The sequence below is a fragment of the Pseudomonas sp. MWU12-3103b genome, assembly GCF_023100615.1.
GTDB lineage: Bacteria > Pseudomonadota > Gammaproteobacteria > Pseudomonadales > Pseudomonadaceae > Aquipseudomonas > Aquipseudomonas putida_A.
The window spans coordinates 171,225-286,168 of sequence record NZ_JALMEY010000003.1 but is presented as its reverse complement, the minus strand read 5'-3'; the positions used below and the strand labels follow the sequence as shown (position 1 = coordinate 286,168).

Here is a 114,944-nt window from a genome sequence, read left to right as displayed (position 1 = left end):
CTTACGGATTGTTGAGCGCAAGGCTTCCGTATCGGACAACCCTCCCGAAAGCCCATTGACCGACTGCCTATCCAAGGCAATCAGTTCGCCCAAAGGGGCAAGGGAACGTTGAAGCTCCCAGCCAACCTGCCCATTCTTTCCGAATAGAAGGATTTTCATGCCTTGTTCGAACGACCTGCATAGTTCTGATCTATCCACTGTTGGTAGCTTCCACTTTTCACATGCGCTACCCATTCAGTATTACTCAGGTACCATTCAACAGTCTTTCGAATCCCGGTTTCGAAGGTTTCCTCTGGCGTCCAGCCCAGCTCGCGCTGGATTTTACTGGCATCGATCGCGTAACGCTGATCATGGCCCGGGCGATCCTGAACGTAGGTGATCAGATTGGCATGCGGTCGATGAGCAGAGTCTGGACGGATTTCATCGAGTAAAGCACAAAGGACATGCACTACCTCGATGTTTTGCTTCTCGTTATGACCACCGATATTGTAGGTCTCTCCGATTACACCTTCCGTCACGACTTTGTACAACGCACGAGCGTGATCTTCTACATACAGCCAGTCACGAACCTGATTGCCTTTGCCGTAAACAGGGAGAGGCTTTCCTTCCAGTGCGTTGAGAATGATCAGCGGGATCAACTTCTCAGGGAAATGGTACGGTCCATAGTTGTTCGAGCAATTGGTGACCAATGTCGGCAAACCGTAGGTACGCGCCCAAGCCCGAACCAGGTGGTCGGAACTGGCTTTGCTGGCCGAATAAGGCGAACTTGGCTGATAAGGCGTGGTTTCTGTGAACAGATCTTCCGGACCTTCCAGATCACCATACACTTCGTCAGTCGAGATATGGTGAAAACGGAAGTTGGCTTTACGCGCATCATCCAGAGCAGCCCAATAGTGGCGCGCCGCTTCAAGCAGTGTGTAGGTACCGATGATATTAGTCTGGATAAACTCGGATGGACCGGAGATCGAACGATCCACATGGGATTCTGCGGCCAGGTGCATGATCGCATCCGGTTGATGCTCACGTAGCACGCGGTCGATTTGATCACGATCGCAAATATCGACACGCTCAAATGCATAACGCGAGTTTTGGCTGACTTCCGCCAAAGATTCCAGATTGCCGGCGTAAGTCAGCTTATCAACGTTAACGACAGAGTCGGCGGTATTGGAAATGATATGACGGATGACTGCCGAGCCGATAAACCCGGCGCCGCCGGTTACTAGAATTTTCACGCGAAACAATACCCTTGAGCTGCAGACAGGCCACCGACGAGCACTGTCTAATCCATGAATGCGAAAGCCGCAGAAAACGAAGCTTCTGTCAGAGTCAGTCTGAATCGATATGGGAATATGCCACTATCGAACAAGGGTAGCATTTTACAGCTTAATGAATCTTTTACTAATGGATATGGATAGGTTGTGACGCAATTTCGACAGACGCCCTGCGCCTGTCGCTTTCAAACAAGACGCTTGCGCGCAGCTTTGGACGGACGCCCCAGAAACCAGCCGAGTATTGGGCCAATCAACATACCGATGAGCAATGCCAAAACCACGACAAGTGATACCGGCAACTGCGGACCAGACAAACCCAGAAACAACAACGATACCGACTGCTGATTCTCAAGCACAAACGCCAGAATCACCAACACCAGTAAAAGAATAAAAACACCAAGAAGTATGCGCTTGAGGTTACGCATGGGTTACTCCCTGTGTAGAGATAGCGACTGTCAAACCCCCTCCTCCTCTTCCTCGTTCACCCGGTCACGCAATTCCTTGCCCGGCTTGAAATGCGGAACAAACTTGCCGTCAAGGCTGACCGACTGACCGGTCTTCGGATTGCGACCGACGCGCGGCGCACGATAGTGCAGGGAGAAGCTGCCAAACCCACGGATCTCGATGCGATCACCAGTGGCCAGACATTGGGACATTTGTTCAAGCATGGTCTTGATGGCCAGCTCCACATCTTTGGATGAGAGTAGCCCTTGATGGGTGACAATTCGTTCGATCAACTCCGACTTCGTCATATTTTTCCCTTCTTTTTCAAGCAGCTAGATCAGCGCTTGAAAGGTTTTAGCACGCCCGGAAGATTTTGAACAGCCCAGGGATTGACATATCTTCCTTGGCGCTGAAACGCCTGTTTTCAGTGCACAAAAGCACAAGCCGAAGCAGCACACACTCAACGGCACATGACCAGCATGGTTCGAGTGACGTAGCCTGCGGGATTGAAGCCAAACGGATATTCATCTTCATCCTTGGCCTGATCAGATCGGGTGATTACCCTGTAACCCGCGCCCTTGCACTCCTTCGCTGCGCGCTTTTGGCATTTCTCCCACCCCGAACCCAGACCAGAGCAGTCGATCTCGATACCGCTGACGCCACGCACAGCATGCGTTTTGGCACTTGTGGTGCAGCCAGCCAGTACCAACACCGCAATCAAGACAATAAATCTGTTCATCCACTTCCTTATGCCAGGCAACGCCCGACTACTGCACGACTAATACCCAGCTTAGTCGCGAATAGGCGATTGATCCGATTAAAGAAACAGACAACCCGCTGAAGGGATTGGTTTCACCAACACTCCACTCCCAACGGTACCGCCACCAAATCGCAGGCACAAAAAAGGGCGACCGAAGTCGCCCTTTTTCATGATCAAGCAGAACTTAGTTCTGTTTGGCCATTGCTTGACGCAGCAGTGCCGCCATAGTGGTGTCAGCTGCTTCACCTTCCGGAGCTGCTTTCAGGCTCTGGATGGCTTCTTTCTCTTCAGCATCGTCTTTCGACTTGATCGAGAGCTGGATTACGCGGCTCTTGCGATCAACGCTGATGATCTTGGCTTCAACTTCCTGGCCTTCTTTCAGAACGTTGCGCGCGTCTTCAACGCGGTCACGGCTGATTTCGGAGGCTTTCAGGGTTGCTTCGATGTCGTCGGCCAGAACGATGATGGCGCCTTTGGCGTCAACTTCTTTCACGGTACCGGTCACGATAGCGCCCTTGTCGTTAACCGAGACGTACTCGGAGAACGGATCGCTTTCCAGTTGCTTGATGCCCAGGGAGATGCGCTCGCGCTCTGGGTCAACCGACAGGATGACGGTGTCCAGCTCGTCGCCCTTCTTGAAACGACGTACGGCTTCTTCGCCCACTTCGTTCCAGGAGATGTCGGACAGGTGAACCAGACCGTCGATGCCGCCGTCCAGACCAATGAAGATACCGAAATCGGTGATCGACTTGATGGTGCCGGAGATCTTGTCGCCCTTGTTGAACTGGCCAGAGAAGTCTTCCCATGGGTTCGACTTGCACTGCTTGATGCCCAGGGAGATACGACGACGCTCTTCGTCGATGTCCAGAACCATGACTTCCACTTCGTCGCCGACTTGTACGACTTTCGAAGGGTGGATGTTCTTGTTGGTCCAGTCCATTTCCGAAACGTGTACCAGACCTTCAACGCCTTCTTCCAGCTCAGCGAAGCAGCCGTAGTCGGTCAGGTTGGTTACACGAGCGGTAACGCGAGTGCCTTCTGGGTAACGGGCTTTGATAGCAACCCATGGATCTTCGCCCAGTTGCTTCAGGCCCAGGGAAACACGGTTGCGTTCGCGATCGTATTTCAGAACCTTGACGTCGATTTCGTCACCAACGTTGACGATTTCGGAAGGATGCTTGATACGCTTCCACGCCATGTCGGTGATGTGCAGCAGGCCGTCCACGCCACCCAGATCGACGAATGCGCCGTAATCGGTGAGGTTTTTGACGATACCTTTGACTTGCTGGCCTTCCTGCAGGGATTCCAGCAGAGCTTCACGCTCGGCGGAGTTCTCGGCTTCCAGGACGCTGCGACGGGAAACGACAACGTTGTTGCGCTTCTGGTCCAGCTTGATGACCTTGAATTCCAGCTCTTTGCCTTCCAGGTGCGTGGTGTCGCGCACTGGACGGACGTCAACCAGGGAACCTGGCAGGAACGCACGGATGCCGTTAACGTCGACAGTGAAGCCGCCTTTAACCTTACCGTTGATAACGCCCTTGACCACTTCCTCAGCTGCGAAGGCTGCTTCCAGAACGATCCAGCATTCAGCGCGCTTGGCTTTTTCACGGGACAGCTTGGTTTCACCGAAACCGTCTTCAACCGAATCCAGAGCAACGTGAACTTCGTCACCGACATTGATAGTCAGGTCACCAGCATCGTTGTAGAACTGTTCCAGCGGGATGAGTGCTTCAGACTTCAGGCCAGCGTGAACGGTTACCCAGCGAGCCTGGTAATCGATATCAACGATAACACCGGTGATGATGGAGCCTGCCTGAAGGTTCAGGGTCTTTAGGCTTTCTTCAAAGAGTTCCGCAAAGCTTTCGCTCATTTTAATTCCTGTAGATGAGGGCGAAGAATACGCCCATCTCCACACCCCAGACGGTGTGGGTTAGTTTCATTTAAAAGAAGCGCTGCAGGACTATGACTGGTCCCCTGCGGCCTTCTTGGTCACCCGGCGATATCGCGAATGGCGATCTCGCTCATGATGCGTTCAAGCACCTGATCGATGGACAACTCCGTGGAATCCAGCTGTATCGCATCAGCCGCCGGCTTGAGCGGGGCTACTGCGCGCTGGGTATCACGCTCGTCGCGTGCACGGATCTCATCTAGCAGACTCGACAGACTAACACCCTCGACTTTGCCCTTCAACTGCAAATATCGGCGTCGCGCCCGTTCCTCGGCACTGGCGGTGAGGAAAATCTTCAGCGGCGCATCCGGAAAAACCACTGTGCCCATGTCGCGACCGTCGGCCACCAGGCCCGGCGCTTCCTGGAAAGCACGCTGGCGCTGCAGCAGCGCCTCGCGTACCGCCGGCAATGCCGCCACCTGAGAAGCGCCGGAGCCGACGCTTTCAGTACGGATGACGTCGCTGACTTCATCGCCTTCCAGAATGATGCGCTGCAGCTGACCGTCGGTCGCCGCGATGAACTGCACATCCAGATGAGCGGCGAGTTTCTTCAGCAGCTCTTCATTGGTCAGGTCGACACCATGGTTGTGCGCAGCGAACGCCAGCAGGCGATACAGCGCACCGGAATCCAGCAGATTCCAGCCCAGACGCTTGGCCAGGATCCCGGCGACCGTGCCCTTGCCCGAACCGCTTGGCCCATCGATGGTGATGACCGGTGCAATGTTTTTCACGACTGAGCCTCTTGAGCCACGCGAATGCCGACCTGCGCGCACAGCGCGAGGAAGTTCGGGAACGACGTCGCGACGTTGGCGCAATCATGGATGCGGATCGGTGCAGTGGCGCGCAGCGAAGCGACGCTGAAAGCCATGGCGATACGGTGATCACCGTGACCATGCACTTCGCCGCCACCGATCTGGCCGCCATCAATGATGATGCCGTCGGGAGTCGGCTGGCATTTGACGCCCAGCGCCAGCAAGCCGTCCGCCATGACTTGAATGCGATCCGATTCCTTGACGCGCAGCTCTTCAGCACCGGTCAGCACGGTACGACCTTCGGCACACGCCGCCGCCACGAACAGCACCGGGAATTCGTCGATGGCCAGTGGCACCAACGCTTCCGGAATCTCGATACCCTTGAGTTTAGCAGCGCGCACGCGCAGGTCAGCCACTGGCTCGCCGCCAACTTCACGCTGGTTTTCCAGGGTGATATCAGCGCCCATCAGGCGCAGGATGTCGATCACACCGGTACGGGTCGGGTTGATGCCGACGTGTTCCAGCACCAGCTCGGAACCTTCGGCGATCGAGGCCGCCACCAGGAAGAACGCCGACGACGAGATGTCGCCCGGCACTTCGATATGGGTCGCCGTCAGCTTGCCGCCGGACTCGACCGACGCGGTGGCGCCATCGACGCTCACCGGGTAGCCGAAACCACGCAGCATGCGTTCGGTATGGTCACGGGTCGGCGCCGGCTCGGTCACGGTGGTCTTGCCTTCGGCGTACAGACCCGCCAGCAGCAGGCAGGACTTCACCTGAGCACTGGCCATCGGCATGGTGTAGGTCAGCCCCTTGAGCTTGTGACCGCCACGAATGGTCATCGGCGGACGACCTTCGGCAGCGGTTTCGATCACGGCGCCCATTTCACGCAGCGGGTTGGCCACGCGATTCATCGGCCGCTTGGACAGCGACGCATCACCGGTCAGGGTGCTGTCGAAGTTCTGCGCGGCCAGCAGGCCGGACAACAGACGCATCGAAGTGCCGGAGTTGCCCAGATAGATCGGACCCGGCGCAGGCTTCAGGCCGTGCAGGCCGACGCCGTGAATGGTCACACGACCGTGGTGCGGGCCTTCGATGACCACGCCCATGTCGCGAAATGCCTGCAAGGTCGCCAGGGCATCTTCGCCCTCGAGGAAACCTTCAACCTCGGTCACACCTTCGGCCAGCGAGCCGAGCATGATCGAGCGGTGGGAAATCGATTTGTCACCTGGTACGCGAATCCGACCGGACAGGCGGCCACCAGGTTGAGCCAGGAAAATCAGATCGTTGGAATTCATAGCGTCCACATAGGCCCTGCGGGCCAGGATTTTACTGAAATGCTCGCGGGCAACCCGGGCGCGCGTGAAGACGCCCAACAATTGGTGCCCATCCCCTGCATCGACCGCGCCGCGCAAGGCGTCGAGGTCGCTGCGAAATGTATCGAGTGTGCGCAGGACAGCCTCGCGGTTGGCGAGGAAGATGTCGTGCCACATCACCGGGTCGCTTCCGGCGATTCTTGTGAAATCGCGGAAACCGCCCGCAGCGTAACGGAAGATCTCAAGGTTTTCATTGCGTTTGGCCAACGAGTCGACCAGACCGAAGGCCAGCAGGTGCGGCAGATGACTGGTCGCAGCCAGCACTTCATCGTGGCGCTCGACCTGCATGTGCTCGACGTCGGCACCCAGTTCGCGCCACAAGCGATCGACCACCGCCAGTGCGGCCGGGTCGGTCTGCTCGAGCGGCGTCAGAATCACCTTGTGCCGACGGAACAGCTCAGAGTTGGAAGCTTCCACCCCGCTCTGCTCGGAGCCGGCAATTGGATGGCCCGGCACGAAGCGCGCTGGCATACCGCCGAACGCCTCGGTCGCCGCGCGCACCACATTGCCCTTGGCGCTGCCGACATCGGTCAGAATCGCCTGCCCCAGATCAACGCTCGCCAGACGAGCCAGGACTTTCTCCATGGCCAGAATCGGCACTGCCAGTTGAATCACGTCGGCGCCCTGACACGCAGCGATCAGGTCATCCTCGCAACGATCCACCACGCCCAACTCGACCGCCAGCTTGCGCGATTGCGGGTCGAGATCGACCCCGACCACCTCACGGCAGATACCGCTTTCACGCAAACCTTTGGCAAACGAACCACCGATCAATCCCAGACCGACCACCACAAGGCGACCGATCATAGGTGCAGCAGATTGCAGAGCAGTGACATCACCCACGAGCCAGAACCTTACGCAGCGCTTCGAGGAAGCGGCTGTTTTCCGCCGGCAGACCGATGGTCACCCGCAGGTGGTTCGGCATGCCGTAGTTGGCCACCGGACGCACAATCACGCCTTCACGCAGCAGCCCCTGGAAAATCGGCGCAGCAACCTGACCGAGATCGACGCAGATGAAGTTGCCTTTGGACTCGATCCAGCTCAGACCCAACTCACGGAAACCCGCCTGCAACTGCTGCATGCCGGATTCGTTGAGCTGACGGCTTTGCGCCAGATACTCTTCGTCTTTCAGCGCCGCACAGGCCGCGGCCAGGGCCAGGCTGTTGACGTTGAACGGCTGGCGCACGCGATTCAGCACGTCCGCTACTACCGCAGTGGACAGGCCATAACCGACGCGCAGCGCCGCCAGACCGTAGGCCTTGGAGAACGTGCGCGATACCAGCAGATTCGGGTACGCCGCGAGGAAATCCAGACCGTCCGGCAGATCGCTGCCTTCGGCGTATTCGATGTACGCCTCGTCCAGCACCACCAGCACGTGCTCCGGCACGTCCTGCAGGAACTCGTCCAGCGCTTCGGCGCCGAACCAGGTACCGGTCGGGTTGTTCGGATTGGCGATGAACACCACGCGGGTGTTGGCGTCGATGGCTGCGAGCATCGCAGGCAAGTCGTGCCCCCAATCCTTGGCCGGAACCACTTTGGCCTGCGCACCGACAGCCTGGGTAGCGATCGGGTAGACAGCGAACGCGTGCTCACTGAACACGGCGTTCAGGCCCGGCGCCAGATAGGCGCGCGCCACCAGCTCGAGAATGTCGTTGGAGCCGTTGCCCAGGGTCACCTGGTTCAGCTCGACGCGGCACTGCTCGGCCAACAGCGATTTCAGCGCGAAGCCGTTGCCGTCCGGATAGCGGGTCAGCTCGGCCAGCTCTTCGCGGATCGCCGCCAGCGCTTTCGGGCTGGCACCGAGCGGGTTTTCATTGCTTGCCAGTTTGACGATCTTTGCCGGATCCAGATCCAGCTCGCGCGCCAGTTCGTCCACAGGCTTGCCCGGAACGTACGGCGAAAGTTGTTGCACGCCCGGCTGTGCCAGAGCGAGGAAGTTGCCACTCATTTGCTACCGCCCCTTAGAGAACTGCTTTCGGGTAGGAACCCAGCACTTTGAGTGCTACTGCTTCCTGACTGATCTTTTCCAGCACACCTTTGATCAGCGGATCACGGTGATGGCCGACAAAGTCGATGAAGAACACGTAGGTCCATTTGCCGCTGCGCGACGGACGGGTTTCGATCCGGGTCAGGTCGATCCCGTTGTCATGGAACGGCACCAGCAGCTCGTGAAGCGCGCCAGGCTTGTTGCTCATCGAGACGATGATCGAAGTCTTGTCGTCGCCGGTCGGCGGCACTTCCTGGTTACCGATCATCAGGAAGCGCGTCGAGTTGTCCGGACGGTCTTCGATCTTCTCGGCCAGACGCGTCAGGCCGTACAAGCCTGCGGCCATGTCACCGGCAATCGCTGCCGAATTCCACTCACCCTTGACCCGCTTCGCCGCTTCAGCATTGCTCGACACCGCCACGCGCTCGACATTCGGATAATGTGCGTCCAGCCACTTGCGGCACTGGGCCAGCGACTGGGCGTGGGAGTAGATGCGGCTGATGCTGTCGGTCTTGGTGTTTTCACCGACCAACAGGTGATGGTGGATGCGCAGCTCAACTTCACCGCAGATCACCATGTCGTGTTCGAGGAAGCTGTCGAGGGTGTGGTTGACCGCGCCTTCGGTGGAGTTCTCCACCGGCACCACGCCGAAGTTCACCGCACCCGCAGCCACTTCACGGAACACTTCGTCGATCGCCGCCATCGGCTTGCTGATCACCGCGTGGCCGAAGTGCTTCATGGCCGCTGCCTGGGTGAAGGTGCCCTCAGGGCCGAGGTAAGCCACTTTTAGCGGCTGCTCGAGCGCCAGGCACGAGGACATGATTTCGCGGAACAACCGCGCCATCTCTTCGTTACCCAGCGGCCCCTGATTGCGCTCCATCACCCGCTTGAGCACCTGAGCTTCACGCTCGGGACGATAGAACACCGGCACTTCGCCTTCGGCCAGCGAGGCCATCTTTACTCGCGCAACTTCCTGGGCGCAGCGGGCGCGTTCGCTGATCAGCTCGAGGACCTTGCTGTCCAGAGCGTCGATGCGAACGCGCAGTGCCTTGAGTTCTTGCTCGGACATCAGCCGTGTTCCTTCTCGAATTCAGCCATGTACGCCACCAGCGCGTTGACGGCGTTGATGTCGACGGCGTTGTAGATGGAGGCGCGCATGCCGCCCACGGAGCGGTGGCCCTTGAGGTTGAGCAGGCCACGTTCGTCAGCACCGGCGAGGAACGGCTTGTCCAGGCGATCGTCAGCCAGACGGAATGGCACGTTCATCCACGAGCGGTCCGACTTGTTGATCGGGTTGCTGTAGAGGCCGCTGGCGTCGATGAAGTCGTACAGCGTGCGCTGCTTGACGTCATTGAGCTTGGCGATCGCTTCGACGCCGCCCTGCTCTTTCAGCCACTGGAACACTAGGCCGGACAGGTACCAGGCCAGGGTCGGCGGGGTGTTGTACATCGAGCCGTTATCGGCCGCAACCTTGTAGTCGAGCATGGTCGGGCACAGCGAACGCGCCTTGCCCAGCAGGTCTTCGCGGATGATGTTGACGACGATGCCGCTCGGGCCGATGTTCTTCTGTGCGCCGGCGTAGATCATGCCGAAACGCGAGATGTCGACCGGACGCGAGAGGATGTCCGAAGACATGTCGGCCACCAGCGGCACATCACCGGTTTCCGGGATCCACTGGAATTCCAGACCGCCGATGGTTTCGTTCGGCGCGTAGTGAACGTAAGCGGCGTCTTTCGACAGATTCCACTCGTTCTGGCCCGGAATGGCGAAATAGTCGTAAGGCTTGGCGGTGGCGGCAACGTTGACGTGGCCGTAGCGCGAGGCTTCTTCGATGGCTTTCTGCGACCAGATACCGGTGTCGATATAGTCGGCGCTGCCGCCTTCAGGCAGCAGGTTCAGCGGAATCTGCGCAAACTGCTGGCTGGCGCCGCCTTGCAGAAACAGCACTTTATAGTTCGACGGGATATTCAGCAGGTCACGCAGGTCCTGCTCGGCCTGGGTGGCAATAGACACGAACTCATCGCTGCGATGGCTCATTTCCATGACCGACAGACCCTTGCCATGCCAATCAAGGAGTTCACCCTGGGCACGTTGCAGGACAGCTTCAGGAAGCGCCGCAGGACCGGCACAGAAGTTATAGGCTCGCTTGCTCACATCCAATCTCGCTCTGATTTGGTGGTATCACGCATTACATCATCAGCCGACACAAATCGAATGTGGGAGCGGGCTTGCTCGCGAAAGCGGTTGGACTGGCGACATCGTCATTGAATGTCAGTCCCTCTTCGCGAGCAAGCTCGCTCCCACAGGGTTCGTCATGGGCGCCGATATTTCATACCGGACAAATAACAAGGGGGCGAATTTTCATCCGCCCCCTCGCTTGTCCGCTTATTCCTGCGGCTCTTCGTCAGCTGCGGCGTCGAGTTGCTGGTCCTCGGCAACGTCGTCGATCACGACATCCCCCTCGAACCCGGCACCCTCTTCACCTTCAAGCTCATCACCTTCGACTTCCGATGGCTCCTGAACCCGCTCCAGACCGACCAGGGTTTCATCCTTGGCCAGTTTGATCAGGGTCACGCCCTGGGTGTTACGACCCAGGCTCGACACTTCGTCGACACGGGTGCGCACCAGAGTGCCCTGATCGGAGATCAGCATGATTTCTTCGCCGTCGAGCACCTGAACCGCACCGACCAGACGGCCGTTACGCTCGTTGCTGACCATGGCGATTACGCCCTGGCCGCCACGCTTGTACTCAGGGAACTCGGTGATCGCGGTACGCTTGCCATAACCACGCTCGGAAGCGGTGAGGATCTGGCTGCCTTCTTCCGGGATCAGCATCGAAATCAGCTTCTGCCCTTCCGGCAGACGCATGCCGCGTACACCGCGGGCGGTCCGGCCCATGGCACGCACGTCAGACTCTTTGAAGCGCGTGACTTTGCCGCCGTCGGAGAACAGCATCACTTCACGCTCGCCATCGGTGATGGCTGCGGAGATCAGCACGTCGCCTTCGTCCAGCTCCAGCGCGATCAGACCGACGCTGCGCTGACGGCTGAAGGATTCCAGCGGGGTCTTCTTCACGGTGCCGTTGGCGGTCGCCATGAAGATGTAGTGACCTTCGGTGTATTCCTCGACCGGCAGCATGGTGGTGATGTATTCACCATCATCCAGCGGCAGCAGGTTGACCAGCGGGCGACCACGGGCTGCACGGGACGCTTCCGGAATTTCGTAAGTCTTCAGCCAGTACACCTTGCCCTTGCTGGAGAACAGCAGCAGCGTGGTGTGACTGTTGGCCACCAGCAGGTGAGCAATGTAGTCCTCATCCTTGACGCCGGTCGCCGATTTGCCTTTGCCGCCACGGCGCTGTGCCTGGTACGCAGCCAGCGGCTGGGTCTTGGCGTAGCCACCGTGGGAGATGGTCACAACGCGCTCTTCTTCCGGGATCATGTCACCCAGGGTCAGATCGAGACGCGCATCGAGAATCTCGGTGCGGCGCACGTCGCCGTATTCGGCGCGGATCACTTCCAGCTCTTCGCGGATCACTTCCATCAGGCGCACGGCGCTGTTGAGGATGCGGATCAGCTCGCCGATCTGGTTGAGAATCTCTTGATACTCGGCCAGCAGCTTCTCGTGCTCCAGACCGGTCAGACGGTGCAGACGCAGCTCCAGAATGGCTTGCGCCTGCTCTGGCGACAGGAAGTACTTGCCTTCACGCAGACCGTATTGCGGATCGAGGTTCTCCGGACGGCACGAATCGGCGCCTGCACGTTCAACCATCGCGACTACGGCGCTGGATTCCCAAGGGGTGCTGACCAGCGCTTCTTTCGCTTCCGACGGAGTCGGCGAGGCCTTGATCAAGGCGATCACCGGGTCGATGTTCGACAGGGCAACGGCCTGACCTTCGAGGATGTGACCACGCTCGCGGGCCTTGCGCAGTTCGAATACGGTACGACGGGTGACCACTTCACGACGGTGACGGACGAAGGCTTCCAGCAGATCCTTGAGGTTCAGGATGCGCGGACGGCCGTCGATCAGCGCCACGATGTTGATGCCGAATACCGATTGCAGCTGGGTCTGGGCGTAGAGGTTGTTGAGGATCACCTCAGGCACTTCGCCGCGACGCAGCTCGATCACGACGCGCATACCGTCCTTGTCGGACTCGTCGCGCAGCTCGGTGATGCCTTCAAGCTTCTTCTCTTTGACCAGCTCGGCGATCTTCTCGATCAGACGCGCCTTGTTCAGCTGATACGGGAGTTCGGTGATGACGATCTGCTGACGACCACCGACCTTGTCGATGTCTTCGATGATCGATCGGGCACGCATGTAAATGCGGCCGCGACCGGTACGGTAGGCTTCGATGATGCCGGCGCGACCATTGATGATCGCGGCCGTCGGGAAGTCCGGACCGGGGATGTATTGCATCAGCTCATCGACGGTCAGCTCTGGGTTGTCGATGAGGGCCAGGCAACCGTCGATGACTTCACCGAGGTTGTGCGGCGGAATGTTGGTCGCCATGCCCACGGCGATACCGCTGGAACCGTTGACCAGCAGGTTGGGGATGCGCGTCGGCATCACCGCCGGGATCATTTCGGTGCCGTCGTAGTTCGGCACCCAGTCCACGGTTTCCTTATGCAGGTCGGCCAGCAGCTCGTGCGCCAGCTTGGTCATGCGCACTTCGGTGTATCGCATGGCCGCGGCGTTGTCGCCGTCCACCGAACCGAAGTTGCCCTGACCGTCAACCAGCAGGTAGCGCAGGGAGAAAGGCTGAGCCATGCGGACGATGGTGTCGTACACCGCGGTATCACCGTGCGGGTGATACTTACCGATCACGTCACCGACAACACGGGCAGATTTCTTGTACGGCTTGTTGAAGTCGTTGCCCAGCTCGCTCATCGCGAACAGTACGCGACGGTGCACGGGCTTGAGGCCATCGCGCGCATCCGGCAGTGCACGGCCGACGATTACGCTCATCGCGTAGTCGAGGTAGGACTGTTTCAGCTCGTCTTCGATATTGACCGGGAGGATTTCTTTGGCCAGTTCGCCCATGAGAAGCCTGATTCCTTTTTCTGGTGAAACTTCGTCATATCCATATGGGATGAACGAAGCTCGTCGGGGCAGGCTGAGTGCCATGCGCCGACTTACGACAAATCAACAAATCGAACCGTGGATTTGCGCAGTAAAGACAGCTCCGTGAAGCTGCCTCGGAAAACGCCGGATGTTATCACAAGAGCCGCCACGCACCTATCCCCCAGATGCGCATGGAGCATAGTTAGTTGACCGATGACAGGCGTAAAGGGGACGAGAGAGGCTCAGAGCCTCTTTGAATACAGTTTTGAGGTCAGGTTTTGCGATGTTTATTGACTTTTAGGGCCCCTTCGCGAGCAAGCTCGCTCCCACATTGTTCTGTGGTGATCACAAAATCTGTGGGAGCGAGCCTGCTCGCGAAGAGGACGACGCAGACATCAAGCCAATCAATGCAGGCGCTTGCGGCACATCAACTGAGCCATTTTCGCCGTATCCGGCCGCTCGACGATGCCTTTTTCAGTGACGATCGCATCGATCAGATCCGCCGGCGTCACGTCGAACACCGGGTTGAACGCCTCGACGTCCGCCCCCACGCGCTTGCCACCCACCTCCAGCAGCTCGGCGCCGTCACGCTCCTCGATCGGAATGTCGTCGCCACTGGCCAGGTGCATGTCGATGGTCGAACTCGGCGCCACCACCATGAAACGCACGCCGTGGTGCATGGCGTTAACCGCCAGTTGATAGGTGCCGATCTTGTTCGCCACGTCGCCATTGGCAGTGATGCGGTCAGCGCCGACGATCACCCAGGTCACGCCTTTGGTTTTCATGATGTGCGCAGCCGCCGAGTCGGCATTCAGCGTCACCGGAATGCCTTCGTTCGCCAGTTCCCACGCGGTCAGGCGCGAACCCTGCAGCCATGGCCGGGTTTCATCGGCATACACCCGCTCGACCATGCCTTCCAGATACGCCGCACGAATTACCCCCAGCGCAGTACCGAAACCGCCGGTGGCCAGAGCACCAGTGTTGCAGTGGGTCAGGATCGCCTGAGCATTGCCCTGATGTTTGCGGATGAGATCGACGCCGAGCTGGGCCATGGTCAGGTTGGCTTCGCGGTCGCTTTCATGAATGGCAATGGCTTCGGCTTCCAGCGCCACCAGCGGATCGGCATTGTCCTTCAGACGATCGAGCCGATCGTGCATGCGATTCAACGCCCAGAACAGGTTGACCGCCGTCGGGCGGGAATCCGCCAGCAGGGCGAAATCCTCTTCCAGCGCCGCGTACCAGTCGCCGCCTTCAGCCACGCGGGCGCGGGCCGCCAGCACAATGCCGTAGGCCGCGCTGATGCCGATGGCCGGTGCGCCACGCACCACCATCGAACGAATCGCCTCAGCCACGCCGGCAGCGCTGGTGTAGGCAATCCAGGTTTCCTCGAACGGCAAAACACGCTGATCCAGCAGGTGGAGCGCGCCATCTCGCCAATCGATGGCCTTTACTTTCTCCGCAGCCAACAGTCGATCGCGCATCCCTCACCCCGCACTCATGAACAAAAGCCGCCGATTATAGCGATCCCCCCGCGAAGACGCTCGGGTATACTTCGCCATCCTTTACAAAAGCACTGGAACCGACCCTCGATGCCGAAACCTGCCATTGCGCTCGACTTATTATTGCTGCCGACCTGGCTGGTACCCGTCGAACCCGCAGGCGTTGTGCTCAAGGAGCATGGCCTGGGCATTCGCGACGGTCGCATCGTGTTTATCGGCCCGCGCGCCGAAGCATTGAAGTGTAACGCCACTGAAGTCCGCGAATTGCCGGACGTGCTGCTCGCCCCTGGCCTGATCAACGCTCACGGGCATGCGGCGATGACCCTGTTCCGCGGTCTGGCCGACGATCTGCCGCTGATGACCTGGCTGGAAAACCACATCTGGCCGGCCGAAGCCAAATGGGTCGATGAAGAGTTCGTCCGTGATGGCACTGACTTGGCGATTGCCGAGCAGATCAAGGGTGGCATCAGCTGTTTCTCGGATATGTATTTCTTCCCGAAAGTCGCCAGTGAGCGCGTGCACAACAGCGGCATTCGCGCGCAGATCGCGATTCCGATCCTCGATTTCCCGATCCCCGGCGCCAGCAGCGCCGATGAGGCGATTCGTCAGGGCGTCGAGCTGTTCGGCGATCTGAAGCATCACGAACGGATCAAGATCACCTTCGGCCCGCATGCACCCTACACCGTGGGCGACGAGAACCTGGAAAAAATCCGCGTGATCGCCGAAGAGCTGGACGCGTCGATCCATATGCACGTCCACGAGACCGCCTTCGAAGTCCAGCAATCGCTGGAGCATCGCGGCGAGCGGCCACTGGCCCGCCTCGGTCGTCTCGGCCTGCTCGGCCCGCGCTTCCAGGCGGTGCACATGACCCAGATCAGCGATGACGATCTGGCATTGCTGGTAGAAAGCAACACCAGCGTGATCCACTGCCCGGAATCGAATCTGAAGCTGGCCAGCGGGTTCTGCCCGGTGGAGCGCCTGTGGCAGGCTGGCGTGAACGTCGCCGTCGGCACCGATGGCGCCGCCAGCAACAACGACCTCGACCTGCTCGGCGAAACCCGCACCGCCGCGCTGCTGGCCAAAGCCGTCGCCGGCTCGGCCACCGCGCTGGACGCCCATCGTGCGCTGCGCATGGCCACGCTCAACGGCGCACGGGCCTTGGGCATCGAGGCGCAGGTCGGTTCGCTGGAGATCGGCAAGGCTGCGGACATTGTCGCTTTCGACCTGTCCGGCCTGGCTCAGCAACCGGTCTATGACCCGGTGTCGCAGCTTATTTATGCCACCGGCCGCGACTGCGTGAAACACCTGTGGGTCGCCGGCAAACAGTTACTCGACGACCGGCGTCTGACCCGTCTGGACGAACAACAGCTGGGCGCCACCGCCCGGGCCTGGGGCCAGCGCATCAGCGGCCACACCGAATCGTAAACACCGCGGAGCAGACTCCGCGGCTACAGCCCTTTTCAAGTTTTTCGAGGAATAGATCATGAGCAACGTCGACCACGCCGAAATCGCCAAATTCGAAGCCCTGGCCCATCGCTGGTGGGACCGTGAAAGCGAATTCAAACCGCTGCACGACATCAACCCGCTGCGCGTCAACTGGATTGACGAGCGGGTCAATCTGGCCGGCAAGAAAGTTCTCGACGTCGGTTGCGGCGGCGGCATCCTCAGCGAAGCCATGGCCCAGCGCGGCGCCACTGTCATGGGCATCGACATGGGCGAAGCGCCACTGGCGGTTGCGCAACTGCATCAACTGGAGTCCGGGGTCAGCGTCGAATACCGGCAGATCACCGCCGAAGCCCTGGCTGAAGAAATGCCCGAGCAGTTCGACGTCGTAACCTGCCTGGAAATGCTGGAGCACGTACCGGACCCGTCGTCGGTGATCCGTGCCTGCTACCGCATGGTCAAGCCGGGCGGCCAGGTGTTCTTTTCGACCATCAACCGCAACCCGAAGGCGTACCTGTTCGCCATCATCGGCGCCGAATACATCATGAAGCTGCTGCCGCGTGGCACCCACGACTTCAAGAAATTCATCCGCCCGTCCGAGCTGGGCGCCTGGAGCCGCATCGCCGGCCTGACCGTCAAGGACATCATCGGCCTGACCTACAACCCGCTGACCAAGCACTACAAGCTGGCCAGCGACGTTGACGTCAACTACATGATCCAGACCCTGCGCGAGGAGTAAGCCGATGGCCATCAGAGCAGTCCTTTTCGATATGGACGGCACCCTGCTCGACACCGCGCCGGATTTCATCGCCATCTGTCAGGCGATGCGCGCGGATCGCGGCTTGCCGCCGTTGAACGACAAGCACATCCGCGACGAAATCTCCGGCGGCGCCAAAGCGATGGTCGCGGTGACGTTCTCGATGGATCCGGAATCGCCGGGCTTCGAGGAGCTGCGTCAGGAATTCCTCGAGCGTTATCTGGCCGGTTGCGCTGTGCACAGCAAGCTGTTCGACGGCATGGGCGAGCTGCTGGCCGACATCGAGCGGGCCAACCTGATCTGGGGCGTGGTCACCAACAAACCGGTACGGTTTGCCGAGCCGATCATGCAGCAACTGGGGTTGGCCGAGCGCTCGGCGCTGCTGATCTGCCCGGATCACGTGAAAAACAGCAAGCCGGATCCGGAGCCGCTGATCCTCGCGTGCAAGATGCTTGATCTGGATCCGTCGACGGTTTTGTTTGTGGGCGATGATCTGCGCGATATCGAGTCGGGCCGCGATGCCGGCACCAAGACCTGCGCCGTGACCTACGGCTATATCCACCCGGACGACAACCCGCGGCACTGGGGCGCGGACGTGGTGGTGGATCATCCGCTGGAATTGCGCAAGGTGCTCGACAGCGCGCTGTGCAGCTGCTGAAAACGGCCTTTGTGGCGAGGGGATTTATCCCCGATGGGTTGCGAAGCAGCCCCCGCAATCTTTCAGGTCGATTCGATATGCAGGTTTACGACTGCTTCGCAGCCGGTCGGGGATAAATCCCCTCACCACAAGGAAGCAGGTCTTCATGAATGGATTGTGAGGTTTTTATGTTCGATTACACCGCCCGTCCCGAATTGCTCAAGGATCGGGTCATTCTGGTCACCGGTGCCGGTCGTGGCATCGGTGCGGCTGCCGCGAAAACCTACGCCGCTCACGGCGCCACCGTGCTGCTGCTGGGCAAGACCGAAGCCAATCTGACTCAGGTCTACGACGAGATTGAAGCGGCGGGGCATCCACAACCGGCAGTGATCCCGTTCAACCTCGAGACCGCCCTGCCCCATCAATACGATGAGCTGGCGGCAATGATCGAAACCGAGTTCGGCCACCTCGACGGCCTGCTGCACAATGCCTCGATCATCGGGCCGCGCACGCCGATCGAGCAGCTGTCGGGCGAAAACTTCATGCGTGTCATGCAAGTCAACGTCAATGCCATGTTCATGCTGACCAGCACCCTGCTGCCGCTGCTCAAGCTGTCGCAGGATGCCTCGGTGGTGTTCACCTCCAGCAGTGTCGGGCGCAAGGGCCGGGCCTACTGGGGCGCTTACGGAGTATCGAAGTTCGCCACCGAAGGCCTGATGCAAACCCTGGCCGATGAAGTCGATGGCGTGGCACCCGTGCGCTCCAACAGCATCAACCCGGGCGGCACGCGCACCAGCATGCGTGCACAGGCCTATCCGGGAGAAAACCCGCTGAACAATCCGACCCCGGAAGAGATCATGCCGGTGTACCTGTACCTGATGGGCCCGGACAGCGCAGGCATCAATGGCCAGGCATTCAACGCGCAATAACTGCCATACGTCGCTTTTGTTGCCGTGGCGGATTACCGTCGCGGCACGCAATTGCCGCTTCCCACCGTCACACTTCAGTCAAATATCCGCCACCCGCCCTCAAAGCAAAAAGCCATCCTGTTGATTCATAAAGGTTTTAATAAACCTGAACCGAATGGCACGACTTTCGCTCTAATTTTCCTCAAAGCATGCCGTGTGAAGGCACTGGGGCAAGGCCGATTTCGATAGCTGACTAATCGTCATCAGGCAGACTAAACTTACGCCAAATGTCCTACGGGACTGATGGATCAGTATGACGCGCAGCCCATAGCCGCTCTCACCCAGCCTGTAAGACAGACTTACTGCTTAGGGGCTCACGCCATATGAAATCACCTTCCCAGACCAATGCAATTGACTTTGACAGTGCCAAATTGCAACGCCTGGGCTTTGGTCAGCTGCCTCCGCTTCTGGAACGCCCGGCCAGCCTGGCGCAATTGCGCCAGCAAATGAGCCTGCAACTGCAAACCAGTCTTGAGCCGCAACGAATCCTCGGTCTGTTTTTCCGCGAAGTTCAGCGTCTTGTGCCGCTGGATGCCTTGAGCTACGTGCATTCGGGCAGCGACTTGCGCCTGGAGTTCGGTGCCCGCGGTCACCATTCGGTCAGCTACAGCCTCAGCCACGAAGGCGAGCACCTGGGTGAACTGGTCTTCCGCCGCAACCAGCGCTTCAGCGAGCAGGATCAGGGCAACCTCGAATCGCTGCTGTCGTCGCTGCTGTTCCCGATGCGCAATGCCCTGCTCTACCGCGCGGCAACACAAAGTGCGCTGCGCGACCCGTTGACCGGAACCGGCAACCGGATCGCCATGGAGCAGACCCTGCAACGCGAGATCGACATGTCCCGCCGGCACCTGCAACCGTTGTCGGTGCTGATGCTCGACATCGACCACTTCAAACGGGTCAACGACAGTCATGGCCACAGCGCCGGGGATGACGTACTCAAAGGGGTGGCAGCGTCAATCAAGGGCCAGCTACGCAACGTCGACATGGTGTTTCGCTATGGCGGGGAAGAATTTCTGATCTTGCTGTGCAACACCGGCCGGGAAGCGGCAGGGATGGTCGGCGAGCGTCTGCGCCACGCCGCGCAGACTGCAGAATATTTCGCGGACGGCAAACTGATCGACCTGACCGTGAGCCTTGGCTGCTCGACTCTGTTGCCGGGAGAGTCAGCTGACAGCCTGCTGCGCCGGGCCGACAGTGCGCTGTACGTGGCCAAGCGCGAAGGACGTAATCGGTTGGCGATGGCGGGCTGAATCCTTGCAGATACCCAAAAACCACTGTGGGAGCGGGCTTGCTCGCGAAAGCGGTGTGCCAGTCAAACAATTGCTGACTGAAACACCGCTTTCGCGAGCAAGCCCGCTCCCACATTTGCTTTGGCGTTTTGCCGAAAATCAGCTCTCTACAAGTGCCCGGCGTTCACGCCCGTGCAACGCCCGCTCGGCAGTTTCCAATTGCATGCAACGCTCCAGGAACAGGTACATGTAGTCGTAGCTCTTGCACACCGCCTGACGCAGTTCGGTCTGCAGAGCCTTGCTCGGGTTCATGCCCGCCAGCGTGCAGATGATTTCCAGCGCTTCCCATGGGTGAGCGTCGTCGTACTGGGCATGCATCTTCAGCCACTTCATTGCACGCTTGCGGTCTTCTTCCGGGAACGCCGCCGCGTACACGCCAGTGGAACAAACCAGCGCTGACCACTCCCCGGTCGCGCCCTCGATGGCGTAGTTGGTCGCAGCGATGGCGACGATCAGCGAATCCGCCGAACTCGTATGCCAGCACCAGTGACTCAGCGCATGCAGTTCCGGCGGTACTTGCTGGGCCTGCAGATCCTCCAGGCTGACGCCATGCGCGCGACTCCAGTTCAGCCAGTAGTCGGCATGATTGAGTTCGACGCGGATGTTGCGCATCAGCCAGCGGCGCGCCATGTCCTCCCCAGGATGGCGGGCAAACTTGGTTTTGGTCAGGTTCTGCGCCATATACAACGCAAACTGTTCAACTACTGGCCAGCCCCCGATCAAGTACTGGCGCATGGTTTTGGCGCTGAGCTTGTTATCGCGCATGCGCAGGTACAGTTCATGTTCGACAACCCGGCGCTTGCTCTCGCTGCAATCTGCAATGAGCTGTTGTGCCCAGGCAGGATAACTTGCAGCTTCCATGAGTGGTCCGGTTCGGTTGAATGTGTCGATCACTGTTCGGCTCCTTTTGATTTGTGATTGTAAGGATCGGCAAGATATTTCAACGGAACGTGCCAGGCGCCTTGAACAACAGCGGCTGCGGTCTGGCGGGCCGACTTTGCAAACTGTCGCAGGTAAACAACTGCGGGCGTTCGATGACATAACCCTGAGCGTAATCCACCCCGATTTCAAGCAATGCCTGCTCGATCTGGGTTGTTTCAACAAACTCGGCAATTGTCTGCTTACCCATGACATGCCCGATGTGATTGATCACCTCGACCATTGCACGGTTAATCGGGTCGTCCAGCATATCCTTTACGAAACTCCCGTCGATCTTCAGGAAGTCTACAGGCAAATGTTTCAGATAAGCGAATGAAGACATTCCGGCACAAAAATCATCAAGTGAGAAGTAACAACCTAAGCCCTTGAGTTCATTAATAAATCTAATTGCGCTGCCGAGATTGGCAATGGCGCTGGTTTCAGTAATTTCAAAACAAATCATTTCAGGGGGTATAGCGTAATTAACAAACTGTTCACGCAGAAAGTGCAAGAACGCGTCATCTCCGATAGTAATGCCTGAAAGATTAATCGCACACATTGCCAACGGACCTTCATGTTGTTCGGTAATACATTGGGCAATCACTTTAAAAACATTCTCGACGACCCAACGATCCAGTTGACTCATCAGACCATAACGTTCGGCCGCCGGAATGAAACTGTCCGGCAGGATCATCCGTCCGGCTTCGTCATGCAGACGCAAGAGTATTTCGATGTGCCCCCCGCCATGGGCTGTAGCGCCCAGCGGAGCAATTTCCTGGGCATAAAGGCAGAAGCGGTTTTCCTCCAGCGCCATGTGCAGGCGCTGCACCCAGGCCATTTCGCCGAAGCGCAGCGACAGTTCGGAGTCGTCGGCATGATAGACCTGCACCCGGTTGCGGCCCTTTTCCTTGGCCATGTAGCAAGCCATGTCGGCGGCGCGCAATGACGCTTCGAGGGTGGTCGGGGTCTGGGCGATGTGCACCAGGCCAATGCTCACAGTGGTCAAAAACGGCCGCCCCTTCCACACGAAATGCAGGTTCTGCACGGTCTGGCGCAGGCTCTCGGCGATTTTCTCGGCGGCATCCGGGGCGCAGTTCTCCAGCAGAATGCCGAACTCGTCGCCGCCCAGCCGCGCGAGGGTGTCGCTCTCGCGCAAGCCCGATTGCAACAGCGTGCAAATGTGCCGCAGCAACTCATCGCCGGCGGCGTGACCGCAGGTGTCGTTGACCAGTTTGAACTGGTCCAGATCGAGAAACATCAGCGCATGCCGACCGGGCTGGCGCGTCAGGTTGTGCAGGGCCTGTTCCAGGCGATATTCGAACTCGCGGCGGTTGGCCAGACCGGTCAGGGCATCGTGGGTCGCCTGCCACGACAGGTTGGCGATGTATTGCCGTTCCTGAGTCATGTCATGCAGCACCAGCACCGTACCGATAACCTTCTCGGCGTTGCGGATCGGCGCGCCCACCAGCGTCACCGAGACCGTACTGCCATCCAGGCGCTGAATCAGTTTGGAGTGCTCGCTGCCACCGATCAGTTGCCCGCTGAGAATGTGCTCGATCAGCGTCAGCCCTTCGGTCTGCGCATTGTCATCGAGCAGATTGAACAGCGCTGCCAACGGAAGACCCGCCGCGTGCTCGGACTTCCAGTGCGTCATCGCCTCCGCCGCCGGGTTCATGTAATCGATCGCGCCGTTGACGTCGGTGGTGATCACCCCGTCGCCAATCGATTGCAGGGTGATGTGTGCCCGATCCTTCTCCAGCTGCAGCGCCTGGGCGAAGGCATGCCGCTGCTTGAGCAGTTTGTGGGTGCGCAACAGGGCCAGCACGATCAACCCCAGCGCCGTAGCCAGGTTGGTGAACAGCAGCAGGCGCAGGATCATCCGCGAACCTTCGCCCAAGGCATCGCTGAACGCCTTGGCCGCCGGCGTCACACCGTCGTTGATGGCAAAGATCTGCGCTTTCCAGTGCTGGATATCAGCTGGCGTCGCGATGTTTTCGCTGATGCCCTGATGCATCTCGCGCGCGACATTGTCCAGTTGCACCAGATAGGCGTCACCGATGGTCCAGCGGTCGATCGCGGTTTCCAGATAGCTGAAATGACGGAAATTGAGGTACAGCCAGATCAGGCTCGACACATCATCGGGATGGTTGCCGCCCTTGAGGATCCCCTCCCGTGCCGCCTGCAGATCCGGCGGCTGACGATCCAGCGCCAGACGCAACTGGTGACCGCCCTGCGGCACGGCAATCGCTTGCTTGTATTTGAGGAAGATCGCCTCGTCGCGGCTGTCGGCATACAGGTTCAGGTAATAGATGGCGTCTTTCTGGCCCTTGGACCAGAGACTCTCGCCGGCGACATAGCCGCGAACGGCCGACAAGACGTAAAGACTCACGCCCCCCAATAACGCCTGAAATAACACGACGGCGATAAATGGCCAGACGATGCCCAACAACCGTGGCGTTCCGAGAGTCCTTTTATGCTTCATGAGGTCCTTTGCGCACGCACTGTCATCTTCAAGGGGAGATCGCCAGAGCCAGACAAGGGAGCGACCCCTTCCAGCAAACCAGGACATTTTCAACCGGCGATACGTATGTACCGCACCCGCTGTTCGCCATGCTTCGACACTGACGGCTTTCAATCATTCCAGAGCCGTTTTCCATGCAGTCACCTTCCGCCACGCTGCAACGCCATACTGCCCAACAGAGCGAATACCGCGCAATGATCTCTGCCCTGCGCGCCGTGCTCGACGCATCGACCTCACTGCAGACTTACTACCTCACACCCCAGACACATTCACGCCTGGGTGCAGCCCACGACCAGGCGCAAAACCTTCTGCAAGCACTGTTCGATGACAGCGGCGAGCCACAATTGGCGGCCTACCTGCAAACGTCCAGAGGATCATTGCTGCAAGTCGACGCCGCAGCCGGTCACTGCAGCTTTTCCTTCAACCGTCCCGATGGCAGCTGCGCCCGCTTCACCATCGAGGATGTCACCCTGGCCTCCAGCACAATTCAAGAATTTCAGCGAGCGTTGCTGAGTATAGGCGCACACCTGCGTTCCGACAGGCTGCTGCCGCTGTCACAACTGCTGCGTGAGTCCGGGTTCACATTTACGGATGCACAGGACGCCACGGCACTGGCCCGGTTGATCGGCAAGGTCGAAGAACAACGCGCCTGCCACCGACTGAATCTGCGACATCACCCGGCGCTGACGGGACTGATGAGCGACGATGACAAAGCGGCGATTCACGACCTGATTGGCGACTGGCTTACCGGCAAAACCCTGTCGGCCATCGACAGCCTGGCCAGCGAAGTAACGCCTGCCTTCACCCGCCAGCAACTGGAACAGCAGCCTGCCGCCTGCCTGGAACGCCTGCTCGACACCCCCAAGGCGCGTGACCTGGGCCAGCGCCTGCTGCAGAAACTGCAATGGTATGGCGCGCGGCCCGATGAACTGACCGTCCCCGATATCGGCCTGCGTTTACTGCTCGAAGCGTTGTGCCTGTGGTACGACTTGCCCGGCGAAGGCAGCTCGACCGAAGTGGCCGGTTTTGCGCTGGAACAGCGCGCTCACTACGGCGCCAGCTACGCCAGCATTCGCCGGGACTTTTTACAGCACCTGGAGGATTCTCACCGAACCTCGACCCCGACCGAAAAACATCTGCTGGGATGGGTATGCCTGACGCAGTTCGGACTGGATTTCCAAGTACGCGACATTCCTGACGACCTGCCGTACGCCAGCTCGGTGGTCTGGGTCAATTTCGTGCATGGCGTGCACCTCGCCCACGCCCTCGATCCACAGTTGCTGGAATATCTGAGCTTTCAGCAACTGGTCGATCTGCCGCTGCACAAAAGTGAAAACGCCAGCACCGACCTGCAAACCCTGATCGCCATGACCCGAGTGACTGCCGCACAGACCTGGACACTGGCCACCGGAGCCCAGGCCGCAGCGAACGAGACATTCGGCGATGACACTGCCCTGCAAGCGCTGGAAGACCACAAGAAGCAAATGAACGCAGCGATCCTGCAACTGGACATCGAGCCGCCACGGCGACTCGCATTGGCAAAACAGCAACTGGACAAGGCGCTGGCCAACGAGCTGTACGATCACACGACGATTCGCCTCAAACGCCACCATCCTTCAACGCCCAACCGTAGCCGACGCAGCATTATCGACACCCCGGATGTGGCATTGCCGACCTGGCCGTTGCTGGAGGTCTATGCCGCTGGCGGGTTGAGCCCCGACACGCGCTGGTACGTCAGCAACGATGGCCGCAGTGCCAGCGAATGGATCAGCCTCAACGCAGCAGGCAAACTGCAAAGCGGTTTTGTCGACACCGGACATCCAGGCCGACGCCTTTCACGGTTTCCGAGCAACTGCACCTTGCCCGAGATCAGGCCCTTGTTCGAGCAGCAGTTCGATGACTATCTGAGCGAGACCCGCGAAGCCTATGAATATCTGATCAAGTCGCTGCTGGTCACACTGCCGTGGCCCGACCGCCGGGCACTGGAGCACGGCGAAGTGCGGATTCACAGCCTCAGGGATCCGACACGGCACATCGAAGCTCACCTGGAGACAGCGGAAAACATCCTGCCGCACCGGGCCCGCATGGGCTTCGTGTTGCAGGCGACGTATCAGGGCCCGCCACAATTCTACGAATGCCTGCCTCGTGCCGGCATCATTCGTAAACGCCCGGATCTGGATGGCACACATGTTGGCGGTCTGTTATTGCCACCCCTGCCGCCCAAACGTGGACGGACCAAGGGCCAGAGCATCAGCCGCATCGTCGCCCGCCGCCTGCCGTTCGATCGAAAAGCACACTGGGACGGTTCGACACCCGCCCCCGACGCCAAATGCGTCGCGATCCTCGAACCGCTGGGCGACTCCCTCCCGGTTTCGATGATCCCGGCGGCCCATCACGACAGTTCGCCGAACCTGACCTTCAGCTCACCGCGCACGGCGCACATCGCCTCGTTCATCGCGACCCGGTTGTTCTATGCCGATGAGCAGGCGCTGCGCAGTGAGGCCTGGGGTGATACCCGTTTCGAGCGCGACAGCCGCAAACAGCACTGGACTCATGCCCTCAAGGGCTTTATCCCGTTCTGGGGCAGTCTCGAAGACCTGCAGTCGGACAGCCCGGGCAAACGCGCAATGGGCGTACTCGGCCTGCTCCTCGATATCGTCTCGTTCGCGATTCCCTTGGGCAAATTCGTCGCCGGCAGCATTCGCCTCGCGGCCGTGGCCGGGAAAATGGCGATTCGCGTCGCCCTGCCACGCATGGCGCAATTGTCGAAAAACCTGCTGGTTTCGAGCTTGAGAAACCTCAATCCGCTGGACGCTGCGCCTGCTTTGCTCAAGCTCGGCGGCCGAGGTGCGATCGGCGCAGTGCGGGCCGTGGCGCATCTGGAACACCGCGCGGTTGCACGTCTGAAAAGGCTGGCCGGCAGAAGCGCTGACTATGACCTGCTGCACAGTCTGCCCCAGGCACTGGATGCCGGGCGCTGGAAAGCGCTGAACCCTGCCGATCACCTGGCCGTGGTCAGAGGCATTGACGATGTGCCGGTGCGCAACGTCGGCGGCTCGCGGCATCACTTGCTCGATCCGCTGTCCGACCGCCCTTATGGGCCGCAGTTGCTCGCACACGAGCATGATTTTTCGCTGGGGCGTTCGCACTACCGCACCGTGAAAAAAACCGACGATCAGATCGATATCGAAGTAGCGCCGAACACCCGCGTCGAGCTTGTCCCCGAGGCTGGCGGACGCACCACGGTCTTGATCGATGATGTGCCCTATCGACTCGACGGCGATGAACTGCGCCGCGTCGAGCTGCTCGATGACAGTCAGCACTGGACGCTGCTGCCGTGCCGGATCCGTCGCGCACCGGGCGCGGGCGACTGCCGCGTCAGCTACATCACCGCAGAACCCGCCCCGACGCCCGCCGTCGGCACCATCGACAAGGAAAAGGGTTACGCGCCATGGTTCGGCGAGCGGGTTTCGGAGCCGGCCACCCTGCCCCGGCGTGACGGAACGTTCCTGGCGGTCGAAGCCAGGCTTTATCAGATCATCGATAACCGCCCGAGGCTGTTCAACGGCGACCTGCGTCGCCTGGGCTTCAATCAAGGCAGGCTGGTACCAAGACAGCAGATTCAAGCCACGCTGCAGTTTCGCAAAGGCATTTATGCGCGGATAAAAACCGGCGGCACCTACGACGACATCAACGATTCACATCAGGTCGGCGCCGTGCTGATGCCGGCCATCGACGACTCTGCCACCCATGTGTTTTTCCGGGTCAACCACCACGAGTACTACCTGGCAACCTTCGCCAAAGGCGAAATCCCCGGCAAGCAGCTGACGTTCAAGCGCCTGGCACCCGCCGAACTGGCCGACGGCACCCTCGGCGCTGAACTGCTGACCGTCTACACCGGCTCGCTGCATGCCAACAACATGGTGCGCATCCATGGTCTGGAATCGGTGCAGCGCGCGATGCAGACCATGGAACAGATCGCGATCCCCATCGGCACCACGGCCATTCCTGCAAACAACATGAAATGGCTGAAGGTTGACACCAGCCCGGGCGAAGCACTGATGTTCGATCACTCGACACGGATGATCGTCACCCGCCTGCCCGAAGGCGCCGTCACCTGGGCGCGCAGCAAGGAAGCGCCGGAAGCCTTTCGGCAGAAAACCGCAGAGATTTTCGACACGTTGTTTCTGTCGCCAACAATCAACCCGGCCAACAGCAACGCGGCCCTGCGCATTGACAGTGCCATGCAGAAACTGCACAACCTGTTGCCCGTGCGTGAGCGGCCGGTCAACGCACGTAACATCGCCTATGCCGAAGTCACCACGACCAGTGGCAAACGGGAGATCTACGTCAGCGTGTCCGGCGCGCAAGGCAGCACCCAGCGCCTGCCGCTGTTTCGCCACATGGGTGCCAATCACGTGCGGATCGGCGACACCACTTACGTCAACATCGACTACAACCCAAGCTTCCCGCGCACCTCGCTGGAGGTCACCGAGCAAGGGCAACTGCTGGCCGTGCCGCTGACCATCAAGGAGCTGAAAACCTATCAGCCGACGCAAACCAGCCGGCCGACCTCGCTGGACAGCGAAAGCAAACTGATCAGCGTGCTGCGCGAGAAATATCCCGACCCGACAGAGATCCGCGCGGTCGACATCGCAACAACGATGCGCCCGTGCGAATCCTGTTCGGTGGTGATGAAGCAGTTCGGCCATGACGGCGGCGAGGCGGCGTTGCAGGTGCTGTGGGGCTGATTACAGGCGCTGCAGGTGGCCGTAGAGCTTGGCGTAGAGGCCGCCATCGGCGATCAGTTGCTGGTGGTCGCCATCCTCGGCCACTTGCCCGCCATCGAACACCAGCACCCGATCCGCCTGCTTCACCGCCGACAGGCGATGGGCAATGATCAGCGTGGTGCGGCCATTGAGGAAGCGCGCCATGGCCTGATGCAGGTTGTATTCGGTGGCAGCGTCGAGGGCTGAAGTGGCTTCGTCGAGAATCACCACTTTCGGCTCGGCGAGGATCATCCGCGCAATCGCCAGACGCTGACGCTGACCACCGGACAGGCGCACGCCGGAACGTCCGACGATGCTGTCGAGTCCGTCCGGCAACGCCCGGATGGTCGCCTCCAACTGAGCGATTTCCAGCGCCTGCCAGCAGGCTTCGTCACTGCGGGTGCGGCCCATGGTCAAGTTGGCGCGGACGGTGTCGTTGAACAGCGCCGGATGCTGCAGCACCACCGCGACGTTTTCACGAATCAGCTCCAGACCGATTTCCTGTTGGGTCGAACCGCCGAAACGGATAGTCCCGGACAACGGCGTGTACAGCCCTAACAACAGTTGCACCAAAGTGCTTTTGCCGCCGCCGCTGGCGCCGACAATCGCGACTTTCTCACCGGGGGCAATGGACAGGTTCATCTGATCCACCACCAGCTCATCGCCGTAACCGAAGCTCAGCCCCTGCACCTCGATACCCACGGTTTCGCGACCCTTGAACGGATCGACGCCGCCCGGGTATTGCGGCTCGTCAGCCCGCGCCAGCAGTTCGTTGATCCGCGCCAGTGCGCCACCCGCCGCGTAGTAGGCGTATTGCAGATTGAGCAGTTGTTCGACCGGGCCGATCATGAACCACAGGTAGCTGAACACCGCGAGCATCTGGCCGATCGACAGGTCGGAGAACAGCACCGTGAGCATCGCCGCCGCGCGGAAGATATCGATGCCGAACTGGAACAGCAGACCACTGGCGCGGTTCGACGCATCGGTCTTCCACTGCGAGTTGACCGCATAGTTACGCACTTCCTGCGCGCGCAAGCCGAGTCGCCCGAGGAAGAAACCCTGACGGTTGCCGGCGCGCACTTCCTGGATCGCATCGAGGGTTTCGCTCAAGGCTTGAGTGAAACGCGAGGTGCTGTCGTTCTCCAGTTTCTTCAGGTGCTTGACCCGCTTGCCCAGTTGCACCGTGGCGTAGATCACCAATGGATTGAACAGCAGGATCAGCAGCGCCAGCTTCCAGTGCATCCACATCAGGATGCTCGCGGTGCCGACCAGCGTCAGCATCGCCACCAGAAACCGGCTGAGGGTTTCGCCGACAAACTTGTCGAGGGTGTCCAGATCGGTGACCAGATGGGTGGTCACGGTGCCGCTGCCGAGGCTTTCGTATTCGCCGAGGGAAATCCTTTTCAGGCGCTCGATCAGCCGCACGCGAATGCGGTAGACGATGTCCTTGGCCAGCCGGGCAAACAGCCGCGCCTGCAACACGCCAAAACACAGGGCGCTGCAACGCAGAGTCAGGGTGACCACCAGCATCAGGCCGATGTAACCCGCCGCTTGTTGCCACATCGACGGCAGCACGTGGTTCATGACTTTCAGCGCGGCATCGCCATGCCCGAGCAAGACCTCGTCCACCAGCAAAGGCAACAGCAACGGAATCGGCACACTGCACAGCGTCGCCAGCACGGCCACGCCGTTGGCGATCCACAGGGATTTTTTGTGATGCAGTGCCAGGCGCCGGACTTCTGCCCAGCTCAGCCGGTCAACACGCTTTACGGCTGGCGTGTCATCGGCCAGGTCAGGCACAGGCGGCGCGCTCCAGCCAGCGACCAAGCAGCGGCGAGAGTTCGCTGAGCGGTTGATAGCCGTTGGTCAACAGCGCCAGTTGGCCGTTGCGCTCGGCGAGCAGGGTCGGGAACCCGGCGATGCCCAGATCCTGCACCCAGCTGAAATCAGCCTGAGTCGCCTTGTGCTGATCGGCATGATCGAACAGCGCGGCAAACTCGATACGCGGCACGCCGGCCTGTTCGGCCAGTTCGACCAACACACTGGCCTGGGTGACATCGCGGCCTTCAGCGTAAAACGCCTGCTGGATCAGGCCGACCAGCGTCCACGCGCAATCCGGCGCCAGGCTGCGCGCGGTGACGATTGCCCGACAGGCCGGCTCGGTGTCGTAGACAAAACCGTCGGGCAACGCCCCGTCGAACTTGAACGGCTGACCGGTAGCCTCGTTGACCGCTTGCCAGTGCTCGAGGATGTAGCGCCGCGTAGTCGGTTCCAGCGCCGCACCGCTACCGGTGCGCAACCCGCCGACCACCAGGTGCAACTCCACCCCGGCTGCCTGCGCCTGCTCGACCAATGCCTTGGCAACCGGAGCGAACCCCCAGCACCAGGAACACATCGGATCCATCACATAGAGCAGGCGCGCAGTCATGATCAGGCCTCGGTGGATGCTTGTTTATAGTTGTAGCCGATCGGGTGCGGCATGTTGCGCGCCTTGGCCAGTTCGATCTGCTTCTGCCGATCGATGGCGCTGCGGCGGGTTTTCTCGCTCAGCTTGTCCCAGCAATGCGGGCAGCTGATGCCGGCCACGTAGTGCTCGGAGGCGCGATCTTCAACACTGACCGGTGTGCGGCAGGCATGACATTGATCGTAGTCGCCTTCGCTGAGGTCGTGACGCACGGTCACGCGGTTGTCGAACACGAAGCAGTCACCCTGCCACTTGGTTTCTTCCTGCGGCACCTCTTCGAGGTACTTCAGGATGCCGCCCTTGAGGTGGTAAACCTCTTCGAACCCCTCGCCCAGCATGTAACTGGAGGCTTTCTCGCAGCGAATGCCGCCGGTGCAGAACATCGCGACCTTCTTGTGCACGGCCGGGTCGAAGTGTTCTTTGATGTAGTCGGGGAATTCGCGAAAACTGGTGGTTTTCGGATCGATGGCGCCTTCGAAGGTGCCGATCGCCACTTCGTAGTCGTTGCGGGTGTCGATCAGCAGCACTTCCGGGTCGCTGATCAGCGCGTTCCAGTCCTGCGGCTCAACGTAGGTGCCGACCTTTTTGTTCGGGTCCACGCCTTCGACGCCAAGGGTGACGATCTCTTTCTTCAACTTGACCTTGGTGCGGTAGAACGGCTGCTCGTCGCAGTACGACTCTTTGTGGTCGATGTCGATCATGCGCGGGTCGTTCTTCAGCCAGGCGAGCAGGCCGTCGATGCCTTCGCGGCTGCCGGACACGGTGCCGTTGATGCCTTCTTCGGCGATCAGCAGAGTGCCTTTGATGCCATTGTCGACCATCGCTTGCAGCAGGGGCTCGCGCAGGTCAACGTAATCTTCGAGGGTGACGAACTTATACAGTGCCGCCACGACAATCGGTTGTGTCATGGGTATTTCTCCAGGTGGCTACCCTCGCAAAGGGTGAACCGGATTCAAAAAAAACGCGCCGGGTGAGCGGCGCGTTGCGGATTCTAGCAAAAACAGGATCGTTATAGGATGTGCCGAGAACTCTGTGGCGAGGGGATTTATCCCCGATGGGCTGCGAAGCGGCCCCAAAACCCGCGAATGCAGTCTCTCAGGGATACCGCATTCTGTGGGTTTACGACTGCTGCGCAGCCGATCGAGGCGGTGCGACGTTTCGCTAAATCACCTCGCCACAAAAGCTCCCACACCACAAAAAGCCCGTTACATCCAAAGTCAGTGTTTGCTACCGCCGGCACAGGTCGGCGACGCCGGGGCGGCGCCCACTTCTGCCCATTCCTGCGGGGTGTAGGTGTGCAGCGCCAACGCATGGAACTCGCCCATCAGCTCGCCGAGCGTGCCGTAGACTTTCTGGTGGCGCTTGACCCGGTTCAGGCCTTCGAACTGCGCGCTGACCACCACTGCCTTGAAGTGCGTCTGTAACCCGCGACTGTGCATGTGGCTTTCGTCCAGCACTTGCAGATGCTCAGGCTGCAGCAGGCCCAGCGTCGATTCGATGCGTTGTTGCATGGTCATCACGAACTCCGCTTACTTCTTCTTGGCCGGCGCAGCGCCTTTCGGTGCCAGCTCGTTGGTCATGTCGTCGAGCAACTTGTTGACGACAGGCACGGCGCTTTCCAGCTTGGCCTGAGTCATCTGGGCCGATTGCTGGGTCAGCTGCGGCATTTTCTCCAGGACTTTCTTGCCCAGTGGCGACTGGTAGAACGCGACCAGGTCTTTGAGCTCCGATTCGCTGAAGTTGCTGGTGTAGAGCTTGACCATGTCAGGCTTGAGCTTGCTCCAGCCGATGGCCTGGTCCAGGGCGGCGTTGGCCTTGGCCTGGTAGGTTTCCAGTACGGCTTTCTTGGATTCCGGGGCTTTGGTCTGTTCAAAACGCTGAGCGAACATTTGCTGCACTTGCATGTACACCGGAGTGCCCAGCTTGTCAGCGTGCGCCAGGGTCAGGAAAGCTTCAGCACTGGCGTTGTGGCTGGCGGTATCGGCAAGCACCTGGCCGCTGGCGCAAACCAGTGCAACCGCGGTGCAGATGGCACGAAGACGAGTCATCGAGTTTCCTTTTCAGCTAGGCGAGGTAAAACCCCAAGGGCGACCATTCTGCGCCTAAAAAACCTCGTGGCTCAACCCCCGAGCCTTGCCGCGCTTGATTGCCCGGGTTTTACCGGTCAACAATCGGTTCGAGGGAACCACCTGGGCCTGACCGGGCCTAAACTGCGCAAACAGACCAACAGGAGTGTGCACGATGAGCCGTATCGAAACCGACAGCCTGGGCCAGATCGAAGTCCCGGACGACGCCTACTGGGGTGCTCAGACGCAACGCTCGCTGATCAACTTCGCCATTGGTCAGGAACGCATGCCGCTGCCGGTACTGCACGCCCTGGCCCTGATCAAGAAAGCCGCCGCCCGGGTCAACGACCGCAACGGCGACCTGCCCGCCGACATTGCTCGCCTGATCGAACAAGCCGCCGACGAAGTCCTCGACGGCCAGCACGACGACCAGTTTCCGCTGGTGGTCTGGCAGACTGGCAGCGGCACCCAGAGCAACATGAACGTCAACGAAGTGATCGCCGGTCGCGCCAACGAACTGGCCGGCAATCCGCGCGGCGGCAAAACGCCGGTGCACCCCAACGATCACGTCAACCGCTCGCAAAGCTCCAACGACTGCTTCCCTACCGCCATGAGCATCGCCACTGCCAAAGCCGTGCAGGAGCAATTGCTGCCGGCGATCGCCGAGCTGTCCGGCGGTCTGGCCGAACTGACCGCACGCCATATGAAACTGGTGAAGACCGGTCGCACGCACATGATGGACGCGACGCCGATCACCTTCGGTCAGGAGCTGTCGGGCTTTATAGCGCAGCTGGATTACGCCGAACGGGCGATTCGCGCAGCACTGCCGGCGGTGTGTGAACTGGCGCAGGGCGGCACTGCCGTCGGCACCGGCCTGAATTCGCCGCACGGCTTTGGCGAAGCGATTGCTGCGGAACTCGCCGCGCTGTCCGGTCTGCCGTTCGTCACCGCGCCGAACAAGTTTGCCGCGCTGGCCGGGCATGAGCCGCTGACCAGCCTGTCCGGCGCCCTGAAGACCCTCGCCGTGGCGCTGATGAAAATCGCCAACGACCTGCGCCTGCTCGGCTCCGGCCCTCGCGCAGGTTTGGCCGAAGTGAGGCTGCCGGCCAACGAACCGGGCAGTTCGATCATGCCCGGCAAGGTCAACCCGACCCAGTGCGAAGCGCTGTCGATGCTCGCCTGCCAGGTGTTGGGCAACGACGTCACCATCGGCATCGCGGCGAGTCAGGGTCACCTGCAACTGAACGTCTACAAACCGGTGATCATCCACAATGTGCTGCAATCGATCCGCCTGCTCGCCGACGGCTGCAGCAACTTCCAGCAGCACTGCATCGCCGGTCTTGAACCGGATGCGCAGGTCATGGCCCAGCATCTGGAACGCGGCCTGATGCTGGTGACCGCGCTGAATCCGCACATCGGTTACGACAAGTCGGCGGAAATCGCCAAGAAGGCTTACGGTGAGGGTCTGACCTTGCGCGAGGCGGCGCTGCAGCTGGGGTATCTGACCGATGAAGAGTTCGATGCCTGGGTGCGGCCGGAGAACATGATCGAGGCCGGCGCCAAGGGCTGAGTCCTGTAGCGCCTGACAGGCCGCCTTCGCGAGCAAGCCCGCTCCCACATTGGTACGGCATACACCGATCAAAATGTGGGAGCGGGCTTGCTCGCGAAGAACGATAACGCGGTCTAACTGGCTGCAATCCGCATCCGCCGCGCCTTCAACCCGGCAATCAGCGACGGCCCCAACGCCACCAGCGCCGACCCCAGCACCACCAGCACCGCCCCGCCATAACCCAGCCCATTGATCTGCTCGGCATGCACATATTCCGGCCACACCCCGGCGGCAATCGCCACCGCGCCAAAGGTCACCAACGGCGTGATCGCCAGCGTCGCACTGACCCGTGAGGCCTCCCAGTGCGCCAGTGCTTCAGCAAAGGCACCGTAGGCAATCAGCGTGTTCATGCAGCACGCCAGCAACAGCCAACCCTGCACCGGGCTCAGTTCCAGTGCTTCGAGCGGATGCACCCACGGTGTCAGCAACAGCGCGCAGAACAGGTAGATCACCATCATCACCTGCAACGAATTCCACACCGTGAGCAATTGCTTCTGCCCCAGTGCGTAGAAGGTCCAGACCGTCGAGGCCAGCAGCACCAGCAACACGCCGGCGGTGTAGTCCGACAATGAGGTGAGCAGTTCAGCCAGACGCTGATTGAAGAACAGCACAAAGCCGATCAGCAGCACCGCCAGGCCAATGCCCTGACCGATGCTGAAGCGCTCCTTGAACACAAACAGGCTGGCGATCAGCAACATGATCGGCCCCATCTGCACCACCAACTGCGCGGTGCCGGGGCTGAGCAGGTTAAGGCCCATCAGGTACAGCACGTAGTTGCCCACCAGCCCGAGCACCGCCATCAGCACCAGCCAGCCACCCCGGGGGCCGAGCACCTTGCGGCTCGGCAGGCGGCGCGTGGCCGCCAGGTAGATGAACAGGCAGCCGCCGGAGACCAACAGGCGAAACCAGGTCACCGTGATCGGGTCCATCACCAGCAGCACCTGCTTGAGTTTGATCGGCAGGATGCCCCACAAAAACGCCGTCAGCAGCGCCAGGAACAGACCGTAGACCCAGCGACCGGATGAAATGTGCATGCGAACCCCAATGCCTGCTGACGAGAGCGGTCATTCTAGGCCCGCCGACAGACGCAACACAGGGACAGTTCGGGCCAGGCCGCGAATGAAACTGTGCAGGTCGCAGCATTAAATTGACGCTTTGCCGTTGATCGGCTGGCGAGGCGCGCCAAGTGCTTCAGGCATAAGCTGATTGGATCCCTGCAACGGATCAATCAAGGAGCCGGATCATGTACGGAATGCGCGCCGATGACAGCGCCCCCGCCACGCACTTTCGCAGCGACCGGTTGTGCCGGGTCAATGGCGAACTGTTTTTCAGCACGCGGGAGAACACCCTTGAGGGGCCGTTCGATTCCCCGGTGAAGGCAGAGCAGGAAATTCAGGCGTATATCGCGCGGATGCAGCTTCTGGATTCCAACCGATGAACCGAGTTGATGCCTTCGCGAGCAAGCTCGCTCCCACAGGAGAACGCGGTCACCTGTGGGAGCGAGCTTGCTCGCGAAAGCGGTAGATCAACCACCCCACCTTCCAGGGTCAGCGCACCGCCTCAAACAACCCCGTCGCCCCCATCCCGCCTCCCACGCACATGGTCACAATGCCGTAACGCAAATTACGCCGCTGCAACTCACGCACCAGATGCCCGACCTGCCGCGAACCGGTCATGCCGAACGGGTGGCCGATGGAAATCGAGCCGCCGTTGACGTTGTATTTGTCGTTGTCGATCTCCAATCGATCCCGGGCATACAGGCATTGCGAAGCAAACGCCTCGTTCAGCTCCCACAGATCGATATCCGCCACCTGCAAGCCTTTGGCCTTGAGCAGTTTCGGCACCGAGAACACCGGGCCGATGCCCATTTCGTCCGGCTCGCAACCGGCGACGGTGAAACCACGGAAAAACGCCTTCGGCTTGAGCCCCAGTTGCAGGGCTTTTTCCAGGCTCATCACCAGGGTCATCGACGCGCCGTCGGACAACTGCGATGAGTTACCGGCCGTCACTGAACCGTCCTCGGCAAACACCGGTTTCAGTCCGGCGAGACTTTCGTAAGTGGTGTCCGGACGGTTGCAGTCGTCGCGATCAACGATGCCGTCGAGGATCTGCACTTCGCCACTGTTCTTGTCCTCGACCCGGTACTTGACCGCCATCGGCACAATTTCATCATTGAACAGCCCCGCCGCCTGTGCCTGGGCAGTGCGCAGCTGGCTTTGCAGCGCGTAACGATCCTGGGCCTCGCGGCTGACGTCATAACGGCGCGCGACCACTTCGGCGGTCTGGCCCATGGTGTAGTAGATGCCCGGCACCTGCTGCTTGAGCAACGGGTTGATCAGGTGGTCGGTGTTGACGCTTTTCAGGGTCAGACTGATTGATTCGACGCCGCCGGCGACAATGATGTCGCTGCAACCGGAGGCGATCTGGTTGGCGGCAATCGCAATCGCCTGCAACCCCGAAGAACAGAAACGGTTGAGGGTCATGCCGGCCACGCCGGTGCCCAGCCGCGACAGCACCGCCACGTTGCGGCCGATGTTGTAACCCTGCGCGCCCTCGTTGGAGCCGGCGCCGACAATGCAGTCCTCGACGCTGGCCGGGTCGATGTCATTGCGCGACAGCAGCGCGTTGACGCAATGGGCCGCCATGTCGTCGGGGCGGGTCTGGTTGAACTTGCCGCGAAAGGACTTGGCCAGGCCGGTCCGCACGCTGTCGACGATCACCACTTCACGCATGGCATACCTCAATTGTTGTTGTCGGAGGAGAGTGAAACGAGCATAAGTCCACCCTGCCGCCGACCGCGACAATCATTCACCCCGCGTATGCGTGTCCATCGGCTCAGTCCTTGTGTTTTTTCGCGCGTTTGTCGGACTTCGCGAATGCTTCCTCAAGCGCTCGGTTGATCGTGCGCAGGACCTTGACCCGGGCCCAGCGTTTGTCATTGGCCTCGACCAGCGTCCACGGCGAAATCTCGGTGCTGGTGCGGTCGACCATGTCGCCCACGGCGGCGCGGTAGGCGTCCCACTTGTCGCGGTTGCGCCAGTCGTCCTCGGTGATCTTGAAGCGCTTGAACGGAATCTGCTCGCGGGCCTGGAAGCGCTCCATCTGCGTGTCCTTGTCGATCGCCAGCCAGAACTTGACGACGATGACTCCGGCGTCGGCGATCTGCTCTTCGAAATCGTTGATCTCGCTGTAGGCCCGCAGCCAGTCGGCCGGACTGCAAAAGCCCTCGACCCGCTCCACCAGCACCCGGCCATACCAGGAGCGGTCGAACACGGTGAACTTGCCCCGCGCCGGCAGGTGCCGCCAGAAGCGCCACAGATACGGCTGCGCGCGCTCCTCTTCGGTCGGCGCGGCAATCGGCACGATGCTGTACTGACGCGGATCGAGCGCCGCCGCGACCCGACGAATCGCCCCGCCCTTGCCCGCCGCATCGTTGCCTTCGAACACCGCCACCAATGCATGGCGGCGCATGCGCTTGTCACGCATCAGCCCGGACAGCCGCGCCTGCTCGGTGATCAGTTGTTCTTCGTAGTCTTTCTTTTCCAGCCGCTGGTTCAGGTCGAGGCTGTCGAGCAGGTTGAGTTGATCGACCGCCGTGCCCAACGGGGCGGCGTTGACCTCTTCGGTATGCACCTCTGGACGCTTGAGCGCATTCTGCAGGCCTTCCAGCAGGATTTTGCCGACGGCAAGACTGCGATAATTGGCGTCCATGCCTTCGATGATGTGCCATGGCGCGTAGTCGCGGCTGGTGCGGCGCAACACGCGCTCGCCGTATTTGACGAACTTGTCGTAGGTCTGCGATTGCTGCCAGTCCAGCGGGCTGATGCGCCAGCTGTGCAGCGGGTCGTCGGCCAGCGCCTTGAGCCGCGCTTTCATCTGCTTCTTGGACAGGTGGAACCAGAACTTGAAGATCAGCGCGCCTTCATCGCAGAGCATTTTTTCCAGACGCTCGGCGGCGTTGATCGCCTGATCCAGACGCGGATCCTTGAACAGACCGTGAACCCGGCCCTGAAGCATCTGGCTGTACCAGTTGCCGAAGAACACGCCCATCCGTCCCTTGGCCGGGAGCATTCGCCAGTAGCGCCAGGCCGGTGGCCGCGCCAGTTCTTCATCGGTCTGCTGATCGAAAGTACGCACCTCGATCAGACGCGGGTCCATCCACTCGTTGAGCAACTTGACGGTCTCGCCCTTGCCTGCGCCCTCGATGCCGTTGATCAGAATGATCACCGGAAAACGCTTCTGCTGCTGCAACTCGAATTGCGCTTCCAGCAGTGCTTCACGCAATGCAGGCACAGCCGCGTCGTAAGTCTCTTTGTCGATGGCATGGCCGATTTCGGCGGATTCAAACATGGGGACGGCTCCTTCCAGGATTCAGCAAGACTAGCGGATTGGGCATGGGCGCGGCGGAGAAATTCCGCTCCTTTTGGCTTCAAGAAAAACTCTGTGGTGAGGGGATTTATCCCCGATGGGCAGCGCAGCGGCCCCAAAGCCATTCAACGCCAGATGCACGCTGGTAGCGGGATTGCGACTGCTACGCAGCCGATCGGGGATAAATCCCCTCGCCACAGGTTGCTCTGATCCGCGCCCAAATCGTTAATTGTCTTCGAGGCTGCACAGCCAGGCCTTGCCATGGATCAAGCACCCTCCGCCCGATCGGCTAGAATGGCCGCCTTGTCGTTGCCGAGCCTGCCATGAAACCTGTATTGCCCCACGCCCAACTCGACTGGGATGACCACGGACGTCCGCGCTCGCGGGTGTTCGATGATGTGTATTTTTCCGACCAGTCGGGGCTGGATGAAACCCGTTACGTGTTCCTCGAACAGAACCGTCTGGCCGAGCGCTTTGCCGCGCTGCCGGCGCACGGGCGACTGGTGATCGGCGAAACCGGCTTCGGCACCGGGCTGAATTTCCTTTGCGCCTGGCAGTTGTTCGAACAGCACGCGGTGGCCGGTGCGCGGCTGCATTTCGTCAGCGTCGAAAAATACCCGTTGAGCCCGGCCGATCTGCAACGGGCGCTGGCCTTGTGGCCGCAGCTCAAGCCACTGGCCGATCAACTGCTGACGCAGTACGTGGCGATCCATCAGGGCTTTCAGCGGATCGTTCTCGGTAATGGCCGCGTGACGCTGACGCTGTTGATCGGCGATGCGCTGGAACAACTGCCGCAACTCGATGCGCAAATCGACGCGTGGTTTCTCGACGGTTTCGCCCCGGCGAAAAACCCCGACATGTGGACCGCTGAACTGTTCGTCGAACTGGCTCGACTGGCCGCGCCGGGTTCGACCATCAGCACCTTCACCAGCACCGGTTGGGTGCGGCGTCTGCTCAACGCGGCCGGGTTCAAGATGAAACGCACGCCGGGCATCGGCCACAAGTGGGAGATCCTGCGCGGCGAGTTTCTCGGCTGGCCGCAGGACGTCGCGCCACCGCTGCCGGACAAACCGTGGTTCGCCCGCCCTGCCCCGCAAACCGGTGAACGTCGGGCGCTGGTGATCGGCGCCGGGCTGGCCGGTTGTGCGACCGCTGCCAGCCTCGCCGCGCGCGGTTGGCAAGTCAGTCTGCTGGAGCGTCACGAGGCCGTGGCGCAGGAGGCGTCGGGCAATCCGCAGGGCGTGCTGTACCTGAAGTTATCAGCCCACGGCACCGCGTTGTCGCAACTGATCGTCAGCGGCTTCGGCTACACCCGCCGTCTGCTGGAAACCTTGCAACGCGGCACCGACTGGGACGATTGCGGCGTGCTGCAACTGGCTTTCAACGCCAAGGAAGCCGAGCGTCAGGCGCAACTGGCCGCGGCATTCCCGGAAGATCTGGTGCACTGGCTTGATCAGCCGCAAGCCGAAATCCAAGCCGGGATTGCGCTGGCACACGGCGGGCTGTTCTACCCCGAAGGGGGCTGGGTGCATCCACCCGCGCTGTGCCAGGCGCAAGCCGCGCAAGCAAAAATCGAACTGCTCAAGCATCACGATGCGCTGGAACTACGCAAGGTCGAGGGTCAGTGGCAAGCCCTCGACGGCGACCGCGTGCTCGCCAGCGCGCCGGTGGTGATATTGGCCGGCGCGGCGGAGATCAAACGCTTTGCGCAAAGTGCCGAGTTGCCGCTCAAGCGCATTCGCGGGCAGATCACGCGCCTGCCGCAAACCACCGAGAGCCAGACACTGCGCACCGTGGTCTGCGCCGAAGGTTATGTCGCCCCTGCACGCTTGGGCGAACACACGCTGGGTGCGAGTTTCGACTTCAACAGCGACGACCTGACCCCGACCACCGCCGAACACCTGGGCAATCTGGCGATGCTCGAAGAGATCTCCAGCGATCTGGTGGCGCGCCTGCACATCAATCAACTGCCCCCGGAAACTCTGGAGGGACGCGCCGCATTCCGCTGCACCAGTCCCGACTATCTGCCGATCGTCGGCCCCCTCGCCGACCGCACAGCCTTCGCTAAGGCCTACGCCGCGTTGAGCAAGGACGCGCGACAAGTGCCGGACATCGCCTGCCCGTGGCTCGATGGCCTGTACGTCAACAGTGGCCACGGTTCACGCGGGCTGATCACCGCGCCGCTGTCGGGCGAACTGCTCGCGGCGTGGCTGGACAACGAGCCGCTGCCACTGCCCAGAAGTGTCGCCGAGGCCTGCCATCCCAATCGTTTTGCACTGCGCACGTTGATTCGCGGCAAATGAAAAATCGCGACTGGCCGCTGGTCAGTCGCCCCCTCTTATAACTCATCGTTCTAAAACTCCCACATCTGCAGCGGGTCAGTTTCTGAGTACCGGCCATTTTGGCCTGACTTGAATGACCCCTCCCCAACGGAAAAACCGGTAAGGACTTTATGTGCGGATTAGCTGGCGAGTTACGTTTTGATCATCAACCTGCAGACCTTGCAGCGGTAGAGCGAATCACCCATCACCTGGCCCCTCGCGGCCCCGATGCGTGGGGCTTCCATGCCCAAGGGCCGATTGCCCTGGGCCATCGTCGCCTGAAAATCATGGACCTGTCGGACGGCTCGGCGCAGCCGATGATCGACAGCCAGCTCGGTTTGTCCCTGGCCTTCAACGGCGCGATCTACAACTTCCCGGAACTGCGCGCCGAACTCGAAGCGCTGGGCTACGCCTTCTATTCCGGTGGCGACACCGAAGTGCTGCTCAAGGGCTACCACGCCTGGGGCGAAGCGCTGCTGCCGAAACTCAACGGCATGTTCGCGTTCGCCATCTGGGAGCGTGATGCCCAGCGCCTGTTCATCGCTCGCGACCGTCTCGGCGTGAAGCCTTTGTACCTGTCGCGCACCGGCCAGCGTTTGCGCTTTGCCTCGGCCCTGCCGGCGCTGCTCAAAGGCGGCGACATCAACCCGATCCTCGATCCGGTGGCGCTCAATCACTACCTGAATTTCCACGCGGTGGTGCCCGCTCCACGCACCTTGCTCGCGGGCATCGAAAAGCTGCCGCCAGCGACCTGGATGCGCGTCGAAGCCGATGGCCGCACCGAGCAGAAAACCTGGTGGACCCTGCCCTACGGCCCACATGACGACGAGAAAAACCTGACCCTCGAAGACTGGCGCGACCGCGTGCTCGACAGCACCCGTGAGGCGGTGGCGATTCGTCAACGCGCAGCGGTGGATGTCGGTGTGCTGCTGTCCGGCGGTGTCGATTCGAGCATGCTCGTCGGCCTGCTGCGAGAAGTCGGGGTGGAGAACCTGTCGACCTTTTCCATCGGTTTTCAGGATGCCGGCGGCGAGCGTGGCGATGAATTCCAGTATTCCGATCTGATCGCCAAGCACTACGGCACTCAACATCATCAATTGCGCATCGACGAAAAAGAGATCATCGAGCAACTGCCCGCTGCGTTCCGTGCGATGAGCGAGCCGATGGTCAGCCACGACTGCATCGCCTTCTACCTGCTGTCGCGCGAAGTGGCCAAGCACTGCAAAGTGGTGCAAAGCGGCCAGGGTGCGGACGAGTTGTTCGCCGGTTATCACTGGTACCCGCAAGTCGACGGTGCGGCGGATCCATACGCAGCCTATCGCGCGGCGTTCTTCGACCGCAGCTACGACGACTACGCCGCCACCGTGCAACCGAAATGGTTGACCGCGAATGACGCGGCCGGCGACTTCGTGAAAGAACACTTCGCCCAACCCGGCGCCGATGCCGCAGTCGATAAAGCCTTGCGTCTGGACAGCACGGTGATGCTGGTGGATGACCCGGTCAAACGTGTCGACAACATGACCATGGCCTGGGGCCTGGAGGCTCGCACGCCATTTCTCGACTATCGCCTGGTGGAACTCTCGGCGCGGATTCCCGGCCAGTTCAAGCTGCCGGACGGCGGCAAACAGGTACTCAAAGAAGCTGCACGTCTGGTGATTCCAAGCGAAGTGATCGACCGCAAGAAAGGTTACTTCCCGGTGCCGGGCCTCAAGCACTTGCAAGGCGACACCCTGAACTGGGTGCGTGAACTGCTGCTGGATCCGAGCCAGGATCGTGGCCTGTTCAACCCGGCCATGCTCGACAAATTGCTGACTGATCCGCAAGGCCAACTGACGCCATTGCGCGGCTCGAAACTGTGGCAACTGGCGGCCCTGAACCTGTGGCTCAGTGAACAAGGAATCTGATTGATGAAACCTCACGCCACAGCGATCAATCAGCGCCTGATACGCGGTCAGACACCGTCGTATGAACGCTTGCAGGCGCGTCTGGCCGAAGACGGCAGCGAACTCGGCGCCGCCCCCATCGCCGTACATTGCGGTTGGGGTCGGCTGCTGATCGGCCACACTTTCCCTGACCCGGCGACGCTGGCGCAGGAACTGCTGAACGAGCAGCCCGGCGAACGCGATATCGCCCTTTATGTCGCCGCACCGCAGCAGATTCTCGGGCTGGAACCGACGCAACTGTTTCTCGACCCATCCGATACTTTGCGCCTGTGGTTCAGCGATTACCGCCAGGCCACCCGCGTGTTTCGTGGTTTCCGTATTCGTCGGGCGCAAAGCGAAGCGGACTGGCAAGCGATCAATCTGCTGTATCAGGCACGCGGCATGTTGCCGATCGATGCCACGCGGCTGACCCCGCATCATCAGGGCGGCCCGGTGTACTGGCTGGCCGAAGATGAAGACAGTGGCGCGGTAATCGGCAGCGTCATGGGCCTCAATCACCAGAAAGCCTTCAACGATCCGGAACATGGCAGCAGCCTGTGGTGCCTGGCGGTGGATCCGCAGTGCTCGCGGCCCGGTGTCGGCGAAGTACTGGTGCGGCACTTGGTCGAGCACTTCATGAGTCGCGGCCTGAGTTATCTGGATCTGTCGGTGCTGCATGACAACCGTCAGGCCAAAAATCTTTACGCCAAGCTCGGTTTTCGCAACCTCTCGACCTTCGCCATCAAGCGCAAGAACGGCATCAATCAGACGCTGTTCCTCGGGCCCGGGCCGGAAGCCAACTTCAACCCTTATGCGCGGATCATCGTCGAGGAAGCGCACCGGCGCGGCATCGATGTGCAAGTGGACGATGCCGAAGCCGGGCTGTTCACCCTCAGCCATGGCGGGCGCCGGGTACGTTGCCGCGAATCGTTGAGCGACCTGACCAGCGCGATCAGCATGAGTCTGTGCCAGGACAAAAGCCTGACCCACAAAGTGTTGAAAGGCGCCGGCCTGAAGCTGCCTTCGCAGCAACTGGCGGGCAACGCCGACGACAACCTGGCGTTTCTTGACGAGCATCAGCGTGTGGTGGTCAAGCCGCTCGACGGTGAACAAGGCCAGGGCGTGGCGGTGGATCTGCAGAGCATCGAAGAGGTGCAGCAGGCCATCGAAGCCGCCAAGCGTTTCGACAGCCGCGTACTGCTGGAAAGCTTCCACCAAGGCCTCGACCTGCGGATTCTGGTGATCGGTTTTGAGGTGGTGGCGGCAGCGATTCGTCGTCCCGCCGAGGTGGTGGGTGACGGCCATCATTCGATCGGTGCATTGATCGAGGCGCAGAGCCGGCGTCGGCAAGCCGCTACCAGTGGCGAGAGCAAGATCCCGCTGGATCACGAAACCCAACGCACCCTGCACGCGGCCGGGTATGACTACAGCAGCATCCTGCCGGCGGGCGAGCACCTGTTCGTGCGTCGCACGGCCAATCTGCACACCGGTGGCACGCTGGAGGATGTCACGGCAATTCTGCACCCGACCCTGGTCGATGCCGCCGTCCGTGCAGCGCGAGCGCTGGACATTCCGATGGTCGGCCTCGACCTGATGGTGCCGGCGGCGGATCAACCGGAGTACGTGTTTATCGAAGCCAACGAACGCGCGGGGCTGGCCAATCATGAGCCGCAGCCGACGGCGGAGCGCTTTGTCGATTTGTTGTTTCCGCACAGTCAGCCGGCTGTTTCTTGATTCCGAGGCGTCTGGACTGACGCCTTCGCGAGCAAGCCCGCTCCCACAGGTTGAACGCATTCCAAATGTGGGAGCGGGCTTGCTCGCGAAGGGGCCGGATCAGGCACTACAAATCTTTCCCCTCATCGAAACCATCGATGCGCCTCAACTCATCAGGAGTTTCCATGACCACTCAAATCCCTGAACCGGATCTGAACTACCTGCAAAAAGTCCTGCTGGAAATGCTCGCCATTCCCAGCCCTACCGGGTTCACCGACACCATCGTGCGCTACGTCGCCGAGCGTCTGGAAGAACTTGGCATCCCTTTCGAAATGACCCGTCGCGGCACCATTCGCGCCACCCTCAAGGGCAAGAAAAACAGCCCCGACCGCGCCGTCTCCGCGCACCTCGACACCATTGGCGCCGCAGTGCGTGCAGTGAAAGACAACGGTCGTCTGACCCTGGCCCCGGTCGGTTGCTGGTCGAGCCGCTTTGCCGAGGGCAGCCGGGTCAGCCTGTTCACCGACAATGGCGTGATACGCGGCAGCGTGTTGCCGCTGATGGCCTCCGGGCACGCGTTTAACACTGCCGTAGACGAGATGCCGATCAGCTGGGATCACGTCGAGCTGCGTCTGGACGCCTACTGCGCGACCAAGGCCGATTGCGACTCGCTGGGCATCAGCGTCGGCGACGTGGTGGCGTTCGACCCGCTGCCGGAGTTCACCGACAGCGGCCACATCAGCGCCCGTCACCTCGACGACAAGGCCGGGGTCGCGGCATTGCTCGCTGCGCTCAAAGCCATCGTCGAGAGCGGTCAGGAGTTGATGATCGACTGTCACCCACTGTTCACCATCACTGAAGAAACCGGTAGCGGTGCGGCGGCGGCATTGCCATGGGACGTCAGCGAATTCGTCGGTATCGACATCGCGCCAGTCGCACCCGGCCAGCACTCCAGCGAACACGCGGTGAGCGTGGCGATGCAGGATTCCGGTGGCCCTTACGACTATCACCTGTCGCGGCATTTGCTGCGTCTGGCCGGTGAAAACGAACTGCCGGTGCGGCGCGACCTGTTCCGCTATTACTTCAGCGACGCGCATTCGGCGGTGACTGCCGGGCACGATATCCGCACCGCCCTGCTCGCCTTTGGCTGCGACGCGACCCATGGTTATGAACGTACGCACATCGACAGTCTGGCGGCGCTCAGTCGTTTGCTCGGGGCGTACATTCTGAGTCCGCCGGTATTTGCCAGCGATGCGGCGCCGGCCAATGCTTCGCTGGATCGCTTCAGTCACCAGATCGAACATGAGACACAGATGGAGAGCGATACGCGAGTGCCGTCGGTGGACAGTCTGGTGGGGCAGCGCTCGGACAGCTGAATCCTTGTTATCTGAACTATGGCTATCGCGAGCAGGCTCACTCCTACAGTTGGAATGCATTTCCTTGTAGGAGTGAGCCTGCTCGCGATGAGGCCGGTACAAACCACACAAAACTGGCAGCCAGCCACCAATCGCCGTAGCATCCCGCCATTGATTTAGCCGAGGTGCCCATGCTGATTCCCTACGACGCTCTTGAAGTCGACACCCTCACCCGCCTGATCGAGGACTTCGTCACCCGCGACGGCACCGACAACGGTGATGACACACCGCTGGAAACCCGCGTGCTGCGCGTGCGCCAGGCGCTGACCAAAGGCCAGGCGCTGATCGTCTTCGACCCGGAAAGCGAACAATGCCAGTTGATGCTCAAACACGATGTGCCCAAGCATCTGTTCGACTAGCGGACCTTTTCGGTGACCTGTTTGCGCTGGATCCGCTGATAGACTTCAGAACGGTGCACATTGACCTTCTGCGGCGCCTCGACACCAAAGCGCACACTGGAGCCGTTGACTGACAACACGCGCACGGATATGTCGTCACCGATGGAAATCAACTCGCCCACTACACGGCTGAGTACAAGCATGGAATTTATCCTTCAGGGTTAGCCAGCCCTGAAGATGCGCGGTGGGCGCGCGCTCGACAATACGTCGTGAGCAATTCAGTCTTGCCCTACACCCACAAGCGCTGCGCCCGTCAGACGTTTCCTGCAAATGGCTAAACAGTCTCGCCTCAAGCCGCGGAAAATCGCGGCCCGAACAGGATCACGCTGGCGCCGATCACGCACAGCGCCACGCCGATCCAGTCCGAACCCAGCGGGCGCACACGCTCGACCACCGCCAGCCAGCCGATCGACGCGACGATGTAGATCCCGCCATAGGCGGCATAGGCGCGCCCGGCATAAGCCGCTTCGACGCGGGTCAACAACAGCGCGAACAGGGTCAGGCTGAGCAGCGCCGGGATCACCCACAAGGCACTTTTGCCCTGACGCAGCCACATGAAAAAGGCGAAACAACCGGCGATTTCAAACAGCGCCGCGAGGAAGAACCACAGGTAATTGAGCATTGATGCGTCTCGACAGGGTGACCATTGCGGCCACCCTAACGACGCAACATCCTCGGGGCAAGTTCAGCCGTTGGTTTGTCTGGCCTTGGCGCGCATTTTATCGGCCATGGTGGTCATTTCGTTGTAGATCAGTTGCGGATTCTTCTGTTTGATCGCCCAGGCCATGCGCCCCTGCTCGTGCGGCAGGATCATGAATTCGCTGGCGGCCACTTGCTGGTAGATATAGTCTGCAATGTCGGCAGCCGTGATCGGCGAACTTTCCAGCAACTTGCCGACCTGGGCTTTCATGGCCGGGGTCGGACCACGGAACGAGTCGAGCAAGTTGGTCTGGAAGAACGACGGGCAGACCACATGCACGCTGACTTCCTGCTGCGCCAGTTCGATCAGCAAACTTTCCGACAGCGCTACTACACCGGCCTTGGCCACGTTGTAGTTGCTCATCGCCGGGCCCTGCATCAGTGCAGCCATCGAAGCGATGTTGATGATCTTGCCTTTGCTCTGCTCCAGCAGCGGCAGGAACGCCTTGCAGCCCTTGACCACCCCCATCAGGTTGATCGCGATCTGCCAGTCCCAATCCTCCAGCGACAGCTCGCTGAAGAACCCGCCGGACGCCACACCGGCGTTGTTGACGATGACATCGATACCGCCGAGCTTCACTTCGCAAGCCTGGGCAAACGCGGTGAGCTGGCTGTAGTCACGCACATCGCAACGTTGGGTGAAACCGTCACCACCGGCCTCGCGCACCCGCTTCAGGGTTTCCTGCAGGCCAGGTTCGCTGACGTCGGACAAGGCCAGCTGCCAGCCTTCACGCGCCCAGCGCAGCGCGATTTCGCGACCCAAACCTGAGCCCGCACCCGTGATCATCATGCGATTTTGCATAGCAGACAGCCTTGTTGTTCCGTAGGAGATGCACGGAGTGTAGCGAAGGAACACTGGCCACCCACGCTCCATCAGATTGCTGAATACAGGATCAAAAGATCGCAGCCTGCGGCAGCGCCTACATGAATTCCCTGTAGGAGCTGCCGAAGGCTGCGATCTTTTGATCTCGCGCTTTAAAGGAAATAAACGAGTAATCCAAATACATTAAAAAAACATTGAATTTTCTTTCATTCGCACCAGTCGGAATTTGTAAGCCGTCTGGAATTAGTTAGCCTCCAGTCGCCCTTGAACACCAAGTCTTCTCGAACGCTATAAACAAGGAAATCGACATGGGCACAATTCTTATCATTATCCTGATCCTGTTGCTGATCGGTGGTCTGCCGGTCTTCCCGCACTCCAGAAGTTGGGGTTATGGTCCTTCGGGCATTATCGGCGTGGTGTTGGTGGTGCTGCTGGTCTTGCTGTTACTTGGCAGGATATAAAACCCCAAGACAAAAAAAAGAGGCCCTCAGGGGCCTCTTTTTTATGCAGCGGTTTTATCAGTCCGGCTTGCCGTTGATCACACCGGCGGTGTTGTCCATCAGGCTCTTGGTCGCCGTTTGCAAGAACGCTTCCAGCTTGAACTTCAGTTCGGCGGTACGCGGTGCGTCCGGAATGATCTCGGCAGAAGGGTTCGCGCCCAGTTGGTACTGGTAGATTTTCGGCGCCATTTCCTTCTCTTTCGGCAGCACCAGGATCTGGTCGGCGGTGACGATGGCAGTGGTCTGCTCGCTACCCGACGGCTTGATCACACCGAAACCGGTGTCGCCGGCCGGCAGGTTGAGCAGGTCGCGGCCCCAGCACTGGTGACGCACTTCGCCACCCAGACGGCCCATGATGGTCGGCACGATGTCGATCTGGGTACCCACGGTGTGGTCACGGGTGCCGAATTTTTCCTGAATGCCCGGGGCGATCATCAGCATCGGCACGTTGAAGCGGCCCAGGTCCATTTCAGTGATCTGGCGCTCGTTGCCGAAACCGTGGTCACCGACGATGACGAACAGGGTTTCCTTGAAGTACGGCTCTTTACGCGCCTTCTCGAAGAACTGACCCAGCGCCCAGTCGGCGTAACGCATGGCGGTCAGGTGTTCGTTGAGGCTACCGCGATCGGTCACGCGCTCGACCGGCAATGGCGTCGGCAAGGCGTACGGCGTGTGGTTGGACAGGGTTTGCAGCAGCGCGTAGAACGGCTTGCCGTTTTCCCGTGCCTTCAGCTCCTGCAGACCACGGTCGAACATGTCCTGGTCGGACACGCCCCAGGTCGGATCGGAGAACACCGGATTGACGAAGTCGTTACGACCCACGAAGTTGGTCATGCCCTGGTTACTGAAGAAGCCCGACTGGTTGTCCCAGGCGAAGTCGCCGTTGTAGACATACACGTCGTCATACTTGCGCGCGCTGAGCAGCTGCGGCAGACCGGACAGCTTGTGGCTGCCTTCCGGGGTCTGCATCAGGTATTCGAAACCTGGCAGGTTCGGGAAGCACGCCATGGTCGCGAACATGCCCTGGTGGGTATGGGTGCCGTTGGAGAAGAAGCGGTCGAACAGCAGGCCTTCCTTCGACAGTTTGTCGAGGTAAGGTGTGATGTTGCCCGGTGCGCCCAGGGCGCCGACCGAGTGACCGGCCATGCTTTCCATCAGGATCACGACTACGTTCTTGATCGGCAGGGTCTTGTCGGCCGGTGGCGTGTAGTCACGACGCACGGCGGCAATGTCGGCGTCGACCAGTTTGTCGTCCGGCATCACCAGCATCTCGCGCACCACTTTCTGCGCCTGTTCCTGCGGCAGCGTGGCTTTCCAGATGTTGTTGCGATCCTCGCCCATGCGGTCCTTGGCAGCGGCGATCAGCGACAGCGTACCGTTGAGGCCGAGCTGGTTGGCGAAGTTCGATTCGGTAGTGTACACGTCACCCCAACGCAGCGGCGGGCCCTGACGCAGGGTGCCACGTGCGGCTACGACGCAGATCAGCAGGCAGACCACGAACACTGCCAGGCGGGTGTACCACGGCGCCACCTGACGGGTGCCGACGTTGCCACCGCTGAACGGGCCGCGTGGACGGGTCGCACGGTCGGCGCCCTTGAAGGCCAGGGTCAGGATCACGGTGCCGATGACCCACGCCAGCAGGTAACGCACTACCGGGAAACCGTACCAGAGCATGCTCATTACGGTTTTCGGGTCTTCCTTCACGTACTGGAACACCAGGCCGTTGAGGCGCTGGTGGAACTCGCGGTAGAAGTCCATTTCCATCAGGCCGAGGAACAGCGCGATGCTCGACGCCACAGTCAGCCACAGACGGAAGAAGCCACGCGCAGCCATCGCCCGCGCACTGAACAGTGCCAGCAGCAGCGGAACGCAGACGTAGACCACCAGGCGCAGGTCGAAACGCAGGCCGTTGGCGAAGGCTTCGAGGAAGGTCGAAGCCGGGGTATCGAGGATCATCTCGCGGTTGTAGACCAGCAGCGCGAGGCGCAGCACGGAAAACATCACCATCATGACCAGGGCACACAGCAGCGTGTAGGCCAGATGCGATTTGACGGTCGGTTGCAGCAGGCGAGTGGAAGATCGCTGCTGATTCAGGGCGTCCGGGTTTGCCATGTCGTTTTAGGACCCATTGGAAGTTGAAGTTGCAAAATACAGCGGCGCCATGCCCTCTTTTGGCCATTCCAGGCCCCGGGGCGTGCGCGGTGCGCAAATGTTGCACGATCAACGGCAGCATTGCCATTGATTACTGCCCCATTGCCCGACTCTTTCATACAAGCATTCGGACGGGGGACAAACCGAGTTGCGCGGGCGAATTGTCTGGAACACTTTGTGAAAATTTCGTTCAACGCATATCTGGAAACACAATATAACGACAAAACAAAACGCCCCGATTCGGTCGGGGCGTTTTGCTGTCAGCGCGAAGAATTACTTCTCGGCGCGTTCTTTCAGGGACTTCAGCGTATTGAACGGCGCATCGACCACGAACTTGTTGGCGATCACGCTCGGCACGCTGCCGCCGGGCTCAGTGTGCACCTGATAGGTCACTTCGACTTGATCACCTTTGGGTACGAACTTCCAGAACCCTTTGACCTGAGCGACACGGACAAAGCCTTTCTCTTCGGGAAGGTACTTCGGCACGCCTTCGAGGTTGCGGGTCAGGCTGCCATCGGCGCCCTCAACGGTGGTGATGTGCAACACCGAATCACGTGGGGTCACTGGCCACGGCGTATTGAATTGGGTATAGGTCCAGCTCTGATCGCCCTCGTGCTTGAGCAGTTTCTGGGTTTTGCATTCGTGAATCCAGGCGCAGGCTCCGGCCACGTCTTCCTGCAAGGCACGCAGTTTGGCAACGGTGGTCTTCATCAGGGCAACACCCTGATAGGACTTGTAATCGGAACCCGGCACTTCGGCCAGCGAGACCTTGATCCCGTCCTGTTCCTTGGCGACCTTCCAGTCTTCGGCCTGAGCCATCGAAGTAGCCAGCACAGCGGTCAAACCACACAACACAGCGATACGATGCAGCGAACCCATAGTCTTATTCCTTATTGTTGAAGTTCCGTTCGTTTGACACATCACGCCGCCGTCATCTGCTCCCACCAGCCGATCAGTTTGATCGCTTCCTCGGAGCTGCTGCCACAGACTTCGACATCGGCGGCAAATCCTGAACAGACCGCCGGACGCTCCGGCTGACCGAAAATGCTGCACAGGTTTTCGACCGAGAGTTGCACGCAACGTTCGCCGGCAGGTTTGCCGTTGGGCATGCCCGGAATGGCAGAGCTGATGGACGGGGCAATGCAGCAAGCGCCACAGCCTTCACGGCATTTCATGACGAGCAAGTCCTCGCGACGGGCAATGTGTTAAAGAGACACGGACAGAGTAACCGCTAAAACGGTTGTTTCAAATTCCCTGGACCGGGGTTTTTACCAATAACTGAATGTGACTGACCAGTCTCCGACAAAGCGTCTGGTTCGCGGGTCACGGCTCGATTGAATTTATTGCTTGAACTCGAAATCCAGCGCAGCGCCTTCAATATCGCGGCGCTCTTCGTTGCGCAGTTGCAACTGCATTTCGTTGCTGAGCAGGCGGCCGTTGAGCTGGAAGCCGCTGTTCTTCTCGCCGAACATCTGCGGCAGGATCGCCTCGTGTTTGGGCATCGACACAGTACCGGCAGGTTTGAGTTGCTGAACCATGTCTTTGGGCAGGCTCAGGTCCAGTTTGGCCGGCGGCAGTCTGGTTTTAGCCACCTCACTGGCCGATTTCGACTTGGAAGCGACCGGGGGACGCTTCTTCACCGGGGCGGCTTTCTTCTGTGAGGCTTTCTTAGCCGGTGCTTTTTTATCCGCAACGGCTTTTTTGCTCGCGGCCGATTTGCTTGCCGGGGTGGACGTTGCGGGCTTTTCCTGAACGGCAGCTGCCATGACACCGGGCGCATGGCCCATCGTCAACACACCAAGCAAAATCCAGACAGCAGGCAAAATCGCTTTCATGAGCCCCACAACACTAACGGCAGAGGGCCATATGCTCGCCTGTTGAGTGTCACAAGACAAGCACGGTGCGCCACTCGTTCAGAAACCGCCTGCGGTTTCCTGACACAGTTGAGTCGCCAGCAAACCGAGGGTCATCAGCGCCCTTTCCGCCTCGCGATTCCACGGCGTGCCGCAATTCAGGCGGATGCAGTGGTTGAACTGCTCGGTATTACTGAAGATCAGCCCCGGCGCAATACTGATGCCCTGCTGCAAGGCGCGGACGTGCAATTCCTGGGTATTGACCCTGCCCGGCAGACTCACCCAGAGGATGAAACCGCCCGTGGGCCGGGTCATTTGCGTGCCTTCGGGGAAGTACTGCTGCACCGCCAGCTGAAATGCGCTGAGGTTTTTTCGGTATTCCTGGCGGATGTACCGTAAATGCCGGTCATAACCGCCATTTTCCAGATAAGCGGCAATCGCCATTTGCGTGACGCTGCACGCCGAATGCGTGGTGAAGGTCTGCAGACGCTGGATTTCCTGCTGATACTTGCCGGCGATCATCCAGCCGACCCGCACACCCGGCGACAACGTCTTGGAAAAGCTCGAGCAGTAGATCACCCGATCCAGTCGATCGTAGGCCTTGAGGGCTTTGGTGCGGCCCTGTTCGAACATCAACTCGCCATAGATGTCGTCTTCGACGATCTGGATATCGAAGTCCGAGGCCAGGCGCAGCAATTGTTTCTGCCGCTCTTCCGGCATGGTGCCGCCCAGTGGATTGCTCAGGCGAGTGGTCAGAACCAGCGCCTTGATTGACCATTGGTTCGCCGCCAGTTGCAAGGCTTCGAGGCTCATGCCGGTGGCCGGATCGCTGGGGATCTCGATCACTTTCAGGCCCAGCAGGTCGGCCAGTTGCAGCAGACCGTAATAGGTTGGCGATTCGGCGGCGATCAGGTCGCCCGGACGAGTCAGCACCCGCAGCGACATCTGCAGCGCATCGACACACCCGTGGGTAATCACCACTTCTGACGGATCGACGACGACCCCGGCATCGCGCATGCGGATCGCCACTTGCCGACGCAGCGGTTCGAAACCCGGGCTGAACATGTAACTGAACGCGCGCGGACTATGGAATCGGGTGACCTTGGCCAGTTGTTGATGCAGCGCGCGCACCGGGAGGTAATCGACACTCGGCACCGCAGCGCCCAACGGGAACACCCCTTCGCGCCGGGATTCGACCAACACTTGCTGAATGATGCTGGCGCGGGTGACCAGTCCTGGCCGCTCGACCCGGGCGATGTCCGGGGTCGGCGCTGTCAGTGCCGGGGTCTGGTGCACGTAGTAACCGGACTGCGGCCGTGCACGGATCAGGCCCTGATCTTCGAGGTTGGCGTAAGCCTGCAACACCGTTGCATGGCTGACATTGAGCTGCGAACTCATCTTGCGCACCGACGGCACGCGTTCTCCGGGCTGATAGACACCGCGCCGGATGTCTTCCGCCAGCTGTTGAGCAATACGTTGGTAGAGCAAGAGGTTGGTCATGACGCAGCACTCGATTTCACGGGCATTTTATTCTTGTGTGAAACAATACCGGAACAGTTTAGAAGTGTACTGGGACAGTTGCCACCATAGTCGACCGTACAGTGCAGTGTCAGCTACAGCTGTACGGATTTGCGTGCTATTCGACAGACGTAAAAAAGCCCGGCGCTGCATGACAGGCCGGGCTTTCCAGAGACGCAGCCCTCAGCGGGCGGCGCCGAGCTGGCCTTTTTCGTCGGAGAACACAATTTCCACCCGACGGTTCTGTGCTCGCCCACGCTCGGAAGCGTTGACGTCCACCGGGTATTCGTCGCCGTAACCTTCGACCTGAATCCGCTTGTCCTCGATACCCAGGTCCATCAGCACATCGGCCACCGCCTGCGCACGATCACGCGACAGCTTGAGGTTTTCCTGCTTGCCGCCGGTGCTGTCGGTATAGCCCTCGATGCGCACCACGCGTTTCGGGTTGAGCTGCAGAAACTGCACGATCTTCAGCACTACACGGTTGGCCGAGTTCTTCAGCTCCGCTTCGCCGGTGTCGAACAGCACGTCGCCCAAGGTCATGACCAGACCGCGATCGGTTTGCGTGGTGGCCAGCGCAACGATCTGCTCCTCGAGCCACTTGCCCTGCTGCTGCACGCTCAGCAGTTTGGACTCGCGCAGGGCCAGTTGCAGGCGTTGACGCTCCAGCTCAAGCTTCGCCGCACGCTCTTCGTTGAGCACCAGATTGGTGTGTTCGCGGGCGATTTCGCTGTAACGCTGACTCAGGTAGGCGTAATGCGCGACATCCCAGCCGCTGCCCCAATAGGTCGACAGGCGATCGGCACGGGCCAGCGATTCACCGGCGCGGATCACGTCCTTGGGCGCGATACGCAGCACATTGGAATCTTCCTTGACCTTCTGGAAGTCGCTGCTGGCCTGCTGCAAGGCGGCTTCGCTGTGTTGACCGGCGCAACCGTAGAGGCTTGCACAACCGGCCAGAATCAACCCGCCGAGGGCTTTGGACTTGAGGCTCATTGGGCATCTCCCAGTTGCTTGCGCAGACGGATGATGCGGGTGTTGAGCACGTTCAGTTGCTCTTCGCTCTTTTGCGTCAACACCTTGGCTTCTGCCAGACGTGCGTCCAGCTCGGCCTGTTCGGCGCGCATGCGGGCGTTCTTGAAAGACTCGTCGGTCATGTTGCCCTTGGCCCGGTTGAACTTGTCTTCGGCCAGTTTCATTTCCGGCAGTTCATCGGCGGTCGCACCGACAGCTTTGGCCTGGGTGATGGCCTGCTCGGTCAAACGCATTTGCTCATTGGGCGCAGGATCGTTGGCACAGCCGGCCAGGGCCAGAACGGCCATGGCCGCGAAAAGAGGTCGAATACTCACTAAGAATCCCTACTGTTTTGGGGCACTGACAGGTGGCTGCGGCTGTTGCTGCTGAGCCTTCCAGCGCTCGATGTTGCGTTGCAGCGCGGCTTCGGTCAGTCCGGACGCGGGCAATTCTGTCATCTTTTTAGCGAGCTGTCCGCGCAACCACGGATCGTTGCAGGCCGAGTTGTGCGAAACCGCGAGGAACAGTCCCGGTCGGTCGATCGGTTGCTCGAACGCCAGCAGATCATTGGCCATGCCCAATGCCTGCGCGGCGGCCATGCCCGAGTAGCGACCGGCGAGTACATATTCGACTTCACCCAGCAGAAGTTTCTGAAAAGCTTGAGTGATGTTTGCCGTCCGGGTCAGGGTCAGATTCTGCTCGGCGAAAGTGCCGAATGCCTGGGTCATTCGAGACTTTTCCGACAGCCCGCCGGTGTGCCCGTGCAGGTCCCTGGCTTCGCTGTAGACCAGCGTCGAGCCTTTGCGCGTCCACACCAGATAGTCGTTTTCCAGCAACGGCGGATAGATGTAGTCGAGGTTTTCCAGCTCGTTGAACATCAGCGGCGTGTCGGCCAGCATGTCCATGCGCCCGCTGCGTACTTCATCAAGGGCCTGCGCGCGTTTGCCGGCGTAGAGCAGCTCGACCTTGATCCCCAGATCCTTGGCCACTTGCTGCAACAGGTCGGCACTGGCGCCGATCAAGTGCTTGGGATTCTGCGGGTCCTGCCACAGGTACGGCGGCGCATCCGGGCTGCCGGTGACGACAAGGCGCTCGCATTTACCGGCGGCCGCAGCCATCCCCGGTAACAGGATCAATCCCAATAACAACCCGCGGCGCAGATCCATGGCAAAACACTCCCACGCAAATTCGAGACAAAAAAAAGCCCGACCATAAGGCCGGGCTCTTTATAAGTGAAGCTGCCGGATTAGACCAGCTTCTCCAGCTCAGGTACCGCTTCGAACAGATCCGCCACCAGACCGTAATCGGCCACCTGGAAGATCGGCGCTTCTTCGTCCTTGTTGATCGCAACGATCACTTTGGAGTCTTTCATGCCGGCCAGGTGCTGGATCGCGCCGGAGATACCGACGGCGATGTACAGCTGTGGCGCAACGATCTTGCCGGTCTGACCGACCTGCATGTCATTCGGTACGAAACCTGCGTCGACCGCGGCGCGCGAAGCACCCACGGCAGCGCCCAGCTTGTCGGCCAGAGCGTACAGGTGTTTGAAGTTGTCACCGTTCTGCATGCCGCGGCCGCCGGAAACGACGATCTTGGCAGCGGTCAGCTCTGGACGATCGGACTTGGCCAGTTCTTCGCTGACGAAGCTGGAAGTGCCGGCGTCGTGCGCAGCCGCTACGGCTTCAACAGCTGCCGAACCACCTTCAGCGGCAACCGGGTCGAAACCGGTGGCACGCACGGTGATCACTTTGATCGCAGCGGTCGATTGCACGGTAGCGATAGCGTTACCGGCGTAGATCGGACGCTTGAAAGTATCGGCGCTTTCTACCGAGATGATCTCGGAGATCTGGTCAACGTCCAGTGCAGCGGCAACGCGCGGCAGGATGTTTTTGCCGTTGGACGTGGCGGCAGCCAGGATGTGGCTGTAGCCCTTGCCCAGCTCTGCTACCAGCGGAGCGACGTTTTCCGGCAGCTGATGCGCGTAGGCGGCATTGTCAGCGTTCAGGACTTTGCTCACGCAAGCGATTTTCGCAGCGGCTTCAGCCACGGCGCCAGCGCCCTGACCTGCAACCAGCACATGGATGTCGCCGCCGATTTTGGCAGCAGCAGCCACGGTATTCAGTGTGGCCGGGGCCAGCACTTTGTTGTCGTGTTCAGCGATTACCAAGATAGTCATTTTTAGATTACCTTCGCTTCGTTTTTCAGTTTCTCGACCAGTTCAGCCACCGACTTGACCTTGATGCCTGCGCTGCGTGCAGCCGGCGCTTCGACTTTCAGGGTCTTGTTGGTGGAGGCGGTGGAAACGCCCAAAGCGTCCGGAGTCAGCACTTCGAGAGGCTTCTTCTTGGCTTTCATGATGTTTGGCAGAGACGCGTAGCGCGGCTCGTTCAAACGCAGGTCGGTGGTGACGATGGCTGGCAGTTTCAGCGAAACGGTCTGCGCGCCGCCGTCGATTTCGCGGGTCACGGCAACGCTGTCGCCGGAGACTTCGACTTTCGAGGCGAAAGTGCCCTGACCGTAGCCGCTCAGTGCAGCGAGCATCTGGCCGGTCTGGTTGTTGTCGCTGTCGATCGCCTGTTTGCCCAGGATCACCAGCTGAGGCTGTTCCTTGTCGACCACGGCCTTGAGCAGCTTGGCCACGGCCAGCGAAGTCAGGTCTTCAGCGGATTCGACGAGGATGGCGCGGTCGGCACCCAGAGCCAGTGCGGTACGCAGCTGTTCCTGAGCGGTGGACGGGCCGATGGAGACGACGACGATCTCAGTCGCAACACCTTTCTCTTTCAGGCGTACGGCTTCTTCCACTGCGATTTCGCAGAACGGGTTCATCGACATCTTGACGTTGGCGAGGTCTACGCCGGAATTGTCCGCCTTGACGCGGACCTTGACGTTGTAATCCACAACGCGTTTGACAGCTACAAGAACCTTCATGGATTCCTCGTTACTCTCCGGTGAAAAGAAAGTCGCCTAGGCGAACCTGGCGGTTGATGCTCATCGGGCACAAGGGCACCTCTAAAAACGCCGGCTGGGGGCGATGACCGTTCGTCAGTGGTGACCAACGGGTCATTGAATCGCACGGTGTGTAAACTGCGCGCCGGACTTGCGCTGCGCATCACCTTGTACTGCCTGTGCCCTGTCTTTAGAGGTGCTCTTGAAACCGCCAGTCTGCCTACGGCGAGCGCAAAACCGCCCGTATCTTGACCGGAACGCCTATTCCGGTCAATACGGCAAAATGGCCGTTCATAAGCCGCGCTTCTTTGATTTCTCTGGGCTGGAGCCGATTCAAACAAACGTTTGTATTGGACGCTCGGAGTGGTGTAGATATAATGCGCCGCCTAGAGAGAAAGGTGGTTTGCCCATTATTACCCTTGACGTTAACGTAAAGGCAATAACGGATGCGACACCGAACCTCCAAATTAGAAAAAAAACTGTTGAGCCTTGAGTAGGAGATAGCCTGTGGAACGCGAATACATGGAATTCGACGTGGTCATCGTCGGTGCCGGCCCCGCTGGCCTGTCCGCCGCCTGCCGTCTGAAGCAGAAGGCCGCCGAAGCCGGTAAGGAAATCAGCGTCTGCGTGGTCGAAAAAGGCTCCGAAGTCGGCGCACACATCCTTTCCGGTGCCGTGTTCGAACCACGCGCTCTGAACGAACTGTTCCCGGACTGGAAAGAACTCGGCGCCCCGCTGAACACGCCAGTCACCCGCGATGACATTTTCGTGCTGAAAAACGCCGACAGCGCGCAGAAAATTCCTGACTTCTTTGTGCCCAAAACCATGCACAACGAAGGCAACTATATTATTTCCCTCGGCAACCTGTGCCGCTGGCTGGCGCAGCAGGCCGAGAACCTGGGCGTGGAAATCTACCCGGGCTTCGCCGCTCAGGAAGCGCTGATCGACGAAAACGGCATCGTGCGCGGGATCATCACCGGTGATCTGGGCGTCGACCGCGAAGGCAACCCGAAAGAAGGCCTGTACACCCCGGGCATGGAACTGCGTGGCAAGTACACGCTGTTCGCCGAGGGCTGCCGTGGCCACATCGGCAAGCAACTGATCAAGCGTTACAACCTCGACAGCGATGCCGACGCCCAGCACTACGGCATCGGCCTGAAGGAAATCTGGGAAATCGACCCGGCCAAACACCAGCCAGGTCTGGTGGTGCACACCGCCGGTTGGCCGCTGGACATCATGGGCACCGAAAACACCGGCGGCTCGTTCCTCTATCACCTGGAAAACAACCAGGTAGTGGTCGGTCTGATCGTTGACCTGTCTTACAGCAACACTTACCTGTCGCCGTTCGACGAGTTCCAGCGCCTCAAGCATCACCCGGTGCTGGCCCAGTACCTGGAAGGCGGCAAGCGCGTCAGCTACGGCGCCCGTGCGATCTGCAAAGGTGGCCTGAACTCGCTGCCGAAAATGGTCTTCAAGGGCGGCGCGCTGATCGGTTGCGACCTCGGCACCCTGAACTTCGCCAAGATCAAAGGCAGCCACACCGCGATGAAGTCCGGCATGCTCGCCGCTGAATCGGTGGCCGACGCACTGTTCGCCGAGAAGGATGGCACTGAAGAGCTGACCTCCTACGTCGAGGCGTTCAAGAAGAGCTGGCTCTACGACGAACTGTTCGCCAGCCGCAACTTCGGCCCGGCGATCCACAAGTTCGGCGCGATCGTCGGTGGTGGTTTCAACTGGCTGGACCAGAACATCTTCGGCGGCAAACTGCCGTTCACCCTGCATGACACCAAGCCGGACTACGCCTGCCTGAAACTGGCGGCCGACTGCAAGAAGATCGACTATCCGAAGCCGGACGGCAAACTCAGCTTCGACAAACTGAGCTCGGTGTTCATCTCCGGTACCAACCACGAAGAAGAACAGCCGTGCCACCTGAAGCTGACCGACCCGAGCATCCCGATCAGCAAGAACCTGCCGCTGTACGACGAACCGGCGCAGCGCTACTGCCCGGCCGGCGTCTACGAAGTGATCACCAAGGAAGACGGCGAAAAACGCTTCCAGATCAACGCCCAGAACTGCGTGCACTGCAAGACCTGTGACATCAAGGACCCTTCGCAGAACATCACCTGGGTCACGCCGGAAGGCGCTGGCGGCCCGACTTACCCGAACATGTAAGCCGTATCGCTGAACAACGAGGCTCCCGAAACGGGGGCCTTTTTGTTGCCCAGGTTTTTTCCACAGCGCATGACTCATGTGGGAGCGGGCTTGCTCGCGAAGGCTGCGGGTCAGGCAACCTATCCGTCAACTGACACACCGCATTCGCGAGCAAGCCCGCTCCCACAGGGAATCATCGTCGAATCAGGCTACGCGTTCGTCGCCAGGGCTACGCTCGAAGTAGCGCTTGTACTCGCGACTGAACTGCGACGTACTCTGATAGCCCACCCGATGCGCCACCTGCGCCACGCCCAGCCCTTCGGCGACCAGCAAGGTCTGCGCCTTGAGCAGGCGTAAACGCTTCAGGTACTGCACCGGCGACAACAGCGTGCTGCGCTTGAAGTGCTCGTGGAAGGATGAAACGCTCATGTTCGCGCAACTGGCCAGAGTCTCGACGTTCAGCGGCTCGGTGTAATGCGCATGCAGATGACTGATCGACGCCGCCACCCGGGCGAACTGCCCCTGCTGTTCCACCAGCGCGCGCAACACATCGGCCTGTGGCCCGCGCAGCGCGGTGAACAGCAATTCACGCACCCGCGCCGGCCCGAGAATCTGCCGCTCCAGCGGATCGTGCAGGCAGCGCAACAAGCGTTCGACGCAGCCACGCATGTCATCGTCGAGGACCACCGAGGTCATCGACTCCGGTGTCTGCGCCGGAATGTGCCGCCCCGGCGCCAGCCCCATGGCCAGCACTAATTCACCGAGCAGCACCCGATCGATCGCTACCGACACCCCCAGCAACGGCGCATCCGGCAAGGCAAAGGTTTCGCACTCGAACGGCACTGGCAGCGCCTGAATCAGGTAGTGCCCGGCGCCATACTCCATGGTGCGCGGGCCGAGAAACGCCAGTTTGCTGCCCTGAGCGATGATCATCAGGCTCGGCTCGTAAATGTGCGGGCCACGCGCCACGTCGCAACTGGCGCGCAACACCTGCACGCCGGGCAACCCGGTCTGGCTGTAACCATCGCAGAGCGCCAGCGGCTCGATCAGCGAAACCAGCGTGGCATTGGCATCAAGGTGACGGGTCAACTGCATCGGAGGGGTCTTCAAAAAATTCACGGAAAAAGGCATGAAAGCATCATCGCAGATCCTTTTGCCAATGCGCTTGCCCAGACCTGCATGCCGGAGGATTAGGCATGAGACCCGGAGGAATCGTCATGGCCGCAGCGGCAGACGGCGCCCAAAATGCGCCACCTCACCTGTCACTGCTTCTGCGAGGTTTCTCATGTACACCGCTATCGGTTATGCCGCCCAATCGGCCACCACTCCCCTCGCCCCGATGAAATTCGAACGCCGCAGCCCACGCGCTGACGACGTGGCGATCGAGATCCTGTACTGCGGCGTCTGCCACTCCGACATCCACCAGGCCCGCAACGAATGGGGCATCGCGGTTTATCCGTTGATGCCCGGCCATGAGATCGTCGGCAAAGTCACCGCCGTTGGTGCGAACGTCACTCAACATAAAGTCGGCGATCTGGTCGGTGTCGGTTGCATGGTCGACTCCTGCCGCACCTGCGCTGCCTGCCAGCAGAACCTCGAGCAATACTGCCTCGAAGGCCCGACCATGACCTACGCCACCCCGGACCGGGTCGACGGCAGCAACACCATGGGCGGTTATTCGGACAGCATCGTGGTCAGCGAGCACTTCGTCGTGCGCATTCCGGAAAAGCTGGATCTGGCCAGCGCCGCGCCGATCCTCTGCGCCGGCATCACCACCTACTCACCGCTCAAGCACTACGGGGTCAAGGCCGGTGACAAGGTCGGGATTCTCGGCATGGGCGGCCTCGGCCACATGGGCATCAAATTCGCCAAGGCCATGGGCGCGGAAGTCACGCTGTTCACCCGTTCGGCGAGCAAGGCCGAAGAAGGTCGTCGTCAGGGCGCCGATCATGTGATCGTCTCCACCGATGCCGAACAGATGGCTGCCGCTGCAGGCCGGTTCGACTTCCTGCTGGACACCATTCCGGTGCAGCACGACCTCAACCCGTACCTGCAAACCCTGCGCTTTGATGGCGTGCACATTCTGGTCGGCCTGATCGAACCGATCGACCCGCCCGTGCACGCCGCCAATCTGGTGCTGGGGCGCCGCGTGCTGGCCGGCTCGTTGATCGGCGGCATCGCCGAAACCCAGGAAGTGCTGGATTTCTGCGCCGAGCACAACATCACCTGCGACATCGAAATGCTCGACATCCGCCAGATCAACGAGGCTTACGCCCGAATGATTGCCGGTGACGTGAAGTATCGCTTCGTGATCGACATGGCGACGTTGAAGCTTTAAACCTTCAGACCGAGTTCTGCCGAGAGCCGGGCTGTGACCCCTTTGATCAGGGGAATCAGCTCGGCCATTTTTTCCAGCGGCATGTACGGCACGGTGCTGGCGATGCTGATCGCCGCCACAATGCGCTTGCTCGCATCGCGAATCGGCGCCGCCACGCAGCGGATCGACGGTTCGTTGTCTTCCAGATCGAAGGCGTAGCCGCCGGCCACGTACTCGGTCATGCGTTGTTCGAGCTGTTCCCACGATTGCTGGGGATGCTGCGGCCAGAACTGACTTTTCCCACCCGCCGGCAGGCTGATGTCGTACAGCCGCTGCCAATCCTGCGGTGCATCGTCGAGCATCAAGGCCTTGCCGATCCCGGTGCGTGCCAACGGCATGCGATGGCCGACCCGCGAGCGCATTTCCGGGCCGTTACGCCCCGGATTCTTCAGCAGATACAAGACCTCGTCGCCCTCACGAATGCCCAGGTGCACGGTGTCGCCGGTCAGCGCCGACAACTCGTCCAGGTACGGCCCGGCCAGACTCACCAGCGGCAACTCTTCGCGCGCCTGAAACCCCAGCTCGATCAGCTTCGGCCCCAGCAGATAGCCGATTTGTGGCACCACGCGCAGGTAGCGCTCGTCGACCAGGCAACTGGCCAGACGATGGGTGGTGCTGCGCGTGGTGCCGATCAGCCGGGCGATCTCTTTCAGATCGCGGGCGCCACTGGCCACCGCCTGCACCACACCCAGTCCGCGAAGCAGGGTCTGGGTGCCGGTGGGCGCGGCGTCCTTGGTTTTTTCCGGGGCGTCTTCCTGCATATCCAGCCTTTACCGTTGAGCGAGGGAACGGGCGGCATTATGGTCGCCCGACGCAGACGACTACAACTCGATACGTTCGACCTTGCCCACCAGCAGCACGTAGGACAATGCACCGATCAGCGCCAGCACCGCGATGTAGGTGATCGCCGGGGCGAACGAATCACCGCTGGCGAGGAACCCGATGACAATCGGCGTGGCAATCGCCGACAGGTTGCCGATGAAGTTGAACACCCCACCGGTCAAGCCGAGCAAACGCGCCGGAGCCAGGGTCGAGACCAGCGACCAGGTGATCGAGGCCAGACCGTTGCCGAAAAACGCCAGCGCTAGGAAGGCAATCACCAGCGGTGTCGATTCAACGAAATTGGCGCCGATGATCGAGGTGGAAATCAGCAGCCCGCCAATGATCGGCAACTTGCGCGCGAAGCCCACGCTGCAGCCACGGCGGATCAACAGGTCGGAAAAGAACCCCGAGCACAGCACGCCGACAAAGGCCGCGAGAAACGGCAGCGATGCCAACAGGCCGGACTTGATGAAGTCCATGCCGCGATATTTCACCAGGTAGGTCGGGAACCACGTCAGGAAGAACCACAGCGTCGAGTTCAGGCAGAACTGGCCGAGGTAGATGCCCCACAATTTGCGTTTGCTCAGGACGATGCCGAGGTCGGTCCAACTGAACGAGGCCTTGGCCGTTTGCGCTTGAATGTCTACGAGTCCGCCACCCTCGCGGATCAGGTCGATCTCCGCGTCGTTGGCGCCCTTGAAATCTCGCGGTTCGCGATACACCGCGTACCAGATCGCTGCCCAGATGATGCCAGCCGCACCGGTTGCGACGAACACCATGTGCCAGCCGAATTCATGTTGCAGCCAGGCCAGCACCGGGGTCAGAAACGCCAGGCCGACAAACTGCCCGGAGGTGTAAAAACCAATCGCCGTGGCCCGCTCACGCTCGGGAAACCAGGTGGTCACCACGCGGCTGTTGATCGGATAGGCCGGTGCTTCCAGCGCGCCGACCGCCATGCGCAGCACAAACAGCGCAATGAAACTCGCAGCGAAACCGAGCAGCACCGTGGCCAGCGACCACAGCAGCAGCGCGACACTGTAGAGGATGCGCGGCGGCACCCGATCCACCAGCCAGCCGCCGGGAATCTGCATCGCAGCGTAGGTCCAGCCGAATGCGGAGAAAATCAGCCCGACGTGAACCGGGTCGATGCCCAGTTCACTGGTCAGCGCGGGCGCGGCAATCGACAGGTTGCTGCGGTCGAGGTAGTTGATGACCACGGTGATGAACAGCAACACCATGATGAAAAACCGCTTGCGGCTGGGCGTGACTAAAGACGCCTGCCCGGTGAGGGTTTGCGTTGGCATGGGGGGTGCCTCTTCTTATGATTATTTGAGCTCATTGACGCCATCCCCCATCCATGGAGATCAATTGTGGGAGGGGGCTTGCTCCCGAATGCGGAGTGTCAGTCGACATCTCTTTAGCTGACATGCCGCATTCGGGAGCAAGCCCCCTCCCACAAGGATTTGTGGTGAGTCAGAAGGCACTCACCACTCGGCAAAACTGCCATCGGCATGGCGCCAGATCGGGTTGCGCCAGCGGTGGCCGACCGCCGCGCGTTCGATCACGTATTCCTCGTTGATCTCGATGCCCAGCCCTGGCCCGTTCGGAATCTTCACGAAGCCCTGGTCGTAGTCGAACACTCGCGGATCCTTCACGTAGTCGAGCAGATCGTTGCTCTCGTTGTAATGGATACCCAGACTCTGCTCCTGGATAAACGCGTTGTAACAAGCCGCGTCCAGTTGCAGGCACGCCGCCAGCGCAATCGGCCCCAGCGGACAATGCAGCGCCAGCGCCACGTCGTAGGCTTCGGCCATGTTGGCGATCTTGCGGGTCTCGGTGATACCGCCGGCATGCGAGGCATCCGGCTGGATGATGTCGACGTAGCCTTCGCTCAGCACCCGCTTGAAATCCCAGCGCGAGAACAGCCGCTCGCCAAGGGCGATCGGCGTGCTGGTCAACGGTGCCAGCTCTTTCAGCGCTTCGTAGTTTTCACTGAGCACCGGCTCTTCGATGAACATCAGTTTGTACGGGTCGAGCTCCTTCATCAGCACCTTGGCCATCGGCTTGTGTACCCGACCGTGGAAGTCGACGCCGATACCGACGTTCGGCCCGACCGCATCGCGCACGGCGGCAACGTTGGCCAGGGCCAGATCGACTTTCTCGAAGGAGTCGAGGAACTGCAGCTCTTCAGTGCCGTTCATTTTCACCGCAGTAAAACCCCGGCTCACCGCCTCTTTCGCGGCACGCGCGGTGTCGGCCGGACGATCGCCGCCGATCCATGAATACACACGAATCTTGTCGCGCACCTGACCGCCGAGCAGATCGCTGACCGACACGCCAAGGGCCTTGCCCTTGATGTCCCATAGCGCCTGATCGATACCGGCCAGCGCACTCATGTGGATCGCGCCACCACGGTAGAAGCCACCGCGGTACAACACAGTCCAGATGTCCTCGATGTTGCGTGGGTCTTTGCCGATCAGGTAGTCGGACAATTCTTCAACGGCAGCGGCGACGGTGTGTGCGCGGCCTTCGACCACAGGCTCGCCCCAACCGGTCACACCCTCATCGGTTTCGACCTTGAGGAAGCACCAGCGCGGCGGGACGATGAAGGTGGTGAGTTTGGTGATTTTCATCTGTTTGTCTCTCTTGTTAGATGCAGCGCACGCAGCGCCGGATAAATCTCAGCGAAGGGCCTTCCAGGCAGCCACGTAGGCCTTGGCATTGGCCGCCACTTGTTCAACCGTCATGCCCGGTTTGAACAGGCCGGAACCGAGGCCGAAACCTTTCACACCAGCGTCGATGAACGCTTGCATGTTGTCCGGGGTGATCCCGCCGACCGGCGCCAGCACCGTCCCGGAAGGCAACACCGCGAGCCATGCCTTGACCACCGCCGGGCTCATCTGCTCGGCCGGGAACAGCTTGAGAATGTCCGCGCCCTCCTCCAGCGCCGCGAACGCTTCGGTCGGCGTCGCTACTCCCGGCGACAGGTACAGCCCCGCCGCTTTCGCTGCGCGCAGCACCTTGGCGTCGCTGTGTGGCATCACGATCACCTGGCCGCCGGCCTCTTTCACCAGCTCGACCTGCTCCGGGGTCAACACCGTGCCGGCACCGATCAGGCAATCGGCGGGCAAGGTCTGACGCAGGATGCGGATACTTTCGTACGGCGACGGGGAATTGAGCGGTACTTCGATGACGCGAAATCCGGCGGCATACAGGACTTCTCCGACAGCAGCGGCTTCCTGCGGATGCAGGCCACGCAGGATTGCGATCAGACCGTTTTGTGCCAATGCTTGCTTGAGCATGTCAGGCCTCCAGTCAGGGTTAACGGGATAAGGAATCGAGCAGCCCGGCGGCCAGCGCCAGTTGCCACAGGCCACGCTCGGTGGCCTGCTCGGCCAGCGTGACGCGCGCGAAACCGCAGGCATCGAGGGCACGGCCGTAACGGGCGCAGAGTTGCGCGTTGCCGATGAGGATGATCGACGGCAGATGCACGCTGTTGCGTCGGCGCCGCTGAACGGTGGCGAGTGCCGCCAGCTCATGACCGATCATCAAACCGGACAGGTAGTCCGCTTGCGCCGTCGGCGCCAGTTCGCCGGTCAGGCCCAAAGTACGCGCACTGAATAATGTGGAGAGCACACCCAGTTCGCCGTCCGCCGACAGCGCCACTTGCACGCCACGGTCGAACGCCAACCCGTCGAACGCCGCACCCTGTTGCTGGGTACGCCCGAGAATGCTGTGCTCACTGAGCACAGCGAACACTTCGCCGGTCATGAAGGTGTCGAAATGAGTGATGCGGCCCTCGATCACCTCCACCCACTTGGAGTGGCTACCCGGCAGACCGATCAACAGATCGCCGCCCGCCTCGGCCGGCAGGTTCTGCAGTACGCCGAGGACCTGAGTTTCTTCGCCGCGCATCACATTGGGCAGACGCGAACGCTGGATCACCCCCGGCACGATATGTACCCGCGTGCCGCGCAGACTGACCAGTGTTTGTAAGGAATTTCCGAGATTGGCGACGTTCGCCGGCGTCTCGCAGTAGGCCGCTTCGCGCCAGCCCTGGGCGCTGCCGACCATGCCGCAGGCGATCACTGGCAGATCCGGCTGCGCCTCGAGCCAGTCGCCACACGCCTCTTCGAAGGCCAGTTCAAAGCCGTCGGCGCATTCACCACCGTGGATGACTCGCGGCGTCTTCGGTAACTGCATGATCCCGGACGACAGCGCACGCTGCTCCAGCACCACCCCGCCCGCCGCGAGTTTGTAAGCACGTAATGAGGTCGTCCCCCAGTCGAGCGCGATCAATTGCGCCTGCATCGCTTCACCTGTTTTGTTTTTGGCAGTGAGTGCGACGGACTATAGACCTTTCAAGCGCGAAATCTCAATATGTAATTTTACATCCCATATTTTGGGATTAAATAAGTCCATTTTGTCCAACGCTGAACGACGTCCGTTCAGGTGCAGGCAGGACGACACGTTAAAAAACCAGCAATCAGTAGCAGCCGGAATCCTCTCAGCCCCATCAATCGCGCTTCTCTTGAATCGCACGCACGATGTCAGTTGCTGGGATGAGCATTGACTTCGAATAATATCCACCGAATGAATAAGCAGAAGTGAACACCTTACAAGAGATGACATTACGCTGATCTAATACCTGCAATAATTCACTGGCAGGCATAAAAATATTTGATACGCCCTCATCCTCTTTTTTAAACGAGGACAATTTGGCCATATAAATATGCTCCGCTTTAGATCCAGAACTATCAAGCTCCACAAAATCCCCCACCAAATACTGAGTCAACTTGTCAAAATCCTTAAACTCGACATCCTTATCCAGCGAGCAGAACAAAGACTCGCCCAACTGACTTTCCCCGGTCACATCCTGAAAAAAATTCAACAGATCGGTTTTCGAACCAAACTTAATACCTAAAGATGAGTGATCATCTCCACCACTGACAGAAATCAAGTCAATATCAATGACCGGAAGAACCGGTTGCTTAGTGCAAGAACTGCACAGTAGCAGTGTCAGAAAAACAAACAACGACTTCATTTCGAAGATTCCAAATATTGACTCAAACGTTCATACACAATATCGCATGCCGATTTACCACCCTGTAGCGTAGCGCCAAACATGACACCTGCCTGACGATGGTTGGCGTCTACCGCTTCGTTGATAGCTGGCCCAGATGTCATAACCCAACGCTCGCCCATGCTGGCAACGTTATCAGATGAATCCGTCACTTTGGGCGAAGCCAATACATTGACCCAATAATCTGCCGAGGGCTTCGGTGTCGTGAAATATATATCAGACACCATCCAGACACCTGTGCCACCGCCAACAGGATCAAGCGTTACCAATACCTTTACGGTGTAACCGCGCTCTTTCAAAATCGAAGTCAGATGTGCACCATTCCAACCACCCAAACTATGACCTACAACGACAATATAGACCGACTTATCACCTTTCAAAGGACGCTCGACGTACTTTTTAATATCTTTTTCACCGCGAACGTCTTTGTAACTTATGTACGGCAGATTAACCTCAACTTTCTGCTCATTAGTGAGACGTTTCTCTAACTGCTTCCATGCATTCATCACGTTATGATGCGGCGGTTCATTTTGATAGTATTCTTCCTTATCCCCAGCACCGCCAATAAAAAACACTGCAACCTTTTTTACTTTAACCGCAGCCTGTTTTACGCTCTGATCAGTCTTGCAGGTCAACTCATGACCAGCCACTTCAGTTTTACAATCGTTGAGTGCGGGATTTTCGACTTCCATTTCGATCACTCTACGAACAGGTTAATAGTTTCGGCCAAATGCGAACTGACCATATGGGTAAAGCCCTGTTCATCGGTGATGCCATGCTCAACACGCCCATCGCCTCGCTGAATCGCATAAGGGTGGTCGGGAATAGGTTCGCCCGTGGCTTCATTAACGACCTGCATCCGATCATTGAAATGCACCGGCATCGGCAACAACCCACTAAACGCTGCCCCTCCGCCACTTTGTCCAATAATCACCGTGCCCGAACCACCGACCACGACATTGCCGTGGCCACCGGTGCTGTCGAGGGTTGCGGCGTTCAGGCCGTTGATGAATACGGTGCCGGAAACAGCGCCGGTGATCGGGCTGCCACAGGCTGATTTGTCGGTCATGCGCGCAGCGGCGAGGCCGTCGAAGAAGACGTCGGGCGAGCCGGAAACGATCGGGTTGGTGCCATGGCCTGGCAATGGGCAGGCGGTCGGGTCGGTGACGCGGGCGGCGGGTTTACCACTCAATTCAAAGCTCCTTGCTTCAGAGGTTCCGGGTGCGGCTGATGGATGTCGATGTCGGTCGCGGCGAAGCGCCAGCGGTTGTCGACAGGGTCGAACAGTGCGTGGCAGTGCTCACGGCTGTCGGGGGATGTGGCAGTTTGCAGATGTCGCCAGGCTTGGTCGGTTTGCCAGGCCAGTTCGGCCGGCGCGGCGTCGTCGAGCTCGTTGAGCCAGGCGTTGTAATTGCGCAGTTGATTACGCTCGTAAGCCGTTTGCAGCAGATCGGCCATTTGCACGCCGAGGTCCAGATGATGTTCGGCGGTCCACTGGCCGATCTCGGAATAGACGTACCAGCCCATCGGCATCAACGCGCCGTCCTTGAGCAACGAATGGCTGGCGGGGGCGACGAAACCGCAACAGATGTGCAGCGTCAGCCAGCCCTGATGCGCGTCGATAAACGCATTCGGCTCGAAGTGGCGTAACGCGATCACACGGTAGTCACCCAGGCCGGCGCTGCGTGTCATGAGTTCGGCGTCGAGCCGCGACACAAACGCACGAATGGCTTTGCCGCCCGTGCGATTGACGATGCACAGGATGTCTACCGGTTGACGCTGAGGGTTGTCAGAGCAGCCTGAGTTTTTCACCAGGCCATACAGGCGCATTGACGCCCGCAATCCGCTCATCGCCGGTCACTCAGAGACACAGCGAAGGCCCCACGGGCGTGGAGAAGTTTTGCCAGAAGCATTGCAGGTGTCGTCCGTGAGCGCGCAAAAATGGCGCGTAGAATGCCGGACTAGAGCGGTGGCGGCAATCACTTCAACATCGGATTGCCATCATCTCCTCAGCCTTCGGCAAACTCACGCAACACCTTGCCATCCATGCGATAGCGCACCCACTCTTCCTGCGGCTGCGCACCGAGGGATTTGTAGAATTCGATGGCCGGGGTGTTCCAGTCCAGCACGCTCCATTCGAAGCGCCCGCAGTCATTGGCACAGGCAATTTTCGCCAGATGCCGCAACAGGGTTTTGCCGGCCCCACCGCCGCGTTGTTCGGGGGTGATGTAGAGGTCTTCGAGGTACAGGCAGTTGCTGCCGAGCCACGTCGAATAGCTGAAAAAGAACACCGCAAAACCGATCGGCACACCGTCACGCAGGCAGATCAGGCCGTGGGCGGTCGCGCCTTCGCTGAACAGGCTGCGCTCGATGTCGGTGACGCTGGCGATCACTTCGTGGCGAGCCTTTTCGAAATCTGCCAGTTCGGTGATGAAGGCGAGGATTTGCGGTGCATCGCTGGGGGTCGCCGGGCGGATTTCGATCGTCATGAACGGGCCTTGTCGGAAAAGGGAAAGCGCCATACTAAGGCCGGATGCGGCGCTCGTCACATGGCAACACAGAGAATATCCTGCGCCGATATTGCAATGTGGGAGCGGGCTTGCTCGCGCAAGCGGTCTGACAATCAACAATGATGGTGACTGGATTGACGCCTTCGCGAGCAAGCCCGCTCCCACAGGAACTTCGCCAGTCTGAAAGGATGCTCATGAACACTGAGATTTTTATGCCCGTGGAGTCGCTTGCAGCAGCACTGCTGCCCCACGCCCTCGAACCCGGCGACGACGGTGCCCACGACCTCGCCCACCTGCAACGGGTCTGGCACAACGCGCGCACCTTGCAGGCCGAGGAAGGTGGCGACCTGGAAGTGTTGCTCGCTGCCGTGCTGCTGCACGATTGCGTGACCGTGGAAAAAAACTCGCCGCTGCGCTCGCAGGCTTCGCGTCTCGCCGCAGAAAAAGCCGCCAGCGTGCTGGCCGATCTGGACTGGCCCGAAAGCAAAATCAGTGGCGTCACCCACGCCATCGAAGCCCACAGTTTTTCCGCCAACATCACCCCGCTGACCCTCGAAGCGAAACTGGTCCAGGACGCCGACCGGCTCGACTCGCTGGGCATGCTCGGCGTTGCCCGCACCTTCTACGTCGCCGGGCGCATGGGCAGTGCGTTGTATGACCCGCTCGACCCTGAAGCCAAGGAGCGCGACTACGACGACACCCGCTTCTGCCTCGATCACTTCCAGACCAAGCTGCTGCACCTGGCCGATGGTTTCCAGACTGGCGCCGGTCAGCGTCTGGCGCAGATCCGCCATCAACGCCTGAAGGGTTTCATGGAGCAGTTCAAGGAAGAAATCGGCCTCGACTGATAGTCCTGTGTCTCGACCGTTCGTCGCTCATCAGGCACCAATCCGATTCAACGGCAGACCAAACACAGGTAAGGAATTCAATCACTGGAGAAGCCCTATGATCCCGTCAAGGTTGACTGCCCTCGTATTCAGCGCCCTGCTCTGCCCAGCGGTGTTCGCCGCGTCCACCACCGCAGCGGGCACAGGCCCCACCGATCCGGTTCCATCACCGCGCGCCCCTGCCATTAACAGTGCCCCAGGCATGAACACCGATGGCTCCGGCGTACCCTTGATCAACCAGCCACCTGCCACTGGCACCGACCCACGCACCCAAGGCGGTGACCCCGGTCGCCAGGGTGGCATGAACACCCCTGACTCCCCCGCCACACCCGATAACGCCGGCCCCGGCATCGGCTCGAAAACCACCACCGGTGGCTCGGGCTCCGAGGGCGGCGGCCAGTAGTTCGCCGACGCGAGCGTCCTATTCACATCCATGAAGAGGTAACCATGAACGTCGATAAAAACCTGGAAAAAGAAGTCCTCACCCGCCTGCTGCATGCCCATCCGAGCGGACTGGGCAAAGAGGTGCTGGACAATTATCGCGGCGAGAAAGTGGTGGCCAGCGCCCTCGCCTCCCTGCAGGATCGCGGACTGATCCACCATGGTCATGTGACCTGCAACGAGGCCGGCGAACACTCGTTGAATCTGCCGATCAAGCTCAGTGCGGCGGGCGTCGAAGCGGCGCGCAAGCTGGATCTGCAGTAGACCTCAGGCCGCTCGCTGCCGGTGCGGCGAGCGGCCGAATCTGCACACAAGAGGAGAAATCCCATGCCTCGTGGAAGCAAAGACAAATACACCGCCGAACAGAAGCGCAAGGCCGAACACATCGAAGACAGCTATGAGAAAAAAGGCTTGTCGAAGGATGCAGCCGAGGCGCGTGCCTGGGCGACGGTCAACAAACAGTCGGGCGGCGGCGAAAAGGCTGGCGGTTCCGGACGCAAGAAACCGGCGAGTGCCAAGTCCGAAGACCGCAAAGAATCATCGCGGCGAGCGGTGGCCAGTCGCGGGGAACATGCGCGCGACAGCAAGGCGTCGCGCGAGACGCAGACCGTGGACAGTCTGAGGAAAGAGGCGCGGGCGAAGAACATTGCCGGGCGCTCTTCGATGCGCAAGGATGAGTTGATTGCGGCGTTGCGCAAGGCCGGCTGATCCATATTTTGTGCTGAGCCGTATGGCCTCTTCGCGAGCAAGCCCGCTCCCACATTGGAGTTGTGAAAGACGCAAATCCCCCCTGTGGGAGCGGGCTTGCTCGCGAAGGCGGTTGATCAGTCGCCGCAGGACTCGCGGATAAACCCATCCACTTCAGCCGCGCCCGGCGCAGTCGCCGGCCCCCATCGTGTCACTGCCAAAGCCGCCGCCGCATTCGCCCGCCGCGCCGCCTCATGGGCGGGCAAACCCTGCGCCAACCCGGCGACGAACACCCCGGCATGGGCATCACCCGCCCCGTTGCTGTCCACGGCCTTTACCGCAAACCCCGGTACATGCCGTCGCTCGCCACGCTGCTGAATCCAGCAACCCTGTGGTCCATCGCGCACCACCATCAGCACATCCTTAGGCAGATGATCCGCCAGCCGATCCAGCGCTTGAGCAATGTCTGCAGCCTCGGTAAAGCGCAACGCCTCGACGCTATTGCTGGTCCACACATCAATGCGCGGCAGCAGCGCCCGCATCAACGGCGAGTCCGGCGACTCGACCAATGGCCCCGGATCAAACACCACGTTGATTGACTGCGGCAGCGCCAGCGTCCAGTCCAGCAGCGCCTGCGCCTTGCCTGCGTGCAGCAGGCTGTAACCGCTTACATAAACGTAGTCGCCCGCCTCGGCCGCTACGCTGTTCAAGTCCTCTCCGGTCACCTCACCTTCAGCGCCGATGTAGGAAATGAAACTGCGCTCGGCCGACGCATCGGTCAGCGCCACGCATATCCCGGTATCGCGTTGTGCAGGCATCTGGATGCCGATGTGAATGCCTTCATCCTTCATCGCCTGACGCGCCAGATCGCCGAAACGCCCGGTGCCGTGGCGACCGAGATAGACCACCGGCAAACCATTGCGCACGGCTGCGGCCATCACGTTGAAGCCGCCGCCAGCCTCGAAAGCGGCAGACTGCGCCAGCACATCGCCGCCGATTTGCGGCAGCTGATCCACGGCCATGACCAGGTCGATGATGACCTGGCCGGTGTGCAACATCTTAGGCATGAGCATTCTCGACTTGCGCGGCACGGCGATCTTTCGCCCCGCCAAGGACGAAGTAAATGCCACCGGCCACCACGAAGGTCACGATCCAGCCGAGGCCGTTGTGGCCCAGCCACGAGTCGGACAAAAAGCCCTTGAACCAGACGTTCTCGGCGGTGGTGCCGATGGTGGTAAAACTGAAGCCGAGCACGATGGCAATCGCCCACGCGCCGAACGCGCGCCACTCGATGCCGCCGCGATACCAATAGGCGCTGCTCGGGCTGACATCGAGCAGGTCTTTGGGGCTGTAGTAGTGACGGTGAATCAGGTCGACCACGAAGATCCCGACCCATGCGGTGATCGGCACCGCCAGCAGCGAAATGAAGGTGATAAACGGGCCGTAGAAGCTGTCGGCAATCAGCATGAAGTAGATCGAGCCGGCGAAGATCGCCACGATGTCGACCACCACCGCGTAGACGCGTTTGACCTTCAGACCGAGGGTCAGCGTGGTCAGACCGGCGGAGTACACCGACAGGTTGTTCGACAGCAGCAAGCCACCGAACGCGGTGATCAGGTACGGCACGGCCATCCAGGTCGGCAGCATGTCGCGGATGGCCACGATCGGGTCAGTCGCCGATGCCAGATCGTTGTTGCCCACCGACAGCAGGCCGCCGAGGGTGATCAGCAGCACCAGCGGAATCCCCGCACCGAACGCCGCCGAGGCGACCAGCCGTACAGCCTTGACGCTGCGGTGCTGATAGCGCGACATGTCCGCACCGGCGTTAGCCCAGCCAATCCCGGTGCCGGCGGCCATGGTGCCGATGCCGATGATCATCGCGCTCAGCGGCGCTGGCGTGGCGTTGAACACCGCGCTCCAGTCGATGGTCGCGCAGAGGAAGCCGCCGACCAGAATGTTCAGCGCGCCGAACACGTAGGTCGCCCACTTCTGGATCACCAGCAAGGTGGCGTGACCGAGGCCGGAAACCGACAGAGTCAGCAGGACGAAAATGGCGATTAAGATCAGCGTCAGCACTGGCGCACTTTTCGCTTCAACCGGCGAGCCGAACAGGATCGAACACAGCGACAGCAGCACGAACGCCGCGGTGGTGGTGTTGACCGTTTCCCAGCCCAGACGTGACATCAGCGAGACCAGCGTCGGGCCGATATTGCCACGCACGCCGAAGATCGCCCGCGACAGGGTCAGACTCGGCGCGCGGCCACGGCGGCCGGCAATCGAGATGATCCCGACCACGGCGAATGAACCGGCGGCGCCGACGATGGCAACGATGATCGCCTGCCAGATCGCCAGCCCGCGAAACGCCACCAGCGTGGCGCCCAATGGCAGGCCGAGAATGGAAATGTTGGCGGCGAACCAGACCCAGAACAGTTGCAGCGGATGACCGTTGCACTCGGCTTCCGGCACCGGCTCAATGCCGCGGGTTTCCAGTTGCCCGGCGCTTGGCCCGGCGTTTGTTGAACTCATGAACAGTGCTCCTGTTTGCCTTTATTGTGGTTGTGGCAATGACGCAAAACGACAAGACATCCCGGCCATCCTCGGCCTGTCTGTGCGATCCATTGCGGGGTAAAAATCCGTAATCCGCAGCGCGCCATTCGCGAGCAAGCCCGCTCCCACAGGAGATTTGTGAACGGCTCAAATCCCCTGTGGGAGCGGGCTTGCTCGCGAAGGCGTCAGCTCAGTCAACGCAGGGTCAACAGCCCCTGCACCAACGGTTCAAGCTCCAGATGATTGACCGCTTTGACCGTGGCAATCATCGGCGCCGGCCAACTCTCAAGACCCAGGCAGGCCCCGAGCATGGCGCCGAGAATCGCCGCGATGGTGTCAGTGTCACCGCCAAGACTGGCGGCCATGCACAACGCATCGAATGCGCTCATCTCGCCAACGGCCACTTGCTGCGCCAGGGCGAACGACACTACGACCGATTCCTGCGAGGCCACCGAAGTGCCGATCACGTCGTACAGCAGATCCGCCAGCAGCGCCTTGTCGCTGTCGACGCTGATGGTTCGCGCCCAACTGATGCGCGAAGCGATGCGCCCGCCGGCCACCCAGTGCCCATGCGCCTCGGCCTGCTGCGCAATCTGCTGGCCAAGGTTCAATGCCTCGCCCAGATCCATGCCGTTGATCCCGGCCGAAACCACCGCCGCCACCGCCGCCGCACTGGAAATCCCCAGCGTGGTGTTGTGGGTGACCTGACAGGCCTGGACCACGGCTGCGATGAAACGCTCAGGATCGGCGACGTCTGCCGCGATGCCCACCGGAGTGATGCGCATGGCCGCGCCGTTGGTGGTGCCGTAACGCCCGGCCTCCTCCGGCGAATGCCCGGCGAGGATCATTTCAATGGCGCGTTTGGTCGACGGGCCGAGCAGGTCCTGCGACCCCTTGGCCTGCATCTCGGCTTCCCACTCGATCAGCCGTTGAGCGAGGACTGCCGGCTCGATCTGACCCTTGCCTTCGACCAGCAACTGACCGACCAGAATCGCCTGTTCGGTGTCGTCGGTGATCGAGCCTTTGGGCATGTTGGCGGCGATCGGTTGCAGAGGACCGGCATCCTGCAGATCGGTGATCCGGCCAAAGCGGGTCTTGATCGTTTCGCGGTTCAACGATTGCGTCGGCATGCCCAGCGCATCACCGAGGGCCAGGCCATAAAACGCACCGAGGGCACGGTTGAGCGCGGTCATTTCGATTCTCCAAATTGCAGGTGCAGGCGGAAATGCACCGGGTCGAGCAGGCTTTCGACCTGCTCCATGAAACGGTTCTGCCGGTCGTAGGTGGTACGCAGGGCCTTGAGGAACACGGTGCCGACCGGGCGCCCGAGCAGTTCGGCGTCTTCGGCATTGAGTGGTTCGGCGCCGATCCACTGATCGCCGCGCTCGCCGATGTAGCCGTAGGCAGCGAGGGTGATGGTCAGCGAGTTGTCGATCAGACCGACCCGCGGCAGGCTTTCCAGGCCGCCGGTGGCCGGCATCAAAGAACGTTCAAGGGACACCAGCGTGCCGTCGTTGGAACGACGACGGCGATCGAGGGTGATGAATTGGTCGGTGCCGAAGCGCGAAAGCAGATCAGGCCGCGTCACCGCTTCCAGGCGCAGCACTTCGGTGTTGATCAGCGCCCCGCTGTCGGCCAACGCCTGCGCCCAGCCGCTGCGCTGATCGAGCGCGACACCATCGAAGGTGACGATCGAGCCGACCCCGCTTTGCGTGGCGATGTAATTGCGCCGCTTCAGTTCGGCCAGCGCTTCGCGCAACGTGCCACGGCTAACGTTGAATTCCTGAGCCAACTGATGCTCGCCGGGCAACAGAAAGCCGTCCTCCATGAGGCCGCTTTCAATGCGCCGGACGAGTTCGTCGACCACCCGTTGTTTCTTGTCAAATCGTACCTGTCTAATCATGTACAAAGTGATACCCGAAACGGGTGCGGGCGGGCAAGGGAAATTTAGGGAAGGTGACAGAAGGCGGGAGAATCAAAAGCCCCTCACCCTAGCCCTCTCCCGGAGGGAGAGGGGACTGACCGAGCAGTTTCACGCTCTACATCGACCTGAAAAATCCAGTCGATTATGGATTCAGCAAAGCACTTTCAGGTCGATGTATCTCTGAAAGATCCCCCAATCAGTCCCCTCTCCCTCTGGGAGAGGGCCAGGGTGAGGGGGAGCTTTTGATCTCAGCGTTGTTTCAGGCGGTCGATGACGACGGCCAGCAACAGAATCGAACCACGAATCACATACTGATAAAACGTATCGATGTTCTTCAGGTTCATCGCGTTCTCGATGATCGCCAGAATCAGCACCCCGGCAATCACATGCCGGATCATGCCGATCCCGCCGCTCAGCGACACGCCGCCGAGCACACACGCCGAGATCACCGTCAGCTCGAAACCCTGGCCGATCATCGGCTGCCCGGAGGTCATGCGCGACGCCAGAATCACCCCGGCCAGCGCACCGATCACGCCGTGCACGGCGAAGATGATGATCTTGGTCCGGTCAACGTTGACCCCGGCGAGCAATGCCGCCTCCTGGTTGCCACCGATGGCCATGGTGTTGCGCCCGTAGGTGGTGTAGTTCAGCAGCCAGCCGAAAAACAGGAAGCAGACGATGGTGATCAGGATCGGCACCGGCACGCCGAACAGCTGGCCGTTGCCGAAGACGAAGAACGATTCCTGCGACACGCCCACCGCTTTGCCGTTGGCAAAAATGTACGCCAGGCCGCGAACGATCTGCATGGTCGCCAGCGTGGTGATCAACGCGTTGACCCGCAACTTGGCGATCACGATGCCGTTGATCAGCCCGACAATCAGGCCCATCACCAGCGCCGCACTGACGCCGAGGAACACGCTGTTGGTGTCGCGCATCACCACCGCCGCAACGACCCCCGCGCAGGCGATCACCGAGCCCACCGACAAGTCGAAGTGACCCGACGCCAGGCAATACAGCATGGTGCACGCGGCAATGCCGGTGGTGGAAATCGCCAGACCCAGCCCGCGCATGTTCAGCGGCGAGAGGAAGTTATCGATCAGCAGCGTGCAGGCGACGAAGATACCGATCGCCGCCAGCAGCATGACCCAGTCGTCGAGGAAGCGCCGCAGGTCCAGCGGTTTGCGGGGAGTCGGCAGCGCCTTGTTTTGGATGGTCATCATAGTCACCTCTCAGTTCGCCACGCCGTCAGCGCGATGGCGCGGCAAAGCCAGTTGCAGCAGGTTGGATTCATTGGCCTGGTCGCGGCTGACTTCGCCGCGCAGCGCGCCTTCGCAGAGCACCAGAATGCGGTCGGAAATGCCCATCACCTCCATCAGGTCGCTGGACACCACGATCACCGAAATACCGTCGGCGGCCAGGTTATGGATGATCTGGTAGATCTCGGCCTTGGCGCCGATGTCGATGCCGCGAGTCGGCTCGTCGAGCAGCAGCACCTTCATCGGCATCGACAGCCAGCGGCCGAGAATGGCCTTCTGCTGATTGCCGCCGGACAGGAATTTGATCTGCTGACCGGCGTGCGGGGTTTTGACTTTCAGCGCCTTGATCTGCTTGTCGGCGTTGCCCTTCTCCCACAGCCCGCGCAGCAGGCAGCCGAGGCTGGCATTGGCACCGCGCGCGCTGATGTTGATGTTCTCGGCAACGCTGGCCAGCGGGATGATCCCCTCTTTTTTCCGGTCCTCGGGGCACAGCAGGATCCCGGCGGCAATCGCGTCGCGCGGCGAGCGCAACTTCAATTCATGCCCGCGCAATTCGAGGCGTCCGGCGGTGTTGCGTTCAAGCCCGCTGAGCAAGCGAAACAGCTCGGTGCGCCCGGCCCCGACCAGGCCGAACAGCCCGAGAATCTCGCCCTTGTGCGCCTCGAAACTCACCGGCTCACGCAGCCCCGGGCCCAGCAAACCATCGACCTTCAGCGCCACCGCGCCGCGTGGACGACTGCGGTAATCGTAGATGTCCTGAATGTCGCGGCCGACCATGCAGGTCACCAGTTGATCGTGGGTCAACTGGCTCATGTCATCGAAGGTGCGCACGTAACGGCCGTCCTTGAACACCGTCACCGCATCGCAAATGCGAAACACTTCTTCCATGCGATGCGAGACGTAGAGCACCACTTTGCCCTCATCGCGCAGGCGGCTGATGATCGCCATCAAACGGTCGATTTCGCGCGCCGAGAGGCTGCTGGTCGGCTCATCGAAGGCGATCACATGCGCGCCACGGGACAGCGCCTTGGCGATTTCCACCAATTGCCGCTGACCGAGCGACAGGCGCCCGACCTTGGTCTGCGGATCGATTTCATCGGCCAGGCCCTTGAGGCAGGCCAAGGCATTCTGGCGCAGGACGCCACGATTGATCAGGCCGAAACTGGCCGGCAGATGACCGAGAAACAGGTTCTCGGCCACGCTCATTTCCGGCACCAGATGCAGCTCCTGGTGAATCACCGCGACGCCGCTGCCGATGCTGTCGGCGGTCGACTTGAACGCCATGGTCTGCTCGCCGATCTGCAACTCGCCGCTGCTAGGGATGTAGGCGCCGCCGAGGATTTTCAGCAGGGTCGATTTGCCGGCGCCGTTCTCGCCCATCAAGGCGTGCACCTGCCCTGGATGGGCGACGAAGCTGATGGCGTCCAGCGCCTTGACCCCGGGGAAGGTCTTGCCGATCCCGTTGAAGCGCAGGCTGCCGCCGGCGCTGCTTGCATGTGTCTGTACTTGCGCGTGCATCTGAGTCACCTCTTCACACCGATCGAGCAGCCATCAATTCCACAGGCCGATTTTTTCCAGCTCTTGCTTGAAGTTCTCGCGGGTGATCAGGGTGACGTCGTCCATCGCCGTGTACTTCGGCGGCTCTTTGCCGGTGGTGACCCACTCGTACATCATCTCGGCAGTCTTGTAGCCTTCGATGTGCGGGCTTGGCAGCATCGAACCGAAGAAACCGCTGTTGGGCTTTTTCAGCTCGCCGATGGCGTCGGTGCCATTGATGCCGATACCGATCACGTTGGCCGCAGCGAACCCGGCGGCTTCGGTGGCGCGCACGCCGCCGAGCACGGTGTTGTCGTTCATGCCGCCAATGATCAGGTTCTTCGCTGCGCTGGGTAGCTTGACCAGCGCCGAGTTGGTGGCGTCCATGCTGCCTGGCACGTCGAGGGTTTTCAGTGCGGCGGTCAGGATGTGGTCTTTCGGCAGGCCGGCGTCTTCGAGCGCCTTCATCGAACCGTCGGTGCGCTTCTTGCCGGTGTCGAGTTCGTTGTAGGTGTTGACCACCGCGTAGGTGTCTTTCCAGTCCCAGTTGCGCTTCTTCGCTTCGGCGACCATCGCGTTGCCCTGCTTCTGGCCGACTTCGAACGCGGCCATGCCGAGGTACGGCACGTCCTCCATGAACTTGCCGCTGGCGTCGACGAAACGATCGTCCACGGCAATCACTTTCAGGTCATTGAGTTTGGCTTTGGCCATGATCGCCGGGCCGAGCGAGACGTCCGGCGGGCAGATCACGAAGCCTTTGGCACCGTTGGCCGCGAGGCTGTCGATGGCCGAGAGGGTTTTCTCACCGTCTGGCACGGCGATCTTGATCAGTTCGAAGCCTTTGTCCTTGGCGGCTTTCTCGGCGAAGGCCCACTCGGTCTGGAACCACGGCTCTTCAGCCTGTTTGACCAGGAAACCGATTTTCACGGCATCGGCAGCGAGCAGCGTACTGCTCAGACTGAACGCGGTGACCGCCAGGGCGGCACTGCACAGGGTACGAATCCCGAAACGACGTTTCATAAGCTGACTCCTTGTTATTTTTCTTGAGCAAATTAAACAGCTTGTGGCGAGGGAGCTTGCTCCCGCTGGGCTGCGAAGCGGCCCTAAAACCGGTTACCTCGGTCAATCAAACACACCGCGCAGCCCGAATTTACGACTGCTGCGCAGCCGAGCGGGAGCAAGCTCCCTCGCCACAGGTGTGGTGGCGTGACACGTACTGCTGCAAAGCCTGTTGAAAATAGTCATATCGTATGATGATTGGATTTCAAGCGGAGTTCACCGCCTGAAACACGATCCACTCAGTCGTGGTACATCACCGAGCGCCCACCATCGATGGTGATGCACGAGGCGTTGATGAACGGCGCTTCATCACTGGCCAGGAACACTGCGGTCATCGCCACTTCGAGCGGCTGGCCAATGCGTTTCGGCGGGTGCAGATCGAATGCGCGTTGACGCTCGGCGTGGGGATCGGCAAAGCCGTTCCAGTAATCGACGTTGAGTTGCGTCTCGATGTAGCCCGGGGCGATAGCGTTGACCCGAACGCCCTTCGCCGCATATTCGATGCCCAGCGCTCGGGTCAGCCCAAGCAGGCCGTGCTTGGCCACCGGATACGGGAAACAGCCGGGAATGATGTGGCTGGAATGGGTCGAGGCGATGTTGATGATGCTACCGACACCCTGCTCGATCATCTGCGGCAGCACGGCTTTGCAACCGTACCAGGCGCCGTCCAGATCGATGGCGAAGCAACGACGCCAGTCTTCTTCGGTCATTTGCAGCGGGTCGCGGAACACGTTGACCCCGGCGCAGTTGACCAGCACGTCGATGCGCCCGTGCAGCTCGATAGCCCGCCTGGCCATGGCATGCAGGTCTTGCTGGCGCGAGACGTCAGCCTTGATCGCCTGCACGTCGTAGCCCTTGTCGCGCCAGTGAGCAGCAACCTTCTCGACTTTCTCCGCCTGAATATCGCTGATCACCAGTCTGGCCTGCTGCGAGGCGAAGCTGGCAACGATGGCTTCGCCGATGCCTTGAGCGGCACCGGTCAGCAGCACCACTTTGTTTTTCAAACGCTCACCCTTCGGCGGCGCGGGCACCGGCGGCAAGGAAAGAGGTTCAGCCATGGATCAGGACTCCTGTTCGTCAGCACAAAAAAACCGGGCATCTGCCGATGTCCGGTCTGGAAAACTGTGAAAACGAAACAGGCAGGCGCGGCGAGCGACGCCGGGCCGCTGCGAGACGCTGACTCCGCTGAGGAGTGCGATAGAGGTTCGCTGCATCACTTCACCTGTTTTGTTCTTTTTAAGTGTGAGTGCGTGTTACTGCTGGAGCCGACTATAAACCCGACTGCCAAATAATCTCAATATATAATTTTGCATCCCATATTTTGGGATTTAGCCAGCGAAGCGTGTGCAGAGTTTGCCCGGCACATCGATCCTCATCGACAGGACTGCGCCATCCAGTGGATGGTTGCGCGGACTCTGGGCGCTGGTGATGTACAGGGTTTTCAGGTCTTCGCCGCCGAATACGCAACTGGTTGGCCGGCTGACGGGCAGGTCGATTCTGCGATCGACCTTGCCGTCCGGCGTCAGGCGCAACAGGCAGCTGCCGTCCCAACGGGCGTTCCAGACATAGCCCTCGGCGTCGACTGCCGATCCGTCCGGGCCACCATTCTGGTCAGGGCCATACCAGATCTCGGCGTTATCCAGATTGCCGTCGGTGTGAATGAAATAGCGATTGAGCGCCCCGTCGAGACTGTCGCCGAACAGCAGCGTGGTGCCGTCATCACTCCACAGCAGTGTGTTGGGAATGCCGAGACCGAGCAGCAATGGCGTGACACGCTGGTCGGGGTCAATGCGGAACAAGCCACCGGAACGACGCTCGATCGGCAGGTCTTCGCCGTTGTCACCTATGTTGTTCTGCATGGTGCCGAGCCACAGTCGGCCTTGGGCGTCGCAGCGTGCTTCGTTGGGCCGGTTGCCGGGTTGCGGGTCGGCGATGCAGAACAGCGTCAGGCGTGGTTCGAGACCGGGGGAATCGAGGTCCAGGCGGTACACGCCGCTGCTCAATGTCACCAATGCGTCGCCACTGGCACAGGGGATGAACGCGGAAACGTGCTCGGGCATCTGCCAGATCTGCACGTTGTTGCCGATCAGCCGCAGCGCCTGCTTGCCGGCGATATCGACCCAGTACAGCGCCTGGGTCGGGGCGTCCCAGAATGGCCCTTCACCGAGCCTGGCGCGGTGTTGGGTTACGGCGGTCAACGGCATATTGAATCCTTCATGTTGTTGTTCTAACTGTAGGAGTGAGCCTGCTCGCGATAGCGGTGGGTCAGTGACGACGATTGTGACTGACCCACCGCTATCGCGAGCAGGCTCACTCCTACAGGGGGATTTGTGTTCTCAGCTGGCTTTTTTGTCGGCCATCACCTGCGGGTAAAAGCGTTTGATCGCCAGGTCGGCGTTGTCGATCAAGGTCATGCAGGCCCAGACCCCGCGTGCTGAATCACGGGCAGCAATGGCGTCGGCCATGTCTTTGTGGATCGGCAAGGTGCGCCGTAGTTCATCGGGGTCGGCAGCGGAGACTTCAAACGACACGGCGAGCAAGGCGCCGAGGGCCGGGACCATTTGCTCGATGAACTGGTTGTGGCTGGCCGCCAGAATGCATTCGTGGAAGGACTGGTCGGCGCGGTTGTAATCGATGCCGCTGTCGACAGCCCGCTCCAGCGCGTTGTAGGCCAGTTGCACCGCGTGAATCTGCTCCAGGCTGGCGCGCTCGCAGGCCCAGCGCACGGCCATCGGTTCGATGGTGCGGCGCAGGTCGAGCAGGTCATCAACAAAGTTTTCCGGCAGGCCGTTGCGCGACAGCCAGCCAACCACTTGCGGATCGAACAGGTTCCAGCGCCGTACCGGTAACACGCGAGTGCCAACCTTAGGCCCGACTTCGAGCATGCCTTTGGCGACGAGGGTCTTGATCGCTTCGCGAATCACCGTGCGGCTGACACCTAGCTGCTGGCCGAGATCCGCCTCGACCTTGATCGCCTGCCCCGGCTTGACCTGGCCAGCGGCAATCCAGCTGCCCAGCCAATCGACCGTTGATGCATGAAAGCTGCTGGACATGGACACCTCAAAGCGCTTGGCGATGGGTGTCCACGCTAATGATCATATGATTGGGTGTCAAATCAGATTTTCAGGTTGTCCATCAATCAATGTGGGAGGGGGCTTGCTCCCGAAGGCAGTGCAGCAGTCAATACATAGGGTGACTGTCACACCGCCTTCGGGAGCAAGCCCCCTCCCACATTTGATTCATTGTCAGGGTTCGAGGCCGATCCGGAAGAACTCGCCGCCGCTCCATACGCCCAACCAGCGCTGCCCATCGATCTCACGACTGACCGCCAGTTCCACCAGTTGGTAAAACACATTGCGATGAATCAGCGCTTCGAGGTTGGTGCGCACGTGCACATAAGGCGCAGGTTCCTGGGTTGTTGGGTCGATCTCGACGCGGATCGGATGTTCCGGCCCGGCCTCAGCAGTCTCTTCAACGTTGGTAGTGAAACGCAAGACCTGCGCTTCGCCCTCGCCTTCGGCTTCCACGGCAATCGCCACGAACGGCGCGTCGTCGACCTTGATCCCGACCTTTTCGACCGGGGTAATCAGGAAGTAATCATCGCCGTCGCGGCGGATGATGGTGGAGAACAGCTTGACCATCGGCTTGCGCCCGATCGGCGTGCCCAGGTAATACCAGGTGCCGTCGCGGGCGATGCGCATATCGATGTCGCCGCAGAAGTCCGGGTTCCACAAGTGCACCGGCGGCAGGCCTTTGGTTTTGGGGATCTGTCCCAACAGGTCATTGGCTTTTTGCGGTCCACTCATGGCGTACTCCTTGGTTTATTGGTCGCCGACTCCCAGCAGGCTGCGCGCGTATTGCGCCAGCGGCGGGCCGATCAGGTCTTCCGGCTTGTTATCGTGGAACGTCAGTAAACCGCCACGACTCTTGATCCGTGCAGTATCAATCAAATACTGGGTGCTGGTCTCGATCAACATGATCTGAATCACCCCACCGTCGATGCCGAGGCGATCCACGGCTTCCTGATCGAGCCATTCGTCAGAGTTGCCGATACGGTCGTCAGCCTTGGCGAAACGGGTGTACAGCAGGTAGTGCGCGCCAGCATCGCGCGCTTCGCCCATCGCCTGATCGAGGCCTTCAGGGGCACGGGCGCGGCGGACCATCGGGAAGTATTCGACAAAGCCCTTGAACGCTTCTTCAGCCACCACGTTCGGCCGTGGGTAGGAGCCACCCGGCGGTGCGAATGCGCCCTGAGCGATGTAGATGAACGAATCCGGCTGAATGCGGAAGTTGTTCACCCGACGGCTGTCGCTGTGATCCAGCAGCCCCGCGTCGCTCATCTGATAGCGAGTGCCTTCGGCCATATCGCTGACAGTCATACAGCCGCCAAGCGCCAAAACGGCCAGCAGCAAAACCAGGCTACGCATCCTCATCCTCCAGAAGCCGGTGACGGAAAACCGGCGAATGGCCGTTGGATGCAGCTTTTGCGCCAGCTCAGGAAATTCGTTGATCGTAAGATCGTATTCGCGAGCAAGCTCGCTCCCACAGGAGAATGCATTCGAAATGTGGGAGCGAGCTTGCTCGCGAAAGCGGTTGTTCAGCCGCCGATAATCTTCATGACCGTAGCGCCACCGGAGAATGCCACTTCCTGCTTGTCGCCCAACGCCTTGACCAACAGACGCTGCAACGCCGGCAACGCCTGATGGCGCGGCTTGTCGAGCAGATCACCGACATAGTGGCGGTTGCTCGACGACAGGCAGCCATGCAGCCAACCGGTCGACGACAGACGCAAGCGCGAACAGGTTCTGCAGAACGGCACGCTTTCGTTGGCGATCACGCCGAAATGGCCGCGGCCCGGTATCGCATAGCGCACGGCCGTGGCATCCACCGGCGCATCTGCCTGGGCGTACTCGTAGCGCTCGCCGATCAGGCTCAGCAGTTGCTGCAGGCTGACGAACTGTTGCAGGAAGGCGTTGGAGTCGGTGGCGAGGTGGCCCATGCGCATCAACTCGATGAAACGCAATTCATAGCCCCGTTCCAGGCAGTAATCGAGCAGCGGCATCACCTGATCCAGGTTCTGCCCACGCAACGGCACCATGTTGACCTTGATCTTCAGTCCCGCCGCTTTCGCCTGGTCCATGCCATCGAGCACGGTCGCCAGATCGCCGCCACGGGCGATACTGCGGAACGCGTCGGCATCCAGGGTATCGAGGGATACGTTGATCCGGCGCAGACCGGCGTCCACCAGCAGCGGCAGCTTCTTCGCCAGGAGTTGACCATTGGTGGTCAGGCTGATGTCTTCCAGGCCCATCTTGCCGACGGCGCTCATGAAAGATTCGAGTTTGGGGCTGACCAGCGGTTCGCCACCGGTGATGCGCAAGCGCTCGATGCCGGCGGCTTCGATCAGATAAGCCACGCCACGGGCCATGGCCTCGGCCGACAGTTCATCCTGCGCAGCCACCAACCGCTTGCCGTTGGGCACGCAGTAGGTACAGGCGTAATTGCAGGCTGAAGTCAGGCTGATGCGCAAATTGCGAAAACGCCTGCCTTGACGGTCAACGATCATGATCACTCCGGCGATAGAATTTCGAGCCGCTAAAACTTGACTCACAAATCAAGTTTTAGCAAGCCCTATGCCTGAGTATATTCCTGCGGTACTGCGTCATGTAGCGAAATCATGGGGCAATAAGGCCGCTGAATGATTCAGCTGCTCGGTGTTTCCGGGTCGCGCTTGCGCTTGTTGCCCATGCGCACGCCGATGTCCATCAGGAACTGGAAGAAACCTTCCTGATCTTCCAGAACATTGCTCCAGAACGGCGAGTGATACAGCGCCACCGCGCCGTGCACCAGCGCCCAGGACGCGCAGTAGTGGAAATACGGCGGCACGTCTTCGAGCTTGCCTTCGCTGATCCGGCCCTTGATGAGCAGGGTCAGGCGTTCGAAGTTCGAGGCACGGATCTTGTGCAGCTCCTCGACCATTTCCGGCACCTGATTGCCTTTTACCACCTTCTCTTCGAGACGGTCGAACAGGCGGTAGCGCTGCGGGTCGCGCATGCGGAATTCGAAGTAGGCACGGGACAGCGCTTCCTTGTCCTTGTCGACATCGGCCGAATGCAGCAGCTCGTTCAAATCACGCTCGTAATCGAGCATCAGGCGCAGATAAATTTCGGCCTTGGATTTGAAATGCTTGTAGATCGTGCCTTTGCCGATACCCACGGCATCAGCAATCATCTCGACGGTGACGCTGTCTTCACCTTGTTCGAGGAACAGCTTGAGCGCGGTATCGAGAATTTCTTGCTCGCGGCGACGAAACTCACGGACCTTACGAGGTTCTTTGTGCATAAGAAAAGGTCTGTAGGGGTCAAAATTCGAAGCCGCGTATTATGCCTAACTTGCACAAAAATGCACGGATCATCCGACCATATCTGCGTTTCTTGTTCATTTTGCGAACGCCAGGGGTGCAATGAGAACTCAACTGAAGCGCACGTATTCCAAATTTGTTTAAAAACCCCGACCGGCTAACTGGACTGAACGCCAGACTGATCAATACTTGAACTGTCGGGCGGCATCTCCCCCAAGTGCCGTGCCGGTAAAGGTACCAAGGGACCGCGTGCCTTTGTTTTACTCCTAATGGTCTTAACCCGGATTCACCCCCCAGAACCCGGGTTTTTTTTGCCTGCGATTTGGCGATGACCTACATGGCAGATTTGACAGAGGCCAGCGGAAACAGGCGCTTGAAGTTCTCGGTGGTCTGCTCGGCAAACCGCTCGTAACTCTCCCCACGCAGCATCGCCAGAAACCCAGCCACCTCACGCACGTACTGCGGCAGATTCGGTTTGCCACGATAAGGGATCGGCGCCAGATACGGCGAGTCGGTCTCCACCAGCAAGCGATCGGCCGGCACTTTGCTCGCCACGTCGCGTAGGGCGTCGGCGTTGCGGAAGGTGACGATGCCCGACAGGGAAATGTAATAGCCCATGTCCAGCGCGGCTTTGGCCATGTCCCAGTCTTCGGTGAAGCAATGCAGCACACCGGCCTGGGGCAACGCCGCTTCACGCAGTAGCTCGAGGGTATCGGCGCGGGCGCCACGGGTGTGGATGATCACCGGTTTGCCGGTCTGCTGTGCGGCTTGCAGATGCAGGCGGAAAGATTCCTGCTGCAGCTCGGCGGCTTCCGGTTCGTAGTGATAATCCAGACCGGTTTCACCGATCGCCACCACTTTCGGGTGATTGAGCTCGTGTAGCAGCCAGTCCAGCGCCGGCGCCGCGCCCGGTTGCACATCCAATGGGTGCACACCGACCGAGCAATCAACGTCGTCATAGCGCTCGGCCAGAGCTTTGACGTCGGCAGCGTTGTCGGCACTCACGCCGATACACAGGAAGTGCCCTACCCCGCGCTGGCGAGCCGCATCGAGTGCAGCATCCAGCGAACCGTCATGGGCGGCGAGGTCGAGGCGATCAAGGTGACAATGGGAATCTACGAGCATAAAAAAGACGGCTACTTACATCGTATGAGTGGGACGGTCGGATTTCAGTGCTCCGGCCAGATGGGTTTCAATGCGACTGCGGGCGGTGTTGTCGCCATCGTTGAATTGCACGCCGACGCCGGCTGCGCGGTTACCCTGAGCGCCTTTGGGGGTGATCCAGGCGACCTTGCCGGCCACCGGAATCTTCTCCGCCTCGTCCATCAGGTTCAGCAGCATGAACACCTCGTCGCCCAACTTGTAGCTCTTGTTGGTCGGGATGAACAGGCCACCGTTCTTGATGAACGGCATGTAGGCGGCGTAAAGCACCGATTTGTCCTTGATGGTCAGGGACAGGATGCCGTTGCGCGGCCCCGGGCTGATGGCTTCATTCATGTTGACCTCCACTGCTGATGTTCAGAGTCTAGGTACACATTCTTATCTTTGACCAGGCAATCCCGCCCATTGCACCAACAACGCTTCCAGCAGCAGTGCCGGGTTGAGGTTGGCTTTGCTCAGGACTTTCTGCCGCTGGGCGAGAATCCAGTCCTGAATATCGAGGACTTTGCCTTGGGCGCTTTTCTGCGCCAGGTACTGCACGACTTTGCGCATATCGGTCAGACCGAGACCGGCTTCATCCTGGGTCAGCTGATAGCGCAAGATCAGGCTCGACCAGTCGCAGAACCAGTCGAACAGGCGCAGCATCGGAATGCTTTTCCACTCTTCGGCCAGTTGCGTCGGCGATTGCTGCTGTTTGAGCAGCTTCTTCACCCCTTCGACCACCTGCGCCCGCTGTTCACGCACGCCCTGGGACTGCAGGCTGACTGCCGCCAACGGCGAACCAGCCGCTAGCGTCAGCAATTCGACACGCTCCTCTTCGGAACACTCCGGCAGCGCCTGCGCCAGCCATTGCAGGCTCATGGCCTCGCCCGGCAGCGGACATGCCTGCTGCACGCAGCGGCTCTTGATTGTCGGCAGCAAACGGCTCGGCTGGTGGCTGACCAGCAACAACACGGTATCGCCGGACGGCTCTTCGAGGCTCTTGAGCAAGGCGTTGGCGGCGTTGATGTTCATCGACTCCACCGGCTCGATCAGCACCACCTTGCGCCCGCCCAGCTGCGCGGTCTGCACCACGAAACTGACCAGATCACGGACCTGATCGACCTTGATCGCCTTGTCGGCTTCTTCCGGCTCAAGGATGTAATTGTCCGGATGGCTGCCGGCCTTGAGCAGCAGGCAGGATTTGCACTCGCCGCACGCTTCCGGCGTAGGACGCTGACAGAGCAGGCTGGCCATCAGGCGCTCGGCCAACGCGCGCTTGCCGATCCCGGCCGGGCCGTGCAGCAAGTACGCGTGGGCGTGCTGGCTACGTCCGGCCAGTTGCTGCCAGAGGCTGTCCTGCCATGGATAGGCCTCAGCCACGAATCAGCTCCAGCAAGTTCGGAATCAAGGTATCCAGCGCTTGCTGAACCTTGACCAATGACTGACCGGCATCGATGCGCACATAGCGCGCCGGATCAGCCTCGGCGCGTTGCAGAAACGCATTGCGTACCGCTTCGAAAAACGCCCGGCCTTCCAGTTCAAATCGGTCCAGACGGCCACGGGCACTGGCGCGGGCCAGGCCGATTTCCACCGGCAGATCGAAAATCAGCGTCAGATCCGGACGCAGGTCGCCCTGAACGAACGTCTCCAGCGCAGCAATGCGTTCCAGCGACAAACCACGACCTCCGCCCTGATAGGCGTAAGTCGAGTCGGTGAAACGATCGCACAGCACCACCGCGCCGCGAGCCAGCGCCGGACGGATCACTTCGGCCAGATGCTGGGCGCGCGCGGCGAACACCAGCAACAGCTCGGTATCGGGGTTCATGACTTCATGGGCCGGGGCCAGCAGCACATCGCGAATGCGCTCGGCGAGTGGCGTACCCCCGGGTTCGCGGGTCAGCACTACTTCGACACCTTCGGCGCGCAGGCGCTCGGCGAGGTATTCGCGGTTGGTGCTCTTGCCGGCGCCTTCCGGGCCTTCCAGGGTAATAAACAAGCCAGTCACAGGCAGTCCTTAATCAAAGTCATTGCGCGTTCTGCGGTGCGGTCGTCGCGGGTTCGGCAGCAGGAGCCGGCGTCGGCGCGGGTTCCTGAGCGGGAACCTGTGGCAGCGCTTCAGGCGCGGTATCAGGAGATGCCGCAGGAGTCGCCTCCTCGGTCGCAGTAGCCGGAGCGGCCGGCGTATTTGCCGGGGCCGGGCTGGAGCGATAATCGGCGCGGCGCTTGAGCTGGAATTCGCGCACTGCACTGTTGTGTGCGTCCAGATCATCGGAGAACACATGGCTACCATCGCCACGGGCAACAAAATACAGGCTGTTGCCTTCCACCGGATTGAGCGCGGCGTGAATCGCCTCGCGGCCGACCATGGCAATCGGCGTCGGCGGCAATCCGGGAATCACATAGGTGTTGTAGGGCGTCGGCTCCTTGAGATGAGCACGGGTCAACTTGCCGGTGTAGCGATCGCCCAGGCCGTAGATCACGGTCGGATCGGTCTGCAACTGCATGCCCAGCGCCATGCGACGCACGAACACGCCGGCAATCTGCCCACGCTCCTGCGGCACACCGGTTTCCTTTTCCACCAGCGAGGCCATGATCAGCGCCTGATACGGCTCACTGTACGGCGCATCGGCCGAGCGGTTTTCCCACTCCTTGGCCAACACCTCGTCGAGGCGGTCGAAGGCTTTCTTCAGCAATTCGACGTCGGAAACACCGCGCACAAAGCGGTAGGTATCCGGGAAGAATCGCCCTTCCGGGAACAGCCCGCGATGGCCGATTTTCTCCATCACTTCGCTGTCGCTCAAGCCCTTGAGGGTCTGCTCGATCTTTTCGTCTTTTGCCAGCGCGGCACGGACCTGGTGGAAATTCCAGCCCTCGACCAGTGTCAGGCTGTACTGCACCACTTCGCCGCGCTTCCACAGGTCGATCAGACCGTTGACAGTCATGCCCGGCTGCATGCGGTATTCGCCGGTATGGATCGGTGTGCCGGCCAGATTGAAGCGCCAGTAGATGCGCAACCAGAAGGCGTCCTTGATGACCCCATCGGTTTCAAGTTCAAGAAAGGTACGGGTCGGCGTCGAGCCCTTCGGCACATCCAGCAGTTCTTCCTGCGTGATGTTCAGGGGCTGTTCCAGCGCCGAATGAATTTTCCAGGCGCTGGCGCCCATCAGCAGCCCTGCCAGAACCAGTCCGGTTTCCAGCAGCAGCAAGAGTTTACGTCTCACGAATCAGGCATCCAGTAGCGCACGGGCAATGGTTTGCAGTTTACGGGTGAGCGGGCCAACCGGCCAGCTCAGTGCAGCGTAGGCGCGTACCGGCCAGACGCCATACACGCTGTTGCAGATAAAGACTTCATCAGCCCATTGCAGCTGTTCGAGGCTGATGTCGGTGATTTGAGTGGGGATGGCCAATGACTCGGCCTGAAACAATATTTCAGCACGCATCACACCGGCCACGCCACAGCGCTTCAGATCCGGGGTGATCAGTACGCCGTCGCGCACCAGAAACAGGTTGCTGAACACGCCTTCGATGACGCGCCCGGCCTGATCAAGCATCAAGCCTTCGGCATGTTCGCCATCGTGCCATTCGGCGCGGGCGAGCACTTGCTCCAGACGATTCAGATGCTTGAGACCGGCCAGCAACGGCTGGTTGGATAATCGCGTGACGCAGGGAAACAGGCGCACGCCCTGCTCGCCATGCACGGCAGGATAAGCAGCAGGCGGATTGCCTTGCAGAATGCGTCGACCCTGTGCCGCAGGATCGGGTGCGTAGCCACGCAAGCCGTCACCACGGGTGAGAATGAGCTTGAGCACGCCCTCGCCCATTGCCGCGGCATAAGCCAGTAGCTCGCTGCGAACCCGCTCGATATCCGCGGCGATGGCCAGACGCGAGCAGCCCTCGGCCAAACGCGTCAGGTGACGATCCAGCAATACCGGCTGGCCGCCGTGCACGGCAATGGTCTCGAACAGCCCATCGCCATAAGCCAGGCCGCGATCTTTCAGCGACAGAGCGTCAGCCGGCTGACCGTCGACCCAGCTGTCCATCACCCGGCGAACCGACGGAATGCCAATGTGCCGTTGGTGCCGCCAAACCCGAACGAGTTGGACAGTACGACGTCGATGTCCATGTTGCGCGCAGTGTGCGGCACGAAATCGAGATCGCAGCCTTCATCCGGCTCATCGAGGTTGATCGTCGGCGGTGCCACCTGACTGTTGATCGCCAGTACGCTGAAGATCGCCTCGACCGCGCCCGCCGCACCCAACAGGTGACCGGTCATCGACTTGGTGGAGCTGACCGCCAGGTTGTAGGCGTGATCACCGAACACGGTCTTGATCGCGTTGGCTTCGGCAAGGTCGCCGGCCGGGGTCGAAGTACCGTGGGCGTTGATGTACTGCACCTGGTCGATGTTGATCTTCGCATCGCGCAGCGCATTGGTGATGCAGCGCGCTGCACCAGCGCCATCAGCGGGTGGCGACGTCATGTGGAACGCATCGCCACTGGTGCCGAAGCCGATCAGCTCGGCGTAGATCGTGGCGCCACGGGCCTTGGCGTGCTCGAGTTCTTCGAGTACCAGCGCACCGGCACCGTCAGACAGCACGAAGCCATCACGGCCCTTGTCCCATGGACGACTGGCGCGGGTCGGCTCGTCGTTGCGGGTCGACAGCGCACGGGACGCGCCGAAGCCGCCCATGCCCAGACCGCACGCGGCCATCTCGGCACCGCCAGCGATCATCACGTCGGCCTCGTCGTACATGATGTTGCGCGCCGCCATGCCAATGCAGTGCGTACCGGTGGTACAGGCAGTGGAAATGGCGTAGTTCGGCCCCTGTGCACCCAGGTGGATGGACAGAAAACCGGAAATCATATTGATGATCGAGCCTGGCACGAAGAATGGCGAAATTCGACGCGGGCCCGTCTCATGCAGGGTACGGCTGGTTTCTTCGATGTTGGTCAGACCGCCGATGCCCGAGCCCATGGCCACGCCAATGCGCTCACGGTTGGCGTCGGTGACTTCCAGACCGGCGTTGCGAACAGCCTGAAAACCCGCGGCCAGACCGTACTGAATGAACAGGTCGAGCTTGCGTGCTTCCTTGACCGACAGGTATTCCTCGACATTGAAGCCCTTTACCGAGCCGCCAAAACGGGTGGAATAGGCAGAAAGGTCGGTGTGTTCGATCAGACCAATGCCACTGCGGCCAGCCAGAATGCCCTGCCAACTGCTCGGCACATCCGTGCCCAGTGGCGACAACATACCCATACCGGTGACTACGACGCGTCTACGCGACACAGCACTCTCCTTTTTCAAATGACGACTTTGCATCAGGCCTAAAGAAAAAACCGCACGCCATGATGGCAGTGCGGTTTTTCCATGACAGCAAACAACGATTACAAACTATTACGCCTGGTGGCTAGTAACGTAGTCGATTGCAGCTTGTACAGTAGTGATCTTCTCAGCTTCTTCGTCAGGGATTTCGGTCTCGAATTCCTCTTCCAGAGCCATCACCAGCTCAACGGTGTCAAGGGAGTCGGCACCCAGGTCTTCAACGAAGGAAGCAGTGTTGACCACTTCTTCTTCTTTAACGCCCAGTTGCTCGGCAACGATTTTCTTGACGCGCTCTTCGATGGTGCTCATACCTTGTTTTCACTCCTAATGGACAAATTCAGGCAGCTGGCCAGTGGGTAAGTGTATAGAAAGGCTTTTCAGCTTTTCAACTGAAAGCTTCACTCCTCAAACCCTGCGGCCCTCTGCCTATAAATAGATTGCAGCTTTATAACGGATTTTAGACAGCTCGTATGACATTTTTTTGAAGCAATCCGTCACATTTTACTTACATGTACATCCCACCGTTCACCGGGATTGTAGCCCCAGTGACGTATGCCGCACCGTCGGATGCAAGAAAAGCGACCACCGAGGCGATCTCTTGAGCTTGTCCCAGACGGCCCAGCGGAATCTGCGTCTGCAAGGCTTCACGCTGTGCTTCCGGCAGTTCGCGGGTCATATCGGTGTCGATGAACCCAGGGGTTACCGAGTTGACCGTAATCGAACGCGAACCGACTTCACGCGCCATCGCACGGCTGAAACCTTCCAGACCGGCCTTGGCGGCTGCATAGTTTACTTGGCCTGCGTTGCCCATGGCACCCACCACCGAGCCAATACTGATAATTCGGCCCCAGCGCGCCTTGGTCATGCCACGCAAAACGCCCTTGGACAGGCGATACAGACTGTTCAGGTTGGTATCGATCACGTCGTACCATTCATCGTCTTTCATGCGCATCATCAGGTTATCGCGGGTGATGCCGGCATTATTGACCAGAATCGCCGGCGCGCCGAACTGCTCCTGAATGCTCGCGATCACGGCGGCAACGGATTCGTCGCTGGTGACGTTCAGTTCCAGGCCGGTACCTTGAATGCCGTGCTCCTTGAGCGTGGCAGCGATCGCCTCGGCACCCTTGGCGGAGGTCGCGGTGCCAACGACGATGGCGCCCTGACGACCCAGTTCCAGTGCGATAGCCTGGCCGATACCGCGGCTTGCACCGGTGACCAGTGCAACTTTACCTTGCAGACTCATGCAAGTTTCTCCTGATTCAGGCCTGCGCTGCACGGGCGGCAACGAAAGCGTCTGGGGTGTTGAGATTGGAGGTCGAAACGCCTTCGGCGCAACGTTTGTTCAGACCGGCCAGCACTTTGCCCGGGCCGCATTCGATCAGATTGGTCGCACCTTTGGCAGCCAGGGTCTGAACCGATTCAACCCAACGAACGGGCTTGTACAGCTGTTCAAGCAGATCACGCTTGAGGGTTTCCAGATCGGCCGGCACTTGCGCGCTGACGTTCTGTACGACCGGGATCTGCGGCGCCTGCCAGTCGATGGCGGCGATGGATTCGGCAAAGCGCTCGGCAGCCGGACGCATCAGTTCGCAATGCGACGGCACGCTCACCGGCAACGGCATGGCACGCTTGGCGCCACGGGCCTTGCAGCCCTCGATGGCACGCTCAACCGCAGCCTTGGCGCCGGCAATCACTACCTGACCCGGCGAGTTGAAGTTCACCGCGCTGACCACTTCGCCCTGCGCCGCTTCGGCACAGGCTGCCAGCACGTCGGCATCTTCCAGACCGAGGATCGCAGCCATGCCGCCCTGCCCGGCCGGAACGGCTTCCTGCATCAACTGGCCACGGCGCTCGACGAGCTTCACCGCGTCGGCCAGGCTCAGGCTGCCGGCAGCAACCAGCGCGCTGTATTCACCCAGGCTGTGACCGGCAACAAATGCCGGACGCGCGCCACCTTCAGCCAGCCACAGACGCCACAGGGCGATCGAAGCGGTCAGAATGGCCGGTTGGGTTTTGTCGGTTTGATTGAGCAGCTCTTCCGGGCCCTGCTGGGTCAGTGCCCACAGGTCATAGCCCAGAGCAGCGGAGGCTTCTTTGAAGGTTTCGAGGATCAACGGATATTCCGCGCCCAGCTCGGCCAGCATGCCGAGGGACTGCGAACCCTGTCCTGGAAAGACGAATGCGAGGGAAGCAGACATGTAACAAGCCCCTAATGATCTTGTCGTCGAAAATGACGCCCCACTGGGGGACGCAAGAAACTGACAGTTGGATGGCCCTTTGAACCGGGCGGTCACATTTAAGCATTGTCCGACGAAAACGCCTAAGACAACAGATCCTCCAGACGACCGTGGAGGCGTTCGGGCAGGTTCTCCTGAATCTCGATCAGCGCGCGCTGAATCGCGCTCTGAAAGCCCTGAACCCCGGCCGAACCGTGACTTTTCACCACGATGCCCTGCAAGCCGAGGAAGCTTGCGCCGTTATGTCGCGCCGGTGCGAGATCCGCCTGCAGGCGCTTCATCAATGGCAGGGCCAAAGCACCTACCACGCGGGAAGCGAAGTTTTTCCTGAACAAGGCCTCGATGCGCGCAGCGATCATCGTCGCCAGGCCCTCGCTGGACTTGAGCAGGATATTGCCGACAAACCCGTCGCAGACCACCACATCTGCCTCGCCGCGATAAAGACCATCGCCCTCGACAAAACCGATGTAGTTAATGCCGCGCGCCGCCTGCAACAAGGTCGCCGCCAGCTTGACTTGCTGATTGCCCTTGATGTCCTCGGTGCCGATATTCAGCAACGCGACACGCGGCCGGGCGATGCCCAGCGTCTGCGCCGCCACCGAGCCCATCACCGCGAACTGCAATAGATGCTCGGCGCTGCAATCGACGTTGGCGCCCAGGTCGAGCAACTGGCAATAACCCTTCTGCGTCGGAATCGCCGCCACCATCGCCGGCCGATCAATCCCCGGCAAGGTCTTGAGCACAAATCGCGACAGCGCCATCAACGCCCCGGTATTGCCGGCACTGACACAGGCCTGAGCCTTGCCATCACGCACCAGTTCAAGGGCGACACGCATCGACGAGTCCGGCTTGCCACGCAAGGCCTGAGTCGGCTTTTCGTCCATGGTGATGACTTCAGACGCCGGGACAATTGTCAGGCGCGCGCGATCGGCAGCCGATTGGCCGTTGATCAGTTCTTCAAGTAGGGAGGGTTGACCGACGAGGGTCAGGTGCAGCGAGGGCGTAGCAGAAAGGCAAGCAAGGCTGGCCTGAACAATGCTGCGGGGACCGAAGTCCCCGCCCATTGCGTCAATTGCGATGACTTGAGCGGACAAGTGATTACTCGTCAGCGCCCTTGTCGATCACTTTACGGCCACGGTATACGCCTTCTGGCGATACGTGGTGACGCAGGTGAACTTCACCAGTGGTTTTTTCTACAGACAGGGTGCTAGCCTCGAGAGCGTCGTGCGAACGGCGCATGTCACGGGCAGAGCGGGATTTTTTGTTCTGCTGAACAGCCATAATTGATTAACTCCTAAACGTTTGGGTCACGCTTTAACTGCGCCAATACACTGAACGGGTTGGACCGCGTTACCTCGTCCTCGCTCGGTTCGGGTTCATCTGCTCCCGCCGGCTGCTGGCATTCTTCCGGATGATGAGCAGGCACAATGGGCAAGGCGAGCAGAAGCTCCTCCTCGATCAGTGACTGCAGATCCAATGGATCTTCGCCCAGTTCCAGCACGTCATAACCTTTCGGTAACGACTGGGTATTCGCACCCTCCTTCACTACAGCGTAACTGCATTCGCTGTGGATCGGCAGGGTGACCAGCTCAAGACAACGCTGGCAAACCATTTTGACTTCGGTGTCGATAAAGCTGTGGATCACCACAGATTTACGTTCATCTCGTTCAAAAACGAATTTGGCCTGCACCGTACCGACATCGTCGGAAAGCGGGTCGCAGAGTCTCTTCAAATCGGCCAGCAGCAGTTCACCTTGAAGGGTGGTGCCACGGTCAGCCAATTTGCGCGGGTCAACGTGAGGTGGAATCGGGTCATTCAACATAGGCGCAGCATTATAGGGATGCACCCACCCATGTCAAAGGAAATTGTGCCCTGTCCGTCACTTGCGTGCCTCCGCTAGAATTCGCACCTGCCTCAGGAGACGCCAATGCTGCCTTTATTACTCGCCTCAAGCTCGACTTATCGCCGGGAATTACTCGCCCGCCTGCACCTGCCGTTCGTCTGCAGCTCGCCGGATATCGACGAAAGCCACCAGCCGGGCGAATCCGCCATCGAACTGGTCAAGCGCCTCGCCGAACAGAAAGCCCGCGCACTCGCCGCGAGCCATCCCGCTCATCTGATTATTGGCTCGGACCAGGTCGCAGTGCTCGGTGATCGGATCATCGGCAAGCCACACACCTTCGACAAGGCTCGCGAGCAACTACTCGCCGCCAGCGGCGCCAGCGTGACCTTCCTCACCGGCCTGGCCCTGCTCAACAGCCAGACCGGCCACTGCCAGGTCGACTGCGTGCCGTTTACCGTGCACATGCGTCAGCTCGACGAGGCGCGAATTGAACGCTACCTGCGCCTGGAGGAGCCCTACGACTGCGCCGGCAGCTTCAAGGCCGAAGGATTGGGCGTGAGCCTGTTCCAATCCACCGAAGGGCCTGACGCCACCAGCCTCATCGGCCTGCCGCTGATTCGCCTGATCGACATGCTGCTGGCCGAGGGCGTGCAAATCCCTTAACGCACAAAAAACCGGCCATTGAGGCCGGTTTCTTTTCAACACTGCACCAGGCTTAACGCAACGAAGGCCCGTGGAAACCCATCCACATCGCCAACTGCTCAGCCACGCTGGCACCGAGCTTCTTCGAGAAGCGGTCGAACGGCGATTCCTGCACAGTGAAATCCACCAGTTCTTTCTCGCCAATCACATCCCGCGCCACCGAACTGGCATTGCCCAGGCCATCGATCAAGCCCAATGGCAGCGCCTGCTCGCCGGACCAGACCAGCCCGGAGAACAGCTCCGGATGCTCCTTGTCCTTCAAGCGATCGCCACGACCCTGCTTGACGCTATTGATGAACTGCTTGTGCGTGGTATCCAGCACGGTCTGCCAGAATGCGGTTTCGTCAGGCTTCTGCGGCTGGAACGGATCCAGAAACGATTTGTGCTCGCCCGAGGTATAAGTGCGACGCTCGACGCCGAGCTTGTCCATGGTGCCGACAAACCCGTAACCGGCCGCCGTTACACCAATGGAGCCGACCAGACTGGCCTTGTCGGCATAGATCTGATCCGCCGCACTGGCGATGTAATAGGCACCGGACGCACCGAGATCGGAAATCACCGCGTACACCTTGGTATCCGGGTGCAGACCGCGCAGACGCTTGATCTCGTCATACACATAACCCGACTGCACCGGACTGCCGCCCGGACTGTTGATCCGCAGGATCACGCCCTTGACCTTCTTGTCCTCGAAGGCTGCTCGCAGGCTACCGACAATGTTGTCGGCACTGGCAGGCTCCTTGTCGGCAATCATGCCGGTGACGTCGATCAGCGCGGTGTAGTTCGGGCCACGGGTGGCGCTCTTTTCCATGTCCATCAGCGGCGTGAACAGGATCAGCGCAACAAACAGATAAACAAACGTCAGCAGCTTGAAGAAGACCCCCCAACGCCGCGAGCGACGCTGCTCCTGCACACTGGCCAGCAAAGTCTTTTCCAGCAGCTTCCAGCTTTTCTCGTCACCGTCGTCGGCACTTGCCTTGGCCGGTGCTTTCCATTCGTCGGTCATGCGCTGTACCCCAGCAAAAACGTATTAAGCCTGCTGCCCCAGCCAGGCGTGCAATTCACTAAAACGGTCGATCGACAGGCGCGGCTCGAACTGCTGCAGCGACTCGATCGACTGCGCGCCGTAGCTGACCGCCACCGACGCCATGCCCGCATTACGCGCCATCAGCAGATCGAAGGACGAATCCCCGACCATCAGCGCCTGTTCGGGCCGCACGCGACAATGCGCGAGAATCTGCTCGAGCATCAGCGGATGCGGCTTGCTCGCGGTCTCGTCGGCGGCGCGGGTGATATCGAAATAATCTTCCCAGCCATTGGCCTTGAGCACCCGATCCAGTCCACGACGATTCTTGCCGGTCGCGACCGCCAGGTGGTAGCCCTGCTCGCGAAACGACGCCATCGACTCCACTACGCCTTCGAACAGCGGCGAAGGCACGGCTTCTGCCGCGATGTAGTGGTCGGCGTAATACTCGCGAAACAGGGTCATCTCGGCATCGCTGATGTCCGGGTACAAGGTGCGGATCGCCTCGGGCAAGCCCAGACCGATGATGCCCTTGACGGCAAAATCATCGCGCAACTCGAAACCGGAACGCCCGGACGCAGAATGCATCGCCTCGACAATCCGACCAATGGAATCGGCGAGGGTGCCGTCCCAATCGAAAATCAGCAGTTTGTAATCAGATGGGCGCACTCAATCGCTCCACGGTCTTGGCCCACATTTCATCCACTGGTGCCTGCAACTTGAGCTCGCCGCCATCGGGCAGCGGCACGGTCAGCATGTAGGCGTGCAGGAACAGACGTTTGCCGCCCAGATCACGGATCTCCTTGCTGAAACCGTCATCGCCGTACTTGGTGTCGCCGGCAATGCAGTGCCCGGCGTGCAACGTATGGACGCGGATCTGATGGGTGCGACCGGTGATCGGCTTGGCTTCGATCAGAGTGGCAAAGTCGCCGAAACGACGCAGGACCTTGAACACGGTCACCGACTCCTTGCCCTCCTCCTCGTCAACCTCGACCATGCGCTCGCCGGAGCGCAGATTGCTCTTGCCCAGCGCCGCACGGACTTGCTTGATCGAGGTCGCCCAATTGCCGCGCACCAGCGCCATGTAGCGCTTGTCGACACCGTCACCGCGCAGGGCGGCATGCAAGTGCCGCAGCATGCTGCGCTTCTTGGCGATCATCAGCAGGCCGGAGGTGTCACGGTCGAGACGGTGAACCAGCTCCAGCTCCTTGGCGTCAGGACGCAACTGACGAAAGGCTTCGATCACCCCGTAATTCAAGCCACTGCCGCCGTGAACCGCAATGCCGGCGGGCTTGTTGATCACGATCAGGGCTTTGTCTTCGTAGACAATCGAGGCTTCCAGGCGCTGTAACAGACCCTGGGCCAAGGGCACCGGTTCGTCGCGCTCAGGCACACGAACCGGCGGCACGCGCACGATATCGCCGGCCTGCAGCTTGTATTCGGGCTTGATCCGCCCCTTGTTCACGCGCACTTCGCCTTTACGCAAAATGCGGTAAATCAAGGTCTTGGGCACGCCTTTGAGCCGGGCAAGGAGGAAATTGTCGATTCGTTGGCCGGCATACTCCGGCGAGACTTCAAGCAGTTGAACGCCTGGAGTCGAAGGGGCAGTAGTTGTCATGCCGCGGATGATAACAATTTTTATGGAATTGAAGCACTTAATCATTGCTGCTATAGTCGCGAACGCCGCCAAAAGCGGCCTGGACAGCGGAACCACGGTCAAAAACCGGCCCTGACCAACGCAATTCACCAGGACGCGAGGCCGTCCTACGGGGCTTTCGCTACGTAACGGTGGAGTTTGCAGTTGTAACAAGCGCAGGTGACATGAGGCCTGAATTACACCGTCGAGCAGAGTTTTCACTCGCCTGACAGGCAAATATTCGAGGCCAGTTCACAAAGTGCAGTCAGCTGCAGATGACCCCGAGCGAAGGCTTCGGAAACATCGCCTGAATTAGCCATGATGCGTGACCTCCCCTTTCGGAGCTCACGGTAAATGCCAACCCGCTGCGGATTCTGCGCGCGGCAGCACCCGAATTATCAGGGATACGTGTAGGGTGGAGATGCACAACCGCCGGACTGTGTAGCAATAGGCTTTATCAAGACGCTTCATCTCGTCCACAGCCGCTGGTTGATTCCTCCTCCTGACTGAGTGCTTAAGTAGCCACAGCAAGCAGGACGCGTACGTCGCGATATCGGCCCAATTGGCCTGACATCGCTGGACACGGGAATGGCCAACCACTCCCGACGCACCTGACACCGACCGTGAGAAGTCGTGTGTGCCGAACGCCGTTTCCGGCAGCCCGGAAACCGACGGTACTACATGAAAAGAATGCTGATTAACGCAACTCAACCCGAAGAGTTGCGTGTTGCACTGGTAGATGGCCAACGCCTCTACGACCTGGACATCGAATCCGGTGCACGCGAGCAGAAGAAGGCCAACATCTACAAAGGCCGTATCACTCGCATCGAACCAAGCCTTGAGGCTGCCTTTGTCGATTTCGGCTCCGAGCGCCACGGCTTCCTGCCCCTCAAAGAAATCTCCCGCGAATACTTCAAGAAAGCCCCTGAAGGCCGCGTCAACATCAAGGACGTCCTGAGCGAAGGCCAGGAAGTCATCGTTCAGGTCGAAAAAGAAGAACGTGGCAACAAGGGCGCCGCCCTGACCACCTTCATCAGCCTGGCCGGTCGTTACCTCGTGCTGATGCCGAACAACCCGCGTGCCGGCGGTATCTCCCGTCGCATCGAAGGCGAAGAGCGCAACGAACTGCGTGAAGCGCTGAACGGTCTGGTTGCTCCAGCCGACATGGGTCTGATCGTGCGCACTGCCGGCCTGGGCCGCAGCAGCGAAGAAATGCAGTGGGACCTCGACTACCTGCTGCAACTGTGGACCGCCATCAAAGAAGCCTCGCTGGATCGCTCCGCGCCATTCCTGATCTATCAGGAAAGCAACGTGATCATCCGCGCCATCCGCGATTACCTGCGCCAGGACATCGGCGAAGTGCTGATCGACAGCGTTGAAGCCCAGGACGAAGCCCTGACCTTCATCCGCCAGGTGATGCCGCAGTACGCCAGCAAGATCAAGCTGTACGAAGACAGCGTGCCGCTGTTCAACCGTTTCCAGATCGAAAGCCAGATCGAGACCGCTTTCCAGCGCGTCGTCGAACTGCCTTCCGGCGGCTCCATCGTCATCGATCCGACCGAAGCCCTGGTGTCCATCGACATCAACTCGGCGCGCGCCACCAAAGGCAGCGACATCGAAGAAACCGCGCTGCAGACCAACCTTGAAGCCGCCGAAGAAATCGCCCGTCAGTTGCGCCTGCGCGACATCGGCGGCCTGATCGTCATCGACTTCATCGACATGACCCCCGCCAAGAACCAGCGCGCCGTGGAAGAGAAAGTCCGCGAATGCCTGGAAGCCGACCGCGCTCGCGTGCAGATCGGCCGCATCTCGCGCTTCGGCCTGCTGGAAATGTCCCGTCAGCGCCTGCGTCCATCGCTGGGCGAAAGCAGCGGCATCGTCTGCCCGCGCTGCAACGGCACCGGCATCATCCGTGACGTCGAATCGCTGTCGCTGGCGATCCTGCGCCTGATCGAAGAAGAAGCCCTGAAAGACCGCACTGCCGAAGTGCGCGCTCAGGTGCCGATCCCGGTCGCCGCGTTCCTGCTCAACGAAAAACGCAACTCGATCACCAAAATCGAACTGCGCACCCGTGCCCGTATCGTCATTCTGCCGAACGATCACCTGGAAACCCCGCACTTCGAAGTTCAGCGTCTGCGTGACGACAGCCCGGAAGCCGCGACCAACCAGTCCAGCTACGAAATCGCTGCTGCCGCTGCCGAAGTCGAAGAAGTCCAGCCAGCCGCTGCGACCCGCACCCTGGTTCGCCAGGAAGCTGCGGTCAAGACTGCGCCGGCCCGTGCCAATGCGCCGGTGCCGACCGAAGTCGCCGCGCCTGTCGCTGCTGCACCGGCTCCGGTTGCCGCGCCAGAGCCAAGCCTGTTCAAAGGCCTGGTGAAATCGCTGGTCAGCCTGTTCGCCACCAAAGAAGAGCCAGCCGCTCCGGTCGTCGTTGAAAAACCGGCCACCGAGCGTCCGGCCCGCAACGAAGAGCGTCGCAACGGTCGTCAGCAGAGCCGCAACCGTAACGGTCGCCGTGATGAAGAGCGCAAGCCGCGTGAAGAACGTGCACCGCGTGAAGAACGCGCCCCACGCGAGCCGCGTGAAGAGCGTCAGCCACGTGAAGCCCGTGAAGTCCGCGAGCCGCGTGAAGCCCGCAGCGAAGCACCGGCCGCTCGCGAAGAACGCGCACCCCGCGCTCCGCGTGAAGAACGTGCACCACGTGCGCCGCGCGAAGACCGCAAGCCACGTGGCGAGCGTGAAGAGCGTGTACGTGAACTGCGCGAACCACTGGACGCCGCTCCGGCTGCTCCAGTAGCGGCTGCCGCTGCCGCTGTGGTCGCAGAAGAGCGTCCGGCCCGTCAGCCACGCGAAGAGCGCGCTCCACGCCCACCGCGTGAAGAGCGTCAACCACGTGCCGAACAGGCTGCTGCCGTTGCTGAAGAAGAAGTGAACAGCAACGAAGAGCAACTGCCGGAAGACGGTCAGGACAACGCCGAAGGTGATCGTCCACGTCGTCGCTCCCGTGGTCAGCGTCGTCGCAGCAACCGTCGCGAGCGTCAGCGTGATGCCAACGGCAACGTGATCGAAGGTTCGGAAGAATCCGAATCCGGCGAAAACGCTGAAACAGCACCAAGCGCTGCCGATCTGGCTTCTGGCCTCGCCGTGACCGCCGCTGTTGCCAGCAGCGTGATCAGCGCTCCGGCCGAAGCACAGGCTCACGAGCAAGCCGAACGCGCCACCGCCGCTGTTCAGGAAACCGCTCCAGTGGAAGCGCCGGTCGTTGAGGCCACCACCCCAGTGGAAGTGGTTGCTGCTCCGGAAGTCGAAGTGGCACCGGTTCAAGAAACACTGCCTCAGGTTGAAGCTGCTGCAGAACCTGCTATTGAAGCGCCAGTTGTGGCTGCTGAGCCGGTTGCTGAAACCGTCGCTGAAACCGTGACCGAAACCGTGCGTGAAGTTCGTGAAGAACAGACCGCGTTCAACTGGGTTGCCGAGCCTGCCGTCGCTGAAACGCCAGCGCCAGTCGTTGAAGCCCCAGTGGTTGAAGAAGCCAAGGCTGCCGCGCCAGTGGTCGAAGCCGCCGAACCTGCTCCAGCGCCAGTGGTTGAAACACCGGTGGTCGAAGCGCCAGTGGTTGCCGAAGCCCCTGCTCCAGTGGTTGAAGCCGCTCCGGTCAGCGCCCTGACGCCAAACGGCCGTGCGCCAAACGACCCACGTGAAGTGCGTCGCCGCAAGCGTGAAGCCGAGCGTCTGCAGAAGGAAGCCGAACTGGCTGCCGCTGCTGCTCCGGCTGCTGAAGTGGTCGAGGTTGCTGCCGTGACTGAAGAAGCGGTGGTTGAATCGGTGATCGCCGAAGCACCACGCTCCGTTCAGGACGCGGTGGAGCATCACCAAGCGGCCGAGGAAAAAGAACACGAGCCTAAACCGCTCGTCTGATTCCGCAAGCCAATAAAAAGCCCCGTCTGAGCAATCAGGCGGGGCTTTTTATTGCCTCCAGCTCAAGCATCACCACCCTTCAATGTGGGAGCGGGCTTGCTCGCGAATGCGGTGTGTCAGCCACCCTGGAAGTCACTGACGCTCCGCATTCGCGAGCAAGCCCGCTCCCACAAAAGCTCTGCAGGAGGCTCAGGATTGGGGGAATACAAGAGAATCGGGCACATCGATATCCCACAACACCCCGGGATCATCCACCGCTACCTCAATCACCCTGCCCTGCTTGAACAACGGTCTGGCCCCGCGATCACCACTCAATGCCTGCAAGCTCGGCCCGAACGAACGCCCGAACCCCACCGGATGCCCAAATTCGCCCTCCTGCACCGGCACACTCACCGCGTCATCGGTCATTGCCGCCACCACCCGCTCAATACTCGACGGCAAAATAAACGGCATGTCCCCCAACACGATCAGCCAGCCATCTGCATCCGGACAAACCGCAACGCCAGCCGCAATACTGTCACCCATCCCGGTCGATTCAATCGAGACCACGTCACAGCCATAAGCCTGAGCCATGCGCATCGCCTGCGGCCGCGCTTCAGTGGTGACCAGCACCCGCTTGTCGAGACCGGCCGGCAGATTCAGCAATACCTGCTCGATCACCGAACGCACCGCACCATCACGCCCGGTGCAAACGGCCAGCAGCTTGTCCTTGTCCGCACCCGCAACCTGACGAAAGCGGCTGCCCTCGCCCGCCGCCAGCACAATCACTGCGATAGATCGACTCATGCGCCCTCCACGACTTTCTTCTGTTTCAACTCGACACCGTTCTTGATCGCCACAATCTCCGCCAATAACGACAGAGCAATCTCCGCTGGCGAATGACTGCCGATGTGCAAACCGATCGGCCCGTGCAATCGCGCAATGGCTGATTCAGACAAGCCTAGCTGAGCCAGATTGTCCCGGCGCTTCTGACTGTTGACCCGCGATCCGAGTGCACCGACATAAAACGCGGGCGAATCGAGTGCGGTGAGCAGCGCCATATCGTCCAGGCGTGGATCGTGGGTCAGCGCAACGATGGCTGTGCGTTCGTCCGTCTGAATGCTCAACACCGCGTCATCCGGCATGCCCGGGACAAAGCGACCGTGGTGCTCTTCCCAACCGTAGACGAACTCGGTACGCGGATCGCAGATCAGCACTTCGAAATCCAGCAGCCGCGCCATGTCCGCCACGTAACGCGACATCTGCCCGGCGCCGATCAACAACAGACGCCAGCGCGGACCATAAATGGCGCGCAGGGTCTTGCCGTCGAATTCGAGCACATCGGATTTGCTCGCCGCCGACAGCACAACCTCACCGGTTTCGATGTTCAGCTCACGGGCAACAATCTCGTGCGCTTCACATCGCGCGAGCAATTCGGCGACCCAGGCCGGATCAGCGACTCGTTCTTCGGTCAGGCGTAACGTGCCACCGCACGGCAAGCCGAACCGTGCGGCTTCTTCCCGGGTCACGCCGTAGGTAATCAGTTGCACCGGCGGGCCGTCGCTGGCGATGCGCCCGTCGTGCAGACGGGCGATCAAGTCATCCTCGACACAACCGCCGGACACCGAGCCGATCACCACGCCGTCCTCACGTAACGCGAGCATCGCGCCGGGTGCCCGGGGCGCAGTGCCCCAGGTCTGTACCACACTGAACAGCACCACCCGCTGCCCGGTGCGGCGCCATTCAAGCACGCTGCGCAGGACGTTGAGATCGGCGCTATCCATTACGCCTGCGCCTTCTGCCAACCCTGCAACTGATAACGCACCGGCAAGTTACGGATGCGCTGGCCGGTGGCGGCGAAGATCGCATTGCACAGAGCCGGCGCAATCGGCGGCACGCCCGGCTCACCGACTCCGCCCAACGGCACGTCGCCCGGCGGCGTCACCAAATGCACCGCGATTTCCTTCGGCGCCAGCGACATGCGCGCCACTTCGTACATATGGAAGTTGTCCTGCTGGACCTTGCCATCCTTGAAGCTGATTTCACCCAGCACCGCGTTGCCCAGGCCCATCACGCACGCGCCCTCGAACTGCGAGCGAATGCGTTCAGGGTTGATCTGCGGCCCGCAATCAACAGCGATGTCAGCCTTGTGCACGATCAGCGTACCGTCGTCCTTGACCTCGACTTCGATCACCGCCGCCACATAGGTGACGAAGCTGTAATGCACCGCCAGACCGAGGCCTCGGCCCTTGGGCAATTGGCGCCCCCAGCCGGCAGCCTTGGCCGCGGTTTCCAATACCGTGCGCATGCGCCCGGTGTCGATCGGGTAGCGCTCGGGGGATTCGCCGTAGTTCCACTCCTCACTCAGGGTACGCGGATCGATCTGCCGATCCGGGCCGAGCAACTTGATCTGGTACTTGAGCGGATCGACACCAGCCTTGTGCGCCAGTTCGTCGACGAAACTCTGAATCGCAAAACCGTGAGGAATGTTCGACACCGAGCGATACCAGCCGACCCGGGTATGCACCGTGGCTTCGGGGTTTTCCAGGCGCACGTTGGGAATCGCGTAAGCCATATTGGTGAAACCCATGCCCAGTTCGAACGCCGCTTCATGGTTCATGCCCGGGGCGAACAGCGCCGTAATGCTCGGCGCCACTGTGCGATGCAGCCAGCCGGAGGGCATGCCGTCCTTGCCGACAGCGGCTTTCAAATACTCGGCGGACACCGTGTGGAAATACGAGTTGTGGATGTCATCCTCGCGGGTCCATTGCACCCGCACGGCTTTACCCGGGAACTCCTTGGCAAGGATCGCTGCTTCGACGACGAAATCCGGCTTCGATTTACGGCCGAAACCGCCACCGAGCAGCGTGACGTTGAAGGTGACATTGTCGAACGGCAGCCCGAGGCGCTCGGCGATGCGTTCGCGAGTTACCTGCGGCGCCTGACTCGGCGCCCACGCTTCACACACACCTTTGTCGTAGCGCGCGATGGCGACCATCGGCTCCATCGGTGCCTGCGCCAGATGCGGCAGATAATAGGACGCTTCGAGGCTGCTGGCGGCGCCGCTCAGAGCTTTGTCGATATCGCCAGTGTTGCGCACCACTTTGCCGGGTTTGCGCGACGCTGCTTCCAGTTCCTTGCGATAAGCGATCGAGTCATAACTGGCATTGGGGCCGTCGTCCCATTCGATCTTCAGCGCCTCGCGGCCCTTGATCGCCGCCCAGGTATTGCTGGCAATCACCGCTACGCCGCCCAGCGGCTGGAATTCCGAAGGCAGCGGACGGCTCTCGATCTGCATGACCTTCAGCACACCCGGAACCTTCAGCGCGGCGCTGTCATCCAGCGACTTGACCTTGCCGCCATACACCGCCGGACGGGCGATGGTGGCGTAGAGCATGCCGTCGAAATGCACGTCCGCGCCGTACACCGCACGCCCGTTGACGATGTCGGCGCCGTCGATGGCTTTGGTGCCTTCCTTGCCGATGTAGCGAAACTCCGACGCCTGCTTGAGGCGCAAGCTGTCACGGGCCGGCACCGCCAGCGCACTGGCGGCAGCGGCAAGTTCGCCGTAACCCAGCTCGCGACCGGATGGTTTGTGCAGGACTTTGTGCAACTGCGCCTGGCACTCGCCCACCGGCACCTGCCACTGCGCGGCGGCGGCTTGCTCCAGCATCGTGCGGGCCGCCGCGCCGCAACGGCGCATCGGTTCATACCAGTGACGCATGCTGCGCGAACCGTCAGTGTCCTGGTTGCCGAAACGTACTTCGTCACCCGGCGCCTGTTGCACTTTGACTTTGGCCCAATCGGCGTCCAGTTCATCAGCGACCACTATGCTCAAACTGGTGCGCACGCCCTGGCCCATTTCCGAGCGGTTGCAGACCACGGTGACCGTGCCATCCGCGGCGATGCTGACGTAGACCTTGGGATCGTCGATCCAGCCGTTGGGCATGCCGTCGGCACCGAACTTCTTCGGCGCGTCTTCAGCCAGTGCATCCTGCCAGCCCCAACTCGCGGCCAGCACCAATGCGCCCGTGGCGCCGACGCCCTTGAGAAAGCCACGGCGGCTGAGATTGCTCAGGGCGAAATCATTCGGCAAGCGGCTCATGCCTTGGCCTCCTTCAAGTGAGTGGAGGCCTGGCGGATCGCGGTCTTGATCCGGTTGTAGGTGCCGCACCGGCAAATGTTGCCGACCATGGCCTCTTCGATCTGCTCGTCGCTCGGATCGGGGTTGGTCTTGAGCAACGCGGTGGCGGACATGATCTGCCCACCCTGACAGAAACCACACTGCGCCACGGCGCTATCGAGCCAGGCTTGCTGCACCACCTGCCCGACCGGATCGGCGTGCAGATTGTCGATGGTGGTGACGTTTTGCCCGACCACCGAGCCGATCGGCGTGATGCAACTGCGCGCCGGCAAGCCGTCGATATGAATAGTGCAGGCACCGCACAGGCCCATGCCGCAGCCGAATTTGGTGCCGTTGTAACCGGCGACATCACGGATTGCCCACAACAGCGGCATGTCTTCGGTGACATCCAGTGGGTGATCCTGGCCATTGAGTTTCAGGGTAATCATGGGCACGCCCGCATATTCTTGGTGGTTATGGGGTCGAGCAGAACTGGCGGTGGTTCACGCAGATCGACTCAGGCTAATGGGCCAATACACATCAGTGAAGCCGAACACTGAGCCTGTGGCGAGGGTGCTTGCTCCCGCTGGACTGCGGAGCAGGCCCTTCTTGAAAGCGGGGCCGCTACGCGCCCTAGCGGGAGCAAGCTCCCTCGCCACAGGGTCATCGCTGACTGATATGTGGTTGGCACAGGCTCTCTTGTGCCGACGTGAACGTCTGCACCGGGCCTTTGGTGGAGCAAATGACGGTTATCGTTAGCTGGCTAAGTTAACCCACCGTTAACAAAAAAGCCCTGCACTTTTTGTTCAGTGCAGGGCTTTGGATACCGACCTGAAGCGTAGCCTCAATAGCGGTTCGGCTCCATTTCCAGTTCGACATTGAAACGTTCGGCAATATCTTTCTGGATGCGTTGCGCCAGCTCCAGCAATTGCAGACCGGTCGCGGTGCCGTAGTTGACCAGCACCAGCGCCTGCAATTTATGCACGCCAGCATCGGCCTCACGGAAACCCTTCCAGCCAGCACGCTCAATCAACCAGCCGGCGGCCAGTTTCATCTGCCCGTCCGCTTGCGCATAGGCCACCAGATCCGGGTGCTGCGCCTTGATCTGCTCGACCAGCGCGGCCGACACCAGCGGATTCTTGAAGAAACTGCCGGCATTACCGAGCACCGCCGGATCCGGCAGCTTTTCGCTGCGGATACTGCAGATCGCGCGGCTGACGTCGCTGGGTGTCGGTTGCTCGATGCCTTGCTCGGTCAGGCGCTGACGCACCGGGCCGTATTCCAGATGCAGATGCGCAACACGATCAAGTTTGAAGCGCACCCGCAGGATCAGCCAACGCCCCGGCTGCTGCTTGAACAGGCTGTCGCGGTAGGCGAAGTTGCATTCTTCCAGGCTGAAGTCGCGCAGCTCGCCGGTCTGGCGATCCAGCGCGGTCAGTCCGGCGAACACATCCTTGATCTCGACGCCGTAGGCGCCGATGTTCTGCATCGGCGCCGCGCCAACAGTGCCGGGGATCAGGCTGAGGTTTTCCAGACCGGAAAAACCCAGCGCCAGCGTGTGCTGCACGAACGGATGCCACGGCTCACCGGCTTCAGCCTCGATCACCACGTGGTTGCCGTCGTCGCTGATCAGCCGAATGCCACGACTGGCCATGCGCAGCACCAGTGCCGGGATGTCTGCGGTCAGCAGCAGGTTGCTGCCGCCGCCGATCACCAGCAACGGCAGATCATGGGCAGTCGCATAGGCAAGGGCTTCGCGCACGTCGGCGTCGCTGTGGGCCTCGGCGAACAACTGCGCACGCACATCCACGCCAAAACTGTTGAACGGTTTCAGCGAAATCTGGGGCTGCACTTGCAAACTCATAACCGGCCCTTCACTTCGATCAACAGTTGGTCACAGGCTGCTTCAATCAGATCCAGTACCTGCTCGAAGCCCTGATCGCCGTCGTAGTACGGATCCGGCACTTCATCGACCACACCGGCATAACGGCGCAGGAACAGGTCCAGTTCGGCCTTGCCAGTGGACGGTTGCAGCGCCTTGAGGTTGCGCAGGTTGCTGTTGTCCATGGCCAGAATCAGGTCGTAACTGGCGAAATCGGCGCGGCTGACCTGCTGCGCGCGTTGCGCCGACAGGTCATAACCACGCACTTTGGCTGCAGCCTGGCTGCGCTTGTCCGGCGGATTGCCGACGTGCCAGTCACCGGTGCCGGCGGACGCCACTTCGACCTGATCCGCCAGCCCCGCTTCGCGCAATTTGTGGCGCAGCACGCCTTCAGCGGTGGGCGAACGGCAGATGTTGCCCAGGCACACGAACAGAATGCGCATCAGGCCTCCAGCAGGCGACGAACGCGCTCGAGGTCTTCAACGGTGTCGACGCCGGTTGGCGGCGCGATCAACGCGTCGGCGACATGAATCCGCACGCCATGCCACAAGGCACGCAGTTGTTCGAGGGATTCAGTGTTTTCCAGCCAGCACGGGCCCCAGCTCACGAAGTCCTGAAGGAAGCCTGCGCGGTAGGCATAAATGCCGATGTGGCGACGATACGGCACGCTTTCCGGCAACTGCTCGCGGCTCTTGGCGAAGGCATCGCGGGCCCACGGCAAAGTCGCGCGACTGAAGGTCAGCGCCAGGCCGTTGAGGTCGCTGACGACCTTGACCACGTTCGGGTTGAACAGGGTTTCGACGTTTTCGATCGGCTCGGCCAGGGTGGCCATGCGCGCTTCGGTGTGGGCGGAGAGGTTGGCGGCAACCTGATCGATCACGCTTGGCGGGATCAGCGGCTCGTCACCCTGCACGTTGACCACGATCGCGTCAGGCTCGAGGCCCAGTTTGGCGGCGACCTCAGCTAGACGATCGGTGCCGGAATTGTGATCTTCACGGGTCAGCACCACTTCCGCGCCGAACGCCTTGCAGGCTTCGACGATGCGCGCATCGTCAGTCGCGACGACCACACGGCTGGCGCTGCTTTTGCTCGCCTGCTCCCAGACATGCTGAATCATCGGCTTGCCGGCGATATCCAGCAGCGGTTTGCCCGGCAAGCGGGTCGAGGCGTAACGCGACGGGATGACAACGGTGAAAGCAGTGGTCATTTATCCAGACGCTCGTCAGTGGTCAGAGTGCGCGCTTCGCTTTCGAGCATCACCGGGATGCCGTCGCGGATCGGATAGGCCAGACCGGCGCCCTTGCTGATCAGTTCGGTCTTGTCGGCGCTGAGCTTGAGCGGGCCTTTGCAGATCGGGCACGCGAGGATGTCGAGCAATTTGGTGTCCATGAACATTCCCTGGATAAAGAGTTAAGGCAAAAGACGATCGGGCAACAGGCGCATCAACTGGGTGTCGAACCAGGCCACGAAGGCCGGTGACGGCACGGCATCGACCGCCAGATACCACCAGTCGTCTGCTGCGAAGGCACGGCACTTCACCGCGTCCTTTTCGGTCATCACCAACGGCAATGACGGTGTGAAATTCAAGGCCTGCACGCTGTATTCGGCGTGGTCGGCAAACGCATGGGGGACTGCTCGCCAGTCTAGCGCTTCGAGGGTATTGAAGAAACGTTGCGGATTGCCGATCCCGGCCACCGCGTGCACCGATTGACCGGGCGCAAAATGCGCCAGCGGCTTGCGCGCGCCACTGCGCAGATTGACCAGTGCGGTCGGTTGCAGGTGAAAGGCAAAACCGTCTTCACGATCCGCAGTGGAACCGTTGAACAGCACGCCATCGACGCTTTGCAGGCGCTCGATCGGCTCGCGCAACGGACCGGCCGGCAGGCAGCGCTTGTTGCCCAAACCACGGGCAGCGTCGATCAGCACCAGCTCCAGATCCCGCGCCAAGCGGTAATGCTGCATGCCATCATCGGAGAGGATCAGGTCCAGCGGCTCACTGGCGAGCAAGGCTTTGACCGCTGCGCTGCGATCAGGGTCGATCATCAGCGGCACGCCGGTGCGCTGCACGATCAACAGCGGTTCATCGCCGGCGACGTCGGCGCTCTGCTCGGCGGTGACCCGCCACGGCAGTTGCGGCGGTTTGGCGCCGTAACCGCGACTGACCACGCCAACCCGCAGACCGGCGCGTCGGCAATGCTCGATCAGCCACAGGATCATCGGTGTCTTGCCGGTGCCGCCGACGGTGATGTTGCCGACCACGATCAACGGCACCGGTGGCTGATAGATCTGGCCTTCACCGTCGAGAAAGCGCTGACGCTTGTTGACCACCACACGGCGATAGAGCATTTCCAGCGGCCGCAGCAGCGTCAGGGCCGGATGCCCCTGATACCACGCGGCGAGCAATCGATCGGACAGGCTCATCAGGATTTGGGCGCCGCCTCGACCGTGGTCATGCGCAGATGGCTGAAACCGAGCTTGCCGGCCGCGTCCATGGCGGTGATCACCGATTGGTGTTGGGTCTTGCCGTCGGCGCTGATCGACAACGGCATGTTGGTGTCACCGTTGGCTTCTTTCTGCATGGCTTCCATCAGGGTCGCCAGGTCGTTTTTCGGCAGAATCTTGTTGTTCACCGAGAACACGCCTTCGGCGCTGATCGCGACATCCAGTTGCTTGAGCTGCTGGTCTTCGGCGGGCGAACCGCTGACCGATTCCGGCAGATCGACGCGCAACTGTGTCTCGCGGGTGAAGGTGGTGGTCACGACGAAAAACAGCAACAGGATGAACACCACGTCGATCAGCGACGCGAGGTTGATGTCGATCGTTTCCCGGGGTTTGCGACGGAATTTCACGCTTTGTCCCCGGCCAGATCGACGTCACGGTCGCCCTGCACCACTTCGACCAGTTTGATCGCTTCCTGCTCCATGCCCACCACCAGCTCATCGATGCGGCGTTGCAGGAAACGGTGGAAGAACACCGACGGAATACCGACCATCAGGCCCGCCGCAGTGGTGATCAGTGCCTTGGAAATACCGCCGGCCAGGACCGAGGCGTTGGTGGTCATGCCGGAACCGGTGAAGGCGCTGAAAATGTCGATCATGCCCAGTACCGTGCCCAACAGGCCCAGCAACGGCGACATGGCAGCGATGGTGCCCAGCGCGTTGACGTAGCGTTCGAGCTCGTGAATCACCCGCGCGGCGGCTTCTTCGATGCACTCCTTCATGATCTCGCGACCATGCTTGGAGTTGGCCAGACCCGCGGCGAGGATTTCACCCAGCGGCGAGTTGGCGCGCAATTCCTTGAGCTTTTCTTTATTGAG

At 60.6% G+C, this 114,944-nt stretch carries 110 protein-coding genes (2 of these 110 cut by a window edge); 22 read left to right on the top strand and 88 right to left on the bottom strand.

What is annotated here, in order from left to right; translation table 11 throughout:
* The 13 genes from rfbD to mtnA form a co-directional block, all read right to left on the bottom strand.
* Window positions 1–159, bottom strand: partial view of a dTDP-4-dehydrorhamnose reductase gene (rfbD, locus tag M0808_RS07390; protein WP_225135890.1) — the start only. The gene continues 735 nt to the left of window position 1, outside the view; the window shows 159 of its 894 coding nt (coding positions 1–159); its start codon is at window positions 157–159; the stop codon falls past the left edge of the window.
* The gene (gene rfbB, locus M0808_RS07385) at window positions 156–1,232 is read right to left on the bottom strand and encodes a dTDP-glucose 4,6-dehydratase (protein WP_225135892.1); all 1,077 of its coding nucleotides are present in this window, start codon (window positions 1,230–1,232) and stop codon (window positions 156–158) included. Before rfbB ends, rfbD begins: the two co-directional genes overlap by 4 nt.
* Window positions 1,233–1,456: 224 nt before the next feature.
* Window positions 1,457–1,696 carry a lipopolysaccharide assembly protein LapA domain-containing protein gene (locus M0808_RS07380; protein WP_225135894.1) on the bottom strand — a complete coding sequence of 80 codons (240 nt, stop codon included), beginning with the start codon at window positions 1,694–1,696 and terminating at the stop codon, window positions 1,457–1,459.
* 30 nt (window positions 1,697–1,726) lie between these two features.
* On the bottom strand, window positions 1,727–2,023 hold the full coding sequence (ihfB, locus tag M0808_RS07375) for an integration host factor subunit beta (protein WP_003189779.1): 297 nt from the start codon (window positions 2,021–2,023) through the stop codon (window positions 1,727–1,729).
* Window positions 2,024–2,175: 152 nt separating this feature from the next.
* Window positions 2,176–2,454, bottom strand: coding sequence for a hypothetical protein (locus M0808_RS07370; RefSeq protein ID WP_027612423.1), 279 nt, complete (start codon window positions 2,452–2,454; stop codon window positions 2,176–2,178).
* Between the two features lie 205 nt (window positions 2,455–2,659).
* Window positions 2,660–4,345: a 30S ribosomal protein S1 gene (rpsA, locus tag M0808_RS07365; RefSeq protein WP_027612422.1), complete on the bottom strand. Its 1,686-nt coding sequence runs from the start codon at window positions 4,343–4,345 to the stop codon at window positions 2,660–2,662.
* 119 nt (window positions 4,346–4,464) lie between these two features.
* On the bottom strand, window positions 4,465–5,154 hold the full coding sequence (cmk, locus tag M0808_RS07360) for a (d)CMP kinase (RefSeq protein WP_015093983.1): 690 nt from the start codon (window positions 5,152–5,154) through the stop codon (window positions 4,465–4,467).
* Window positions 5,151–7,358 (bottom strand): bifunctional prephenate dehydrogenase/3-phosphoshikimate 1-carboxyvinyltransferase, encoded by a 2,208-nt coding sequence (locus M0808_RS07355; protein WP_247840525.1) that lies wholly within the window; start codon window positions 7,356–7,358, stop codon window positions 5,151–5,153. Before M0808_RS07355 ends, cmk begins: the two co-directional genes overlap by 4 nt.
* A 28-nt stretch (window positions 7,359–7,386) precedes the next feature.
* Entirely contained in the window at window positions 7,387–8,499 is a 1,113-nt protein-coding gene (gene hisC / locus M0808_RS07350; protein ID WP_095137263.1) for a histidinol-phosphate transaminase, read from the bottom strand.
* A 13-nt stretch (window positions 8,500–8,512) separates the two neighbouring features.
* Window positions 8,513–9,607, bottom strand: a complete 1,095-nt coding sequence (pheA, locus tag M0808_RS07345; protein WP_003226907.1) for a prephenate dehydratase — start codon at window positions 9,605–9,607, stop codon at window positions 8,513–8,515.
* Window positions 9,607–10,692, bottom strand: a complete 1,086-nt coding sequence (serC, locus tag M0808_RS07340; RefSeq protein ID WP_247840523.1) for a 3-phosphoserine/phosphohydroxythreonine transaminase — start codon at window positions 10,690–10,692, stop codon at window positions 9,607–9,609. The genes pheA and serC overlap by 1 nt, the downstream gene beginning before the upstream one ends.
* 231 nt (window positions 10,693–10,923) lie before the next feature.
* Window positions 10,924–13,578 carry a DNA gyrase subunit A gene (gene gyrA, locus M0808_RS07335; RefSeq protein WP_027612418.1) on the bottom strand — a complete coding sequence of 885 codons (2,655 nt, stop codon included), beginning with the start codon at window positions 13,576–13,578 and terminating at the stop codon, window positions 10,924–10,926.
* A 425-nt stretch (window positions 13,579–14,003) separates the two neighbouring features.
* Window positions 14,004–15,080 (bottom strand): S-methyl-5-thioribose-1-phosphate isomerase, encoded by a 1,077-nt coding sequence (gene mtnA / locus M0808_RS07330; RefSeq protein ID WP_095137261.1) that lies wholly within the window; start codon window positions 15,078–15,080, stop codon window positions 14,004–14,006.
* A 108-nt stretch (window positions 15,081–15,188) separates the two neighbouring features.
* Between mtnA and M0808_RS07325 the strand changes: the two genes are divergently transcribed.
* From M0808_RS07325 to M0808_RS07305, 5 genes are all read left to right on the top strand, one after another.
* Entirely contained in the window at window positions 15,189–16,523 is a 1,335-nt protein-coding gene (locus M0808_RS07325; protein WP_007963617.1) for a TRZ/ATZ family hydrolase, read from the top strand.
* A gap of 58 nt (window positions 16,524–16,581) precedes the next feature.
* Window positions 16,582–17,280, top strand: coding sequence for a bifunctional 2-polyprenyl-6-hydroxyphenol methylase/3-demethylubiquinol 3-O-methyltransferase UbiG (gene ubiG, locus M0808_RS07320; RefSeq protein ID WP_096794918.1), 699 nt, complete (start codon window positions 16,582–16,584; stop codon window positions 17,278–17,280).
* A 4-nt stretch (window positions 17,281–17,284) separates the two neighbouring features.
* Window positions 17,285–17,956: an N-acetylmuramic acid 6-phosphate phosphatase MupP gene (gene mupP / locus M0808_RS07315; RefSeq protein ID WP_247840521.1), complete on the top strand. Its 672-nt coding sequence runs from the start codon at window positions 17,285–17,287 to the stop codon at window positions 17,954–17,956.
* A gap of 167 nt (window positions 17,957–18,123) precedes the next feature.
* The gene (locus tag M0808_RS07310) at window positions 18,124–18,864 is read left to right on the top strand and encodes a YciK family oxidoreductase (protein ID WP_065257167.1); all 741 of its coding nucleotides are present in this window, start codon (window positions 18,124–18,126) and stop codon (window positions 18,862–18,864) included.
* 362 nt (window positions 18,865–19,226) lie between these two features.
* Window positions 19,227–20,153: a GGDEF domain-containing protein gene (locus M0808_RS07305; RefSeq protein ID WP_247840519.1), complete on the top strand. Its 927-nt coding sequence runs from the start codon at window positions 19,227–19,229 to the stop codon at window positions 20,151–20,153.
* Window positions 20,154–20,291: 138 nt separating this feature from the next.
* Here M0808_RS07305 and M0808_RS07300 read toward each other — a convergent pair whose 3' ends face one another.
* A complete protein-coding gene (locus tag M0808_RS07300; protein ID WP_247840517.1) occupies window positions 20,292–21,086 on the bottom strand; it encodes an iron-containing redox enzyme family protein in 795 nt (264 codons plus the stop codon).
* A 46-nt stretch (window positions 21,087–21,132) separates the two neighbouring features.
* Window positions 21,133–23,592 (bottom strand): EAL domain-containing protein, encoded by a 2,460-nt coding sequence (locus tag M0808_RS07295; RefSeq protein WP_097088389.1) that lies wholly within the window; start codon window positions 23,590–23,592, stop codon window positions 21,133–21,135.
* Between the two features lie 173 nt (window positions 23,593–23,765).
* Between M0808_RS07295 and M0808_RS07290 the strand changes: the two genes are divergently transcribed.
* Window positions 23,766–28,382 carry a deaminase domain-containing protein gene (locus M0808_RS07290; protein WP_247840515.1) on the top strand — a complete coding sequence of 1,539 codons (4,617 nt, stop codon included), beginning with the start codon at window positions 23,766–23,768 and terminating at the stop codon, window positions 28,380–28,382.
* Here the strand turns inward: M0808_RS07290 and M0808_RS07285 are convergent, their stop codons facing one another.
* The 5 genes from M0808_RS07285 to M0808_RS07265 all read right to left on the bottom strand — a co-directional run bounded on the left by M0808_RS07285 (window position 28,383) and on the right by M0808_RS07265 (window position 32,912).
* A complete protein-coding gene (locus tag M0808_RS07285; protein WP_098964980.1) occupies window positions 28,383–30,200 on the bottom strand; it encodes an ABC transporter ATP-binding protein in 1,818 nt (605 codons plus the stop codon).
* Window positions 30,193–30,795, bottom strand: a complete 603-nt coding sequence (locus M0808_RS07280) for a DsbA family protein (protein WP_177409009.1) — start codon at window positions 30,793–30,795, stop codon at window positions 30,193–30,195. The genes M0808_RS07285 and M0808_RS07280 overlap by 8 nt, the downstream gene beginning before the upstream one ends.
* A 35-nt stretch (window positions 30,796–30,830) precedes the next feature.
* On the bottom strand, window positions 30,831–31,772 hold the full coding sequence (locus M0808_RS07275; RefSeq protein WP_027612407.1) for a rhodanese-related sulfurtransferase: 942 nt from the start codon (window positions 31,770–31,772) through the stop codon (window positions 30,831–30,833).
* A 309-nt stretch (window positions 31,773–32,081) separates the two neighbouring features.
* The gene (locus M0808_RS07270; RefSeq protein WP_003226935.1) at window positions 32,082–32,381 is read right to left on the bottom strand and encodes a BolA family protein; all 300 of its coding nucleotides are present in this window, start codon (window positions 32,379–32,381) and stop codon (window positions 32,082–32,084) included.
* Window positions 32,382–32,393: 12 nt separating this feature from the next.
* A complete protein-coding gene (locus M0808_RS07265; protein ID WP_247840513.1) occupies window positions 32,394–32,912 on the bottom strand; it encodes a DUF2059 domain-containing protein in 519 nt (172 codons plus the stop codon).
* A 193-nt stretch (window positions 32,913–33,105) separates the two neighbouring features.
* On the opposite strand from M0808_RS07265, the gene M0808_RS07260 reads away from it, so the two are divergent.
* Window positions 33,106–34,500, top strand: a complete 1,395-nt coding sequence (locus tag M0808_RS07260) for a class II fumarate hydratase (protein WP_247840511.1) — start codon at window positions 33,106–33,108, stop codon at window positions 34,498–34,500.
* A gap of 113 nt (window positions 34,501–34,613) precedes the next feature.
* Here M0808_RS07260 and M0808_RS07255 read toward each other — a convergent pair whose 3' ends face one another.
* A complete protein-coding gene (locus tag M0808_RS07255; RefSeq protein ID WP_134787053.1) occupies window positions 34,614–35,573 on the bottom strand; it encodes a DMT family transporter in 960 nt (319 codons plus the stop codon).
* Between the two features lie 209 nt (window positions 35,574–35,782).
* Between M0808_RS07255 and M0808_RS07250 the strand changes: the two genes are divergently transcribed.
* Entirely contained in the window at window positions 35,783–35,977 is a 195-nt protein-coding gene (locus M0808_RS07250) for a DUF6316 family protein (RefSeq protein WP_247840509.1), read from the top strand.
* 109 nt (window positions 35,978–36,086) lie between these two features.
* Here the strand turns inward: M0808_RS07250 and M0808_RS07245 are convergent, their stop codons facing one another.
* Both M0808_RS07245 and pap read right to left on the bottom strand, forming a co-directional pair.
* The gene (locus tag M0808_RS07245) at window positions 36,087–37,271 is read right to left on the bottom strand and encodes a thiolase family protein (protein WP_134787055.1); all 1,185 of its coding nucleotides are present in this window, start codon (window positions 37,269–37,271) and stop codon (window positions 36,087–36,089) included.
* A gap of 103 nt (window positions 37,272–37,374) precedes the next feature.
* On the bottom strand, window positions 37,375–38,889 hold the full coding sequence (gene pap / locus M0808_RS07240) for a polyphosphate:AMP phosphotransferase (protein WP_047598735.1): 1,515 nt from the start codon (window positions 38,887–38,889) through the stop codon (window positions 37,375–37,377).
* 341 nt (window positions 38,890–39,230) lie between these two features.
* Between pap and mnmC the strand changes: the two genes are divergently transcribed.
* The 5 genes from mnmC (at window position 39,231) to M0808_RS07215 (ending at window position 46,637) form a co-directional block, all read left to right on the top strand.
* Complete coding sequence (mnmC, locus tag M0808_RS07235; protein WP_247840507.1) at window positions 39,231–41,210, top strand: bifunctional tRNA (5-methylaminomethyl-2-thiouridine)(34)-methyltransferase MnmD/FAD-dependent 5-carboxymethylaminomethyl-2-thiouridine(34) oxidoreductase MnmC; 1,980 nt, start codon at window positions 39,231–39,233, stop codon at window positions 41,208–41,210.
* Between the two features lie 149 nt (window positions 41,211–41,359).
* Complete coding sequence (locus M0808_RS07230; RefSeq protein ID WP_047598738.1) at window positions 41,360–43,132, top strand: N-acetylglutaminylglutamine amidotransferase; 1,773 nt, start codon at window positions 41,360–41,362, stop codon at window positions 43,130–43,132.
* Window positions 43,133–43,135: 3 nt separating this feature from the next.
* Complete coding sequence (ngg, locus tag M0808_RS07225) at window positions 43,136–44,884, top strand: N-acetylglutaminylglutamine synthetase (RefSeq protein WP_247840505.1); 1,749 nt, start codon at window positions 43,136–43,138, stop codon at window positions 44,882–44,884.
* A 164-nt stretch (window positions 44,885–45,048) separates the two neighbouring features.
* The gene (locus tag M0808_RS07220) at window positions 45,049–46,239 is read left to right on the top strand and encodes an osmoprotectant NAGGN system M42 family peptidase (RefSeq protein WP_027612398.1); all 1,191 of its coding nucleotides are present in this window, start codon (window positions 45,049–45,051) and stop codon (window positions 46,237–46,239) included.
* A 170-nt stretch (window positions 46,240–46,409) separates the two neighbouring features.
* Window positions 46,410–46,637, top strand: a complete 228-nt coding sequence (locus M0808_RS07215; protein ID WP_003192759.1) for a YheU family protein — start codon at window positions 46,410–46,412, stop codon at window positions 46,635–46,637.
* Here M0808_RS07215 and csrA read toward each other — a convergent pair.
* From csrA to M0808_RS07200, 3 genes are all read right to left on the bottom strand, one after another.
* Window positions 46,634–46,819, bottom strand: coding sequence for a carbon storage regulator CsrA (gene csrA / locus M0808_RS07210; RefSeq protein WP_027612397.1), 186 nt, complete (start codon window positions 46,817–46,819; stop codon window positions 46,634–46,636). The two genes, M0808_RS07215 and csrA, sit on opposite strands and share 4 nt — an antisense overlap.
* A 146-nt stretch (window positions 46,820–46,965) precedes the next feature.
* The gene (locus M0808_RS07205) at window positions 46,966–47,298 is read right to left on the bottom strand and encodes a YnfA family protein (RefSeq protein ID WP_003226957.1); all 333 of its coding nucleotides are present in this window, start codon (window positions 47,296–47,298) and stop codon (window positions 46,966–46,968) included.
* Between the two features lie 63 nt (window positions 47,299–47,361).
* A complete protein-coding gene (locus M0808_RS07200) occupies window positions 47,362–48,177 on the bottom strand; it encodes an SDR family oxidoreductase (protein WP_247840503.1) in 816 nt (271 codons plus the stop codon).
* Between the two features lie 323 nt (window positions 48,178–48,500).
* On the opposite strand from M0808_RS07200, the gene M0808_RS07195 reads away from it, so the two are divergent.
* Window positions 48,501–48,659 carry a DUF3309 family protein gene (locus M0808_RS07195; RefSeq protein WP_169432680.1) on the top strand — a complete coding sequence of 53 codons (159 nt, stop codon included), beginning with the start codon at window positions 48,501–48,503 and terminating at the stop codon, window positions 48,657–48,659.
* 57 nt (window positions 48,660–48,716) lie between these two features.
* Here the strand turns inward: M0808_RS07195 and M0808_RS07190 are convergent, their stop codons facing one another.
* The 10 genes from M0808_RS07190 to M0808_RS07145 all read right to left on the bottom strand — a co-directional run bounded on the left by M0808_RS07190 (window position 48,717) and on the right by M0808_RS07145 (window position 58,162).
* Window positions 48,717–50,810 carry an LTA synthase family protein gene (locus M0808_RS07190; RefSeq protein ID WP_247840501.1) on the bottom strand — a complete coding sequence of 698 codons (2,094 nt, stop codon included), beginning with the start codon at window positions 50,808–50,810 and terminating at the stop codon, window positions 48,717–48,719.
* 312 nt (window positions 50,811–51,122) lie between these two features.
* Window positions 51,123–51,728, bottom strand: a complete 606-nt coding sequence (locus M0808_RS07185; RefSeq protein ID WP_135296322.1) for an START domain-containing protein — start codon at window positions 51,726–51,728, stop codon at window positions 51,123–51,125.
* 41 nt (window positions 51,729–51,769) lie between these two features.
* The gene (locus M0808_RS07180) at window positions 51,770–52,024 is read right to left on the bottom strand and encodes a YkgJ family cysteine cluster protein (protein ID WP_041069283.1); all 255 of its coding nucleotides are present in this window, start codon (window positions 52,022–52,024) and stop codon (window positions 51,770–51,772) included.
* A gap of 165 nt (window positions 52,025–52,189) precedes the next feature.
* Window positions 52,190–52,684: a translation initiation factor 2 gene (locus M0808_RS07175; RefSeq protein ID WP_098964993.1), complete on the bottom strand. Its 495-nt coding sequence runs from the start codon at window positions 52,682–52,684 to the stop codon at window positions 52,190–52,192.
* Between the two features lie 78 nt (window positions 52,685–52,762).
* Entirely contained in the window at window positions 52,763–54,202 is a 1,440-nt protein-coding gene (locus M0808_RS07170; protein ID WP_003226969.1) for a PLP-dependent aminotransferase family protein, read from the bottom strand.
* A 201-nt stretch (window positions 54,203–54,403) separates the two neighbouring features.
* Entirely contained in the window at window positions 54,404–55,216 is an 813-nt protein-coding gene (locus tag M0808_RS07165; RefSeq protein WP_098964994.1) for an OmpA family protein, read from the bottom strand.
* Window positions 55,213–55,569, bottom strand: coding sequence for a DUF4398 domain-containing protein (locus M0808_RS07160; protein WP_047598756.1), 357 nt, complete (start codon window positions 55,567–55,569; stop codon window positions 55,213–55,215). Before M0808_RS07160 ends, M0808_RS07165 begins: the two co-directional genes overlap by 4 nt.
* Window positions 55,570–55,578: 9 nt before the next feature.
* Window positions 55,579–56,400 carry a transporter substrate-binding domain-containing protein gene (locus tag M0808_RS07155; RefSeq protein ID WP_098964995.1) on the bottom strand — a complete coding sequence of 274 codons (822 nt, stop codon included), beginning with the start codon at window positions 56,398–56,400 and terminating at the stop codon, window positions 55,579–55,581.
* Between the two features lie 80 nt (window positions 56,401–56,480).
* The gene (locus M0808_RS07150) at window positions 56,481–57,410 is read right to left on the bottom strand and encodes an FAD-binding protein (protein ID WP_247840499.1); all 930 of its coding nucleotides are present in this window, start codon (window positions 57,408–57,410) and stop codon (window positions 56,481–56,483) included.
* Between the two features lie 2 nt (window positions 57,411–57,412).
* The gene (locus tag M0808_RS07145; RefSeq protein ID WP_003226982.1) at window positions 57,413–58,162 is read right to left on the bottom strand and encodes an electron transfer flavoprotein subunit beta/FixA family protein; all 750 of its coding nucleotides are present in this window, start codon (window positions 58,160–58,162) and stop codon (window positions 57,413–57,415) included.
* 525 nt (window positions 58,163–58,687) lie between these two features.
* Here M0808_RS07145 and M0808_RS07140 point away from each other — a divergent pair.
* The gene (locus M0808_RS07140; RefSeq protein ID WP_247840497.1) at window positions 58,688–60,352 is read left to right on the top strand and encodes an electron transfer flavoprotein-ubiquinone oxidoreductase; all 1,665 of its coding nucleotides are present in this window, start codon (window positions 58,688–58,690) and stop codon (window positions 60,350–60,352) included.
* A gap of 183 nt (window positions 60,353–60,535) precedes the next feature.
* On the opposite strand, the gene M0808_RS07135 is transcribed toward M0808_RS07140, so the two are convergent.
* A complete protein-coding gene (locus tag M0808_RS07135; RefSeq protein ID WP_007961974.1) occupies window positions 60,536–61,426 on the bottom strand; it encodes an AraC family transcriptional regulator in 891 nt (296 codons plus the stop codon).
* Window positions 61,427–61,616: 190 nt separating this feature from the next.
* Here M0808_RS07135 and M0808_RS07130 point away from each other — a divergent pair, with 190 nt between their 5' ends.
* Entirely contained in the window at window positions 61,617–62,669 is a 1,053-nt protein-coding gene (locus tag M0808_RS07130; RefSeq protein ID WP_027612386.1) for an NAD(P)-dependent alcohol dehydrogenase, read from the top strand.
* On the opposite strand, the gene M0808_RS07125 is transcribed toward M0808_RS07130, so the two are convergent.
* The 10 genes from M0808_RS07125 to M0808_RS07080 form a co-directional block, all read right to left on the bottom strand.
* Window positions 62,666–63,469 (bottom strand): IclR family transcriptional regulator, encoded by an 804-nt coding sequence (locus M0808_RS07125; RefSeq protein WP_096794901.1) that lies wholly within the window; start codon window positions 63,467–63,469, stop codon window positions 62,666–62,668. The two genes, M0808_RS07130 and M0808_RS07125, sit on opposite strands and share 4 nt — an antisense overlap.
* Before the next feature lie 60 nt (window positions 63,470–63,529).
* Window positions 63,530–64,834: an MFS transporter gene (locus M0808_RS07120; RefSeq protein ID WP_097088423.1), complete on the bottom strand. Its 1,305-nt coding sequence runs from the start codon at window positions 64,832–64,834 to the stop codon at window positions 63,530–63,532.
* Between the two features lie 180 nt (window positions 64,835–65,014).
* Window positions 65,015–66,163 carry a galactonate dehydratase gene (gene dgoD, locus M0808_RS07115; RefSeq protein WP_007961968.1) on the bottom strand — a complete coding sequence of 383 codons (1,149 nt, stop codon included), beginning with the start codon at window positions 66,161–66,163 and terminating at the stop codon, window positions 65,015–65,017.
* Between the two features lie 48 nt (window positions 66,164–66,211).
* Complete coding sequence (locus M0808_RS07110) at window positions 66,212–66,832, bottom strand: 2-dehydro-3-deoxy-6-phosphogalactonate aldolase (protein WP_103369247.1); 621 nt, start codon at window positions 66,830–66,832, stop codon at window positions 66,212–66,214.
* Window positions 66,833–66,851: 19 nt separating this feature from the next.
* Complete coding sequence (locus M0808_RS07105; RefSeq protein WP_247840495.1) at window positions 66,852–67,841, bottom strand: 2-dehydro-3-deoxygalactonokinase; 990 nt, start codon at window positions 67,839–67,841, stop codon at window positions 66,852–66,854.
* Between the two features lie 205 nt (window positions 67,842–68,046).
* A complete protein-coding gene (locus tag M0808_RS07100) occupies window positions 68,047–68,574 on the bottom strand; it encodes a hypothetical protein (RefSeq protein WP_247840493.1) in 528 nt (175 codons plus the stop codon).
* The gene (locus tag M0808_RS07095; protein WP_098965002.1) at window positions 68,571–69,305 is read right to left on the bottom strand and encodes a hypothetical protein; all 735 of its coding nucleotides are present in this window, start codon (window positions 69,303–69,305) and stop codon (window positions 68,571–68,573) included. The genes M0808_RS07100 and M0808_RS07095 overlap by 4 nt, the downstream gene beginning before the upstream one ends.
* 5 nt (window positions 69,306–69,310) lie before the next feature.
* Entirely contained in the window at window positions 69,311–69,805 is a 495-nt protein-coding gene (locus M0808_RS07090) for a PAAR domain-containing protein (RefSeq protein WP_247840491.1), read from the bottom strand.
* On the bottom strand, window positions 69,802–70,464 hold the full coding sequence (locus M0808_RS07085; RefSeq protein ID WP_098965004.1) for a hypothetical protein: 663 nt from the start codon (window positions 70,462–70,464) through the stop codon (window positions 69,802–69,804). The genes M0808_RS07090 and M0808_RS07085 overlap by 4 nt, the downstream gene beginning before the upstream one ends.
* 158 nt (window positions 70,465–70,622) lie before the next feature.
* Window positions 70,623–71,102 carry a GNAT family N-acetyltransferase gene (locus tag M0808_RS07080; RefSeq protein WP_003226995.1) on the bottom strand — a complete coding sequence of 160 codons (480 nt, stop codon included), beginning with the start codon at window positions 71,100–71,102 and terminating at the stop codon, window positions 70,623–70,625.
* Window positions 71,103–71,317: 215 nt separating this feature from the next.
* On the opposite strand from M0808_RS07080, the gene M0808_RS07075 reads away from it, so the two are divergent.
* The 4 genes from M0808_RS07075 (at window position 71,318) to M0808_RS07060 (ending at window position 73,159) form a co-directional block, all read left to right on the top strand.
* Window positions 71,318–71,971: an HD domain-containing protein gene (locus M0808_RS07075; RefSeq protein WP_247840489.1), complete on the top strand. Its 654-nt coding sequence runs from the start codon at window positions 71,318–71,320 to the stop codon at window positions 71,969–71,971.
* 97 nt (window positions 71,972–72,068) lie between these two features.
* A complete protein-coding gene (locus tag M0808_RS07070; protein WP_247840487.1) occupies window positions 72,069–72,413 on the top strand; it encodes a hypothetical protein in 345 nt (114 codons plus the stop codon).
* 44 nt (window positions 72,414–72,457) lie between these two features.
* Window positions 72,458–72,715: a hypothetical protein gene (locus M0808_RS07065; RefSeq protein ID WP_096794892.1), complete on the top strand. Its 258-nt coding sequence runs from the start codon at window positions 72,458–72,460 to the stop codon at window positions 72,713–72,715.
* Between the two features lie 63 nt (window positions 72,716–72,778).
* On the top strand, window positions 72,779–73,159 hold the full coding sequence (locus M0808_RS07060) for a Rho termination factor N-terminal domain-containing protein (protein ID WP_247840485.1): 381 nt from the start codon (window positions 72,779–72,781) through the stop codon (window positions 73,157–73,159).
* Between the two features lie 116 nt (window positions 73,160–73,275).
* On the opposite strand, the gene M0808_RS07055 is transcribed toward M0808_RS07060, so the two are convergent.
* From M0808_RS07055 to M0808_RS06925, 27 genes are all read right to left on the bottom strand, one after another.
* Entirely contained in the window at window positions 73,276–74,205 is a 930-nt protein-coding gene (locus M0808_RS07055) for a PfkB family carbohydrate kinase (RefSeq protein ID WP_247840483.1), read from the bottom strand.
* Window positions 74,198–75,664, bottom strand: coding sequence for a cytosine permease (locus M0808_RS07050; protein WP_247840480.1), 1,467 nt, complete (start codon window positions 75,662–75,664; stop codon window positions 74,198–74,200). The genes M0808_RS07055 and M0808_RS07050 overlap by 8 nt, the downstream gene beginning before the upstream one ends.
* Before the next feature lie 215 nt (window positions 75,665–75,879).
* On the bottom strand, window positions 75,880–76,878 hold the full coding sequence (locus M0808_RS07045) for an ADP-ribosylglycohydrolase family protein (protein WP_247840478.1): 999 nt from the start codon (window positions 76,876–76,878) through the stop codon (window positions 75,880–75,882).
* Window positions 76,875–77,588, bottom strand: a complete 714-nt coding sequence (locus M0808_RS07040; RefSeq protein ID WP_027612372.1) for a GntR family transcriptional regulator — start codon at window positions 77,586–77,588, stop codon at window positions 76,875–76,877. The genes M0808_RS07045 and M0808_RS07040 overlap by 4 nt, the downstream gene beginning before the upstream one ends.
* Window positions 77,589–77,857: 269 nt before the next feature.
* A complete protein-coding gene (gene araH, locus M0808_RS07035; RefSeq protein WP_027612371.1) occupies window positions 77,858–78,826 on the bottom strand; it encodes an L-arabinose ABC transporter permease AraH in 969 nt (322 codons plus the stop codon).
* A gap of 12 nt (window positions 78,827–78,838) precedes the next feature.
* Window positions 78,839–80,383: an L-arabinose ABC transporter ATP-binding protein AraG gene (araG, locus tag M0808_RS07030; RefSeq protein WP_134787069.1), complete on the bottom strand. Its 1,545-nt coding sequence runs from the start codon at window positions 80,381–80,383 to the stop codon at window positions 78,839–78,841.
* 33 nt (window positions 80,384–80,416) lie between these two features.
* Entirely contained in the window at window positions 80,417–81,421 is a 1,005-nt protein-coding gene (locus tag M0808_RS07025) for a substrate-binding domain-containing protein (RefSeq protein ID WP_047295641.1), read from the bottom strand.
* 278 nt (window positions 81,422–81,699) lie between these two features.
* Window positions 81,700–82,518: an SDR family oxidoreductase gene (locus M0808_RS07020; protein WP_247840476.1), complete on the bottom strand. Its 819-nt coding sequence runs from the start codon at window positions 82,516–82,518 to the stop codon at window positions 81,700–81,702.
* A 270-nt stretch (window positions 82,519–82,788) separates the two neighbouring features.
* Entirely contained in the window at window positions 82,789–83,664 is an 876-nt protein-coding gene (locus M0808_RS07015) for an SMP-30/gluconolactonase/LRE family protein (protein WP_247840474.1), read from the bottom strand.
* A 132-nt stretch (window positions 83,665–83,796) separates the two neighbouring features.
* The gene (locus M0808_RS07010) at window positions 83,797–84,513 is read right to left on the bottom strand and encodes a FadR/GntR family transcriptional regulator (RefSeq protein WP_247840472.1); all 717 of its coding nucleotides are present in this window, start codon (window positions 84,511–84,513) and stop codon (window positions 83,797–83,799) included.
* 192 nt (window positions 84,514–84,705) lie between these two features.
* Window positions 84,706–85,266 (bottom strand): DUF1285 domain-containing protein, encoded by a 561-nt coding sequence (locus M0808_RS07005; RefSeq protein WP_247840470.1) that lies wholly within the window; start codon window positions 85,264–85,266, stop codon window positions 84,706–84,708.
* 15 nt (window positions 85,267–85,281) lie between these two features.
* Window positions 85,282–85,887: a DUF4823 domain-containing protein gene (locus M0808_RS07000; protein WP_007967613.1), complete on the bottom strand. Its 606-nt coding sequence runs from the start codon at window positions 85,885–85,887 to the stop codon at window positions 85,282–85,284.
* Between the two features lie 170 nt (window positions 85,888–86,057).
* The gene (locus M0808_RS06995; protein WP_247840467.1) at window positions 86,058–87,026 is read right to left on the bottom strand and encodes a radical SAM protein; all 969 of its coding nucleotides are present in this window, start codon (window positions 87,024–87,026) and stop codon (window positions 86,058–86,060) included.
* A gap of 137 nt (window positions 87,027–87,163) precedes the next feature.
* Window positions 87,164–87,802 carry a TetR/AcrR family transcriptional regulator gene (locus tag M0808_RS06990; RefSeq protein WP_007950805.1) on the bottom strand — a complete coding sequence of 213 codons (639 nt, stop codon included), beginning with the start codon at window positions 87,800–87,802 and terminating at the stop codon, window positions 87,164–87,166.
* A 352-nt stretch (window positions 87,803–88,154) separates the two neighbouring features.
* On the bottom strand, window positions 88,155–88,946 hold the full coding sequence (locus M0808_RS06985; RefSeq protein ID WP_247840465.1) for a TatD family hydrolase: 792 nt from the start codon (window positions 88,944–88,946) through the stop codon (window positions 88,155–88,157).
* A gap of 15 nt (window positions 88,947–88,961) precedes the next feature.
* Entirely contained in the window at window positions 88,962–89,318 is a 357-nt protein-coding gene (locus tag M0808_RS06980; protein ID WP_007967607.1) for a PilZ domain-containing protein, read from the bottom strand.
* Window positions 89,319–89,360: 42 nt separating this feature from the next.
* Window positions 89,361–90,344 carry a DNA polymerase III subunit delta' gene (locus tag M0808_RS06975; protein WP_098965017.1) on the bottom strand — a complete coding sequence of 328 codons (984 nt, stop codon included), beginning with the start codon at window positions 90,342–90,344 and terminating at the stop codon, window positions 89,361–89,363.
* Window positions 90,337–90,969 carry a dTMP kinase gene (gene tmk, locus M0808_RS06970; RefSeq protein ID WP_247840463.1) on the bottom strand — a complete coding sequence of 211 codons (633 nt, stop codon included), beginning with the start codon at window positions 90,967–90,969 and terminating at the stop codon, window positions 90,337–90,339. Before tmk ends, M0808_RS06975 begins: the two co-directional genes overlap by 8 nt.
* 19 nt (window positions 90,970–90,988) lie before the next feature.
* Window positions 90,989–92,185 carry an endolytic transglycosylase MltG gene (gene mltG / locus M0808_RS06965; RefSeq protein WP_247840461.1) on the bottom strand — a complete coding sequence of 399 codons (1,197 nt, stop codon included), beginning with the start codon at window positions 92,183–92,185 and terminating at the stop codon, window positions 90,989–90,991.
* A gap of 3 nt (window positions 92,186–92,188) precedes the next feature.
* A complete protein-coding gene (gene pabC / locus M0808_RS06960) occupies window positions 92,189–93,004 on the bottom strand; it encodes an aminodeoxychorismate lyase (protein ID WP_247840458.1) in 816 nt (271 codons plus the stop codon).
* Window positions 93,004–94,248 (bottom strand): beta-ketoacyl-ACP synthase II, encoded by a 1,245-nt coding sequence (fabF, locus tag M0808_RS06955; RefSeq protein WP_003227039.1) that lies wholly within the window; start codon window positions 94,246–94,248, stop codon window positions 93,004–93,006. Before fabF ends, pabC begins: the two co-directional genes overlap by 1 nt.
* Window positions 94,249–94,356: 108 nt before the next feature.
* A complete protein-coding gene (gene acpP, locus M0808_RS06950) occupies window positions 94,357–94,593 on the bottom strand; it encodes an acyl carrier protein (protein ID WP_003175607.1) in 237 nt (78 codons plus the stop codon).
* A 196-nt stretch (window positions 94,594–94,789) separates the two neighbouring features.
* Window positions 94,790–95,530, bottom strand: a complete 741-nt coding sequence (gene fabG, locus M0808_RS06945) for a 3-oxoacyl-ACP reductase FabG (RefSeq protein WP_027612356.1) — start codon at window positions 95,528–95,530, stop codon at window positions 94,790–94,792.
* A 16-nt stretch (window positions 95,531–95,546) separates the two neighbouring features.
* Window positions 95,547–96,485 carry an ACP S-malonyltransferase gene (gene fabD / locus M0808_RS06940; RefSeq protein WP_098965023.1) on the bottom strand — a complete coding sequence of 313 codons (939 nt, stop codon included), beginning with the start codon at window positions 96,483–96,485 and terminating at the stop codon, window positions 95,547–95,549.
* A 122-nt stretch (window positions 96,486–96,607) separates the two neighbouring features.
* Window positions 96,608–97,618 carry a phosphate acyltransferase PlsX gene (gene plsX / locus M0808_RS06935; protein ID WP_080963300.1) on the bottom strand — a complete coding sequence of 337 codons (1,011 nt, stop codon included), beginning with the start codon at window positions 97,616–97,618 and terminating at the stop codon, window positions 96,608–96,610.
* A gap of 4 nt (window positions 97,619–97,622) precedes the next feature.
* The gene (gene rpmF, locus M0808_RS06930; RefSeq protein WP_003179396.1) at window positions 97,623–97,805 is read right to left on the bottom strand and encodes a 50S ribosomal protein L32; all 183 of its coding nucleotides are present in this window, start codon (window positions 97,803–97,805) and stop codon (window positions 97,623–97,625) included.
* 13 nt (window positions 97,806–97,818) lie between these two features.
* Window positions 97,819–98,346, bottom strand: coding sequence for a YceD family protein (locus M0808_RS06925; RefSeq protein WP_003204262.1), 528 nt, complete (start codon window positions 98,344–98,346; stop codon window positions 97,819–97,821).
* Window positions 98,347–98,451: 105 nt separating this feature from the next.
* Between M0808_RS06925 and M0808_RS06920 the strand changes: the two genes are divergently transcribed.
* Window positions 98,452–99,030, top strand: a complete 579-nt coding sequence (locus tag M0808_RS06920) for a nucleoside triphosphate pyrophosphatase (protein ID WP_247840457.1) — start codon at window positions 98,452–98,454, stop codon at window positions 99,028–99,030.
* A 52-nt stretch (window positions 99,031–99,082) separates the two neighbouring features.
* Here M0808_RS06920 and sppA read toward each other — a convergent pair whose 3' ends face one another.
* The 3 genes from sppA to rluC are packed head-to-tail and all read right to left on the bottom strand — an operon-like array spanning window position 99,083 to window position 101,708.
* Complete coding sequence (gene sppA / locus M0808_RS06915) at window positions 99,083–100,072, bottom strand: signal peptide peptidase SppA (RefSeq protein ID WP_247840455.1); 990 nt, start codon at window positions 100,070–100,072, stop codon at window positions 99,083–99,085.
* A 24-nt stretch (window positions 100,073–100,096) separates the two neighbouring features.
* On the bottom strand, window positions 100,097–100,759 hold the full coding sequence (locus tag M0808_RS06910) for an HAD-IA family hydrolase (RefSeq protein WP_047598802.1): 663 nt from the start codon (window positions 100,757–100,759) through the stop codon (window positions 100,097–100,099).
* The gene (gene rluC / locus M0808_RS06905; RefSeq protein ID WP_007950779.1) at window positions 100,746–101,708 is read right to left on the bottom strand and encodes a 23S rRNA pseudouridine(955/2504/2580) synthase RluC; all 963 of its coding nucleotides are present in this window, start codon (window positions 101,706–101,708) and stop codon (window positions 100,746–100,748) included. The genes M0808_RS06910 and rluC overlap by 14 nt, the downstream gene beginning before the upstream one ends.
* A 699-nt stretch (window positions 101,709–102,407) precedes the next feature.
* On the opposite strand from rluC, the gene rne reads away from it, so the two are divergent.
* Window positions 102,408–105,644, top strand: coding sequence for a ribonuclease E (gene rne, locus M0808_RS06900; protein WP_247840453.1), 3,237 nt, complete (start codon window positions 102,408–102,410; stop codon window positions 105,642–105,644).
* Window positions 105,645–105,833: 189 nt separating this feature from the next.
* Here the strand turns inward: rne and M0808_RS06895 are convergent, their stop codons facing one another.
* From M0808_RS06895 to M0808_RS06845, 11 genes are all read right to left on the bottom strand, one after another.
* Window positions 105,834–106,430, bottom strand: coding sequence for a nucleotidyltransferase family protein (locus M0808_RS06895; RefSeq protein ID WP_247840451.1), 597 nt, complete (start codon window positions 106,428–106,430; stop codon window positions 105,834–105,836).
* Window positions 106,427–107,407: an XdhC family protein gene (locus M0808_RS06890; protein ID WP_247840449.1), complete on the bottom strand. Its 981-nt coding sequence runs from the start codon at window positions 107,405–107,407 to the stop codon at window positions 106,427–106,429. The genes M0808_RS06895 and M0808_RS06890 overlap by 4 nt, the downstream gene beginning before the upstream one ends.
* Window positions 107,407–109,728 carry a xanthine dehydrogenase family protein molybdopterin-binding subunit gene (locus tag M0808_RS06885; RefSeq protein ID WP_247840447.1) on the bottom strand — a complete coding sequence of 774 codons (2,322 nt, stop codon included), beginning with the start codon at window positions 109,726–109,728 and terminating at the stop codon, window positions 107,407–107,409. The genes M0808_RS06890 and M0808_RS06885 overlap by 1 nt, the downstream gene beginning before the upstream one ends.
* Window positions 109,725–110,195: a (2Fe-2S)-binding protein gene (locus M0808_RS06880; protein WP_027612345.1), complete on the bottom strand. Its 471-nt coding sequence runs from the start codon at window positions 110,193–110,195 to the stop codon at window positions 109,725–109,727. Before M0808_RS06880 ends, M0808_RS06885 begins: the two co-directional genes overlap by 4 nt.
* 395 nt (window positions 110,196–110,590) lie before the next feature.
* The gene (gene murB / locus M0808_RS06875) at window positions 110,591–111,610 is read right to left on the bottom strand and encodes a UDP-N-acetylmuramate dehydrogenase (protein WP_247840445.1); all 1,020 of its coding nucleotides are present in this window, start codon (window positions 111,608–111,610) and stop codon (window positions 110,591–110,593) included.
* Entirely contained in the window at window positions 111,607–112,071 is a 465-nt protein-coding gene (locus tag M0808_RS06870) for a low molecular weight protein-tyrosine-phosphatase (RefSeq protein WP_247840443.1), read from the bottom strand. The genes murB and M0808_RS06870 overlap by 4 nt, the downstream gene beginning before the upstream one ends.
* A complete protein-coding gene (gene kdsB / locus M0808_RS06865; RefSeq protein WP_247840441.1) occupies window positions 112,071–112,835 on the bottom strand; it encodes a 3-deoxy-manno-octulosonate cytidylyltransferase in 765 nt (254 codons plus the stop codon). Before kdsB ends, M0808_RS06870 begins: the two co-directional genes overlap by 1 nt.
* Window positions 112,832–113,017: a Trm112 family protein gene (locus tag M0808_RS06860; protein ID WP_003174668.1), complete on the bottom strand. Its 186-nt coding sequence runs from the start codon at window positions 113,015–113,017 to the stop codon at window positions 112,832–112,834. Before M0808_RS06860 ends, kdsB begins: the two co-directional genes overlap by 4 nt.
* A 21-nt stretch (window positions 113,018–113,038) precedes the next feature.
* Complete coding sequence (gene lpxK / locus M0808_RS06855; protein WP_247840439.1) at window positions 113,039–114,049, bottom strand: tetraacyldisaccharide 4'-kinase; 1,011 nt, start codon at window positions 114,047–114,049, stop codon at window positions 113,039–113,041.
* Window positions 114,049–114,477, bottom strand: coding sequence for a biopolymer transporter ExbD (locus M0808_RS06850; RefSeq protein ID WP_027612340.1), 429 nt, complete (start codon window positions 114,475–114,477; stop codon window positions 114,049–114,051). The genes lpxK and M0808_RS06850 overlap by 1 nt, the downstream gene beginning before the upstream one ends.
* Window positions 114,474–114,944: the 3' portion of a MotA/TolQ/ExbB proton channel family protein gene (locus M0808_RS06845; protein ID WP_003227083.1), read on the bottom strand. The gene runs 165 nt beyond the window's last position; only the last 471 of its 636 coding nucleotides appear in the window; its start codon lies off the right edge, out of view; it ends in the stop codon at window positions 114,474–114,476. Before M0808_RS06845 ends, M0808_RS06850 begins: the two co-directional genes overlap by 4 nt.

Bases quoted from the DNA above. Each gene is read 5' to 3' on its own strand.
- M0808_RS07325 (WP_007963617.1), top strand. From the start codon at position 15,189: ATGCCGAAACCTGCCATTGCGCTCGACTTATTATTGCTGCCGACCTGG.
- rne (WP_247840453.1), top strand. From the start codon at position 102,408: ATGAAAAGAATGCTGATTAACGCAACTCAACCCGAAGAGTTGCGTGTT.
- M0808_RS07025 (WP_047295641.1), bottom strand. From the start codon at position 81,421: ATGAAACGTCGTTTCGGGATTCGTACCCTGTGCAGTGCCGCCCTGGCG.
- M0808_RS06920 (WP_247840457.1), top strand. From the start codon at position 98,452: ATGCTGCCTTTATTACTCGCCTCAAGCTCGACTTATCGCCGGGAATTA.
- M0808_RS07120 (WP_097088423.1), bottom strand. From the start codon at position 64,834: ATGCCAACGCAAACCCTCACCGGGCAGGCGTCTTTAGTCACGCCCAGC.
- murB (WP_247840445.1), bottom strand. From the start codon at position 111,610: ATGAGTTTGCAAGTGCAGCCCCAGATTTCGCTGAAACCGTTCAACAGT.
- acpP (WP_003175607.1), bottom strand. From the start codon at position 94,593: ATGAGCACCATCGAAGAGCGCGTCAAGAAAATCGTTGCCGAGCAACTG.
- M0808_RS06860 (WP_003174668.1), bottom strand. From the start codon at position 113,017: ATGGACACCAAATTGCTCGACATCCTCGCGTGCCCGATCTGCAAAGGC.
- M0808_RS07045 (WP_247840478.1), bottom strand. From the start codon at position 76,878: ATGACCGCGCTCAACCGTGCCCTCGGTGCGTTTTATGGCCTGGCCCTC.
- M0808_RS07185 (WP_135296322.1), bottom strand. From the start codon at position 51,728: ATGGGTTCGCTGCATCGTATCGCTGTGTTGTGTGGTTTGACCGCTGTG.
- M0808_RS07070 (WP_247840487.1), top strand. From the start codon at position 72,069: ATGATCCCGTCAAGGTTGACTGCCCTCGTATTCAGCGCCCTGCTCTGC.
- M0808_RS06990 (WP_007950805.1), bottom strand. From the start codon at position 87,802: ATGCACAAAGAACCTCGTAAGGTCCGTGAGTTTCGTCGCCGCGAGCAA.
- M0808_RS07135 (WP_007961974.1), bottom strand. From the start codon at position 61,426: ATGCAGTTGACCCGTCACCTTGATGCCAATGCCACGCTGGTTTCGCTG.
- M0808_RS07180 (WP_041069283.1), bottom strand. From the start codon at position 52,024: ATGAAATGCCGTGAAGGCTGTGGCGCTTGCTGCATTGCCCCGTCCATC.
- M0808_RS07020 (WP_247840476.1), bottom strand. From the start codon at position 82,518: ATGGCTGAACCTCTTTCCTTGCCGCCGGTGCCCGCGCCGCCGAAGGGT.
- M0808_RS07305 (WP_247840519.1), top strand. From the start codon at position 19,227: ATGAAATCACCTTCCCAGACCAATGCAATTGACTTTGACAGTGCCAAA.
- M0808_RS06985 (WP_247840465.1), bottom strand. From the start codon at position 88,946: ATGCTCGTAGATTCCCATTGTCACCTTGATCGCCTCGACCTCGCCGCC.
- M0808_RS07250 (WP_247840509.1), top strand. From the start codon at position 35,783: ATGTACGGAATGCGCGCCGATGACAGCGCCCCCGCCACGCACTTTCGC.
- ubiG (WP_096794918.1), top strand. From the start codon at position 16,582: ATGAGCAACGTCGACCACGCCGAAATCGCCAAATTCGAAGCCCTGGCC.
- M0808_RS07060 (WP_247840485.1), top strand. From the start codon at position 72,779: ATGCCTCGTGGAAGCAAAGACAAATACACCGCCGAACAGAAGCGCAAG.
- M0808_RS07055 (WP_247840483.1), bottom strand. From the start codon at position 74,205: ATGCCTAAGATGTTGCACACCGGCCAGGTCATCATCGACCTGGTCATG.
- M0808_RS06925 (WP_003204262.1), bottom strand. From the start codon at position 98,346: ATGTTGAATGACCCGATTCCACCTCACGTTGACCCGCGCAAATTGGCT.
- M0808_RS07220 (WP_027612398.1), top strand. From the start codon at position 45,049: ATGACCACTCAAATCCCTGAACCGGATCTGAACTACCTGCAAAAAGTC.
- M0808_RS07270 (WP_003226935.1), bottom strand. From the start codon at position 32,381: ATGACCATGCAACAACGCATCGAATCGACGCTGGGCCTGCTGCAGCCT.
- M0808_RS07280 (WP_177409009.1), bottom strand. From the start codon at position 30,795: ATGTGTTCCTGGTGCTGGGGGTTCGCTCCGGTTGCCAAGGCATTGGTC.
- M0808_RS07215 (WP_003192759.1), top strand. From the start codon at position 46,410: ATGCTGATTCCCTACGACGCTCTTGAAGTCGACACCCTCACCCGCCTG.
- M0808_RS07085 (WP_098965004.1), bottom strand. From the start codon at position 70,464: ATGAGCGGATTGCGGGCGTCAATGCGCCTGTATGGCCTGGTGAAAAAC.
- araG (WP_134787069.1), bottom strand. From the start codon at position 80,383: ATGCACGCGCAAGTACAGACACATGCAAGCAGCGCCGGCGGCAGCCTG.
- M0808_RS07165 (WP_098964994.1), bottom strand. From the start codon at position 55,216: ATGAGCCTCAAGTCCAAAGCCCTCGGCGGGTTGATTCTGGCCGGTTGT.
- M0808_RS07105 (WP_247840495.1), bottom strand. From the start codon at position 67,841: ATGCAGGCGCAATTGATCGCGCTCGACTGGGGGACGACCTCATTACGT.
- rpsA (WP_027612422.1), bottom strand. From the start codon at position 4,345: ATGAGCGAAAGCTTTGCGGAACTCTTTGAAGAAAGCCTAAAGACCCTG.
- M0808_RS07175 (WP_098964993.1), bottom strand. From the start codon at position 52,684: ATGAAAGCGATTTTGCCTGCTGTCTGGATTTTGCTTGGTGTGTTGACG.
- M0808_RS07355 (WP_247840525.1), bottom strand. From the start codon at position 7,358: ATGATCGGTCGCCTTGTGGTGGTCGGTCTGGGATTGATCGGTGGTTCG.
- mnmC (WP_247840507.1), top strand. From the start codon at position 39,231: ATGAAACCTGTATTGCCCCACGCCCAACTCGACTGGGATGACCACGGA.
- M0808_RS07155 (WP_098964995.1), bottom strand. From the start codon at position 56,400: ATGGATCTGCGCCGCGGGTTGTTATTGGGATTGATCCTGTTACCGGGG.
- M0808_RS07145 (WP_003226982.1), bottom strand. From the start codon at position 58,162: ATGAAGGTTCTTGTAGCTGTCAAACGCGTTGTGGATTACAACGTCAAG.
- mtnA (WP_095137261.1), bottom strand. From the start codon at position 15,080: ATGCGCGATCGACTGTTGGCTGCGGAGAAAGTAAAGGCCATCGATTGG.
- M0808_RS07130 (WP_027612386.1), top strand. From the start codon at position 61,617: ATGTACACCGCTATCGGTTATGCCGCCCAATCGGCCACCACTCCCCTC.
- pap (WP_047598735.1), bottom strand. From the start codon at position 38,889: ATGTTTGAATCCGCCGAAATCGGCCATGCCATCGACAAAGAGACTTAC.
- M0808_RS07110 (WP_103369247.1), bottom strand. From the start codon at position 66,832: ATGCTCAAGCAAGCATTGGCACAAAACGGTCTGATCGCAATCCTGCGT.
- M0808_RS07265 (WP_247840513.1), bottom strand. From the start codon at position 32,912: ATGACTCGTCTTCGTGCCATCTGCACCGCGGTTGCACTGGTTTGCGCC.
- M0808_RS07050 (WP_247840480.1), bottom strand. From the start codon at position 75,664: ATGAGTTCAACAAACGCCGGGCCAAGCGCCGGGCAACTGGAAACCCGC.
- mupP (WP_247840521.1), top strand. From the start codon at position 17,285: ATGGCCATCAGAGCAGTCCTTTTCGATATGGACGGCACCCTGCTCGAC.
- M0808_RS06880 (WP_027612345.1), bottom strand. From the start codon at position 110,195: ATGATTACCCTGAAACTCAATGGCCAGGATCACCCACTGGATGTCACC.
- M0808_RS07065 (WP_096794892.1), top strand. From the start codon at position 72,458: ATGAACGTCGATAAAAACCTGGAAAAAGAAGTCCTCACCCGCCTGCTG.
- M0808_RS06995 (WP_247840467.1), bottom strand. From the start codon at position 87,026: ATGATCGTTGACCGTCAAGGCAGGCGTTTTCGCAATTTGCGCATCAGC.
- lpxK (WP_247840439.1), bottom strand. From the start codon at position 114,049: ATGAGCCTGTCCGATCGATTGCTCGCCGCGTGGTATCAGGGGCATCCG.
- csrA (WP_027612397.1), bottom strand. From the start codon at position 46,819: ATGCTTGTACTCAGCCGTGTAGTGGGCGAGTTGATTTCCATCGGTGAC.
- ngg (WP_247840505.1), top strand. From the start codon at position 43,136: ATGAAACCTCACGCCACAGCGATCAATCAGCGCCTGATACGCGGTCAG.
- M0808_RS07295 (WP_097088389.1), bottom strand. From the start codon at position 23,592: ATGAAGCATAAAAGGACTCTCGGAACGCCACGGTTGTTGGGCATCGTC.
- fabG (WP_027612356.1), bottom strand. From the start codon at position 95,530: ATGAGTCTGCAAGGTAAAGTTGCACTGGTCACCGGTGCAAGCCGCGGT.
- rluC (WP_007950779.1), bottom strand. From the start codon at position 101,708: ATGACAACTACTGCCCCTTCGACTCCAGGCGTTCAACTGCTTGAAGTC.
- M0808_RS07040 (WP_027612372.1), bottom strand. From the start codon at position 77,588: ATGATTAGACAGGTACGATTTGACAAGAAACAACGGGTGGTCGACGAA.
- M0808_RS07190 (WP_247840501.1), bottom strand. From the start codon at position 50,810: ATGGCAAACCCGGACGCCCTGAATCAGCAGCGATCTTCCACTCGCCTG.
- M0808_RS07125 (WP_096794901.1), bottom strand. From the start codon at position 63,469: ATGCAGGAAGACGCCCCGGAAAAAACCAAGGACGCCGCGCCCACCGGC.
- M0808_RS07200 (WP_247840503.1), bottom strand. From the start codon at position 48,177: ATGCAAAATCGCATGATGATCACGGGTGCGGGCTCAGGTTTGGGTCGC.
- M0808_RS06980 (WP_007967607.1), bottom strand. From the start codon at position 89,318: ATGAATGAAGCCATCAGCCCGGGGCCGCGCAACGGCATCCTGTCCCTG.
- M0808_RS07275 (WP_027612407.1), bottom strand. From the start codon at position 31,772: ATGACACAACCGATTGTCGTGGCGGCACTGTATAAGTTCGTCACCCTC.
- M0808_RS07010 (WP_247840472.1), bottom strand. From the start codon at position 84,513: ATGTCCAGCAGCTTTCATGCATCAACGGTCGATTGGCTGGGCAGCTGG.
- araH (WP_027612371.1), bottom strand. From the start codon at position 78,826: ATGACCATCCAAAACAAGGCGCTGCCGACTCCCCGCAAACCGCTGGAC.
- M0808_RS07370 (WP_027612423.1), bottom strand. From the start codon at position 2,454: ATGAACAGATTTATTGTCTTGATTGCGGTGTTGGTACTGGCTGGCTGC.
- hisC (WP_095137263.1), bottom strand. From the start codon at position 8,499: ATGAGTGGCAACTTCCTCGCTCTGGCACAGCCGGGCGTGCAACAACTT.
- sppA (WP_247840455.1), bottom strand. From the start codon at position 100,072: ATGACCGACGAATGGAAAGCACCGGCCAAGGCAAGTGCCGACGACGGT.
- rpmF (WP_003179396.1), bottom strand. From the start codon at position 97,805: ATGGCTGTTCAGCAGAACAAAAAATCCCGCTCTGCCCGTGACATGCGC.
- M0808_RS07100 (WP_247840493.1), bottom strand. From the start codon at position 68,574: ATGAAGTCGTTGTTTGTTTTTCTGACACTGCTACTGTGCAGTTCTTGC.
- M0808_RS07260 (WP_247840511.1), top strand. From the start codon at position 33,106: ATGAGCCGTATCGAAACCGACAGCCTGGGCCAGATCGAAGTCCCGGAC.
- M0808_RS07005 (WP_247840470.1), bottom strand. From the start codon at position 85,266: ATGAGTGGACCGCAAAAAGCCAATGACCTGTTGGGACAGATCCCCAAA.
- ihfB (WP_003189779.1), bottom strand. From the start codon at position 2,023: ATGACGAAGTCGGAGTTGATCGAACGAATTGTCACCCATCAAGGGCTA.
- pheA (WP_003226907.1), bottom strand. From the start codon at position 9,607: ATGTCCGAGCAAGAACTCAAGGCACTGCGCGTTCGCATCGACGCTCTG.
- M0808_RS06870 (WP_247840443.1), bottom strand. From the start codon at position 112,071: ATGCGCATTCTGTTCGTGTGCCTGGGCAACATCTGCCGTTCGCCCACC.
- M0808_RS07205 (WP_003226957.1), bottom strand. From the start codon at position 47,298: ATGCTCAATTACCTGTGGTTCTTCCTCGCGGCGCTGTTTGAAATCGCC.
- kdsB (WP_247840441.1), bottom strand. From the start codon at position 112,835: ATGACCACTGCTTTCACCGTTGTCATCCCGTCGCGTTACGCCTCGACC.
- M0808_RS07080 (WP_003226995.1), bottom strand. From the start codon at position 71,102: ATGACGATCGAAATCCGCCCGGCGACCCCCAGCGATGCACCGCAAATC.
- M0808_RS07075 (WP_247840489.1), top strand. From the start codon at position 71,318: ATGAACACTGAGATTTTTATGCCCGTGGAGTCGCTTGCAGCAGCACTG.
- M0808_RS07290 (WP_247840515.1), top strand. From the start codon at position 23,766: ATGCAGTCACCTTCCGCCACGCTGCAACGCCATACTGCCCAACAGAGC.
- M0808_RS07380 (WP_225135894.1), bottom strand. From the start codon at position 1,696: ATGCGTAACCTCAAGCGCATACTTCTTGGTGTTTTTATTCTTTTACTG.
- M0808_RS07230 (WP_047598738.1), top strand. From the start codon at position 41,360: ATGTGCGGATTAGCTGGCGAGTTACGTTTTGATCATCAACCTGCAGAC.
- M0808_RS07245 (WP_134787055.1), bottom strand. From the start codon at position 37,271: ATGCGTGAAGTGGTGATCGTCGACAGCGTGCGGACCGGCCTGGCCAAG.
- M0808_RS07015 (WP_247840474.1), bottom strand. From the start codon at position 83,664: ATGCCGTTGACCGCCGTAACCCAACACCGCGCCAGGCTCGGTGAAGGG.
- M0808_RS07095 (WP_098965002.1), bottom strand. From the start codon at position 69,305: ATGGAAGTCGAAAATCCCGCACTCAACGATTGTAAAACTGAAGTGGCT.
- dgoD (WP_007961968.1), bottom strand. From the start codon at position 66,163: ATGAAAATCACCAAACTCACCACCTTCATCGTCCCGCCGCGCTGGTGC.
- M0808_RS07255 (WP_134787053.1), bottom strand. From the start codon at position 35,573: ATGCACATTTCATCCGGTCGCTGGGTCTACGGTCTGTTCCTGGCGCTG.
- M0808_RS06885 (WP_247840447.1), bottom strand. From the start codon at position 109,728: ATGAGCCGCTTGCCGAATGATTTCGCCCTGAGCAATCTCAGCCGCCGT.
- M0808_RS07310 (WP_065257167.1), top strand. From the start codon at position 18,124: ATGTTCGATTACACCGCCCGTCCCGAATTGCTCAAGGATCGGGTCATT.
- M0808_RS06895 (WP_247840451.1), bottom strand. From the start codon at position 106,430: ATGAGTCGATCTATCGCAGTGATTGTGCTGGCGGCGGGCGAGGGCAGC.
- fabD (WP_098965023.1), bottom strand. From the start codon at position 96,485: ATGTCTGCTTCCCTCGCATTCGTCTTTCCAGGACAGGGTTCGCAGTCC.
- M0808_RS07000 (WP_007967613.1), bottom strand. From the start codon at position 85,887: ATGCGTAGCCTGGTTTTGCTGCTGGCCGTTTTGGCGCTTGGCGGCTGT.
- M0808_RS07150 (WP_247840499.1), bottom strand. From the start codon at position 57,410: ATGACTATCTTGGTAATCGCTGAACACGACAACAAAGTGCTGGCCCCG.
- gyrA (WP_027612418.1), bottom strand. From the start codon at position 13,578: ATGGGCGAACTGGCCAAAGAAATCCTCCCGGTCAATATCGAAGACGAG.
- M0808_RS07170 (WP_003226969.1), bottom strand. From the start codon at position 54,202: ATGACCAACCTCTTGCTCTACCAACGTATTGCTCAACAGCTGGCGGAA.
- M0808_RS06890 (WP_247840449.1), bottom strand. From the start codon at position 107,407: ATGGATAGCGCCGATCTCAACGTCCTGCGCAGCGTGCTTGAATGGCGC.
- pabC (WP_247840458.1), bottom strand. From the start codon at position 93,004: ATGGACAGCTGGGTCGACGGTCAGCCGGCTGACGCTCTGTCGCTGAAA.